Here is a 115,343-nt window from a genome sequence, read left to right as displayed (position 1 = left end):
ACCGGCGTGCGCAACGGTTGGCTCGATGCCCTGCCGCTGCTAACCCTGACGGCCGCGGGGTACGCGGCCGCCGCGCTGGTCACGACACCCGGAGTCCGGCGCGGTCCCGGCAGGCGCCGCGAAAGGTGAAGCACATCACGTCAGCGGGCCGGTACCTCGGTCATCGCGGCGGCGGGTTTCCTTCGCGGCCAGGACTCCGAGGGCGGAGACAGCGGCGGCGATGATCACGTAGATGGCGACGGGTGTCCCGCTGCCGTAGGCCTTGAGCATGGGGGTCTGTCAAACGAACGCCAAACGAACGGTGTAACTCGGGGGTTGAAGGAAACTACTTGCGTCCGGCGGCCAGGCGGCCGTCGAAGGCGATCTCGAAGGCGTTCAGCGCGGGTTTCCAGCGCATGGTCCAGCGTTTGCGGCCGGTGCCGGTCGGGTCCAGGCTCATGATCGCCATCTAGACGCACTTGAGCGCGGCTTAAGCGTGTGGACCAGCGACCACCTTGATCACGTCGCCGCCGAGCTCAACGACCGGCCACGCGAGTGCCTCCACGACAAGAGCCCGCACCAGATCATGCAACAATGGGAACATCGACTGATCGCCGCGATCATTCGCAACGATCACTAGAAACCGCCCCAAGTCGAGGGGCCGGTTCTGCCACTCGACCATGCCCTCGACGACCTTGTCAGTGATCGTGGAGATGGTCTGCCGGGACACTTCGGCGCCATCGACCTCGGCCAGATGCGCCGAGATCTCCCCGGTCGTCAGCCCCTTCGCGGCCAGCGAGATCACCATCTCGTCCACCCCGCCCAGGCGTTTCCGCCGCTTGGCCACGATCTTCGGCTCGAAGCCGGCATCCCGGTCCCGGGGCACGTCGATCTCGACCGGGCCGACGTCGGTGAGCACGGTCTTGGACCGAATGCCGTTACGCGAGTTGCCGGTCCCACGACCGGCCGGTCGTGCTTGTCATAGCCGAGGTGGTCGGTGATCTCGCCCTCGAGTGCGGACTCCAGCAGCCGCTTCGTCAGCTGCGCCAGCACCCCGCCCTCGCCGGTCAGCGCCAGCCCGCCAGCCTTCGCGCGGCTCACCAGTTGCGCCACGAGCTGCTCGTCCAGGCCATCCAGCCCGGTCTCGGCCTTCGGGTCCTCAGCGTTCTCCACGCCGGACATCATGTCGGTCATCAGGTGCACTTCCATGATCGGGAGATACACCGCTCGTTTTCCCCTGACGAGCGGACGGGTTGCCCCTGCGAAACCATTGGTGAACCGGCTTGCTCCGCTGATGTACTGATGTGCCACCGTGAGTCTGCCGCGTGACGGAGGTAGTAGTTGTGACGGGTTATGACGCGCTTGCCGAGGTGTACGAGTGGCTCATCTCCGATGTGAAGCTGGCTCCGGCCGAGTTCGCTGCGTCGTTCGACGACGTCCTCAGTCTCCTGCCGTCCAACGCTCACGTCCTCGATTGTTCGTGCGGAACCGGGCAGTTGGCGGTTGGCCTCGCCGGTCTCGGTATGCGGGTTGTCGCCACTGACGCCAGCGAAGCGATGGTTCGTCGGACTGCGGAGTTGTCCGGTGAGTTCGGGGCATCCGTCCGGACACTGCGGGCGGACTGGGAAGAGTTGCCCGGCCATTTCGCCGACGCCACTTTCGACATGGTGTTCTGCGTCGGCAACTCGCTGCACCACGCCGTGGGGGCGAGAGGCAGGGTTGCTGCTCTGGAGTCGATGTCACGGCTTCTGCGCCGCGGCGGGCGCTTGGTGCTCACTTCCCGCACGTGGGAACTCGTGAGGGCCAGAGGTTCCCGGCTGGACATCGGTGACCGGCTCGTCCGCCGGAACGGTCGTGATGCCGTCGTGGTCTACCGCTGGGAGATTGCACCCCTTTGGGAGGACGAGCACCACATCGAGATTGCGATCGCGCAAGTTGATGCGGCCGGGTCGGTTCTCGTCCGCTCGGAACTGCTGTCCTGCTGGCCCTACCGATACGAAGAACTCGAAGTCGAGTTGCACCGGGTCGGACTTCGGACGGAACTGAGCACGTTCAACCCTGAGGCCGAGAACTACCTGGTGGTGGCGAGCAAGATATAGCCAACGGGCACACCGTCGAGCACGGCGGCGGCGACAGCTACCGGGTGACCGGTGACCTGTCGACGTCTCGGCGGTCAAGCGCTCCGGCTGACGCCGACCCGGTCCAGGTAGTCCCGCACGGCAGTCCTGCTCGCGCCGGGTGCGCGCAGCGCGAGGTAGCCATCAGGCCGCACCAGGACGAGGGTGTCGCCGTACGCGGTCCGCGCGTGCCCCTCGACGTCCACCAGATCGGCACCGCTGCCCGGCGCGCCGACCGACACCGGCTTGATGAGTCCACTGTGGGCGGTGCCGGCGTCCTGCAGTGGACCGGCGCAGGACTCGCCGAAGCCGAGCAGGGTGAAATGCGGGCCGCGGAAGGCGTCGAACAGCCGCCGTGGCGTGCCGGAGCTGTCCACGCAGGGCGCGTCGGGCGCACGATCACCGGCGCGCGGTCCAGTCCCGGCGTCGCCGTCGACGGACAGCGAGCTGGCCGGGTAGCCGAGCCCGAGCTGCTGGCCGTCCGGGGGCGCGCCGGCCGCGATGTCCGTGCCGCCACGGTTGACGAACCGCTCCGCGACCCTGCGCAGCCCCTCGGCACTCACGCCGAGCGTCCACGAGGCGACCGGGAGCCGCTCCTCCTGGTAGCTGTCCAGCAGCGACTGCCGCGCGCCGGAACACACCATGGCGAGCTTCCAGCCGAGGTTGTACGCGTCCTGGATGCCGGTGTTCATGCCGAGGCCGCCGGCCGGCGGATGCACGTGCGCTGCGTCGCCGGCCAGCAACACCCGGCCCACCCTGAACCGGTCGGCCATCCGCACGTTCACCCGGTACGTGGACAGCCAGCTTGCCTTCGAGAGCCGGATGCCGTGCCCGCCGGCGAGGTCGTCCACGATCCGCCGGAAGTACGGCAGCGAGGGTTCGGGGAGGCTGCCCTCCGCGCCGAAGTCGTTGAACGGTACGGCCTGCAGTTGCCAGGACCGCTCGTGGCGGAACGGGCACAGGGCCAGGAACCCGCGCCGGCGGACGGTCCACTGGTACCAGGCGTCCGGTTCGAGCCCGTCGAGCTCGACGTCCCCGAGCAGCATGGCCTGCTCCCCGCTCTCGCCCTCGAAGCGCACGCCGAGTGCCTTGCGCACGGTGCTGCGGCCGCCGTCGCAGCCGACCAGGTAGCGCGCAGCCACCCGCTCGCCGGTATCCAGCACCGCATGCACGCCGTTCGCGGACTGGCTGAACTCGGCGAGGCCTGCGGCCAGTTCCACCCGCACGCCGTCCTCGGCGAGCCGCGCGCGCAGGATCCGCTCGATCCGCCACTGCGGGATCAGCAGCCCGCCGTCGTAGGGCCGGTCCGGTGCAGGTGCCCGCTGGGCGTGCGGGCCGGCCTCGGCAACCAGGTCGCCGTCGAGGTACCGCCGGTGTGGCAGGTGCCGGAACCCGTAGTGCAGCACCTCTTCGGCAACACCGAGGTCGTCCAGCACCTCTTGGGTGCGTGCGGTGAGCCCCTTGCCGCGCGAACCGGGGAAGTGCTCGCCGGCTCGGTCGACGATGCGCACGTCGACGCCCCGGCGGGCCAGCTCGATGGCCAGCGTGAGCCCGGTGGGTCCGGCGCCCGCGATCAGGACGTCGGTCACCGGTCCCCCTGGCTGACCAGGCCGGCGGTGAGATCGCCGAGCCCGTCGGTGCCGTTGAGCACGGTGACGTTCGCGCCGGACGGGCCCCGCGCGATCAGCGCCCGCACCTCGTCGTAGCCGTTGACCGACCAGGCCGGATCCCCCGCCGGGGTCCGCACCGCCCTGACCGGCGCCGATGCGGCATGCATGCTCGCCATCACACCCTCCCTGATCCCGTGCGGTCACTGAGGCGATCGCGGTGACGCTAGCCGGTTTCCGGGCCGGGTGTCCTCGTGCTGGAGGTGGAGATCGGGGTGGATAACTGCCTGGGAAATCTCCACCGCGGTCTCCTCCCGCGAACCGACGACACACCGGGGCGGTGTTCGTAGCGTCGTCATCAACAGTTGTGCCGTCGCGATAGTGACCATCGAAGGAGTACCACCCATGTTGATCGGATCCCTGCTGGCTGCCGCCGGTCTGTTCACCGGTGTGCCGATCGCGGTGTGGCTGACCGTGGCTGTCCTCGCCGTGGTGGGTGTGGTGGCCTTCAGGATCCGGAGGCGCCGACGGCGTTGACCAAGTTGCGCTACGGCAGATGCAGACAAGGAGCGACGACGGTGATAGTGACGGGGCAATGGGTGCCACGGCGATGGTGGCCGGTGCGGCTGGGGGTAAGCCTGGCCGCACTCGGCGGCATCGTCTACGGCATCAACGCCCACACACCGGGATTCGGTCTTCACGGTCAGGCACTGGCCCTGCTGATCTGCGTCGTGGTCGCCTGCCTGGGCTGGCTGGTCAGGACCGTCACCGTATACCTCGACAATCAGCACCGCACCCTCACCGCGACCGCCGCCGGCGGGGCGCTGGTCACCGCAGGTGGCCTGCTCATGAGCATCGCCCCCGTGCCCGCGGCGCTGGCCCTGGCCGGTGTGGGAGCGTTCACCGCAGCCGTGGAGCTGACACCCGCACTGGCCACGACCCTGACCGCCGCCGGCGTCCTGGTCGCGGCCGTCGGCACCGCGACGATCAACCACCAGTGGGTGGCCTTCGCCGGCTACTCCGCCGGACTCGTGGCGCTCACCCTCGCGGGATTCAACCGCCGCCAATACAAACAACGCCTCGTCCAGGCCGAGCAACTGCTCACCCAAACCCGCATCGCCGCCGCCGCCGACACCCGGGCCGCCGCACTGGACGAACGCACCCGCATCGCCCGCGACATCCACGACGTGCTCGCGCACTCCCTTGGCGCAGTGGCCGTGCAACTCGACGCCGCCGACGCACTCCTCGAGGCCGGCACCGGCACACCACGAGCCCGGCACCACGTCCAACGCGCCCGGCACCTGACCGTGGACGGTCTCACCGAAGCCCGCCGCGCCGTCGGCGCGCTGCGCAACGACGCCCCACCTCTTGGCGACCAACTCTCCGCGTTGGTCGCCGACCACCACAACGACGCCGCCACACTCACCATCTTCGGCGAGCCCCGCCCGCTACCGGCGAACGCCGCCCTCACCATCTACCGCACCGCGCAGGAAGGCCTCAGCAACGCGCGCAAACACGCCCCCGGCCAGCCGGTGACCCTGCACGTGCACTACCACCACGACAACGTCGCAGTCACCATCACCAACCCCACCGGCACCACCGCCGACGGGAGCGCACTCGGCGCTACCGGCGGCAGCTACGGGCTACCCGGGCTGGCCGAGCGCGCCACCCTGCTCGGGGGCACACTCACCGCAGGACAAGACGCAACCAACTGGAGCCTGCAGTTGTGGCTACCGACATGACCACCCCTGACCACCCGACGTTGCGCGTCGTCGTCGCCGACGACCAAGCCGCCGTCCGCGAGGGTCTCGTCACCCTGCTCGACCTCCTCCCCGACATCGCCGTCGTCGGCGCCGCCGCCGACGGCGACCACGCCCTCACCCTCGTCGAACAACACGCCCCCGACGTGGTGCTCATGGACCTGCGCATGCCCGGCGTCGACGGCATCGAAGCCACCCGACGCATCCATGACCACCACCCCGCCACAAAAATCGTCGTGCTCACCACCTACAGCGACGACACCTCCATCCTCGACGCCCTGCGCGCCGGCGCACTGGGCTACCTCACCAAAGACGCCGGCCGCGACCACATCGCCCAAGCCATCCGCACCGCCGCCGCCGGACAAGCCGTCCTCGACCCCACCATCCACGCCCGCCTGCTCGCCGCGACCGCGCACCACCCGGACACGCCACCGTCAGCACCACCAGACGGGCTCACCACCCGCGAAACCGAAGTCCTCACGCAACTCGCCGCCGGACACTCCAACACCGAAATCGCCCGACAACTCTTCGTCAGCGAAACCACCATCAAAACCCGCATCAACCACATCTACGCCAAAATCGGCGCCGCCGACCGCGCCCAAGCCGTCCGCTACGCCTACCAACACCACCTCACCCAGCCATAACCGCGTCCCGGTAGAGCCACCGGGACGGGGGTCGCTCATGGCACACGTGAAATGGGCGAACTCGCGGAACCCGAACGCAACACGAACTTGCGCCCCGACCACGCGTAGTCGGCAAAGCCGTCCAATGTGGACGACCACCGGGTGTCCCGGGACAGCGAGTTCCTCTCCGCCGGCGCGACCTGGCTTGCCACCGCATCGGGGCGGTGTCTACGTTGCGGTGATGGGTTCGCGACTGCTGGCGGTGACCTTCGAGGCGGACAACCTCGCTGAACCGGCACGCTTCTGGGCCGGCCTGCTCGGCCGGGAGGTCGTCGAGGACACCGGCGGTGTGCTGCTCCCGGGCGGCGACACCCAGCTCGGCCTGCGGTTCGTCCCGGGCCGCGCCGGCCGGCTCGGCGCGCACCGGATGCACCTGCACCTGACCAGCACCGACCTCGACGACCAGCGGCACACAGTGGCCACGGCGATCAGGCTCGGTGGCCGCCACGTCGACGTCGGGCAGCGACCCGAGGAGGCGCATGTCGTCCTGGCCGACCCGGCAGGCTACGAGTTCTGCGTGATCGAGCCCGGCAACGGCTACCTCGCGGGGTGTGGCCCGCTGGGCGAGCTGACCTGTGCCGGCACCCGGCAGGCCGGCCGGTTCTGGAGCACGGCGCTGGGCTGGCCCCTGGTGTGGGACCGGGGCGCGCAGACCGCGATCCAGTCACCGCGCGGCGGCACGAAAATCGCCTGGGACACGTGGGACGGCACCCCGAAAGCGGAGCCGAACCGGCAGCGCTTCGAGCTGCTCCCGGCCGACGGCGACCAGCGGGCGGCGATCGACGCGCTGATCTCCCTCGGCGCCACCCGGCTCGACACCCGCAACGACGGCACCGTCGTACTGGCGGATCCGGACGGCAGCGAGTTCTGCGTGCGGCCGACCGGTCGCCACCCCGCCGGGTCACCAACCCCGCCGGGGTGACCGTCGCTCTGGACGTGCCGGTGACGCCGCAGGCGAGCCGCCCTGGCGGGCGGTTCAGCCGAAAGCGAGGCGAAGACGCAGCAACGTCCTCGAACCGCTGGTGCATGATGGCGGCCATGCCGCACCGTGTCCTGCTCGCCGACGACGACCGCGCCATTCGCGAGTCCCTCGTCAGAGCCCTCGACCTCGAGGGGTACCACGTCACCGAGGTGCCCGACGGCGTCAGCGCCCTCGCCACCGCGCGCCGCGGCCCCTTCGACGTGCTGATCCTCGACGTGATGATGCCCGGCGTCGACGGCCTCGGAGTCTGCCGGGTCCTGCGCGCCGAAGGCGACCCCACCCCGATCCTCATGCTCACCGCACGCGTCGAAACCCCCGACCGGGTGGCCGGGCTGGACGCCGGAGCCGACGACTACCTGCCCAAGCCCTTCGAACTCGACGAACTCCTCGCGCGGCTACGGGCCCTGCTGCGCCGCACCTCACCCGAGCCCGACGCGCGGCGCACGCTGCGGCTGGGTGAACTCGCGGTCGACCCGGCGGCGCGGCGGGTGTGGTGGCAGGGCACCGAGATCACCCTGTCCAAAACCGAGTTCGACCTGCTGGAACTGCTGGTGCGCAACGCCGGGATCGTCCTCGACCGGACCACGATCTACCAGCGGATCTGGGGTTACGAGTTCGGCGCCGACTCCAAGAACCTCGCCGTCTACATCGGCTACCTGCGCCGCAAGCTCGAGCAGGCCGGGGCCACCGAACTGATCCACACCGTCCGCGGCGTGGGCTACTCGGTGCGACCGGCATGAACCTGCGCAGCAAGCTCGCGATCGCCTTCGCCGGCGTCGGCGCGGCCGCGGCCATCCTGGTCGGGGTCTTCAGCTACCAGGCCGCCTCCCAGCGGATCGACGCCGAGCTCGACCGGTCCCTGCTCACCACCTCGGCCGAGGTCGCGGCCGGGGCGACGCAGATCCTCGCGCCGAGCCCGCTCACCCGCGGCCCGGACGACGACGACCACGACGAGGCCCAGCCCATGGTCGCCCAGGCGATCGCCCCGGACAGCACCACCCGGCCGCTCGGCGGCCGGCCGGTGCGCCTTCCCGTCGACGACGCCGATCGGGCACTGGCCGCGACCGGCTCCCTCGGCGACCACCGCTACCGCGACTTCACCGCCGGCCGCGACGACTACCGGGTCATCACCGTGGCCCTCGGACCCGGCCGCGGCGCGATCCAGCTCGGCATCGACGTCGACGAATCCCGGCACGTCCTCCAGGAACTGGCCGCTCGCATCACCGGCGTCAGCGCCCTCGTCCTGGCCGTCGCGGCCCTGGCCGGCTGGCTCCTGGCCCGCCAGATCACCCGCCGGCTGGTCCGGCTCACCGACGTCACCGAACAGGTCAGCGACGGGCGCCTCGACGACCTCGCCGTGCCCACCGGCGGCCGCGACGAGGTCGGCCGCCTCGCGACCTCGTTCGACCGGATGCTCGGCCGCCTCGCCGACGCCCGCGCTGACCAGGAACGCCTCGTCCAAGACGCCGCCCACGAGCTGCGGACCCCGCTGACCAGCCTGCGCACCAACGCCAGCGTCCTGCGCCGGTTCGCCGAACTCACCCCCGAATCCCGCGCGCGCCTGCTCGACGACGTCGACGGCGAGACCCGCGAGCTGACCCACCTCGTCGACGAGCTCGTCGAACTCGCCACCCGCCGCTACGAAGCCGAAGAACCGTCGCCGCTCCAGCTGGGCGACGTGGCCGAGCACGCCGCCGAGCGCGTCCGGCGCCGGACGGGACGCACCATCACCGTCACCGCCGACGCGTCAGCGGTGACCGGACAGGCGAAAGCGCTGGAACGCGCCGTTTCGAACCTGCTGGAAAACGCCGTCAAGTTCGCCCCCGACGGCCCGATCGAGGTCGTCGTGCGCGACGGCCGGGTGCAGGTCCTCGACCGCGGCCCCGGTATCGGCGACGAGGACGCGGCCCGGGTGTTCGATCGCTTCCACCGCGCCGACGCTGCCCGCGGCCTGGCCGGCTCCGGGCTCGGCCTCGCCATCGTGCGCGACATCGCGCTGGCCCACGGCGGCACCGTGTTCGCCGAGCCGCGCCCCGGCGGCGGAGCGGTGGTCGGCTTCGCCGTCGGAACGGATCTTCTCTTACCGAACTCTCACCCTCGTCACGTCGACGGCTAACCGGGCCCAGGCAGGGTGGATCTCACCGAGATCATTCCGAGGAGCCCGATGTCCGCCACTCTCACCGCCCGGCGTGTGGCACCGCCCGCGGTCCGCGCGTGGTGGCGCGACGCCGCGGGCTTGACGGCCTGGCTGAGCCTCCTGTTCGTGGTCGCGCTCTGGGTGTCCGGCCACGGCCTGCAGGACCTCACCACCGACTTCTTCACCTCCACCGGACGGCTCACCGGACTGCTGTCGGCGGACCTCCTGCTACTGCAACTGCTGCTGATGGCCCGGATCCCGTGGGTCGAACGCAGCTACGGCCAGGACGAACTCGCCCGCCGACACCGGATCACCGGCTTCACCTCCATCTCCCTGCTGGCCGCGCACCTCGTGCTCATCACCCTCGGCTACGCGGCGGCCGACCGCTCCGGCGTCCTGGCCGAGGCCTGGAACCTGGTCACGACCTACCCCGGCATGCTGCTGGCGGCCGCCGGGACTGCGGCGCTGGTCATGGTCGCCGTCACGTCGGTGCGCGCCGCCCGGCGGCGGCTGCGCTACGAGTCCTGGCACCTGCTGCACCTCTACGCCTACCTCGGCACCGGCCTCGCCCTGCCGCACCAGCTGTGGACCGGCGCCGACTTCACCGCCTCACCGGTGGCGACGGTGTTCTGGTGGACCGCCTATGCCGCCGCGGCGGGCGCGGTGCTCGTGTTCCGCGTCGGACGGCCGGTGTGGCTCAACTTCCGGCATCGCTTGGTCGTCGAGCAGGTCGTGCCCGAAGGCCGCGGCGTGGTCTCGGTCTACCTGCGCGGGCGCGACCTCGACCGGCTTCCGGTGGCGGCGGGCCAGTTCTTCGTCTGGCGCTTCCGGTCCGGACCGGGCTGGACGCGGGGCAAGCCGTTCTCCCTCTCGGCCGCCCCCGACGGGCACCGGCTGCGGATCACGGCCAAGGACCTCGGCCCCGGCAGCCGCCGCCTGGCCACCCTGCGGCCCGGGACCCCCGCGCTGTTCGAAGGCCCGTACGGACGGCTCACCGGAACTGTCCTCAAAGGACACAAAGTGGCCCTGTTCGCGTCCGGCATCGGAATCACCCCCTTGCGCGCGCTCCTGGACGAACTCCCCTACCACCCCGGGGAAGCCGTGTTGTTCCAGCGCGCGGGCCGCCCCGCAGACCTGCTGTTCCGGCGAGAGATCGAGGACCTCGCCGCCCGCCGCGGGATCCGGCTCCACTACCTGCTCGGCCGGCGCTCCCGCGACCGCACGTCGTGGCTGCCCGCCGGGTACGCCCCGGTGCCCGACGAGCAGGTACTGCGCCACCTCGTCCCCGACATCGCCGACCACGACGTCTACGTCTGCGGCCCCGACGCCTGGACCGCCGCCGTCCTCGACAGCGCCCGCCGCGCCGGCGTCCCCGCCGACCGCATCCACGCCGAACGGTTCGCCTGGTAGGAAAGGAGACACCCGATGCGCAGGATCGCCATCGCCGCCGCGGCGACCGTGTCCGTCGTCGTGCTGCTGTTCAGCTACCGCACCAGCACCGACCAAACGCCGGTCGCCACCGGACGGCCCCAGCCGTCCCGCACCGCGGCCCCGCCCACCTCCGGCGGTTCCGCCGGCGGCGACGGGACGTTCACCGGCGACGCCGCCGACACCCGCTACGGCCCGGTCCAGGTCCGGATCACGGTCGCGGGCGGCAGGATCACCGACGCCCAGGCCATCGAGTACCCGCAGGAAAGCGGCCGCGACGTCCGGATCAACTCCACCGCCGTACCCGAACTGAACCAGGAAACGCTCCAAGCCCAGAGCGCCCAGATCGACACCGTCAGCGGCGCCACCTACACCTCCGAGGGCTACCAGCAGTCCCTGCAATCCGCGATCGACGCGGCCCACCGGTGAGGGCCACCCACCGGGAACGCCGGTCCTGGACCCGGCCGGTCATGGGCACCCAGGTCAGCCTCCACCTGCGCGGCCCCCGCGTCGACACCGATCCCGCGGTCGAACCGGCCGTCGCGGCGGTGTTCGGCCACCTGCGCACCGCCGACGAACTGTTCAGCACCTACCGGCCCGACAGCCAGATCAGCGCCATCCGCCGCCGCGAACTCCCCCGCGAGCGCTGGCACCCATGGGTCACCGAAGTAGTGGCGTGGTGCGAAGAAGCCCGGGACCGCACCGACGGCTACTTCGACCCATGGCAGCTGCCCGGCGGCTTCGACCCGTCCGGGCTCGTGAAAGGCTGGGCGGCCGAAAACGCCACGGCCCACCTCACCCGGCTGCGCGGATTCGACCACTACCTCAACGTCGGCGGCGACATCACCGCCGAGGTCCACGGCTCTCGCGCTCCGGCGTGGCGGGTCGGCGTCGAAGACCCAGCCGACCCCAGCGCCTTCCTCGCCATCCTGGAACTGCACACCGGCGGTCTCGCGACGTCAGGCTCGGCCGCGCGCGGCCCGCACATCGTCGACCCCCACACCGGCACCTACCCCCGCGACCTGCACGCCGTGACGGTCACCGGCCCGGCCCTGCTGTGGGCCGACGTCTTCGCCACCGCCACCTTCGCCCGCGGCGGCGACGTCGCCCGCTGGGTCACCGCCCGCGCACCGGGCTACGAAGTCGCCGCACTCGCCCGCGCACCCTGACCAACCGCCACCCACCACGACCTCGATAAACCCTCCACAAAGGACACCATGACCACCGTCAACGGCCTGCCCGCCCACATCCTGCTCGTGCACGCCATCGTCGTCCTGCTCCCCCTCGCCGCACTACTGCTGGTCCTCAGCGCACTCTGGCCCGCCGTCCGCCGCAAGGTCGCCGGCCCCAACGCCATCCTCGCCATCCTCGTCGTGGTTCTCGTTCCCATCACCACCGACGCCGGCGAATGGCTCGAACGCCGCGTCGCCTCGACGCCGCTCGTGCGCACCCACACCGAACTCGGCGACACCGCCCTCTACGTCGCCATCCCCGTCGCCGTCCTCGCGCTCGTCGTCTGGTGGCGCCGCCGCGAAAGCCTGCAGGCCCAAGCAGCCGACACGGCGAGCACCGGCTCGACGACCGTGGCCACCCGACACCGCACCTTCCTCGCCCCGACCTCGACCGCGGTGACGGTGGTGATCGCGGTCCTGTCCATCGCGGCCGCGGGCGCGGCGTGCTACGACGTCTACCGCATCGGCGACTCCGGCGCCCAGGCCACCTGGCAAGGTCAATTCAGCACCGCCCCGGCACCCCGCGGCCCCGGCCACTGACCCGGCTCCGGGCGGCCCGACCGCCACTGGAGACGTCAGCCCAGCTGGCTGAGGCTGGGGCGAACCGCGATCACCGTCGGGCCGTCCGCCTCGGCCACGAGCTTGAGAGAACCCGCCGTCTGCTGCTGATTTCGGCTGTCGTGCCCGTGTTGCATGCAGCGTTGTGCGTCGCGTTGTCCCGCCCTCAGCGGCGCGTTTGGCGATGTAGGCCCCGGCTGCGCTGATCGGACCGACGCCGGCCAGGTTGATCAGGTCGGGAGCGACCTGCTGGACCCGGGTGGCCAGTTCGGTCTCCAACTCCTTCGTCTCGGACCGCAGGAGCAGGACGCGTCGGCCGGCTGAGCGCATCGCTCGGATCGTCATGCGCGCTGGCCAGTGCGGTGGACGAGCTGCTATCAAGCCGACCAGACCAGGCCGGGCTGCCACTCCAGAATCACAGTTACCTTTTTCGTAGTTCCTGGTCAAGGAGCGGTGGTCGCCAGGCCCGGCATGACTCAGGCCCCAGTCGCTTCCATGATCCGGGGGTGGTGTCACCGCGTGCCCGCCGTCGCCTCCAACCGGAGGGTTGTTCGACGTTCCAGAACAGACCGGCTCACCGGCGTGCGCTGACGTGGTGATCGACGTGCTCGCGTTCGCGCTTCGGCAGCCGCCGGGCCGGACCCGTCAGCCGTACCTCGGTGGTGACGGGCAGGTCTTCGCTCGACCTTCCCGCGGCCAGGACGATCGCGCCCGGCTCGACGACGTGGATAGGTCCACTTCGCGGCTACCAGCCGACGGTGCCAGCGCAGGATCGTGCCCGGGGTAACCAGCCGGTGTGTCCGCAGCCCCTTGGGTAGCAGCCGAACCGGCGCGGCGAACACAGCCCGGTCGGCCCAGTCCAGACGAGGTTCCGGATTGCCTCCGCGCAGTACGGCGACCTCGTGGCGTAACACCAGCAGGCCCACCAGCCGGAGGAAAATCAGGTAGAGCACACGCAGCACCATGGCTGGCGATCATGCCCTGCCCGTCGCAACGTGCCATTGCCCCCGATCAGAACCCATGAGCCGACTTCTGGAACCCCACAACACTGAAATTCGCCACGGAACTGCAGCTCGATTGACCGTACCGGCCCGCGGGGTTTCCGCTTTTTGTGTTCAAATCAGGTCACCCGCTCACGGGGCCGGCTCCCGGCACGGATGCCGGGAGCCGGGCCGCGAACCGAGCCCGACAGCCGGGGCACCGCCTTCCGTGACGTGACGGGCGAACGCCGGGACCTCCCCGGCCCGGCAAGCCCACCCTGACGCTCCATAGTGGATAGTCCAGTGTTCACCCTGACGGACCGGACTGTTGCAGCGCGTGACATCGAGGTCCGTCTTGGTGATCGATTGCTCGCTCGGAGTATCGGCTTGGGCTGATCAGACCTGGGAATCCACCGAATGGGCGATACGTGCCGTCCGCGTTCGTTGCTTAACTTTCTTTCTCCGAGTGGGGCTGGGGCCGGAAGTAATCCACTCGGCGAAACCTGGGGGTTGATGTTGTCGCAACAACAGCCGACCGTGCCCGAATTGCTCGGGCACCACGTTCGGCGCTCACCTTCTGCCTGCGCTGTGCTCGACCGCCGGACCGGCGGCAGCCTGACCTATGGCGAGCTGTGGCAGCGCGCCGGGGCGCTGGCGGCGGACCTCGCTGATCGCGGTGTCCGGCCGGGATCTCTGGTCGCGGTGGCCGCCAGGCCCTCGATCGACCTGGTCGTGGCGCTGACCGGCGTGCTGCGGGCGGGCGCCGCCTACGTGCCGCTGGACCCGCACGCGCCGGCCGCCCGAGTGGCCACGATCCTGCGTGACTGCGGCGATCCGCCGGTGGTCGTGGGAGACGGCGCGGCCGACCGCCTGCCCGCCGGGCACCCCGTGCTCCCCGTCCCCGTCGGCCCGGCGGCGCACGACCTCGGCCTCCCACCGGCGGATGACGACGAAGCCGTGGCCTACGTGTCGTTCACCTCCGGGTCGACGGGAAAGCCCAAAGGCGTGCTGGTTCCGCACCGGGCGATCGCGCGCCTCGTGGTCTCGCCGAACTACTGCACGGTGGAACCCGGCGACCGGGTGGCCGGCATGGCGAACCCGGCGTTCGACGCGACCACGTTCGAGCTCTGGGGCGCGCTCACCGCGGGCGCCACCGTCGTGGTGCTGCCGACCCCGGCGGAACTGCCCGTCGAGCAGTGGCTCGGCCTGGTCGCCGACACGGGCGTCGACACGATGTTCCTGACGACGTCGATGTTCCACACCATCGCCCGCGAGCGGCCGGACGCGTTCGCGGGACTGGGCACGCTCGTGGTCGGCGGCGAACAGCTGGATCTCGAGCTCACCCGGCGCGTCCTCGACGCCGGTCCCCCGGGCCGGCTGGTCAACGGCTACGGCCCGACCGAGACCACCACCTTCGCCACCGCCTTCCACTGCACCCACGAGAGCCTGCGGGACCGGGCCAAGGTTCCGATCGGTTTCCCGTTGCAGCGCACCGAACTGCATGTCTTGGACGACGACCTGACCCCGGTGGCGCCGGGCGAGCAGGGCGAACTGTGCGTCGGCGGCCCCGGGGTGGCCCTCGGCTACCTCGGCCGGCCCGAGCTGACCGCGAGCAAGTTCGTCGCCGACCCGCGCACCGGCAAGACCCTCTACCGCACCGGGGACATCGTGCGGGAGCCGGCGGACGGCGCGCTGGAACTGCTCGGCAGGCGGGACCGGCAGGTCAAGCTGCGGGGCTTCCGCATCGAGCTGGAGGAGATCGAGCAGGCGGCGGTCGCCACCCGGATCGCCGAGCACGTGTTCGTCGAGAAGGTCGGCGACGGCGCGCAGGCCACCCTGGTCGGGTTCGCGCTTCCGGCGCCGCGCGTCGTCCCGGCGGACCTGCCCGGCCTCCTGCGCGACCGGCTCACCGAACGACTGCCCGGCTACATGATCCCGGGCCGGTGGGTGGTGCTCGACGTGGTGCCGCTCGGGCCGACCGGCAAGGCCGACCGCGCCGCGATGCTGGCCACGATCAGTCCACAGCGGACAGCCGGGAACCCCGCCGGGCCGGATCTGGTCGGCGCGGTCGTCGCCGAGGTGCTCGGCGGCGCCGAGGTCGCCGCCACCGACAACTTCCTCGACCTCGGCGGCAATTCGATCCTGGCGGTGCAGGTGGCCTCGCGGCTCGGGGCGCGGCTCGCCGCGACGGTCGACCCCGCCGAGCTGCTGCTGGCCGAGACCCTGGCGGAGTTCGCCGCCACCTTGCCGGGCACGGCGGTGCCCAGCGCATGACCGCTGAGCTCGTACCGACCGGCGTGCGGGTCGCGGCGTTGTCGAGCGCCCAGGAACGGCTGTGGCTGATCGAACAGTCGGCGCCCGGCTCGCCCATGTACTCGGTGCCGTTGTTCCTGCGGTGGACCGAACCGGTCGACGTGGCGGCGTTGCGTGTGGCGCTCGACGGGCTGGTCGCGCGGCACGACGTGCTGCGCACCACCTACGAGCGCCGCGGCGACCGGGTGGTGCAGGTCGTCGCAGGGCAGCACCCGATGCCGGTGGAGGTCGTCGACGACCCGCTGTCGCCCGGCGAGGTCCGCCAGGACGCGTTGCGCCGCTGCCGGATCGGGTTCGACCTCGCCCGGACGCCACCCGCGCGGTGCGTCGTGTGGCCCGCGACCGGCGCGGTCCTGCTGCTGATCCACCACATCGCGGTGGACGGCTGGTCGCTCGTGCCGGTCTTCGAGGACCTGGCCGAGCTGTACCGCACCGGGCGCGCCGCGGCGCCGGTGGACGAACTGCGGTACGTCGACTACGCGCAATGGGACCGGCAGGTCTCCGCCGATCCCGTGGTCCGCGAGGAACTGCGGCGGCGAGCCGACGCGCTGGTCGCGGCACGCGGACCGGCCCACCTCGGCGGTGCCCGGCCGGTCGTCGCGACACCGGAAGGCGCCCGGCCGGGCAGGCAGACCGTCTTCGACCTCGACGCGGAGCTGGTGGTCGCCGCCGAACAGGTGGCGAAGCAGACCCGGGGTACACCGTTCGTGGTGTTCCTGGCCGCGTACCTGGAAACCCTGCGACGTTGGGCCGATCGCACCGAGTTCGTCATCGGGACGTTCACGGTCAACCGGCCGCACCCGGCGCTGGAGCGCATGGCCGGCTTCTTCGTCAACACGGTGCCGATGATCTTGCGCTGCCCGGACGGCGGCACGTTCCGTGACCTCGTCGCCGCGAACCGGGCGGAGGCGTTCGCGGCGCTTCGCCACCAGCGGCTGCCGTTCGCTCAGCTGGTGGCCGAGGTCGCGGCGCGCGACGCGGGCCGGCACGGCCTCGCCGACATCTCGTTCGCCTACCAGAACTTCCCCGCGCCCAGCATCGACAAGCCGTTGTGGACGACCGAGCTGCTGCCGACCGGCACCGCGAAGGCCGACCTGCTGCTGATCGTCGAGCTGACCACCACGGGCGCCCGCGGCACGCTCGAGTTCGCCACCGACCGGTACCCGGAGGAGCTCGGCCCCCGGTTCGTCGCCGACTACCTCGCGGTGCTCGACGCGGTGCTCGCCGACCCCGGCCGGCCGTTGGCGGACGTCCGGGTGCCGAACGGACCGCTCGCCGCACCGCGACCTCCGGCCGAGCCGGTGCTCGCCGACCGCGGCGCGCCGCCGCCCGCCGACGTGCGGCGCACGGCCGCGAACCTGTTCCGCACCGCGTTGTCCACAGTGGACGGCCTGGCGGTGGGACGGATCGGCGACGACGACAACTTCTTCGCGCTGGGCGGCAACTCCCTGCTCGCGATCGTCATGCTCGGCGACGCCCGGGTCGCGCCCGGCGAGTTCCTCGCCGACCCCACCGTGACCGGGCTCGCCCGGCTGCTCACGCGGGAACCGGCGCCCGCCGCGCGCGAGAGAACCGTCGCCGCCGGCCGGTCGCTCACTTCGGCGCAGGAACGGATGTGGTTGCAGGACCGGATGCGGCACCTGCGCGCGGCCTACGTGGTGCCGTCGATCGTCGAGTTCGGCCCGGGTGTCGACACCGGCAGGCTCGCCGCCGCGGTCAACCGGGTCCTCGCCCACCACCCGGCGCTGCGGTCGCGGTTCCGCCTCGACCGGACGGCCAAGCGCGTGGTCCGCGCCGAGGGCTCCGCGGCCCGCGCCACCGTCACCGACATCACCGGTTGGCCACGCGACAAGCTCGCCGACCACGTCATGGCGAGGTGCTGGGCGCCGTTCGCGCTGGCCGACGAGCCGCCCGCACGAGCTGAACTCCTCATGGCCGACGACCGGTGCGTGCTCGTCTTCTGCGCGCACCACCTCGTGCTCGACGGCGCGTCTCGCCAGGTCGTGTTCGACCAGATCGGCGCCGCCTACCGCGGTGACCCGCTGCCCGCTGCGGATGCACCCGCGCCACCCGCACCGCCGGCCGACGCGGCGGAGCTGATCACCGCGCTCGCCGGGGCGCCCACCGACATCGCGCTGCCGCACGACCGGCCGCGTGGCGCCCGGCAGTCGATCGAGGCGGACTCGGTCCGGCGCCGCCTCGGGCCGGCCCGCACCGCGCTGCTGCGCAAGGCCGCCGCCGACGCCGGGTGCAGCCTCTTCCTCGCCACGGCCGCGCTGGTCGCCGGCACGCTCGCCCGGCACACCGCGCAACGCGACTTCGTGTTCGTGTTCCCGTGGTCGCAGCGCCCGGGCGCGGCCACGGACGTCGTCGGGATGTTCGTCAACACCGTGCCGATCCGGGTGGACCTGACCGGCGCGCGCACCTGGCGGGACGCGCTGGAGCGGGCGGCGGCCGCGGGTGCCATCGGTTACCGGGGTGCCGACGTGCCGTTCGACGAGGTCGCGGCGGCACTGCAGCCGGCCCGCGACCTCAGCAGGCCACCGATAACCCCGGTGTACGTGGACGCCACCGACACCACGCCCCGCCCGCCGGACCTCGGCGTCGCTGCCCGGCTGTGGCCACTGCCCGCGCTCAAAGCCAAGTACGAGATGGAGTTCGCCGCCGTCGACAGCGGCGACGGACTCGAGTTCGACCTGACCTACCTGAGGAGTCTGTTCGACGCGGCCACCGCCGGCGCGGTGGCCGACACCCTGCTGGCCTGCGCCACCGCGCTGGCCGACGACCCCCGCTCGCCACTGGCCGAGGAGACGCCATGACCCACCCGGACCCTGCTCCCCGGCCCGAACTGGTGGCGCTGGTGCGCCAGGCGTGGGCCGAGGTCCTCGACACCGACGAGGACGCCGTGCCGCTGGAGACCGGCTTCTTCGAGGCGGGCGGCAACTCCATGCTCCTGGTGCTGCTCGGCGACGTGCTCGGCGACACCGCGGGCACCCCGCTGGACCCCGTGGAGTTGTTCCAGCACAGCACGGTGCGTGCGCAGGCCGGGCTGCTGGCCGAGGTCGAGCAGGGTGCCCAGCCGCATGCCTGAGCCGAGCCGGCCCGCCGCGCGGACGTTGTCCCAGTGGTTCGCGGCTTCGGTGGCGCGCGTGCCCGACGCGGTCGCGGTCGAGGTGGACGGCGCCGCCGTGACCTACCGCGAACTCGACGACCTGTCCGCACGGCTGGCCGCACGCATCGCCGCCGAGTGCGGCGAGCTCCCCCGCCGGGTCGGCCTGCTCGCCTCCCGCAGCCTGCTCGCGTTCGCCGGGTACCTGGCGGCGACCCGGCTCGGTGCGACGGTGGTGCCGCTGAACGCCGGGCATCCCGTCGAACGCAACCGGGCCGTTTGCCGTGCGGCGCGGCCGGACCTGCTGCTCGCCGACGCGGGTGGCACCGCGCAGACGGGTGAGCTGGCCGGGCTGGTGCCGAACGCCCTCGTCGAACCGTCTCTTGCGGACCTCCCGGCGGCCCGGCTGCCGGACGCGCGCCCCGACCCGGACGCGGTCGCCTACATCCTCTTCACCTCCGGCTCCACCGGCAGGCCGAAGGGGGTGCCGGTGCGCCACCGCAACGTCGACGCGTTCCTCGCGCACAACGTGTCCCGGTTCGCGGTCGAACCCGGTTGCCGGCTGTCGCACACCTTCGACCTGACCTTCGACCTCGCGGTGTTCGACCTGTTCGTCAGCTGGGCGGGCGGCGCGACCCTGGTTTGCCCGGGCCGCACGGAGCTGACCCGGCCGGTGCGCTACCTCGCCGAGCGCGAGCTCACCCACTGGTTCTCCGTGCCCGCCGCGATCACCGTCGCCGCCGAACTGGGCACGCTGGTCACGGACGTGCCCGGTTCGGCGGCGCTGCGCTACAGCATCTTCTGCGGTGAGCAGTTCACCCTCCGCCAGGCGCAGGCGTGGCACGCGGTCGCGCCCCGGTCGGCGATCGTCAACGCGTACGGCCCGACCGAGCTCACGATCGCGTGCGCGGACTACCAGCTGCCCGCCGACCCGGCGGACTGGCCGGGCACCGGCAACGACACCGTCCCCATCGGACAGCCGTACCCGCACCTGGACGCCGTCGTGCTCGACGCCGACGGCCGTCCCGCGGCCGAGGGCGAGCTGTGCGTGCGTGGCCCGCAGCGCTTCGACGGCTACCTCGACCCGGCCGACGACGTGGGCCGGTTCACCGAGGGGCGGCACTACCGCACCGGCGACGTGGTGCGCTGCGAGGGCGGGCAGTGGGTGCACGTCGGGCGGCTCGACCAGCAGGTGCAGGTCAACGGCTACCGGGTCGAGCTCGGTGAGGTGGAGGCCGCGTTGCGGCGCACCGACGGGATCGGCGCCGCCGTGGTGGTCGCCACCGCGCACGGCGGGCGGACCGAGCTCGCCGCCTTCTACACCGGTGAGCTGCCCGCGGCGCGGGTGCGGCGGGAACTGCGCCGCGCGCTGCCCGTGTACATGGTGCCGCGCCGGCTGACGCCACTGCCGAGCATCCCGCTCAACGCCAACGGCAAGGCGGACCGGCCCCGGCTGCGTGCCATGGCCGCCGCCGCGGCCCGCTGACAGACGAAGACTGACTCGACGAAGGCTGACTCGATGAAGGAAATCATGCAGCTAAGCGATCGCGACATCGCCGTCATCGGCATCGCCTGCCGCTACCCGGCGGCGGACGGCCCCGAGCAGTTCTGGGCCACCGTCACCTCCGGCACCGACGTGGTCCGGTCGTTCACCGACGACGAACTGCTCGGCGACGGCGCCGACCCGGCGAGCATCGCCGACCCCGGCTACGTCCGGTCGGGCGTCGTGCTCGACGGGATCGCCGAGTTCGACGCGGAGTTCTTCGGCATGTCCCGTCGCGAGGCCGAGGTGCTCGACCCCCAGCACCGGCTGTTCCTCGAATGCTGTTGGCACGCACTGGAAGACGCCGGGCAGGCGCCCGGTTCCGCGGGCCGCCGGACCGGGGTGTTCGCCGGGGCACGCTCCAGCGTCTACCTGACGGAGAACCTGTCGTCCGCGCCCGAACTGCTGCACGCCGTCGGCGACTACCAGGTGGCGTTGTCGACCGACAAGGACTACCTGGCCGGGCGGGTCGCGTACAAGCTGGACCTGCGCGGACCCGCCGTCTCCGTGAACACGGCGTGCTCCACCTCGCTGGTGGCGGTGCACCTGGCGAAGCAAAGCCTGCTGCTCGGCGAATGCGAAGTGGCGCTGGCCGGTGGGGCCGCGATCGAGCCCGCACAGCGGCGCGGCTACCCGTACGTCGAGGGCGGCACGTTGTCGCCGGACGGGCACTGCCGCCCGTTCGACCGGAACGCCCGGGGCACGATCGCGGCCAGCGGGGTCGGCGTCGTGGTGCTCAAGCGGCTGGCCGACGCGCTGCGCGACGGCGACCCGGTGCGCGCCGTGATCCGGGGTTCGGCGATCAACAACGACGGCGCCGCCAAGGTCGGGTTCACCGCGCCTGGCGTGGACGGGCAGGTCGACGTGATCACCCGGGCGCTGGCCGACGCGCGCGTGCCGCCCCGGTCCGTCGGCTACGTCGAGGCGCACGGCACCGGCACCCCGCTCGGCGACCCGATCGAGGTGTCCGCGCTCACCAAGGCGTTCCGCACCGGCACCGAGGACACCGGGTTCTGCGTACTCGGCTCGGTCAAGGCCACCTTCGGCCACGCCGACGCGGCGGCCGGTGTCGCCGGGTTGATCAAGGCCGTGCTCGCGTTGGAGCACGGGGTGCTGCCTGCCGGCCCCAACCTGGACGAGCCCAGCCCCCGGATCCGTCTGGCGAAGAGCCCGTTCCGGCTCAATAAATCCACAGTGGACTGGACGACGGACGGCAGCCCGCGCCGCGCCGGCGTCAGCTCGTTCGGCATGGGCGGCACCAACGCCCACGTGGTCCTGGAAGAAGCGCCGCCACGGCAGCCGGACGCGGACCGGACCGGGCCCGCGCTGCTGGCCTTGTCCGCCGCGACGCCCCGCGCGCTGATCGACCTGGCGGAGTCGCTGGCGACCCACCTGGAGCGGCACCCGGGTGACCTCGCCGGGGTGGAGGCGACCCTGCACCGCGGCCGCGCCCGGCTCACCCACCGGCGCGTCGTGACCGGCGCCGACCACGCGGAACTCGTTGCCGCGCTGCGCGAACCCGCACCGCCGGTCGAGGGCACCGACCGGCCGGTCGCGTTCGTGTTCCCCGGTCAGGGCAGCCAGTACGCCGGGATGGGCGCCGGGCTGTACCGCGACGAACCGGTGTTCCGGGACGTGGTGGACGAGTGCGCGGCCGTGCTGCGCCCGCACCTCGGGCTCGACCTGCGGGACGTGCTGCACGGCGCGGACGGCGGCGCGCTCGACCGGACCGCGCTGACGCAGCCGGCGTTGTTCGTCACCGAGTACGCGCTCGCCCGCACGCTGATGGACCGCGGCCTCACCCCGGCCGCCATGGCCGGGCACAGCATCGGCGAGTACGTGGCCGCGTGCCTGGCCGGGGTGTTCACGCTGCCGGACGCGCTCGGCCTGGTCGCGACGCGCGGCCGGCTCGTGCAGTCGCTCCCGCCCGGCGCGATGCTCGCGGTCGAACTCGCGGAAAAGGACGTCATCGAGCTGCTCCGGCCCGGCGTGTCGATCGCCGCGGTCAACGGGCCGCGGTCCTGCGTGCTCTCCGGCCCGTCGGCGGCCGTGCGGGAGATCGAGACGGACCTGCGCGCGCGGGACGTCGCCTGCCGCGTGCTGCGCACCTCGCACGCGTTCCACTCGGGGATGCTCGACCCGGTGCTCGCCGAGTTCACCGAGGCGGTCGCGGCGGTCCCGCTCGCCGAACCGGGCCTGCGCTACCTGTCCAACGTCACCGGCACCTGGGTGACCGCGAAGCAGGCCACCGACCCGCACTACTGGGCGAGACACCTGCGCGAACCGGTGCGGTTCGCCGACTCCGCTGCCGAGCTCGCGCGCGCCGGGCTGGTGGTGGCCGAGGCCGGGCCGGGGCGCACGCTGACGACGTTGGTGCGGCGCAGCGAGGGCACGGCCGTGTCCTTGATGCGGCGAGCCGGTGACGCGACCGACGACCTGCCGACACTGCTTTCCGGCGTCGGCCGGGTGTGGGCGCAGGGCGGGCGGGTGGACCTCGCCCGGTTCACCGGCAGCGATCGGCACCCGATGGTGTCCCTGCCCGGCTACCCGTTCCAGCGGCAACGCTACTGGATCGAGGCCGGGCGCTCGGACTCCACAGTGGACAGCAAGCCGGCGACCGGGGAGACGCTCACCGGCGACCAGGCGCGCATCGCGGCGGTCTGGGCCGAGCTGCTGGGCGTCGACGACGTCGACGCGAGCGACGACTTCTTCGACCTCGGCGGCGATTCCCTGCTCGCGACCCAGCTCGTCGCCCGGCTGAGCAGCCGGTTCGGGCTCACGGTTCCGCTCGGCGCCGTGTTCGCCACGCCCACCTTGCGCGGCCTGACCGACGCGGCGACTCCGACCACGGCCGGCCCCGCCGCGGAACCCGTGGCCGTGCGGCCGTCGGAGCTGCCGGCCACGGCCGTGCAGCGGCGCATGTGGTTCCTCGACCACGCCCACGACCACCCGGCCGCGTACGTCATCGCGACCGCGGCGGACCTGCACGGACCGCTGGACGTCGCCGCCCTGCGCACCGCGCTCGCCGAGGTCGTCGCCCGGCACGAGTCATTGCGCACGGTCTTCCCCGCGCCCGAAGGCCGGCCGCTGCAGGTGATCCGGGCCGAAGTCCCGGTGGCGCTGCCGGTGACCGAGGCGCACCCGGCCGGCCTCGACGACCTCCTCCAGGCCGCGGCACGCACGCCGTTCGATCTGGCCGAAGGCCCGCTCTTCCGGTTCTCCCTGTTCCGGCTCGACGCCGAGCACCACGTGCTGGGCGTCTGCGTGCACCACATCGTCGCCGACAGCTGGTCGTTCGGCGTGCTCTTCAGCGAGCTCGGCGCGTGCTACGGCGCGCTGCGCGCGGGAGAACCGTCGCCGCTGACCGGCCCCGCGGTGCAGTACGCCGATGTGGTCACCGACGTGGCGGCCGAGACCGACCTCGCGTACTGGCGGGAAAACCTCGCCGGGGCGCCCGGCACCATCGACCTGCCGGCCACCGGGCCGCGCCCGCCCGTGCAGACCTTCGACGGCCGGCTGGCCCGCCGCGTGCTCGGCGCCGACCTGACCGGACGCGTCACCGCCGTGGCCCGTGCCCACGACGCGACGCTCTACATGGTGTTGCTCGCCGCGTTGCAGGCGTTGCTGCACCGCTACAGCGGCCAGCAGGACATCTGCGTCGGCTCGCCGGTCGCGGGGCGCACCAAGGCCGAACAGGAACGGGTCGTCGGCTGCCTGCTCAACACGGTGGTACTGCGCACTTCGCTGGATCGCGAGCTGTCGTTCGCCGACCTGCTGACCCGGGTGCGGAGCACCGCGCTGGGTGCGTTCGCCCACCAGGGCGCGCCGTTCCAGCAGGTGGTCGAGGCGCTGAAGCTGCCGAAGGACCCCAGCCGCAACCCGCTGTTCCAGGTGATGTTCAACCTGCTCAACACCCGGGGCGCCGACCTGGCGCTCAGCGGGCTCACCGTGACCGAGCACCCCGTGCACCCCGGCGGCGCGCAGGTCGACCTCGGGCTCACCGTGCACCAGCGCGACGGCGAACTGGTCTGCGAACTGGAGTACAACACCGACCTGTTCGACGCGGCCGCCGCCGAGCGCACCCTCGGGCACTTCGAACAGCTGCTGCACGCGGTCACCGCCGACCCCGGCACCGCCATCGGCGCAGCGCCGCTGCTCACCGCGGCCGAGCAGGCCCAGCTCGCCGGCTGGTCCGGCGTCAGCACCCCGGTGGCACCGCCGGCCGGCGGCATCCACGACCTCGTCGCGGCGCAGGCAGCCCGCACCCCGGACGCTCCCGCGGTCACGTTCGGCGGCACTTCCCTGACCTACCGGGAACTCCTCACCCGCGCCGACGTCCTCGCGGCCCGGTTGCGCGACCGAGGCGTCGGGCCGGACACCCTGGTCGCCGTCGCCGTGGAACGCTCCGAGCTGCTGCCGGTGGCGCTCCTCGCGGTGTTGCGGGCGGGCGGTGCGTACGTGCCGCTCGACGCGGCCTACCCGCGGCAGCGGCAGGAGTTCATCCTCGACGACTCCGGCGCCGCGGTGCTGCTCACCGAACGCGCCCTCGCCGACCGCTACACCGGGCAGGACCTGACCGTGCTGCTCGCCGACGAGCGGGCCGGGCACCGGGCCCCGGCGGCGGCCGGAACCCCGGCCTCGCCGCACAACCTGGCCTACGTCCTGTACACGTCCGGATCCACCGGGCGGCCCAAGGGCGTGCGGGTCGAGCACGGCTCGGTGGTCAACTTCCTGCGGGGCATGCGCGAGCGGCTCCGCACCGGCCCGGCCGACACCCTGGTCGCGGTCACCACCTATGCCTTCGACATCTCGGTGCTGGAGCTCTTCCTGCCGCTGATCAGCGGCGGGCGCGTGGTGCTCGCGAGCCGGGACGTCGCGCACGACCCGGCCGACCTCGCCGCGTTGCTGGAGCGGGAGAACGCCACGGTCATGCAGGCGACCCCGGCCACGTGGCAACTGCTGGTGACCGACGGCTGGCCCGGCCGGCCCGGCTTGACCGCGTTGTGCGGTGGTGAAGCGCTGCCGGTCGCCCTCGCCGGGCAGCTGACCGAGCGGGTCCGGGTGCTGCACAACATGTACGGACCGACCGAGGCGACCATCTGGGCCACCGCCGCCGAGGTGCTGCCCGGCGCGCCGATCACCATCGGCAAGCCGTTGCCGGGCGTCACCGCGCACCTGCTCGACCCGGGCGGGCAGCCCGTGCCGGTCGGCGTGCCCGGCGAACTGCACCTCGGCGGTGTCTGCCTCGCCCGCGACTACCTGGGCCGCCCCGAGATCACGGCCGAGCGGTTCGTGCCCGACCCGTTCGCCGCCGACCCGGATGCGCGCCTGTACAAGACCGGCGACCTCGCCCGCCACCGCGCGGACGGCACCCTCGAGTTCCTCGGCCGCAACGACACCCAGGTGAAGGTCCGCGGCCACCGCATCGAACTCGGTGAGATCGAGACCGTGCTCGGCAGGCACGACGCGGTCCGCGACGCCGTCGCCGTGGTCCGCGAGGACGGCGGCGACAAGGCGATCGTGGGCTACGTGACGCTGCACGACGGCGCCGCGGCGCCCAGCACCACCGACTGGCGCGCGCACCTGCGCACCGTGCTCCCCGACTACATGCTGCCGTCGGCGTTCGTCGTGCTCGAGGCGTTCCCGTTGACCCCCAACGGGAAGGTCGACCGCAACGCGCTGCCCGCGCCGCAGCGCACGGTGGCCGAGACGCAGGCGGCACCGCGCACCGCGTTCGAGGCGGACCTCGCCACGCGCTGGTGCGAGCTGCTCGGGTTGCCGGGCATCGGCATCGACGACGACTTCTTCGCCGTGGGCGGCGACTCGTTCAAGGCGGTGCGCGCGGTGCGGGACCTCGGCGTGCCCGCGACCGTGATGGACCTCTTCACCCACCCGACCATCCGGCAGTTCGCCGAGCACGTCGCCGGGCCCGGCACCGGTACCACCACCGAGCAGAAGCTGCTGCTGCGGCTCACCCCGGCGCGCCCCACCACGGTGAACCTGGTCTGCGTGCCGCTGGCCGCGGGCGGTGCCCTCACCTACCGGGAGCTGGCCGCCGCGGTCCCGGACCACATCGCGCTCTACGCCATCCAGCCGCCGGGCCACGACGTCAGCAACCCCGGCGAGCCCGCGCTGGGCTTCGACGAGCTCGTCGAACGGTGTGCCGCCGAGGTCGAGGCGCTGGCCGGTCCCGTCGTCCTATATGGACACTGCATGGGCGGGGCGCAGACGATCGCGCTCGCCCGCAAGCTCGAGGACGACCGGGCCGACCTGCTGCGGGTCGTGATCGGCGGGCACTTCCCCGCGCCGCGGATGCCCGGCCGCTTCTCCCGGGCACTGCGCGCGATGATGCCGTTGCGGCGCACCACCTCCAAGCGCCGCGCGCTGGAGTTCCTGCGCGCCACCGGGTTGTTCAACGAGGTGACGGACGCCGCGGAGCAGGACTTCCTGATGCGGATCTTCCTCGACGACACCCAGCAGGGCGAGGACTTCTACACCGACGCCTTCCACGGCGACGGGTTCCGCAAGCTGGCCGCGCCGGTCGTGTGCGTGGTCGGCGACGGTGACCGGGTCACCGAGCTGTACCAGGAGCGGGTCGCCGAGTGGACGCACTTCTCCGATTCGGTCTCCCTGCACGTGATCCCGCGGGCGGGGCACTACTTCCACAAGCACCAGGCCGACCAGCTCGCGTCGCTCGTCGTCGCCGGGGAAGGCGCACCGGTGGCACCGCCACCACCCGCGGACATCCGCGCGTTCCTGCTGGTCGCGCTCGGCCAGCTGGTGTCGCTGATCGGGTCGGGGCTCACGACGTTCACCCTCGGCGTGTTCGTGTACCAGCACACCGGGTCGGTGTCGCTCTTCGGGCTGATCAGCGTGCTGACGTTGCTGCCCGCGGTGGCGCTCGCCCCGGTCACCGGCGCGATCGCCGACCGGTGGGACCGGCGCAAGATCATGATCGGTGCGGACACGTTGTCCGCGGTCAGCTCGATCGGCCTGGTCACCCTGCTGTGGAACGGATCGCTGCACCTGTGGCAGGTGTACCCGTTGGTGGCGCTGGGTGCGGTCGCGGTCGCGTTCCAGCAACCCGCGTACCGCGCCGCGGTGACGCAGCTGGTGCCCAAGCGCTACTACGGCCGGGCGAACGGGCTGGCGCAGCTCGGCGGAGCGGCGGGCACGGTGCTCTCGCCGCTGCTCGGCGGCGGGCTCGCGGTGCTGGTCGGCCTGACCGGCGTCGTGGTGATCGACGTGGTGACGTACGGGTTCGCGTTGCTGACGCTGCTGCTCGTGCGGTTCCCGGACCGGATGTTCAACCGGCTCGAGGAGCCGTTCACCCGGGAGGTGACCGGTGGGTGGCGCTACATCGTGCGGCGGCCCGGGCTGCTCGCGATCATCCTCGCCACGACCGCGCTCAACTTCACCCTGGCGATGGTCGAGGTGATCGCCACGCCGCTGACCCTGTCGATGGGCGCCGTGTCGACCCTGGGCCTGGTGATGGCCGCCGGTGGCCTGGGCCTGCTCGGCGGCAGCGTGCTGACCAGCCTGTGGGGCGGGTTCCGGCGCCGCACCACCGGCATCCTCGGGTCGTTCGCGGTGATCGGCGCGTTCATGGTCGTGCTGGGCCTGGTGCCGAACCCGGTGTTCCCGGCCGTGGGTCTCTTCGGCATCGGCCTCGCGTCCGCGGTGCTCAACGCGCACTGGGGGTCGATCGTGCAGGCGAAGGTGGGCCTGGAACTGCAGGGCCGGGTGTTCGCCGCCAACCTGATGGTCAGCTGGCTGATGGTGCCCGCCGGGTTCGCGCTCGCCGGGCCGCTGACCGACGGTGTGTTCGAGCCGCTCGCCGCCGCCGCGGGGATGCCCGGGCGCGGCATGGGCTGGCTGACGATGGGGGCGGGCATCGCATCGCTGGTCTTGGCGGTGGGCGCGTGGCGGTACCGGCGCCTGCGGCTGCTGGAAGACGAACTGCCCGACGCCATCCCCGATCCCGTCGTGCTGACGGACAAGGACGTCATCCAGGCCAAGGCGGCCGCCTGACCCGTCAGGGCTCGAGGCCGGCGTCGCGCAAGACAAGGCGCACAGGTTTCCCGCGCGGACGACGCGCAGGTGCACGAGCGCGACGGGTGTCGCCTCCCCGGTCCCTCACACCTGGCGGGTCCAGGCCTGATTGGCCCCGCCCGTGCAGTTCCACACGATGACCGGCGTGTTGTCGGCGGTGCCGGCACCGGACACGTCGAGGCAGGCACCGGCCTGGGCGTTGGTGATCGTGCCGTTCGCGTTGACCGTCCACTTCTGACCGGGTCTGCCGCCGCACGAGTTGATCGTCACCGCTGTTCCCGGCTGACCGCCGCCCGCGTCCATGCACTTCGCGCCGTTGTAGACCCGCAGTTCGCCGGCCGCAGTCGGGGTCCAGCGCTGGTTGGTCCCGCCGTTGCAGGTCCAGACGACCAGGGCGGTGCCGTTGGCCTGCGACTGGTTCGGCACGTCGACGCACTTGCCGGAGCCCGCGCCCACCAGGCGCACCTGGTCACCCGGCCCGGGGTCACCGCCGCCCGGAACGTCGAGCGGGCAGGTGCTGCGGTAGCCCGAAATGCCGGTCGAATCCGCCAGGGACGGGCACAGGAACTTGCTGTAGCGGGTGTCGCGGTCGACGAAGATCTTCAGCCACGGGATGACCCGCCGCATCATCACCGAGTTCGACGACGTCGGGAAGCTGTGGCCCGCACCGGTCAGTTCGAGGTAGCCCTTCTCCACCGCGGCCGGGATGCCGTTGTAGAGACTCTGCACACTCGACGGCGTGACCGTCGTGTCGTTCTGCCCGGCCAGCAACAGGGTGGGGACCTGGTCGGTGGTCAGGTTCTGCGACGGGCTGAACGGCGCCAGCCCGACCGCGGCCCACAACGACGGCCGGTGCAGCGCGGCGTACATCGCACCACCGCCACCCATCGAATGCCCCATCACCGCCAGGCGCTTGGTGTCGACCCGGTCCCGGACCGAACTGCGCTGGGTCAGGTAGTCCAAGGCCGCCAGCAGCTGAGTGCCCCGGGCGGTGTCGTAGTCGTTGCGGCTGAGTGTGTCGATCCCGATGACGACGAAACCGAACGAGGCCAGCCAGGGCCCCATCCACGCGCCCTCGGCCGCCCAGGTGGCGGTGTAGCCGGGCACGATCGCGATCGCCCCGAACGTGCCCTGCGAAGTGTCGGTCGGGTAGTAGATCTTCCCCGCAGCGAAGCCGTTCCCCCCACCCACGGTCAGTTCCGCGGTCGCGAACGTCCCCCGCGTGGCCGCGACGCTCGCCGTGGTCGGATCGGGCCCCAGCTGGTACGGGTTGCCGGCCGCGAAGGCCGGTCGGGCGCCCACCGGCGTGACGATCCCGAGAACGACCGCGACGGCGGCCAGAGCCACCGCCCACCTCAGTTTGCGGAACATGCGAGCCTCTCCCTTCCTTGGTGTCTTGGTCACCCGATGACCGCGGCGAGCCGGGCGGCGATCTTCCGGTGCCCCGCGTCATTGGGGTGGGTGCCGTCCGCGGTGTCGGTGGCCGGGTCGATCCAGCCTTCGGTGGCGACGTAGCGCACCTTGCTGTCACCCGCGCCGTTCCGGGCCGCGACCGCGGCCTTCGTCTCGGTGACGTACCACTGTTTGAAGATCTCCATCGCATGGACGGCGGCGTTCGGGTACTTCGCGCGGATCCGCTGCAGCAATGTGACATACGCGCTCTGGAACTGGGCACCGGACACGTTGTGCCCGCGGTCGTTGGTGCCGAGGTTGATCACCACGTCGCTGACCTGATAGCGGGAGAAGTCCCAGTCCGGGGTGCTGGTGTCCAAACCGGTTTTGAAGTACCGGTCCCGCATGCCGATGCACCCGTCGGAGGACGGGTACAGGCAGACACTGGGCCGGGCTATCTCGGTGTGCGCGGCGCCCAGCTTCTCCGCGGTCAGCCAGCCGTACGCGGTCAGTGCCTCCTTGGAGGACTTGTAGCCCGCCGTGATCGAGTCGCCGACGAACTCGACGATCCGGGACGGCACGCTCACCGCCACCGTGTGTGCTCCGGAATCCAGGACCACGCCCTGGAAAACCTCGTCACCGTGGTAGGAACCGGCGTCCTGGCGGTAGGCCACCCGCAGCGTGTGCGTGCCCGAGGGCAACCGGGACGGTGTCAGGTTCACGGTTCCGCCGACGTTCCGGTACGACACCCAAGCACCGCCGTCGATGCTCGTGTACAGGTCGACACCGCTGCGTTGGCGCAATTTCACCGTGGTGCCGGTGAAGCCGAGCACCGCGTACGCCCCGGTCCACCCGGGCACGTAGGCGCCCGGAGACCGGGTGTCCCACCGCCCGAAGTACCTGATGTTCGAGTCGGACGGCGAGCCGTCACCCGTGGCGGCTGCGGCCGGGTGCACCATCGTGGTGACCGCGGTCAGGAGCGTTACCACGAGCATCGTGGCCCGCGCCTTCGTGCCGATCGTCATGGCTTGCCTCGTTCCTGTTCGAGTCATTCGAATACCGCGGTCGACCGGAGCGAATTCGTGAGCGCGCACGGAAAAACAGAGATGGATTTCCGGCTGCAATCGAACGTTCAGACGACCTGCGGCCAGCCCGCCGAGTCGTAGGTCAGGCGGTTGATGCCCAGGAGGGAAGCACCGTTGTCGGCGTAGTAGTGGTAGATGAGCAGGTCGCTGCCGTTGTCGGCGAGCACCGCCTCATGGCCCGGCCCGTGGATGCTGCCGTGGCCGGCGAGGATTTCGGTGCCGCCACCAGAAGTCATCAGCACGCCGTTGCGGTCGGTGTAGGGCCCGGTGACGCTGGTGGACCGGCCGACCATCACCCGGTAGGTGCTCGCCGCGCCGCGGCAGCACAGGTCGAACGACACGTACTGGTAGTAGTACTGGCCGCGTTTGACGATGTAGGGCGCCTCGATCGCGCCGCCGCCGCGCCCGGCGATGGCGGCCATCGCGCTGCCCTGGCGCAGCCCCGTCGCCGGGTTCAGCTGGATCAGCTTGATGCCCGACCAGAACGAGCCGAAGTCCAGCCACCACCGTCCCACCTCGTCCACGACGAGGTTCGGGTCGATGGCGTTGAAGTTGTCACTGCTGCGGGATTCGACGACCAGGCCCCGGTTCGTCCAGCTGCCGGAAGCGCCGGACGGGCTGGTGGCCAGGAAGATCGCCGAGTGGTTGGAGCCGAACGTCGATGCCGCGTAGTACAAGTAGTATTGGCCGTTGTGGTAGGAGATGTCCGGCGCCCACAAGGCCCGGCTCCCGCCGGTGTAGGCCGTGGTCCACGGCGCGCCGTTCGGGAACGCCGAACCGGCATTGCGGAAAGCCACGCGGTCGGTGGAGGTCTTCAACGCGATGCCGTCCCCGGTGTGCGCCACCAGGTAGCTGCCGTCCGCGCGCTTCACCGCGCTCGGGTCGTGCACGCCGACGTCACCGGTGACGCGGGCCGGATTGGGGTACGCAGCCGCCGCGGCGGCCGGCGGAGCGAGGAGCGCCGTCGCGAACAAGACGACTGCGATGAACCGTGATCGAGCGGCCGACATGGTGCCTCCGTTGGCAATCCGATGATGGTGACGCTGAGGAACTCACGATTGGAAGCGCTCTCAGGCAAGAGTAGCCGAATCCTTGAACCATTGAAAGCGCTTACTGAGGATCCTGATTCGTTCCGGCTACCGCGGCCGACAGCCTCGACGAGACGATCCGTTTGGCCGCTCGACGACCCCGAAATCCGGGCGACGGCCGGGAAGTTCGACCCCGCCGACGTCCTGCTGGACCCCCGCGCCCGCCTTGTCCTGCCGCCTCGCCGCAGCCGCTGACGACAACCGTGGGCGGCCGGACCGATTCCCCCGTCAGCTCGGCGCGACAGCGCGTCCGGTCTGTGGGGAGATCATGCCCGCGCACAAGCCATGACCGGCCAGTACCTGCGCGATGCGCGGGAGCGGTGACCGTGTTGGGCGGCCCGTCGTGCATGAGGATGATCTGGCCGTCGGCGAGCTTGCTGTTGGCCTGCACGATCGCGTCGACACTGACGCCGCTCCAGTCTCCGGTGCTGATGTCCCAGATGATCTCCCGCAGGCCGTACTTCGCTTCGACGGACCGCACCGTCGAATTGCTCGAACCGAACGGCGGGCGGAACAGCTTCGGCGTGCCCCCGCCGGCGTTCGCGATGGCCTGCTGGGTGCGGGAGATCTCCGAGTCGATCTGCGCCTTGCCCGGCTGGGTCAGGTGCGGGTGCGTATAGCTGTGGTTGCCGATCCACATGCCGGCGCTGACTTCGGCGCGCACCCCGGCCGGGTCCGCGGCAGCGAACCGGCCTTCGTTGAACATCGTGGCCCGCAGCCGGCTCGTTGCGAGCGCGTTGAGCAAGGCCGGGGTGTTGCCGGTCGGGCCGTCGTCGAAGGTGAGCCCGACGTACCCCGTTGCCGCAGGCGGCGGCGTACGAAGGGCTCGCGTTGACGATTCCGGCGGCTGCCACCGCGACAGCGGTCAGTCCGACGGTGCGGAAACGTTGCACGATCAGCGTCCTGCTTTCTTGTGATCGGCCGGCGGCTGAGCGACGGCGAACCGCCCGCGAGGTTGGGCGGTTCCCCTCCCCTCAACGCCGGATCCACCTCTGGTCGGCTGCCCCGTTGCAGTCCCTCAGCTGCGCGGCAGCGCCGTTGCTGCGGCTCGCCGATGCGGCGCCGGGGCGCCGGCTGGACTGCGCGCCGGCCAGTCAGGTGCCGGCCGGCTGTCCGATGCCGAAGAAGCGGATCGCCTCGTCGGCGAGGATCTACCGGGAGCCAGCAGTGCCGCCGAGCCGATGAGCAGGGTCGTGACGAAGACCGCCGGCCTCGATGCCATCCGAACCGCCTTGCCTCGTCGATGAGCGGGGGAACTCAGCCCGAGACATTGTTAGGTTTCTGAAGAAAGAAAGTCAACCGCGGCGTTCCCCTCGCCGCAACGTTCCGGGTTCGGCGCGACGGCGACACAGTCCTGGCAAGTACCGATTACGCTCCGGGCCCGGGGAGCCTCGAGGCGGGCGGACGCGAAGCGCACGGGAACCGGGCGAGCACGGTCACGCTCACCATCGCCTTCACCGGCCGGGGTTCGGGTTGAAAGCAGGGTGGAAGCTTTCCGGTGGGGCGAGGTAGCTCGCCGGCAGCCCGCCGGTGTCGATGACGATCTGGTCGACGGCGTTCGCCGGGTCGACCATCCACAGCTTGAGGACGTGCTCGCCCGGCCGGTCCACGGTGACGTTCGTGGTCAGCTTCTCGACGCCCTCGACCACGTTGCGCGACCACGCGGCGGTGGCGGACGTGACCCCCGTGCCCTTGAGCAGGATCGGGGTGCCTGAATCGAGGCCGATGGCGAGCCGGCGGGTGCCGCGTTCGTCCAGCGAAGGCAGCCGGTACACGGTGACCGGGAAGGTGCCGGCCGTGGCGAAGCGGACGTTGTACTGGAGCTCGGGCGCCACGGTGCGGCTGTCGCCGTCGAGGCGTGCCGCGTCGAACGGCGCACCGATGACCGCGGCACCGGACCGGCCGAGGCCGGGAATGGTCTGCCAGGTCGCCCCGGACCGGGGCACTATTCGGTCGTAGTGCTCGGCCTCGATCGACACGTAACCGTGTGCCTCGACGAAACCGGTCGCCGTGGCCCGGCCCTGCTCGCCGTCGTTGACGACCTGCAGCGGCACGGTCACCGTGGTACCCGCGCCGGTGATGCGCACCTGGGGGCTGCTGACACCCGACGGGGCCGCGGCCCAGTCGACGCTGACCCAGATCCGCGCCTGGTCCGGGGTGGTCCCGGCCGTGGTGCTGACCTGCACCCAGGAGTGGCTGGGGGACGCCTGCCAGGTCAGCGGGGCGAAACCGGTGTTGAAGACGTCGATGAACCGCCGGTTCCGGGGGTACGAAGAGAACGTCAAGGGCCGGGCGACGCCGGTTTCGTTGCCCTCGGCGGCCACGCCGAGACCCACCGCGCTGGTCCGGGTCAGTCTGGTCACGGCGGGCACCCGCGGTGCCTTGGGGACGTTGGCCGGGTAGGGGTTGATGATCTCCTTCCACTTGCCGCCGGCGATCGCGGTGTTGTAGCGGCGGGTCAGCGCCTCCTCGTCGGCCTGGGCCCGCTCGGCGAGGTCGGCGAAGACGTTCACCCCGGCCCCGCGGCCCTGCTTGACGGCGAGCGCGTTGCGGTCGGCGCACACGAACTTCAGGTTCATCAGGTACGCACCGGTCAGCGGATACAGCAGCAGCTCGAAGAAGGCGTCCTGGTAAGCCGCCGGCAGCAGCCGGCCCACCGCTTCGGCGCGGTCGATGAGGCTCCGGTACGCCGCCATCCGCCGATCCGCCTCGTCGCCGTGGTGGACGAGGGAGAAGACCCCGCTCTGGATGAACTCGGGGCGCAGCGCCGCGGCCAGCTCGTAGTAGCCCTGCCGGATCTCGGCGATCTCCCGGGCGTACGCGGCGCCGAACTGGCGACCGGCCCAGTCGGCCAGCCGGGGTTGCCCGTCCTCCGCGCGCCACCGGTCGATGTCCCAGGCGAGCGCCATCGCGAACGACAGCCCGGTCTCCTGCGACTTCAGGTCGCCCACGTTGACGATCCAGGTGTGGCGGACCCCGTTGTCGTACGCCCGGCGCAGCTCCTGCCAGATCTTGGCGGGCGCCGTGGTGTCCAGCCACAGGTAGCTCTTCGGTGCTCCCCAGTAGGAGAGGTGGTAGTACAGGCCGTTTCCGCCGGAGCGCTGCCGCTCGGCCGCCGTGGGCAGCTGCCGCATGTTCCCGTGGTTGTCGTCCGGCCAGATCAGCGTCACGTCGTCGGGCACCCGCACCCCCGCGTTGTAGAGGTCGAGCACCTCCTTGTACGGGATGAAGATCTGCGGCACGGCACCGGCCGCGGGGCCGACCTCTTCCGCCAGGATCCGGCGCTGCTGGGTGATGATGTCGTTCATCACCGCGACCCGCTCGGCCGTGGTTTTGGCGTTCTTGGTGACCAAGCCCGAATCGTGGATCCCGCGCATGCCGACGGTCCAGACGCTTTCGTACCGGGCGTTGGCTTTCGCGCGGGCCCGCCAGTAGTCGAGGATCGTCTGCGGGTTGACCGTGTAGTCGTACTCCGGGAGGCTGCCGTCCGGGTTGCGGTGCGCCTCCGCCCACGGCTGCCACTCGTGCACGTTGTTGCGCAGCAACGCCTCCGGGTGGCTCGAACCGACGACGACGCCGTACTCGTGGGCCAGCCGTGCGTTGTCGGGGTACTTGTTGAAGTGGTCCGACTCGGGGTGCATGGCCGGCCACAGGTAGTTCGCCTTGAGCCGCAGCATCAGCTCGAAGATCCGGGTATAGGTCACCGGCCCGATGTGCTTGCCGGGCTCCGCCGTCCGATACGCCCACTGCGACAGGTTGTCCTCGTCGTTGAGGAAGATGCCGCGGTACCGGATCGCCGGCTCACGCCGCTTCTCCGTGACCGGCGGCAGGGTCACCGTGTCCCGGTGCGGCACCGGCACGTCGGCCCACCAGTACCACGGGGAGACGCCGATGCGCTCGGACAGGTCGTAGACGCCGTACACGGTGCCGCGCCGGTCGCTGCCGGCGACGACCAGCGCGCGGTCGACCCCGGCGATCGGCGCCTCGACGACCTGGGTCACCGAGGCCTCCCAGCGCCCGGCGACCTCGGAAACGTCGAGGCGGCCGGACGCGACGAGCTTGTCGATGACCGGGCTGTGGCCGATCGTGCCGATCAGCACCGCCGCACGGGACAGCCCGGCGGTGCGGTTCGTCAGGATGGGCAGCACCCCGCTGACCCGCTCGATGTCCGCCTGCAGGTCACCGGCCACGCGGCGGACGGCCACGTCGTCGCCCGCGTCCACGAACACATCAGCGGCGACGCCGCCCGCAACCAGCGGGAAGCCGTCGCTCGCGGCGGAGGCCGGCTCAGCGGCGAGCAAGGCCGGGGTCAGCGGCAGCGCCCCCACGGCGGCCAGCCCCCGCAGGAACGACCGGCGGGATGGCACCAACGCGTCGTCATCCGGATGCCCCGGCGGCTTGGCGATCACGGGACTGTCCCCTTCCACGTGGCGGCTCGGCGGCGCATGGTTCCCGGAAATGGAACCGCACAACGGAGAACGTCGCAAGCCTTTCGCGCCCGGTTTCCGAGAACGCTCAGAGCGCCGACTTCGAATTTGTCGAAGCATTGTCGGTCTTCCGCCTGAAAGCGCTATCATCGTCGAGCTGCGGCTTTCGTCGTCGATCAAGGGAGATCGGATGACCACGCACGGAACGAAGTTCCCCATGAACGAAGAGCCGGAAATCGGCTCGCCTCCGCTGGGACGCCGCAGCGTGCTGCTCGGCGCCGCCGCGGGTGTGGGCGCGCTCGCGCTGGGCGCGGGTGCCGCGACGCGGGCGATGGCCGCCGTGTTCCCGGCGCAGCCCGCCGCGGCCGCCTTCTTCAAAGGCGCGGACATCAGCTGGGCGCCGCAAATGGAAGCCCACGGCTACACCTGGAAGAATTCCAGCGGGCAGAGCCAGGACCTGCTGACCATCCTCAAGGGCTACGGCATCAACGCCATCCGGCTGCGCACCTTCGTCACCCCCTCCGGCAGCGCCACCGACGGCCACTGCACCATCACCGAGGTCGCCGCGCTGGCCAAGCGGGTCAAGGCCGCGGGAATGTCCATCATGCTGGACTACATGTTCGGCGACACCTGGAACTCCGTCGGCGTGCAGAACCCACCCGCGGCGTGGAAGAACCTGAGCTACAGCCCAATGCTGAGCGCCATGAACTCCTACGTCGGCCAGACCATGAACGTCATGAAGAGCAACGACGTCCTCCCGACGTGGGTCCAGATCGGCAACGAGATCAACAGCGGCATCTGCCACCCCGTCGGCAGCGTCTCCAACGGAGCCCAGATGACGGGCCTGCTGAACGCCGCCTACAACCAGGTCAAGCAGGTCTCACCGGGCACCACGGTGTGCATCCACCTCGCCCAGCCGCAGAAGTGGGACCCGATGCAGACCTTCTTCAGCCGCTACGCCGGAAACGGCGGCAAGTGGGACATGTCGGTCTTCTCCTCCTACGGGAGCGCCGATCTGGCCTCCGGCATCGTGGCGAACATGAAGAAGATCTCCGACCAGTACGGAAAACCGTTCCTGCAGAGCGAGTTCGGCGGCCCGGTGAGCAAGGCCTCGTCGACCAAGGCTTCGCTGGTGGCCTACCTGAACGCCCTCAAGAGCACCGGTGGCCAGGGCCTCTTCTACTGGGAACCGGAGGGCTACTCGCCCTTCACCGGCTACGCCAACGTCGCTTGGGACGCCGCCACCCGCAAGCCCACCGCCATCATGGACGGCTTCCGGTAACCCCTGGCCAGAACGCCACTTCTGCTCGGGAGGCACAATGCCAGGTCGAGGCACGCCGCACGATGCTCGCGCCCGTGAGCACCCGCGCCGGGGAGTTCCGCCGGGAAGTGCCGGCGGTGAACGTGCGCAGCCCGGAAAGCATGCCCACCGGCGAAGAAGGGACGGGGACACCCGGCCTGCAGGTCCACCTCACCGGGAGCCACCCGGCCGCGGTGAACGTGTCCGTGGCGCCCGCGCCGGCCGCGGCTGTTCGTGGTGAGCGACTCCACCGCGTCGGACTGGCTCAAGGGCCCGAAGCGGGGCTGGGCGCAGGAACTGCCCCAGCCGCTGCAACCGGGGATCGTGGTCGCCGACTACGCCGACTCGGGTGAGAGCACCGGAAGCTGGTTGAGCAATCCCCGGCTGTTCGCCACCGTGAAGCCGTTGATCCGGCCCGGCGACGAAGTGCTGATCCAGCTGGCGCACAACGACAAGACCACACCGGAGAACACGTTCCGGGCCAACCTGGGCAAGCCCGTCGACGGCGTCCACGAGCGCGGCGCGTTGCCGGTCCTGGTCACCCCGCCGGTGCGGCACCAATTCGGTCCGAACGGGAAACTCACGCCGACCGGCCTGATCGTCAACAACCTCGGCGTCGACCTGCCCGCGGTGATCCGCGACCTCGCCGGCCGGCTGCACGTGCCGCTGATCGACCTCACCGCGCGCAGCCAGGCGCTGCTGGAGCAGCTCGGCGAAACCGCGTCCTGGCCCCTGTACCTGACGGTCCAGCACGACGGTGTCCAGGACTACGCGCACTTCTCCGAATACGGCGGAGCAGTCATGGCCGGCCTCGTCACCAAGGGCATGGCCGGTGGCCGGACATGCTCGATCCCGCGAACGGGATGCACTCGGGCGACTACCTGTTCATCCAATTCGGCATCAACGACAGCGATCCGAACTGCCCACGACACGTCGGCACGGCCCAGTACCAGAGCCTGCTCACCACGATGGCCGACGCGGCGAAGAGCCGAGGTGCCCACCCGGTGCTGCTGACCCCGGTCGCGGCGATCACGTGCAGCGGAAGCACGGCGGTCGGAAACCGGGGATTCCTCTCCCCGACGACAGCCGCGGGGACCGCCACCGGCGCGCCCGTGATCGACCTGCACAAGCTGAGCTACACCCTCTACGACACCCTCAAGCTGTGCCCCGACAACGGCGACTACAGCAAGGGTGCCGTAGGTGCATTTTTCTGCAACGACCACACCCACTTCGAAGCCGCTGACGCGGACCAGATCGCGCGTGTCGTGGCGAAGGCGCTGCGCGATCAGAAGATCGGCCTGGCCGGCTACCTCAAGTAGCCCGGGGCGGCGCGGGATGTGTCGCAGCGGCACGACCCTGGCCGCGCACGGTTCCGGTGATGAGCGCGACCTCGCCTGCCACTCTCTTCAAGAGATCCCCGTCCGGCGCGCCAAGACAGCCCCGGCTCTCGCACCGGCACCGGCACGGCCGACCGCGCGCACGGCCCGCATCTCGCCGACCGGGACGCCGAACCGGGTGACCTGTGCCGGGCCATGTCCTCGGCCTGCGTGTCGCCCAGGACGTGTCTTGGCTCGGCGGGGGGTACGGCGAAGGGGAAGGCGTAGCGCCATGCCCATTCCGTTGGTCCCCACGGAGTTCTCGGCGTAGCTGAACTCCGGGGCGATTTATCGGCTGAAGGTCTTCGATGTGGGGTGGCGTTCCCGGAGCAGGGCCAGAAACGCCTCGGTGGCTGCGCTGGGGCGCCTCGTCGCGGCTGTCGCGACGGTGAGCTGCCAGCGCAGGTCACAGTCCGCGACCTGCACCGTATCGAGCCCGGTCAGGTCGGAAACCAGCGGGCGGCCGAGGAACGCGATCCCCAAGCCTGCCCGGACGAAGTCGATGACAGTCCCGACATTCGCCACCTCGACGGTGACTTCCCGCTGCACGCCCGCGGCCGTGAAGGCCTGGTCCACGACGGCGCGACTGCCAAACCCCGGCGGGGTGTCGATGAACGGGAATTCGGCCAGTTGCGCCAGCGTCGCGCGGTGCTTCCCCGCCAACGGGTGCGAGCCGGGTACGTAGACCGTCAGGGGTGCGGTGGCCAGCTCCCGGGTATCGAGATCAGCGGGCGACGGGGCAGGCAGCGCCAGGAAGGCGACGTCGAGCTGACCGTCACGCAGGTGTTGCGCCAGGCCGGCCGAGCCGGCCATCGCCGCTCGCAACCGCACCGTGACACCGGCGTGCCGGGCGCGCAACGCGGCCAGCAACTCCGGCAAATCGACGAGATCGATCGCCGTCAGCGTGCCGACCGTCACCGTGCCGTGCAACGCGCCGCGCGTCCGGTCCACGGCGTCTTTCGCGGCCTGGGCTGCATCAAGGGTTTCTCGCGCCTTGGGCAGAAGTGCCTGGCCGGCCGCGGTCAGGGTGACTTCCTGACGGCTGCGGGTGAACAATGCCGATCCCAGCTCACGCTCCAGGGCTTTGACCGTTGCCGACACCCCGGACTGGACGACGTGCAGCGCTCTCGCCGCCCGGGTGAAGCTCCCCGCGTCGGCGACCGCGAGGAAGTGTTCGAGATGGCGCAGTTCCACACCTCTAGTATCACGGAATGTGATACTGACTATCAAGAACCATCGTTGGACTTGATGGACTTCCGGCGGTGAGATGGACCTATGAGTGATGAACAGCCCGCTTTGCAGTTCACCGAACTTCCGGCCCGGGCGCGGCAGGCGATCGCCAGCTTCGCGCCGCCCGATGCCCTGATCACCGAGCGGTTGGAGCGCTTCGCTGACGTGGAGCCGCGTCCTGCCGACAGCGACGGGGACACCGAGAAGCTTGACGGGGCCCTGTTCACCCATCGCTTCGCGGAACTCCCGGGCGATCAGGAGACGGTCCGATGGCATTACGTCGAGACTGGGACCGGCGAGCCCGTGGTGTTCCTGCACGGGATGCCCGACTCGTGGTTCATGTGGCACCACCAGATGGCGGCGCTGTCGGACTCCTACCGTTGCATCGCCGTGGACCTGAAGGGCTACGGGCAATCGGAGAAGGGGCGAGGCGACTACCGGCAGGCAGGCGCGGCCCAGCAGCTCGTCGAACTTCTCGACGCGATCGGAGTGGAACGGTTCACCCTGGTCACCCACGACCGCGGCACCGTCCAAGGCGATCACATCGCCGCCGCTCACCCCACGCGGGTCCGCCACTACGTCCGCACCGAGCAGCACCTCCACCACTTCCACCCCGATCTCGCTCCGCACGACGACTTCCTCGCAGAAGCTCCGTGGAGCGGGTTGCTGGAGGACCCGAAGCGCTTCGTCGTGTGGTCTTACAGCATGGTCGCTGGCCTTCCGGTCGCCGACGAGGACATGCGTCGCGTCATCCAGGAGTTCTCCTACCCCGGCATCACCCGCGCCGTCCCGCGCTATGCCATGAGTTCCACCTTCCGCAAGGAGTGGCTGCAGCGGCGCCGGGACCTGATTCCGCGCTGGCGCGGCCCGATCACTCTGCTTCAGGGCTGGGACTCGCGCACCCAGCCCCGCGAGTTCTTCACCGACGCCGCCGAGTACATCCCGCACGCGGAGAGCGTCGACGTCCGTTTCATCCCTGGCGGGCACTTCTGGCCGCTGGAGAGCCCCACGGAAACGACCAGCGTCCTGCGCGACGTGCTGAGCCGGCAGGAAACGGACAGTTAGCGGACTGCTCACATCGCCAGGTCACGACCCGCCCACGCTCATTCAGTCACAATGGCGAAACGACTGGGAGTGGATCACCAAGGGCTGCAACAGTTCGTAACCGCCTCAACCTGGGACACCGACGCGGTGCGGGCGCGGCTGGCCCGGCTGGCGATGAGGTCGGGCTGAGCGTCGCGGTCGGGAGCGGCGGTGTCGTCGCGCTGTACCTGTCCTGGCGGCGCCGGCACTCCACCGAAGCCGACCTCAACACCCGCGAACGCACCCTGCGACAGTCGGCGATGCGGATCTCGACGCCGCCGGTGGCTCAGTCGCGGGACGGGCTGCGGCCCGGGAGGGCACCGGCGCCGCCGCCCTCGCGGCAGTGCCCCCAGGGTTGACGTCGGGGTGGTCGCCGATCGCGCTGGCCGCGTCGTACACGGCTGGGGAAGCCGGGCGGTGCAACGAGGACACGCGCGACCGCGCTGATGCGCCGCCGTCGTGGACCACGCTGCTGCGTCGGCGAGATCGCCGCGGTGGTTCCTTGATCGACCTGTACGTCGCCGACCGCTCCGGCCAGGACCAGCACGTGTGGCGTCAGCACCGGCGACGCTGCAAGCTGACGGGATCGGGCTGGAAGTGCTCGCCGGGCGCTGACCGGGATCTACCCGCGCGGCATGGGCTCGATGCTCTTCGCCGTGCTGGTGGCCACTCGGTCACACACCGGACCACCGTCGTTAGTCCGGTGCGGCGAAAATACCCGGTGAGCGCTTGCCTTCCGCAGCGACGCTGATGCAGCCTGAATGTCGACTCCGGGGGGAGACCATGACATTGCGGTTGGTGTTCGAGCGAGTAGATCTGCAACGTGTGCGCCTGGCAACAGCGCCCGACCCGTTGTGGGAAGTCGTTTCCAGCGTGGCCCTGGTCCACGGTCCCGGCTACGCGAAATGGCGGCTACGGGCAAGACCGGACGATTCCACGCTCGACGATATCGCGTTCCTGCGCGCGCTCGTGCCACCGCGCGGCGATTTCCCCGACTTCTTGACCCCCTCGCCCACTACCGCCGATCTCGACGATGGCTGCGAGGCGATCCTTCGCACCACCCGCGGCGTCCTCAGCGCGGACGTGGCCGCAGCCTTCACCGACCGGCCGGTGCCGGGATGGGCCAAGCTGCTCGCCGCCGGCGACCGCGATCAGGTGGCTCGTGTCGCGTCGTCTGTCCGAAGAGGACACCGACACCTCGTCGCCCCGCAGTGGGACCGAGTACGCCACTTCATCGCCGCGGACCGGGCGAAGCGCATCGAGATCGTCGGCACGCACGGCGTCGAGCACCTGCTGACGACATTGCCCGGGGTGAGGAGCTGGGACGGCAGCACGCTGGTGGTGCGCTACCCGCGCGACCGGGCCGTGCGCTTGCGCGGCCGCGGTCTGACGCTGGTGCCGTCGTACTTCACCACCGGCACCCCCGTCACGCTTATCGACCAGGAGCTGCCTCCGGTGCTCGTCTATCCGGTCGGCGCCGCCGAACCGCACTCGGTCGCGACGGGAGGCCTCGACCGGCTCATCACCCGAACCCGCGCCCAGTGCTTGCACGTCTTGCTCGCTCCGCACTCGACCAGCGCACTGGCGCACCGGCTCGGCGTCTCGGTCGGCACTGCGTCCAAACAGGCCATGGTCTTGCGCGAGTGCGGGCTGATCACCAGCACTCGCGACGGCGCCGCAGTCGTGCACCGCACTACCGACATGGGCCTCGCACTGCTGCGGGGCCCGGTGGGGTGACGAGCACCCAGTCCGCCACCCCCACTGGTCAGCCGATCAGAAGCCGCAGTAGTAGTAGCTCCCGTTGCCGGAAAGCAGGTCGTCGCGGATCCAGCCGATCGTCCCGGTCCGGGTGTCCCTGACAAACGTCCAGGTGTAGCTGCCCGCGCTGGTGTAGCAGTAGTAGTCCAGCACGTCGCCAGGTTGCGCGGCACCGACCGCCGGGCAGCTGGTGGACGAGCCGTTGCGGATATTTGCCGCCGTCGTCGCGTGCCCGGTGTTCGGGTCGTTGTTCGGGCCGTTGTGGCCGCAGGCGGCACTGTTCGGCGTGACCGTCCCTGCAGCACCGGTCGGCGCAGCGACGGCCGTCCCCGCCATCGCGACGCCGGACAGCCCGAGCGCAACGGTGGCCGCCGCGATCGTGAATTTCCGCATGTTGATCCCCTCTTCGCCGTGGACTGTGCTCTGACAGCGCACAGCATGTCGCCGGGGTCAGACGGCGTTCAACCCTTTTGCCCTCCACCGCAAGTGATCTACTTCCCCATCGCCCACGGCAGATCACCCGGCTCCACCCGCCGGTAGCGTCGCCGACCATCGCTAGTCGTGCTTCGCTCCGGGTACGAACCGCTGGCTTGTGAAGGCGTTAAGAGATCGGATCAGAATGAGCTGGCGTGTCAGCTTCGGTTGCAGTTTCGAATGTGGGGCTGCCGGTGGTTTTTCACCACGGCACACCCGGATCCGTACTCCGGTTCACCGGGTTCCAGCACGCGGTGCACGAGCACGGCCTCCGACTGGTGCGGTATTCGCGCGCCGGTTACGGCCAGTCCAGCAGATTGCCCGGCCGAGCGATCGCCGACGTCGCGCGGGACATCTCCGCGATCCTCGACAATATCGGCGCACCACGTTGCCTCGTCGCGGGCCGGTCCGGCGGCGGCCCGCATTGCCTGGCTACCGCTGCGCTGTTGCCGGAGCGAGTTGCCGGCGCACTCGTGATCGCCGGGTTCGCTCCGTATGGCGTGGCCGACCTGAACTTTCTCAACGGAATGGGTGAGCTGAACATCGAATTGTTCGGCCGCGCCCTATGGCCCCGGCCGCACCGACGCTGATCGGGGCGGCTCCGGTTCGGGCGGCAGGGACACCGGGGCGTCCCGCCGCCAATGCTCGAGCACGGCGTCAGGAGGTCGGCGGGGTCCAGGTCGCGGGCAGGCCGGACTGGGCGAGCAGGGTGGCGAGGCTGTAGTAGTCCCGGTCGCTGACGATCAGGCCCTGCCGCAGGTCGAGAATCGTCGTGGCGGGCACCGCGAACGGTGCCGGCGCGCCGTGGATCTGTCCCGAGTAGACGGTCTCGACGGCGATGTGGTCGCCGCCGCGGAACGACTCCTCGACCGTGACGTGCACGTTCGCGATCAACAGGTCGGTGCGCTGCTTCCAGGAGGCGACCCCGGCCCGGCCCGTCGAGACCACGTTGACGCCGAAGTCGGTGTAGGTGGCATCGGCGGTGAAGAGCTTCGCCAGCGCCTGCGGGTCGGTACCGCTCCATGCCGACGCCCAGGCCGACACGATGCCGGGGCCCCCGTGCCCGGATTGACGGTGGTCGGCGAACGCGCTGCCGCTCAGGGTGGTGACACCGACGACGGCGGCGGCGAGAACGGCCAGGACACGCTTCACTGCGGAGATCTTCATGGTGGTTTCCTCACTGTGGTGACAGGGACTGTGGTGAAAGGGACGGGCAAGACGGCTAGCGCCGCGACGCGCCGGAAGGGCGTACGAACAGCAGGCGCACCGGCTGCGTGACGTGCAGGAGGAAGCCGCCGAGGAGCAGCTGCCACAGCACGAAGGCGTAGATGGCGGCGCGTTCGAGGATGCCGGGCGGCAGGAGCGTGAACGTCGCGAGCCAGGTCACCGCGGCGACGATTCCTGCTCCGCCCAGGACGACCCCGGCGCGACCCACGGCCGCGGGGATCCGGAGCCGTTGCCACTGCCGGCCGAGGAGGACGGCCAAGGTGTTGGTACCCAGGATGGCCGACGTGGCACCGAGGTAATGCAGCCACAGCGTGCCATCCGCCGAAGTCGCCGTCGAACTGTGCACGACGCCGATCAGCGCGAACCCCGCGGCGGTGGCCACGCCGAGGCCCCGCACCAGGACCCGGGACCGCTCGCGCAAGACCCGTCCGAGCAGCCAGGAGGCCGCTCCGACGAGGAGCCCCTGGACGGCGAAGGCCGTGTTCATCAGGGTGTGGGACGGGGAACAAACCACCCGGCCGTCGTAGGGGCCGCACTGCGGGTTGCCGAGATCGCTCACGAAATCGGCGCTGTAGCTGTAGCTCGGCGCGGTCCACGCGCCGGCGGCGACGGTTTCACCGATCACGAACACCAGCGCGCCCAGGACGAGAGCGATCGCGGCGGCGGCGAGCGCGACCGAGGTGCGGCGGGTGGCAGGTCTATCGTGCATCGACGTTTCCTTGCTGGAAGGGGGAAGAACGGAAACTCAAGGCACCAGGATGATCTTGCCGACGGCGGTCCGGCCGGAGCTTTCGGACATCTCCAGGGCCGCCGCCGCCTCGGCCAGCGGGAAGCGGGCGGCGATCTTCGCGGTGAGCACGCCGTTGCGCAGCAGGCCGAAGACATGCAGGAGATCGGTGCGGATCCGGGTCCGGAATTCGGTGCGCTTGGCCGAGTCCGGCTTGCCTGCGCCGGTCCAGACGTTGAAGAAGCTCGCGTGCTTGCCGTTGGGCAGGTAGTTCCAGACCGCCAGCTTCGCCACCAGCTTGAGGAACACCGGCAACACGGGACCGGTCTCGTCGATCTTGCTCGCGATGCTGTAGGAGACCAGCGTCCCGGTGCGGTTCAGCAGCCGGTACGAGGTGTCGATGCTCGCGCCGCCGAGGTGGTCGAACACGGCGTCCACCCCGTCCGGGGCCAGCGTCCGCACTCGCTTGGCCAGCTCGGGATCGCGGTAGTCGACCGGCTCGACGCCCATCGCGCGCAGCGCCTCGTGGTGGCGCGGGTTGGCGGTGCCGATCACCCGGGCACCGGCGTGCCGGGCGAGCTGCACCAGGATCGTGCCCACGCCGCCGGCCGCGCCCAGCACGAGCACGGTCTGCCCGGATTCCACCTTCGCGGTGCGGTGCAGCATCTGGTAGGCGGTCAGCCCGTTGACGATCAGCGTCTCTGCGTCGTCCGCGTCGATGCCGTCGGGCACCTCGACCAGGTCGGCGGCGGTCAGGAGGACCGCCGTGGCCCAGCTGCCGGTCTTGGTCAAGGCGGCGACCCGGCGGCCGAGGAGGGCGCGGTCCACGCCGGGGCCGACGGCTTCGACGATGCCGACGAGGTCGTAGCCGGGCACGAACGGGAACGGGGGCTGCGGCACGTAGCGACCGCGGCGCATGCCGGTCTCGGCGGCGGACACGGCGGTCGACTCGACCCGGACCAGGGCCTGGCCGGCGGCGGGCGCGGCCAATGTGCGCTGGACCACCTGCAGGCCGGCGGGCTCTACCTTGCCCGGCAGGACCACCTCGGTGACGGTGGTGGCGTTGTTCTCGGTCACGGCGGACTCCTCGAGCTCGGCGACGGTTTGTCACTCTGTTAATGATCGTAACTATGCATTGGCATGTCATACTGAGTCAACCCATAACGCGAAATGAGGTTCGCCTGATGCCCGAGCAACAGCTGACCCGACGTGACCGGTACCGGCGCCGGACCGTGGCCGAGATCAAGGCAGCGGCCATGGCCCAGGTGCGCTCGGGCGGACCGGAGGCGCTGTCGCTGGCCGCGATCGCGCGCACCATGGCGATGTCGGCCCCCGCGCTGTACCGCTACTTCGCCGGCCGGGACGAACTGCTCACCGAACTGGCCGTCGACGCGCACTTGGCGCTGGCCCGCGCCCTCGATGCCGCCGCGGCAGGCGCCACCACTCCCCCGTCGCGGCTGCGGGCGGTCGCCGTCGCGTACCGGGAGTGGGCACTGGCCCAGCCGCACGCCTATCGCCTGGCCTGCGAGTCTCCCCACGGCTGCGTCGCCTCGGCCGCGCAGCAGAGCATGAACGTGCTCCTCGACGTCGTGGCCGAAGCCGGTGCTCCCCCCGATGCGGCGATCCCGGCCCCGCTGCGCGCGCAGCTGCACCGCTGGAACGACGGCCCGGGTCAGCGCGGCCACCCGGCCGGCGTGCTGCACTTCGGCCTGGTGTGGTGGAGCAGGCTGCACGGACTGATCAGCCTGGAACTGGGGCGGCACACGGCGGGCACCGGGATCGATCCCGGCTTGCTCTACCGCAGCGAGGTCGAAACCATGGTGGACAGCCTGCGGCGGGGCGTGACGGCCGGGCCATGCCGCTAGGGCGCATAGCGTGGCGATGCCCCTGCAACAGTGCGACGGTCCGTTAGGATGCGGCGATGACCGGAGAACCGCCGAAGCCGAGCCGACGCGAACGGCTGCGAGCCCAGACGCTGCAGGAGATCGAGGACAACTCGTTCGCGATCATCGACGCCGACGGCGTCCACGCGCTGTCGATCGCGGCACTGGCCCGGAGTATGGCGATGTCCGCACCGGCGGTCTACCGCTACTTCCCGTCACGGGACGCGCTGGTGGCCCATCTGATCACCCTGTCCTACCGGCAGCTCACCGACGCCATGGCACAGGCGGTGCAGGGCAGCAGGCGAGCACCCCGCGCGCGGATCGGGCTGCTGGTCACCGCCTACCGCGACTGGGCGCTACGGTACCGGCGGCGCTACGGGATGCTCTTCGGCGAACGCGGCGGGGACCTGCCCGCCGACCCGGCCGGGCCGACGCCGCTCGACCAGGCGATGGCGCTGCTGATCGACGTGCTGACCGCCATCGGAGACGGCTCGCCGGCGGACAACACCAGTGGCGACCGGTCGCTCGACGGGCAGTTGAACAAGTGGGCCCGGTCGCAGGAGCGGCCGGACACCAGCGCACGGGTGGCCCGCGTCGCCATCGTGGTCTGGACGCGGGTGCACGGGATCGTCAGCCTCGAACTCACCGGCATGCTCGACGACCGGAGCATCGACGCCCAGCGCCTGATCGACCTGGAGATCGATGACGCCGTCCGGGCACTCTCGGCACCCGCGTAGGACCGCAACCCCTCACAGGGCGCTGTGGAACAGGTGGTCGCCCGAGCCGACGCGGAAGACCGCACAGCCGTCGCGCAGGCCCTCGAACCTCGCCTCCGGCGGCGCCTGGACGGCGCGACCGTCCCGCGCGGGAACGAAGATCTCGGCCGTCGCTCCGGCGGGCACCCCGGCGCGCAGGGTGAAGAGCCCGTGTTCGCGGGTCCAAGCCGAACTCACCCGGCCCAGCGGGGATTCGACGTGGGCGGAAGCGTTCGTCAGGTCGCCGACCGGGTAGGGCTGGATCTTGACCGCGGTGTAGCCGGGCGCCGCCGGGCGGATCCCCGCGACGCGCTGGTAGAGCCAGTCGTCGACGGTGCCGAGGAAGGCGTGGTCGTGGGAACGTGAGGTGGCGGGCCACTCCTCCCACATCGTGGTGGCGCCCAGCGCGGTGAACCAGTAACCCCAGCCGGGATACGCCGGATTCGTGGCCACCTGGTAGGCGAGGTCACCGTAACCGGCGTCGGTGAGCGCCGGGAGGATGAGCTTCGTTCCCAGCGCGCCGGTGTTCAGGTGGACTCCCCGCGTCTTGATGTCGTCGACGAGGTGGGCGACGACGGCCGGGCGATCCGCCGCGGGGACGATGCCGAGGCTCAGCGGCAGCAGGTTGGAGGTCTGGCGGTAGCCGGCGGAGCGGTCGTCGTAGTAAGCGCCGGACGCCTTGTCGAAGAACGTCGCGTTGAGCGCGTTCGCGATCGTGGCCGCCAGGGTTTCGAAGTGCTTGGCGTCGGCGTCACGGCCGAGGGCGTGCGCGATCCGGGCCATCGCCGTGGCGGTCTTGTGGAGGTAGGCGGTGCCGGCGAGCCGGGTGCCCTCGGGCGGGAACGCGGCACCGGGGGCGAGCCAGTCGCCGTAGCTGAAGCCCGTGTAGATGTCCCCGGTCTTGGCGATGTCCTGTTCGTAGTGGCCGAGCCAGGCCTTCATCGCGCCGTAGTTGTCGGCGAGCGGGCGGGTGTCGCCGTAATACCAGTAGAGGTCCCAGTTGATCAGGACGAAGCTCGCCGACCAGACCGGGTCGGTGACCTTCTTGCCGCCCACGGTCGCGGGCACGGTCTGGCCGATCGTCCCGTCCGGGTTCTGGTCGTCGCGGTGCGCGCGCATCCAGTTCTCGGAGAAGTCCCGCATGTCGAAGTGGGCGATCGCGGAGTCGGCCGACAAGTGCGCATCCGCGGTGTACGGCCGCTTCTCGTACATCGGGGTGTCGGTCGGGACGGAGTGCAGGTTGTTGAGGATCGTGTTCGCTTCGGCATCGTCGTAACGGTTGAGCAGTGAGCTGGAGCTGGTGAAGTCACCGGTGGTGGCGACCGCCGTGTGGACCCGCTCCGGAGTGACCGATTCGACGGTCACTCCCGCCGGCGCGGCGATCTGGACGTAGCGGAACCCCGCGTAGCTGTAGCTGGGCTGGTAACTCTCCAGCCCCTTGCCGTTGAGGGTGTACGAGTAGGACTGCAGCTGCATGCCGAACCCGCCGGTGTTGTCGGCGGTGCCGTCCGGACGCAGCTTCTCGCCGTAAGTGATTTTCACCTGGGCGCCGGCGGGCCCGCGCAGGGCGACCCGCGCCCAGCCGGCCGTGGTGGTGCCGACGTCGTAGACGTGCACGCCGGCGCTGGGCGTGGTGACCGCGGTGACCGGCAGCCGGTCGGTCACCTTGACGGGCGGGAACGCCTCCGCGCGGAGCGTGCCCGCGGGGGCGGACACGGCTGCCGCCTGCCGCCAGCCGGCGTCGTCGAACCCGGGGCGGTTCCAGCCCGGCTGCTCCAGCCGCGCGTCGTAGGACTCGCCGAACCAGAGCGACTCCGTGCGGGTGGGCCCGTCGGCGACCTTCCAGCCGCTGCCGCTGATCACCTGCTGGGCACTGCCGTCCTGGTAGGTGATGTCGAGCTCGAATTTCAGCTTCGGCTCGCTGTGCCAGGGCGAAGCCACCCACTCGTCGGGGTTCGTCATCGCGTAGTACCCCCGTCCCAGGCTCACGCCCACCGCGTTCCGGCCCGCTCGCAAGGCATCGGTGACGTCGTACGTCGTGTACAGGGCCGTCTTGTCGTAGACGGTGAAGGCCGGGTCGAGCTCGTGGTCACCGATCCGGCCGCCGTTGAGGTAGAGCTTGTGGTAGCCGAGACCGGCGACGTACGCGCGGGCGGATCGGATCGGCTTGTTCGCGGTGAACTCCGTGCGCAGCAAAGGTTCCGGCGGGGGCGGGGTGGTGACCGAGCTGCCCCACGGGCCGGCCCCGTACGCCGCCGCGACCAGCGCCTGGGGCCAAGCCGTGTCGTCGAAGCCGGGTTGCTGCCAGCCGGCCGGGGCGGTGTCGGCGGACTTCCAGGCACCGTCGGTGATGAGGCCGGACGGGGCACCCGCGCCCTCGACCCGGAGTTTGCCCAGGAACCCGGCCGGACCCGGCGCGGCGTTGGTCGCCTGGGCGGCGATCACGTTGCGGCCGGGACGCAGCGCGGCCGCGATGTCGACGACGGTCGCCGTCCGCCATGAATCGGCCACGGGAGGCGAGGCGGCGATCTGCTGTCCGTTGACGTAGACGGTGAAGCTGTCGTCGGCGGTGAGATCGAGCCGGGCCGCGGTGAGCTGCTCGCCGGCGGGGAGCTCGAAGGTGCGCCGGAAGTACCGCGTCCCGGCCGGCGCCGAGTCGGCCGGATTGCCGGCGGGGTACCAGATCCAGCTCGCCCCGTCGAACGACGGCGGCGTCGAAGCCGCCGGCGCGCCGATCCAATCACCCCGGAACTGGCCCGGCGCCAGGAACGCGGTCTCGAACCACGCCGGGTCACTCCACCGCGAAGCGCGTTGAGTGCCGTCCCAGACCTGGACCCGCCAGAAATAGCGAGTACGCGCTCGCAGAGCCGGCCCGGCGTAAGGGACGTCGAAGGATTGCGAGGACCGCACTTCGCCGCTGTCCCACACGTCCGCCGGCCCGTCGCGCTGGGTCGACACCGCGATCCGGTACGCCGACTGGCGAGCGCTCCCCCGGGCGTTCAGGACCCAGCCCAGCCGCGGCTGGGCCACGTCGACGCCGAGTGGATCGACTTGGTGTTCGGCCTGCAGCCCGCCGGCCTGAAGGCCCCCGAGGGGAGCCGCCGGACAAGCCCCGGCGGGCGTCACTCCCAGTACCGGCAAGATCAACGAGACCGACGAGGCCGTCATCAGGCGCGAAACCATCGCGTTCCTCTCTCCGTCGACAGGTCGGCGTCGCCGATATGAATCGTTTTAATCGTGGCGGCGGGCGACATGGTAGGCAGAACGACTTCCCGATGACAAGAGCCAAGACTGGTCCCCGCAGCGAGGACTGACAATCGGCGCCAAGTGGACAACATCGCAGCCATTGCTTGACCAATGCGACCCAAGCCACGTACCGTATTTGATTGAATCGTTTCAATCGCTGGTCAATTTCCTTTTGATCGATTAAGGAGCAGCGCGATGAGCGAGCGTGAAACACCAGCCGAAGGCGATGGGGCGTTGTCCCGGCGGCACGTACTCGCGCTCGCGTCGGCCGCGGTGATCATCGGCACGGCCGGCGGGTGGCCCGTGGCCGCCGCCGCGCCCGGCCCCGGGGATCCGGCGAGGCGGTTCGCCGATCCCCGCCCGGACTCGCGGCCCACCGTGCTGTGGTTCTGGAACGGCACCGTCACCACGGACCTCGTGACCGCCGGGCTGGCGGACCTTCTCGACAAAGGCATCCACGAAGTGCTGGTGTTCCCGTTCGACACCGCGGCGCTGAAGCCGGCGTTCTTCACCGAGGACTGGTTCACGCTCATCGAGTTCACCCTGCGCGAGGCCCAGCGGCACGGCATGCACCTGTGGCTGTTCAACGACGACTACTTCCCGAGCGGCCGCGCCGGTGGACTCGTCGTCGACGGCGGGAAGGTCGGCGACCGGAACTACCAGCCACGGCCGGACCTGCGGCTCAAGGGGGTGGGACACCAGGTCCTGACCGTCACCGGCGGCGTTCCGGTGCCGCTGGTGAGCCGGGGGTTGTCGGTGACGGACGGCAGGTTGCTCGTCGACGCCGCCGCCCGCGACGGCGTGACACTGCTGCGCGAGGGCGGGCAATGGCAGGACTACGACGTCGTCGCGAAGGTCCGGGTCGAAAGCGCCACGGCGGGGTTGATGGTCCGCAGCGCCGGCGAGGGCGACGGCGTCCTCGCCGACCTGCGTTCCGACGGCGCCGTGGACGTCTGGCAGCAGACCGGCGGCGCGTTCAGCCTGGCGCGGAGCGGTTCGCCGGTGCCGGGATTCGACCCGGCCGCGGATCACGAGCTGGTGGTGCGCGTCCGGGGGACGACGTTGACGGTGTCGCTCGACGGGGCCGCCCAGGCCCCGGCCGACCTGCGGTACGCCATCGGCCGGGTGGGGGTGCGCGCGGTCGCGACCCAGCGGTCGTCCTGGGACAGCTTGACCGTGCGCGATCCGGACGGCCGCGTGCTGTACGCCGAAACGTTCGACAGCGCGGCCGCGCTCGATGCCTTCGACCTGCCCGCGACCGGCGTCCCGCTGGTCGCCGCGGCCGCCCGGCCGGAGTCGTCGACCGACCCCGCCTCGCTGATCGATCTGACCGGCCAGGCCCGCGCGGGCGGCACGTGGACACCACCCACCGGGCGCTGGCGGCTGGACCTGTTCACCGTCCGGCCGCTGAGCACCCCCACCGGCACCGGCCGCGCCTACCTGGACCTGCTCGACGACGAGGCCGTGCGGCTGTTCATGGACGCCGTGCCGGGTGAGTACGTGCGCAGGTTCCCCTGGGCGGCCGGGGCAGTCCTGCGCGGCTTCGCCGACGACGAGCCCTACCTGGCCTCGGCAGACGGTCCTTTCAACACCGTGCCCTGGTCACCCACGCTGGACGCGGAACTGCGCCGGCTCGGGACGGCACCCGGCCTCGCGCTGACCGCGGTGCACGACAACGATCTCGGCCCGGCCGGCCTCCGGCTGCGCGGAGTGTTCTGGCGCGCGGTGAGCAACCGGTTCGCGGCCGCGTACTACCGGAACCAGGGCCGCTGGATGGCCGAGCACGGCCTGAAGATGATTTCGAACCCGCTGTGGGACGAGTACGGCCCGGGCGAACAGCTGCGCAGCTCCGGCAACCTGAACACCACCAACCAGTGGGCGCAGGTCCCGGGCACCGACCTGATCTTCGACCACTACCAGCGCGGCTACCACCGCACGCTGTCGCGGTGGCCGGCCAGCACCGCGCACCAGCTCGGGCTGGAACGGGTGTACCTGGAGGCGATGGGCGGCACCGGCTGGGCGGTCACGCCGGCGCTGGTCCGCGAGGTGGTCGGGGCCTTCGCCGTGCGCGGGGTCAACCACACGCTGCTGCACGCGCGGTTCAGCGACGAGAACCAGATCGTCTACCCTCCCCCGTTCCAGCCGGCCAACCCCTGGTGGCCGGTGTCCACGCCGTTGAACGACTGGATCGGCCGGCTGATGGAAGCGTGCCGCGCGCCCGCGAAGGCCCAGACGGCGCTGCTGCAGCCCCAACGCGCCGTCGAGTCCACTCAGGACACCCTCGCGATGGCGGCCCTCGACACGGCGTTCCTGACCACCGCGCACGCCTTGGAGGACGTCCAGGTCGACTTCGACTTCCTCGACGAAGGCGCGCTCGACGCCGACCCCGCCCTGGTGACCCACGCCCGGCCGAGCGGGCCACGGCTGGTCGTCGGGCAGCAGGCCTACCGGATCGTGGTGGTGCCGCCGACGCCCGTCCTCGCGATCGGCTCGGTGCGCACCCTGATCCGGTTCGTCCGCGGCGGTGGCACGGTGATCGTCGTCGGCGAGCCGCCGGCCCGCGAAGCCGGCGGGAACGACATGGGCCTGCGCGCCGCCCTCACCGAGCTGTTCACGGCTCGCTCCGCGGTGCGAGTGGCCGACCCCGCTGCGGCCGCGGCAGCGACGGCCACCGCCGGCGGCGCGGCCGCGGTGCTGGAGCCACGCCACGACGACGTCCGGGTGCTGCGCCTGGAAGGTGCCGGTGGCGCGACGTTCGTGGTGCTCAACGAGCGCGCCGAAGCGGTGGACCTCACCGCGACGTTCCCGGCGACCGGCGTGCCCGAGGTGTGGGACCCCGACACCGGCAGCGTGGCACCGGCGGGCGTGTGGCGGCGGGCGCCGTTCGGCCGCGAGCCCCGCGGCGGCACGGCGGTGGTGCTGCGGCTGGAGCCGAAGGCGACGCTGCTGGTGGTGTTCCGCGCCGGGCCGGAACCCGCGCACGCGGTGTCCGCGTCGGCACCGGTGGAGCGCGTGCGGATCGACGGCCGGACCGCGACCGCCACCGTGCGGGTGACCGGACCGGGACCGGTCACCGTCACCGCGACCGAGGGCGGCCGCGCGTTCTCCGGCACCGCGACCGTTTCCGATCCGCTCACGGCCGTCCCGCTCGGGGGCGACTGGGCGTTGCACTTCGACCGGGCCGGGGCGCCGGTGAGCACGCGACCGCTCGGCTCCTGGACCGAGTTGGACGCGGCGTACTCGGGTTCGGCCTGGTACGAAACGGATGTCGAGGTAACCGCCTTGGCCGGCCGTCGGTGGACCCTCGACCTCGGCGAGGTCCACGAGGTGGCCGAACTCGAGGTCAACGGCAAACCGTTCGGGTCACGGCTGTGGCCGCCGTACCGGTTCGACGTAACGACCGTCCTGCGACCCGGCCATAACCGGATCCGGGTGCGGGTCACCAACACCGGTGCCAACACGCGCGGCCAAACGGTCGCCTCCGGCCTGTTCGGCCCGGTGACCCTTCGCCCCCACCTGCTGGTCGACGTGGCCTTGAACGCACGTTAGGCGCCGGTCCGGCGCCCTGACCCCCGTGCCATCCCAGGATCTCCAGCCGGGCGAAGCCTTCGGACGGGTTTCAAACGGATCATCCGCCGCCACGAATCCCACTCCGATCGGATTCACTGTGAACGGGGCCGCCTGTCCGGCTGGGGCCCAGTCGTCTCCGATGAACAGCCGCACCGTTCCTCCCGCTCTCGATCACCCCGAGCAGCCGGCGGGAGAACCATCAGCGACCTAATCAAGCAGTGCTCACACCTATCGGTGGGCACGACATCCCAGCAGCGATCACATTCTCCCGGCCCACCGGCAGGGGCACAGTCTTTCAGCAGGACTCCAGCGTCCAGGAAAACCGAGTGCTCACCTACCGGCCGGCCACCACCAGGAGTGTGCCGGATGGCTCACTCCCAGAACTGATTAGGAAAACCAGAGCCGACGCCACCGCCACCCCGATCGGCAGCCACCCCGCCCGCCCGAGCAAAAACCGCGATCGCTCGAGCACCGATCGGTCATCGCTCGATTGGCGCGTTATTGCCGCCAACACCATTACCGCCTTGCTCCTCACGCATCATTTACCTCGAACAGTGCTGGATGCGGTTTGCTGTCGTTCTCCCGAAACTCTCGCCGTCGATCTACCGACCGCGCCATGCTCATCTCTTCAGGCCATGCGATCGCCCGAGAAGAAACGTGGCACGAGAACCTGGAGCGGATTCCCTCTACCTCAACGGGGCTTCAAGATCAACGGGGCTTCGAGGACATGCCCGTTTTTCATGGTCATTCGGGCGCGGTAACTGCCGTGGTCGCGCGCGTCGCGGTTGATCTTCGCGGCGAACGTGCCGTCGCGCATCGTCGCGGGATGTACCGAGTTGTCCGGACCCACGAGCGAAACCGCGGTCACATCGTTGGTCACGATCCCGAATTCGAACGTCGGCTCGTCGAGACCAGTGACGCCAGTGAAGCAGTTGAAGGGACGCTCGGGGGTGAGCTTGGCGTAGCCGTAGCGCTTGCCGGTCATTCCGTCGACGTCGGCACCCATCATGCCGACGGCCACGCCATCGTCGATGACGCAGACCGCCGCGGACGTGTCGTTACGGATGACCAGGAATCCGTGCCGGGTATCCCTGTCGATCTCGGCGGCCGGTCGCCAACTGTCCCGATCGGGCACCGCATACCCGTAGGCAACGGTGGCGTTGACGCAGTCTCTGACCTGTTTCATTTTCCCGGCGTCGAGTACGGGCTTGGATTGAGCACGAGACTCGGATCCGGTGCCGGCCGGTGCCGCGATGCTGCCCGGACTCGGCTCATGCACCGGTCCGAACAGCACGGTGGCACCGACCGCGAGGACGCCGACCGCGGCGGCGACCGTCAAGGGCGTGCCCAGCTTCCTGCGGTGCCGGCCCGGCAGTTCCGATACGACCCGGTCCCACACGGCATTCTGCAGGTGATCGGGCATCGGACGGTCCGGTGGCAGGTCGATCATCACGGCTCCTCGGTGGTCAGTACGGTGGGTGTGGCGTCTTGCAGAAGGCCGCGCAGGCGGCCGCGGGCCCGGGAGATCCGGGCGCGCACGCTCGTTTCGGTGATCCCGAGGACGGCGGAGGCGGCCGCGGTGGACAGGTCACCCAGCAGGCACAGCTCGACCGCCTGTCGCTCAGCTCGAGGCAACGTGGCGACCGCGTCCAAGACCACCCGCAACCGGCGGTCCGCGTCGACCTGCTCGGCCACGTCCTCGGCGTGATCACGCACGACACGACCACGCGGCAGGCGCGACAGCGCACTGGAGAACCGGCCCAGCCTGCGCTGCTCACGGCGGGCCAGATTGCCGGTCACGGTGTACAGCCACGGCCGCGCACTCTCATTGACCAGCGTCACGTCACCGAGGCGTCGCCACGCGGTGAGGAACGTCGAGGACGTCAGGTCCTCGGCCGCTGACCAGGACCCGGTCAGCCGGTAGGCGTAGTTCCACACCGCGCCGGCGTGCCGACCGAACAACTCCCCGAACGCGGCGATGTCCCCGCCTGCGGCCCGCGCCCATAATGCCTGGTCGCTGCCGGTAGGAGGGGCTTGGTCGTCCGGGCTGTCGTCGGACTGCATCCTTCGCCCCCACCCTTGATCCACAATTGATGTCACACCCCCCTTGTCCCCGCTGGCTCCCACACCGTTGCGTCCCACGGACCGGCCACGGTGATTCTCGTGGGTGGACGTGGTGTCGAGCCGACGACGGGGCGGGCACGCTGCTGCGGCTCACGACGAGGTGAGCGTGCTTACCGGGCGGTGCTACGCCGAACGACGAGTTCCGGGGTGAAGAGCCGCGAGCCGGGAACGCCATCACCCGACAGGAGATCCACGGTGAACGCCCCGAGTGCTGCGCAGAACGCGCGGTAGACCCCGAGCGCCATCTCGTCATTGGCCACGTAGATCGCATCGACGCCTCGTCCGCGCAGCAGGACCTCTCCGGCCGCGTACGCGGAGGTGGGTTGCTCCTTGGTTGCCCTGCTTGCCGAGCACCCGCAGCCCAAGCCATGGGCGGCCCCTACGGCACTCCAAAACGTCCTCGTCTGCCGCCGACAGCGCGCTTCGCCATAACTGGTGCTCTTATCCGGCAGAATCCCGCTCGACGGCGTGCGGGTCGTCGCCGGGCAGCCATCCAGTACCGAGGTCCAGGGAACCGACGTCCCGGGTGAGGGCCGCGATGGCCGCGTGGACCGGCGGGCGGGTCTCGTCGCGGCGGGACACCAGCGACCACGTCCACAACGGCGCCGGGTCGACCACCGGCCGCCGCCCGAGGTCCGGCGGCACCGGCGTCGTCTGGCCCTTCGGGTTGTTGAGCACCGGCCGCCGCAGCCGGCGGGCGTGGTCGAACAGCGCCGGGCCCGTGGATCCCCCGTCGTCGGTGTGCACCACCTCGGCGCCCGTCGCCCGGGCGAACTCCTCGGCGTAGGCGTTCCACGACGCCCAGCTGGCCGTGTCGGCGTCGACCAGCACGACGACGTCCCGGGCCGCGACCTCGCCGGTGCCCGCGCCGACCGCGTACAGCCGGTCCGCACCGATCAGGCGTGCCTCCAGCCCGAGTTCGGCCAGGTCGGCGGCCCGCGCCCAGCAGATCGCCAGGTCGATGCTCCGGTCGGCCACCCGGCGCAACTGGGTGTGCGAAGGCAACACCCACGTGTCGACGTGCAGGTGCGCGACGCCCGCCACCCGATCGAGCAGGTCGGCCGGGCGCCAGTTCACGTAGCCCAGCCGCACCGGCTCGCGCGCCGCGATCCCCGCGGCCGACCGGCGCAGCTCGTCCGCCTGCTCCAGCAGCGCCCGGACCTGGGGCAGCAGCGATTCCCCGCACTCGGTCAGCGTGACCGAACGGCGGTCACGGTCGAAGAGGCGGACGCCGAGGTCCCGTTCCAGCGCCTTGATCTGCTGGGACAGCGACGGCCCGGCGATGCGCAGCCGTTCGGCGGCCCGGCCGAAGTTCAGCTCTGTGGCGACGGCCACGAAGTACCGAAGCTGGCGTAGCTCCATGGCGGCAGCTTAATGCGGTGGGAGGTTGTGCCTCCCAAGTGGAAGCGAACCGGTCGTGGCGAAGCGCCCGGGTCCGGCACACCATCGGCTTCGGAAGCACCACTTCGAGGAGGTCCACAGAAATGAGCACCCAGAAGGTCGCGGTCGTCACCGGCGCTTCGCAGGGCATCGGCGCGGCCCTGGTCGAGGCGTACCGCAAGCTCGGCTACGCCGTGGTCGCGAACTCGCGGTCCATCACCCCATCAGGCGACGCCGGGATCCTGGCCGTCGCGGGCGACATCGCCGACCCGGCCGTCGGCGCCCGCGTGATCGACCAGGCCCTGGCCACGTTCGGCCGCGTCGACACCCTGGTCAACAACGCCGGCGTCTTCGTCGCGAAGCCGTTCACCGACTACACCGGCGCCGACTTCGACCTGGTGACCGGCGTCAACCTGCGTGGCTTCTTCGAGGTCACCCAACGGGCGATCACCGCGATGCTCGAGGTCGGCGGCGGGCACGTCGTCAACGTCACCACCAGCCTGACCGACCACGCGAACAGCGCGGTGCCCTCGGCGCTGGCGGCGCTGACCAAGGGCGGCCTGAACTCGGTGACGAAGTCACTGGCCGTCGAGTACGCCACCCGCGGCGTCCGCGTGAACGCGGTGTCGCCGGGCATCATCCGCACCCCGATGCACCCGGCTTCGACGCACGAGGCCCTGGCGGCCCTGCACCCGGTCGGCCGGATCGGCGACCCGGGCGACATCGTCGCCGCGGTCGTCTACCTGGAAGGCGCGCCGTTCGTCACCGGCGAGATCCTGCACGTCGACGGCGGCCAGAGCGCGGGGCACTGACCCATGAGCACCGACATCCTCAGCACCGTGCTGGACACCTGGAAGGCGGCGGTCGACGCGCACGAGCCCGAGCGCGTCGCGGAACTCTTCACCGAAGACGCGATCTTCCAGGGCCTCCACCCGTACAGCGTGGGCCGAGCCGGCGTGGCGGCGTACTACGACGCCCAGCCACGCGGCATGACGGCGGACTACCGGATCGTGGAGACCCGCCGCCTGGCCGAAGACGTCGTCCTCGGGTACGCCGGCGTCGAGTTCGCCTTCACCGACCGGCCGACGCTGCCGGTGCACCTGAGCGTCGTCGCCCGCCGCACCGGCGACCGCTGGCTGATCGCCCACTACCAGGTCTCGCGGCTCTGAAAGGAGCAAGACGACGGAGTTCCTCGCCGGTGGCGCGAGGCTCCATCGACTTCGAGTGAAGCCGATGCGACAACCCGGCCAACCGCAGGGAGTCGCGGCCGAAGATGACCCGCCTCGTACGCACTCACATGCCGACGAAGGGGTTGTTCGTCATTGCCCAGACGAGCGGTGTGAACGGGCCGCCGGGCGCGCGCAGTGTGTGACACTCCAGCCAACGCGAGACCGGCTTCGCGCCCAGAGCTGTCAGACGGGCTACTTCCGCCGACACGTCATCAGTCTCGATATCGACGTGATAGCAGGGCTCGTCTCCGACACGTGAGGCCCGCCGGATTCACGGTCGTCGCCCGCCGGCGACTGCTGGACCTGCCGGCGCCCCGACGGCCGCGATGACCGCGTCCATCCGGTGCGGGCTCACCTCGCGCAGACGCTTCAGAACCCAGCGTGTCGGCGCATTTGTGCAGAGGTCGCCCTGCGTCGAGGTAGCCCCAGCTGGTCATGCCGAACCGACATCGAGCAACAAGCGATCCCCGCCGAGCACCTCCAGGCTCGCGGCTCATTGGCGAGAACAAGCAGCTTGCGTTGCGGACCGGGTCACGCTCCCGAGCTTCAGCCGCCGGATGACAGCCGCGAAACAGGACAAGTGCACCAGTGGCCGGCTCCGGGAGGTCCGGTAGGGATCATCCCGGATGCTGCGGGCCGCGCTCCACCGCAACACTGGTTGCCTCACCGACCCGGAGGAAGAATTCCTTGAGACACCCAGGAATCAGGTTCACCGCGCTGGCCGTCGCCGGCATCGCAGGGCTGTCGCTCGCCATGGTCGGGACCGCCGCCGCGAGCGGCGGTCCCGACCGTCAAGCGATCATCCGGGCGCTGGACCTGATGACCACCACCGGAGCCGCCGGCGCGCAGGTCCGAATCGCCGCCGACGGCCAGGAGTTCACCGCCCGCAGCGGCGTCGCCCGGCTGGGATCCCCCCGCGGCGTGCCGGTGAACGGGCGGTTCCGGATCGCCAGCGTCACCAAGACCTTTACCGCCACCGTCCTCCTCCAGCTCGCCGGCGAAGGGCGGCTCGCCCTCGACGACACCGTGTCCCGGTACCTGCCCGGACTGCTGCCCGACGGGGACCGGATCACCGTCCGCATGCTGCTGCAGCACAGCAGCGGCCTGTACAACTACTCCGACGACCTCACCGGCGACCCGGCCGAGCTCCAACGGCACTGGGACCCACAGGACCTGGTGGCCATCGCCACCGCCCACCCCCTGAACTTCCCGCCCGGCACCGCGTCGAAGTACTCCAACACCGACTACATCGTCGTCGGGCTGCTCGTCGAACACCTCACCGGCCGCTCCTGGGCCACCGCCGTCCGGAACCGGATCATCCGCCCGCTCGGCCTCCACGACACTTCCCTGCCCGGCGACCGCACCACCATCCCCGGCCCGCACGCCCACGGCTACACCCCCCGCGACGGCGCCCTCGTCGACGTCACCGCGATGAACCCGTCCGTCGGCTGGGCCGCCGGCGAGATCATCTCCACCACCGCCGACCTCGACACCTTCACCGCAGCCCTGTTCGGCGGCCGGCTGCTCACCCCCGCCCAACTCACGAACATGACCACGTTGTCCCCGGCCGGCAGCGCCTACGGTCTGGGCCTGAGCACCAACGTGCTGTCCTGCGGTGTGCGGGTCTGGGGCCACACCGGCGACGTCCCCGGCTACGACACGCTCTTGGCCACCACCCGCGACGGCCGCATCCGCCTCCAACTGTCCCTGACCACAGCCGCCCGGCAAACGCCGCTGCAGGGCTATCGCCAGCTCGTCGACGAAGTCTTCTGCGGGTAAGGAAACCCATGGCACTGCTCGCCGTAGAGCGCATCAAGTTGTTCTCCACGCGTTCGCCCTGGTGGTGCGCGGCGACCGCATGGGTCGTGAGTGTCGGATTCGCGGCTCTCATCGCCGGCACCCGGGAAGACGCCGAATTCACCGCCACTGTCGCCTCGACCCAGTACGGCTACGACTTCGGCGTGGCCGTGATCATGGTGCTGGCCGCGTTGTCGGTGACCACCGAATACCGCTTCGGCACGATCCGCACGACTTTCCAGGCGGTACCGGGGCGCAGCCCGGCCCTGCTCGCCAAGACCGTGGTGGTGGCCCTGCTCGCCCTGTCCATCGGTGAGGCCGGCGCGTTCGGCTCGTGGTTCGTGGCCACATTGCTGCAACCCCGCGCCGATCTCGCCCTGGACAGCGGCGCGGACTTTGTTAACGTGACCGGCGTCGGCGTGCTCTACGCACTGGCCGCCGTCATCGCGGTCGCAGTGGGTGTGCTGCTCCGGCACAGCGCAGGCACGATCACATTGTTGCTGGTCTACGCACTCGCCGTCGAGAAGCTGGTCCGGATCGTCCCCGGCGTGGGCAAGAACATCTACCAGTGGATGCCGTTCAACGTGGCCACGAAGTTCCTCACCGGCACCGGGGCGTCCAACGCGCGCGCCCATGGAGCGGGACCGGTGTCGTTGTCCACCACACCCTTGGATCAGGGGTGGGCGCTGGCCTACTTCGCCGCGATCGCGTTCAGCCTGCTTGCGATCGCGATCACCGTGGCGAAAACCCGCGACGCCTGAGGAGCAGCCGGTTTCCGATCGTCGTCGGAGCAGATCCGGCCCGAGCCGGAGCAGTGTGGCGATCCACTTCGGCCGGGTGATCACCGTCAACGGCATGGTCGGCTGTGCTCGGAGCCGTACCCGAACACCGCCCGCAGCGCCGGGTCGCTCGCCACCCACGCGCCGTCCGTCCCGGAGGCCGCCTGATGGCCTTGGTCGTCGGCGGCGAGAACGAGCTCACCGTTGCTCACCGGCGCGCGGTCGGTGGCCACCGACGGCTGCAGCAAATTCCCGACGGAGTCGTTGTCGGTCACGTCCTTCGCCAACGTCACCCCGGGACATCGCGTCAGGGACGCCGGTGAAGTTGTTCGCTGTCAACGACGCACAGGTGGCGTGTGGCAGCACGACACCGGCAGCCGCTGCCGGTGCGCCGGTGGCGACGCCGCGGCGGTGGGCAGCATCAGCACGGCGCCTACGGTGACAATCACAGCAGCTCTGTGTCACCCGACCACTCTCGATATCCGATTCCTCATCGGCGTCTCCTATCGGCTTGATCGGTGCGGCGACGACCAAGGCGTCATCGACAGCCACGGCAACGCCAACATCGTCCCCACCGACACCAACGGCATCGTCTACAGCCGCTCCCCCGGCCAAGTCCTCAACATCGTCTACCTGACCCCCAAGCCGCCGGCTCCGGCGGATTCCTCCCCCAGGGCGTCAACGGCGACGTCAACACCAGCGCAGCCAACGGCTGACCAGCCCACGAACCACGGGTGCCCGGAACGTCCGTCGGGGACGCTACCTTGCCCGGACATCAGTCCCTCGCCGTCTGCGGTGCCAAGCGGCCGGTGATGCCGCGTTTTGCCGATCGGATCAGCGTTTCCTCCGATGCCCGCACCCGGTCGCACGCAGCTGCCGGACTTCGCGGTCACCGGCACGGTGATGAACTTGGCGTTGTCCAGGTTGGTGACCTTCGGCATCGTGCCGACCGGGAACTGGTTGCTGGACGCGGCGGGCGCACCCGATTCTCCGGACAGCGTCACCGTCGAGCCCTTGCAGACGACGCCATCCGCGGCCGCGGCACCGGACTGGTCCGCGGTGCTCACGTGCTGGGTGAGGCCGAACAGGGCGCCGGCGGGATCGCGCATGACCACGTCTCCGTTGGCGTCCTGGCGAACTTCGGTGGCACCGAGCCGTCGGGCCCGCCCGATGTCGGCGGTGGGGTTGTTGCCGGCGAAACTGACCAGCCAGAGTGATCGCTGCGACGTCGGTTTCCCTGGCGGCTTGCCGGTGGCGGCGACGGAGCCGTCCGGCAGCCGGAACTCGGTGTGCTGGGGGTTGGAGGTCCAGTGCAGGGCCGGCCGGTAGAAGGCGGCGGCTTGCGCGGGGTGGTCGGTGAGCAGGCTGATGCGGGCGAAGGTCCCCGGTTCGTGGTTCAGCTGCATGCCGTCGTGGGTTCCGGGCTGCCAGAGTGACAGTGGTGCGCCGACGGGGTCGATCGTGACGGCGGCGTGGCCGAGCGTCCCGACTCGGGTGGGTACCACGACGATCTTGGCGCCGAGGTTCGTGAAACGGGTGGCGGTGGCGTGGATGTCCGCCACGGTGACGTTGGTTGTCCAGTAGGGAGCGCCGGCATCCTCGGCCGGCCCCAAGGCGGCGACGAGCTGCCCGCGCAGCGTGCAGAGCCGGTAGCCGGTGGCGTCCGGTGGGGCGACGGTCCAGCCGAACAGCGCGGTGTAGAACGCCGTCGTCGCCCCCATGTCGGGGGTGCCGAGGTCGATCCAGCTCACGGTGTTCCCGGGGTGCAGGTTCATCGAGATCGCTTTCCGTTGAGGCCGCCTCGCTCCGGCAGCGACGCGAGGCGGTGTTCGGAGCCGGCTCGGCGGCTCAGGTGTAGTAGGGCGAGTGCAGGTCGATGCTGGCGTCTCTGACGATGTCGCCGTCGAACAGCCGTGTCGTGGCCGGGGCTCCGGCCCGGCGGGCTTCTTCGGCGAAGGGAGGCGGTCCAGCCCGCTCGCACTAGTACGCTCGTCCTAGTGGGGCGAGCATGGACTAGGATGGCCGTACTAGTCAAGGGGGTCTCGATGGCCGCGGACACGAAGTCCCGCATGATCAGCGCCGCGATCGGACTGCTGCAGCGCCACGGCCTGGCCGCGATGTCCTTCACCGACGTCCTGGCCGAGAGTGGTGCCGCGCGCGGAGCGATCTACCACCATTTCCCGGGCGGCAAACAGCAGCTCGCACTCGAAGCCGCCCGCCGCAACGCCGAAGACGTCCGCGGCCACCTGCACGAACTGCCGGCCCGAACGCCACGCGAAGTCGTGGAGGCGTTCCTCGGCAACGTCCGTCCCGTGGTACAGGCGTCCGCCGAGGGCGGCGGCTGCGCAGTCGCGGCCGTCACCGTCGACGGCGGCGCGGCCAATGCCGACCAGAGCAGCCTGCGCACTGTCGCGGCCGATGCATTCACCGGCTGGGGCGACGAACTCGCCGGAAAACTCACCCACGCCGGAATGAGCTCGTCCCAAGCCGCCGATCTGGCCACCCTCATGATCGTCACCCTCGAAGGCGCCCACATCCTGTGCCGCGCCGCAGGCAGCATCGCCCCCTTCGACAGAGCGGCCGCCGCCCTGCTCTCCGGCCTCCCGAGCCCGGGGTGAACCGGCGCTCCGGTGGCGCGCTGGCGGTCGCCTCGTGGCCCGCGACCGGGAGCGATGCGGCGTCGCGCACCTTCCGACAGATTCGGGTGATCTTGGCGCCTTCCTCGGGGGTGAGCGGCCCGGTCGTGTCCGCTCCACCCCGAGGGTGGTGGCCACTGCGCGTCCGACAGGTCCAGGGTCGCCTCGACGAGTTGGGTCTGGGCCGAGGATCACGTCGCGACCAATCTGCTCGGCCCGATCCGGATGACGAACGCATTCCTGCCGCTGCTGGTGGGCAAGGACGACGCGGTCCCGCCAGGCGTGCGCATGACCCTGGTGGGCCAGGAGGACAGCGAGCAGTCCATGCCGTCGGACGACTTCCTCACCGACACCCTCGACCTGCTCGATAAACCCGACGCGAAGGAACTGGTCGTCGAGCGCGCCAGGTTTATCCGCGACGCGGTGGCCACGGGCTTCCATGACCACGTCCTTGCCATGATCAGCGGCAGCTCACCGTTCCGTCAGCGGAGCTGTCCGGCCAGCTCAGCAACGCGATCGAGGCTCAAGACGAGTCCTTCGACCATCAGATGCGCCACCTGGCCGAGGTGATCGGCGTCGGACTGACCGCATCGTGGCGGGACAGGCCTGGCCGGTGGCGTGTCAGTTCTCGACCGGCTCCAGGAGGAAGACCGGAATCTCCCGCTCGGTCTTCTTCTGGTGGTCCGCATAATCCGGGTACGCGGCCAAGCAACGCTGCCACCACACGGCCTTCTCTTCCCCGTGGATCTCCCGGGCTTCCATGTCCCAGGTCTGCGTGGCGTCGCGGAGTTCGACCAGTGGGCTGGCGACCATGTTGAAGTACCAGAGCGGGTGTTTCGGGGCGCCGGCGAGCGAGGCCACAGCGGCGTACGTGCCCTCGTGCTCGACGCGCATCACCGGAGTCTTGCGAAGCTTTCCGGTCTTCGCGCCAAGGGTGGTCAACAGGATCGTCGGCCTGCCGCGAGGACTGATGCCTTCAGTGCCGCCGGAACTCTCGTAGAGATCCACCTGGTCTCGTACCCACTGGCTGGGGCTGGGTTCATATTCACCTTCAAGCGGCATGGCCTCAGGTAACCACCGGATTCGCGCCGGTGGGAGAGGACCGCTGTTCCATGGATCGGCGGTCTCTGGACAGCCAGGCGGGATACGGCGAGCATGACGGCATGGACAGGAATGGACTGGGCGAATTCCTGCGGCACCGGCGTGCGATCTTGCGCCCCCGCGACGTCGGGCTGGTCGAGGGGCCGCGCAGGCGTACGCAGGGACTGCGCCGCGAGGAGGTCGCGCAGCTCGCCGGCATGTCCACCGGTACGCCGCCGCGGTCCGGAGCGCAGGCCGACGTCGCCGGGTTGCAGCGCGACCAAGGCAGCCCTGCACTCGTTCACCGAGAGCCTGCGGGTCCAACTGGCCGACACCCCGGTTCAGGTGATCGAGGTGGCCCCGCCGGGGGTCCGGACCGGGCTGATGGGCCAGCAGGACAACGAGCAGGCCATGCCGCTGGACGAGTTCCTGACTGAGGCCCTGGCGCTGCTGGAGGCCGATCCAGCCGCCCAGGAGATCGTCGTGGAAGGCGCCGAGTTCGCCCGCGACGCCGTGGCCAACGGCTCCTACGACCAGGTCCTGGCCATGCTCGGCGGCTCCAAAGCCTGATCCGCACCACCCGCGGTCCGGTCAGCACGCAGATCGAATCGCTCGGTGTGATCGCCGGCTCCGCGCGGGCGACGGCCGGATCTCCGGCGCCACCCGTGCCGACTTCGCCGCCGCTGCCGCCGTCCTCACCAGCGACGGTCATGACGGCACCGCGTACGAACTGGGCGGCACACCCTTCACCATGGCCGACTTCGCCGCCGAAGTCGCCGCCCAGAGCGGCAAGCCGTGACCTACCCCAGCCTGCCCGCCGACGCGTACACCCAGATGTTGCTCTACGCCGGACTGCGTCCTGATCGACACCCGTGAACTGTTCCGGGCCCAACGCGACATCGAATTGGCCGGGGTCGGGTGTGCGAGGTCAGCCGGTTTCGCGACGTGGTGCACTTGCACCAAGCGCCTCCGCCTGTCCGAGCTGATCGTTCCGCGGCGGTTGCCGTTCATAGAGAGCGACGATGACGTTGCCTGCTGGGTATGTGACGACGTGGTGCATCCCGGTCAATGGGGCGGGGACGCTGTTGCCGCCGGTTTCGATCAACCACACGCGGCTGATGCCGTCGACGTTGACGTGGTCGGCTTCGGCGCCGCGCAGCGTGCCCGACACGCTGGGCAATGCGGTCAGGGCGAGGTCGTTGAGCCGGGCGAACGCGGCGGGATAGGCGAAGGCGAACTCGCGCGGCATGGCCGGGTAGTGGCAGCTCGAGGCGGTTGAGCGGGGTCGTGATCAGGTGTGCCAGGAGACGCTTGACCTCGCCCAGCGTGACCGGGACGAGGCCTCTGCCAGGGCTTTGGGGGCTATCGCGGCGGTGACGGTGTGGGCGAGCATGGCCAGGGTGATGTGAGCGGCGGGCCAGCAACCAGCGTCCCCGGCCGGGTGGGATGGTGTCGGAACAAGGGAGCACGAGTCCCTCGGCAGACCGTGCCCAACTCGACCTGCGAGCCGGCCGCTCGCCCCGGCGACATGGGTCTTCACCGCGCCAGTTCGACCACCAGCGCGTCGGCGATCTCGTCGTCACTGGAAGACTCTAGCCACAAAAGCAAACACCGCTGCTGCCGCACCCAGCAGAGCAGTGACAAAGCCTGCCTCGATCGCCAGCCGGACCTGACGCGCAGCCCGCAGCACGTCCCTGAACGGCAAGTCCTCCACCCGACCCGGAGGAGCCGATATTTCAGCAAGAGTCCAAGGCTTGTTGTACAACAGATGGTGGAGGTACGTACCACATTCCCGCAGGGCAGCATCGATTGCATCGATGTCGTTGACATTTTTTGAGGCATGCACGAGCCAGAGGCCAATTCGTGCACACTTGAAGTACTCCTCGTCCTCCGGCGTCGTTCCGGTGAGTTTCGCCGCCTGGGAAACCGTGACCTTCGCCTCCCACCGCAGAGCCTGGCGCAATTCCCTGCGCTCCTTGACGATTTGCCCTTTTCCCTGCACCGAGGGCTTGAAGGACAAGATTTGGTATCTGCGCAGGAAGACCAGGGTTTCGACGGCGGCAAGCAAATTATCGAAAAGACGAAGATCAGGGTTGCGGTACTTGCGCAGGACGGCCCAGTGGACAACATAACCCAGAAATATGAAATGGGAGACCAACAGGGCGGATAGCACAAGATTCAAGATTCTCAGCTCGAGGAGAGCGAGGGCGGAAGCACTTATCCATACCGGAACCAGTGACAAGACAACAAGTATCAAGGTTACCATAGGAGCCTCGACATCGTAGAACGCGCGCCTCCGCGCATCGACGACCATGTCTTCGGAGTGCCCGAGTCTCACCAGCTCGGCGAGCTCGGGATGAGAGCCGGTGCCCTTTCTCGGCCTCGACCCCTTTCGCAGTTTGACTACAACGGCCAGCACCAGATCGACCAGCCGCACGCATATGCGCTCGGAACGCGGCACGAACTGAACAGCGCGAATCCATACGTCATCCGGATGTTTGCTCATTCGGCCGACCACTCTATCACCCATCGTCCAAGATCAGCGAGTCCAAGTCGCGGCCGTCGATGACTTCTCCAGCCATCTCCGCGGCACGCTTGTGCAATATACGCGTGCCCCATGAGCGCAAAGATTCCGAACGGCATCTTCGAGGCAACCCAGCCGATGGCCGCGACTGCTGCGATCAGAAGATCGTTGCTCCATCTTTCGCAGGCTTCAAGATCCCGGTTTCCAGAGCGGAACGACGAAGTGCCCGAAAGGGCGATGCGCCCGGCCGCCAAGGACGCACGGCGGGACGGTCCGGCGTCACTTCCGCTGCCACGGAAGTACCTTCCCATGGGCGAACGTCCTGTCCCGCCAAGTTGAGGGCGTTCCACCAGGTTCCTACGCAGTGCAGCCGGAGCGGGTCAGCCGCGCATCAGGCGTTCGGCCTGGCTCCTCTCTTCCGGTAACACGTCGCGAGGCCGGCTTTCGCGGAGTTGCCACGGGGTGGTGAAGCCGTCGGGGAACCGCCACCGGCCGGACAACGCCCGATCGATGCGCCGCCGCACCTCATGCTCCGTCTCGGGCTCTGCCGCGAACACAACCGTCACGTGCAGCTCGTCGCCAACCCGGTCGGCGTGCGCCCGATGCGGCGACAGAGGACACGGCCCTTCATGGTCCCAATGCCCGCACAACGCGACCGTGACGGCCGCGCCGGGAGCAGCCTCGTCGGCTTCCGGCTCCATGACGAGGATCGCCTCGTGGACAAACGCCTGCCGCATGAAGCCAGTGTGTCGGACACACCTGATGAACGCACTCATCTGCTGCTGACCGAGCGTTGCGACGTCCTGCCATGCCGACGAGCGGACGCAACCAGGCGAGGGTGAGCTGGGCTCGAACTTGTCCCCAGAGCTGGCCAGGCTCGGGTTGTTGCTGCCCGGCGAGGTCGAGCCGGTGACCCGGCCGCGCGTCGGCGCCGCCGGCGTCGATGCGTTCGAAGCGATCACCGACGGGTTCCGCCGCTCGGATTCGCCCACGCGGCGGGCTGTGCCGCGCCGCTGCGGTCACGCAACTGCACCAGGTGCGCCGGCTCGAGACGCCGTCTGCACGCCGGAGGTCCGGACCTGGCCGTGGACGTCGCCGTCTGGCTGATCTGACGCAAGGTGAACGACAGGGCAGTGCCGCGAGTTCCTCAACGAAACCCCCGCGCCGAAATCACCACCGCCATCCGCGACTGGCTCCACACCCACCACCACCTGATCCCGGGCCCGTCCGGTCGTGCGGGACTACGCTGGGTTCTCCGCGACGGCGAGGTAGTCCGTGTAGATCTGCGGCGAGCCCGAGAACGAGGCCAGCTGCTTCCACTCCTCGTACATCTGCTTGGTGTCGCGGTGGGCGGCCGCGAACTCCGCGGCCTCGCCGGTGGCGATGTCGGGCTCGGGGTAGAAGACGTCCAGCGCGTCCAGGCTCGCGATCTCCATCATCATCACGTACTGGTCGAGGCGGTTGCCCCGCTCGCCCTTGAGCACGTGGAACCGCCAGTCCGGGTAGTCGTCGATCCGGTGGTGGTTCTCGGCGATGAAGCGGTCGAACACCTCCTCGGTCACACCGGCGCGCAACGCCAGGTTGTGGATCCCGACGACCCGGGCGACGGGCTCTTCCCCCGGGCGGTCGCGGTAGCGGGGGCCGGGCGTGACCGTGCTCCGCGGATTGTCGGCCAGCAGCCGGTAGTCGGTGAACAACGTCGGCAGCTCACCGTACGTGCCCAGCCGCCGCCACCGCGCCAGCACCACCTCCGCCTCCGGGTGCCGCGCCCAGAACAGCCGGGCCGGCTCGGTCTGCTCACCCCGGGCCGTGACGTAGCGGTCGCGCTGCTCGGCGCTCTCGATCTCGTACAACATCAGGTACTGCCCGGTCCGCTCCCCGCGCAACCCGCGCAGCAGAGTCCACCGCCACCCCGGGTACAAGGGCAGGTGCACACCTTCACCACGCACGAAGGTCTCGAACTCCTCCGGCGTAACACCAGCCTCCGTGTCGATGGCGATGTACTGGAAAGTGAACACCGACGAGCGTCCCAATTGCGTCCAATCCTCGAGCCGGAAAGGGGAACGCGCGTCCGACAAGCACGACTCCCCTGCACCACATCCTGCCAGCTCCAGAGCACCGGGGCCTGCGAGACTTCCCCGCTGATCGGCCACCGCCCGCATCAACCCGTGGCGAGAGATCTATCCAGCGAGGGGCCACGCAATGGATTACCTACTAACGGACGTAGACGCCTGTCGCTCCGTCGAGTTGATTGTTGAGTGAGTCTGCGCAAAGTTGCGCGCTCCTGGAGGTACTCGTGCGTCGTCTTGTTGGAATGGCCGTCGCGATAGCCGCCTGCACCTCGGTGGTCACGGTCGCCGAAGCCGTCCCCGCCGCAGCCGCGGAGCCGGGTTACTTCGCTGCCCAGCGCGTCGGCGAACGGCCGCCGATGGGCTGGAACAGCTGGAACAGGTTCGGCTGCGACATCAACGAGGACCTCGTCCGCGGTGCCGCCGACGCACTGGTGTCGTCCGGCATGAAGGACGCGGGCTACCAGTACATCAACATCGACGACTGCTGGGCGGAACAGAATCGCACGGCCGAGGGCAAGCTCGAACCCAGCCACGAACGCTTCCCACACGGCATCAAGACCCTCGCCGACTACGTCCACGGGCTCGGCCTGAAGCTCGGCATCTACACCAGCGCCGGCACACTGACCTGCCAGAAGACCATGCCCGGCGCGCTCGACCACGAGGAGGCGGACGCGCAGTCCTTCGCCGATTGGGGCGTCGACTATCTCAAGTACGACAATTGCAACAACCAGGGTCGACCGGCGATCGAGCGCTACACGAAGATGGGCGACGCGATCAAGAAGACCGGCCGCCCGATGATCTACGCCCTCTGCGAATGGGGCGAGAACAAGCCGTGGACCTGGGGGCGCGACGCCGGTGCGCAGCTGTGGCGCACCACCGGCGACATCAGCGACAACTGGGGCAGCATGACCGGCATCCTCGACCAGCAGGTCGGCCTGGAAAAGTTCGCGGGCCCCGGCGGCTGGAACGACCCGGACATGCTCGAAGTCGGCAACGGCGGCATGACCGACACCGAGTACCGGTCGCACTTCGCGCTGTGGGCGCTCCTGAACGCGCCGCTGCTGGCCGGGAACGACCTGCCCGCGATGTCGCCCGCCACCAAGGCGATCCTCGAGAACAACGACGTCATCGCGCTGGACCAGGACTGGGCCGGCACACAGGGCCGCAAGCTCCGCGACGACGGCGACACCGAGGTCTGGGCGAAGCCGATGTCCGATGGATCGGCCGCGGTAGTGCTCTTCAACCGTGGGTCGGCGAGCACGACCATCAGCACCACGGCGGCGGAACTCGGTCTCGAGGGCCACACCTTCCGCGTCCGCGACCTCTGGACCGGCACGGAAACCGAAACCGCGGGCACCCTCCGCGACGCCGTCGCGTCCCACGACTCGTCCGTCTTCCGGGTCTGGCCGTCGACGCACCCGTCGGCCGCGCCGATGACGACGCTGGCCCTGCCGGCGCCGGACTACGTGCCCGCCGACCGCCCGCTGACCACCACCCTTCAGGTCATCAACGACGGCAGCACGCCGATCACCCAGCTCCGGGCCACCGTCGCGACGCCCGTCGGCTGGCAGCTCGACGGCCCCGGCACGTTCACGGTTCCGGCCGTACCCCCGGGGAAGTCGTGGCAGCAGCAGATCACGTTCAAGCCGGTGGCGCCGGGTGGCGAGCGCGTCAGGCTGGCGGCCAAAGCCGACTACTCCACCGCGTGGGGCAAGCGCGCCTTGGGCTCGGAAGGCACGTCGCCGCTCGTCTCCCGCCCGTCGTCCGGCACGACGGCGTTGTCAAAGGCCCCGTGGATGTCGTCCGACAACGGCTGGGGCCCGGTCGAACGCGGCACGAGCAACGGCGAGAGCCAGCCTGGTGACGGCCACCGGATCACCATCGCCGGGGTCGGCTACGACGACGGCATCGGTGCCCACGCCCCCTCGAGCGTGCGGGTCTACGTCGGCGCATCCTGCACGTCCGTCGGCGCCCTGGTCGGGATGGACGACGAGAACGCCGGTGGCAGCGTGGGGTTCCGCATCCTCGGTGACGGCAAGGAACTCGCCGCGACGGGCGTCATGCACCCCGGAGACAGGGCACAGGCGCTGTCCGCACAGCTGACCGGCGTCCAGGTGCTGGAACTGTCGGTGACCGACGCCGGCGACGGCAACACCAACGATCACGCCGACTGGGCGAACGCCACGATCACCTGCTGAGGCTGGCAGCCGCCACCCGGTTTCCGATACCCGGCGCCATCGCCGGGTGCAGGACGACCTTCGTCCAGCCGTCGTCTTTTGCGTCGGATATGAGTCGCGCCCAAGGCACTTGGTACTCGCCCCTGGCCACCGCTATCTCCGAGGCATGACTGTTGCGTTGTGTCGATGAGCCGCCGATGTTGTCGCGTTCTGGGCGGCGGTGGCATCAGCCGGTCGGCGTCGGCGGACAGGCTGCAGCGCGGAACGAACAGGCCGGGCCGGTGGGCACGAACGCGGCCGTGCCGGCGGCGCCTGGCGGTCCGTCAGCGCAGGGACGGCAATCCGGCGGCCAAGGCGGCGAGCGCACGCTTCAGCGTCGGCAGGAACGGGAGGCACGCCGCGGCCAGGTCCGGGTTCTGGGCGTAGACCTCGCGCAGCGTCGGCGGCGGGTTCGCGGCCGGGTAGACCATCCCCGCCAAGCCGCTGGCCGCCCCGGCCAGTTCGAACCCTTCGCCCTCGGTCAGCTCCGGGCACGCCCGGGCGACCGCCGCGCCGAGTTCGGTGAGGACGCCCAGCACCAGTCGCTTGAAGTCGCGGGCGGCCGGGACCGAGACGTTGTGCTCCAGCGACGTCGCGGTGTGGCCCAGCAGATCGCAGAACAGCGTCCGTTCGGCGAGTGTCTCGGCCAGCACGTCGACGACGGCGTTCCCGGCCGCGAGCCGGCGGGCGACCTCGTCCGCCCAGTCGCGCCAGCACGCGGAAGCCAGCTCGAGGTAGATCTCCTCGCGGGTACCGAAGTAGCGGGTGACGTTGGACTTGGCCAGCCCCACGGCCGTGGCGACGCTGCCCAGGCTCACGTTGCGCACGCCGGATTCCAGAGCGAGCTCACGGGCCGCCGCGAGGATGGCCACGCGCCGCTGCTCCTTCTGCTCCGGCCGCCTGGCCCGCATGAACATCGACTGAGACATATCTCAGCCATCATACGGTCCACTTAACAGGACAACGTTCTCTTGTTAAGAGTACATCGTTCTGTTAATTTGGCGAGCACCGTCACGAGCGAAGGGGATCCACGTGGTCGAGGTGCGATTGCGGGTCAACGGGGTCGACGAGCTGCTCGACCTCCCACCACAGGTCAGCCTGCTCGACGCGCTGCGCGAGCGGCTGGGGCTGACCGGCACGAAGAAGGGCTGCGACCAGGGCGCCTGCGGCGCGTGCACCGTGCTCGCCGACGGCGAGCGGATCAACTCCTGTCTCGCGCTGGCCGTGCAGTACACCGGCCGCGAAATCACGACCATCGAGGGCGTCGACGACCCGCTGCAGCGGGCTTTCGTCCGCAACGACGGCTTCCAGTGCGGTTACTGCACCTCCGGCCAGATCTGCTCGGCGATCGGGATGCTGGCCGAGCACTCCGGCGGCACGCCGAGCGCGGTCACCGAACACCTCGCCGGCCCCGGTGGCGAACTGACCGACGCGGAGATCCGGGAGCGCATGAGCGGCAACCTGTGCCGCTGCGGCGCCTACAACGGGATCGTCCACGCCATCCAGGAGGCCACGAGATGAGGTCGTTCACCTACCTGAGCGCCCCGGACGTCGAGACGGCGGTCCGCGCGATCGCCACCGAGCCGAACGCGAAGTTCCTCGGCGGCGGGACGAACCTCGTCGACCTGATGCGGGAGGACATCGAGCAGCCCGACGTGGTCGTCGACATCACCCGGCTGCCGCTGACCGGGATCGACGAGCTGCCCGGCGGCGGCCTGCGGATCGGCGCGCTCGTCCGCAACAGCACGCTCGCGGCCCACCCCCTGGCCCGGACCCGCTACCCGGTGCTGGCCCAGGCCGTCCTCAACGGCGCCTCGGCCCAGCTGCGGAACATGGCGACCGTCGGCGGCAACCTGCTGCAGCGCACCCGGTGCCTCTACTTCTACGACGGTGCGGCCGCGTGCAACAAGCGGACACCGGGCAGCGGCTGCGCCGCGATCGGCGGGTTCACCCGGAACGCCGGCGTCCTCGGGGTCAGCGACCACTGCATCGCCACGCACCCCTCCGACATGTGCGTCGCGCTGGCCGCCCTCGACGCAGCAGTCGAAGTGGAGAGCACGCGCGGCACCCGCCGCCTCCCGCTGGCCGAGTTCCACCGCCTGCCCGGCAGCACTCCGCAGGTCGAGACCGCACTGGCCGCGGATGAGCTGATCACCGCCGTCGAGCTGCCCGCCCTGCCGATCGCCGCGCACTCCCGCTACCGCAAGGTGCGCGACCGCGCGTCCTACGCCTTCGCCCTGGTCTCGGTCGCGGCCGCGCTGGAGACCGGAAACGGCGTCGTGACCGGCGTCCGCCTGGCGCTCGGCGGTGTCTCCGCGAAACCGTGGCGGGCCCGCGAGGCCGAGCGGATCCTGCTCGGCGCACCGGCGACCGAAGAGTCCTTCCGCCGGGCGGCCGCCGCCGAGCTGGCGCCCGCGGTGGGGCAACGGGACAACACCTTCAAGATCGAGCTCGCGCAGCGCACCATGGTCGCGACGCTGCGACAGCTGCTCACCGACGGGAGCGCCGCATGACCAGGACCCTGCCCGCGACGGAGACCGGCCCCGTCGTCGGCAAGCCGATCGACCGGGTCGACGGCACGGCCAAGACCACCGGCGCCGCCCGCTTCTCGGCCGAATACCCCCTCCCCGGCCTGGCGCGCGCGGCACTGGTGCACGCGACGATCAGCCGCGGCCGGATCACCGCGATCGGGACCGAGGCCGCGGCCGCGGTCCCCGGCGTCGTCGCGGTGCTCACCCACCTGAACGCCCCGCCGCTGAAACCGGCGCCGAAGGTGAACCCGCTGAACCTGAGCACGCTGGTCTCCGGCACTTCGGTCGACTACCTCAACACCGACGAGGTGCACTGGGACGGCCAGCCGGTGGCGGTCGTCGTCGCCGACACCCTCGAAGCCGCTCGCGAAGCCGCCGGGCTGGTCACCGTGACCTACGAGACGTGGACGTCCACTGTGGACTTCGCCGCCGAAGAGAAGAACGCCCAGCCGCAGAAGAGCACCATGATCGTGTCCGGCGGAGCGAAGAAGGGCGACGCCGAGGCCGCACTCGCCGCGGCGCCGGTGTCGCTCGATCTGCGGTTCACCACGCCGCCGCACCACCACAACGCGATCGAGCCGCACGCGACCACCGCGTCCTGGGACGGCGACCGGCTGACCGTCCACGAGGGCACGCAGAGCATCGACTGGGTCCGCACGCACCTCGCCGGGCGATTCGGTGTGCCGCCCGCGAACGTGCGGGTGATCGCCCCGTTCGTCGGCGGCGGCTTCGGCGGCAAGGTGATGCTCTGGCCCGGCACGATCATCGCCGCGCTGGCGGCCCGCGCGACCGGCCGGCCGGTCCGGCTCGCGCTCACCCGGGAAGGCGTCTACCGCACGGTCGGCGGGCGCACGCCGTCCACGCAGCGAGTCGCACTCGGCGCCGACACCGACGGCAAGCTGACCGCGCTCGTCCACACCAGCGTGACGCGCACCGGGCGGGTCGGCGGCGTGCCCGAGCAGGTGACGTCGCAGTCGAGGCACCTCTACGCCGCCGAAAACATCCTGGTCCAGCACAACCTGGTCGAACTGGACCTGCTCTCGAACACCTCGATGCGCGCGCCGGGCGAGTCGATCGGGACCTACGCGCTGGAGGCGTCGATCGACGAACTCGCCCACCGGCTCGGTGTCGACCCGATCGAGCTGCGGATGCGGAACGAACCGGCGACGAACCCGATCGACGGCAAGGAGTTCACGCACCGGATGCTGCGTGAGGCCTACGCGCAGGGCGCCGAGCGGTTCGGCTGGGCCGACCGGACGCCGGAACCGGGGTCGATGCGTGACGGGCGGTGGCTGGTCGGGATGGGCGTCGCGTCGGCGTACCACCCGGCCTGGCAGTTCGCCGCCAGCGTCACGGTCCGGCTCTCGGTCGACGGCAGCGTGCTGGTGCGGTGCGGTTTCCACGAAATGGGCATGGGCGGCGCGACAGCGCAGGCGCAAATCGCCGCCGACGCGCTCGGGGTGCCGTTCGATGCGGTGCGGGTCGAGTACGGCGACTCCACCCTGCCGGTGAGCCCGGGTGCCGGCGGATCCATGCAGACGGCGAGTATCGCCAACAGCCTGCTGGCCGCGTGCGAGAAGCTGAAGCGAGAGCTGGACAAGCTGGCGAAACGCTCGGGTTCGGCCGGGATGAGCCCAGCGACGATCCTGGCCAAGGCCGGCGTGCCGTCGGTCGAAGCCGCCATCGGCTCCGACACCCGGTTCGGCCGGGTGGCCGGGCAGCTGAAGTTCGCGGCGAAGTTCCTGCGCGACCAGCGGCGCTGGATGAAGGCCGCCTGCGGGGCCCAGTTCTGCGAGGTCCGCGTCGATCCGGACACCGGCGAGGTACGGGTGTCGCGCTGGACCGCGGTGTTCGACGTCGGCCGGGTGATCAACGCGAAGACCGCGTCGAGCCAGCTGCGCGGCGGGATCGTGATGGGCATCGGCATGGCACTGGCCGAGGAGACCCTGGTCGACCCGCGCACGGGACGGATCATGAACCCGAGCCTCGCCGAGTACCACGTCCCGGTGCACGCGGACATCCCGCCGATCGACGTCAGCTACCTCGACGACCCGGACCCGACGATGCCGCTCGGCCTGATCGGCGTGGGCGAGGTGGGCATCACCGGCGTCGCGGGAGCGATCGCGAACGCAGTCCACCACGCAACCGGCCGGCGGATCCACGACCTCCCCATCACCCTCGACAAGCTGTTGTGAGACCGGCGGATCGGACACCGGGGATCGCGCCGCCACGCCACACGGGCCAGCACGCGGTCGACGTTGAATGCTTCGACAGGCCCGCCGGGAAGTGCGAGCCCGGCGTCCCCCGCCCTCGAGAGGACACCGATGACCGCCTTGCAGCCCGTGACGTCCGAAAACTCCTCCACGTCGGTCTCGCCGGCTCCGACGGCCGGGCCGCAGTGCTCGACGGCGAGATCGTCGTCCACAACGACGCCGGCCAGATCGACTTCGGTCTCCTGCAGGAACGCCGCTGCCGCTACCTTCTCTGAATTGCGCGTAACTGTCCCTGTCAGCTGTTATAGCCTCCCTTCCACTGTCCGGCCTCGGAGCGCATAGCCACATCCCGCGGCACTGACTGCAGACGAGTCCCGGATGACACGATTGGAGCAAGGCTTCAGCCTGAAAGTAGCGGAATCGAGCCGCACTGTCACACTAACCGGTTGACCTCGCGAGACACCGTGGACACGGAATGTCAGCCAGCTCATCCTGAATAGCGTGTCAATGGGGCCGAAGACGTTGCGGATTGTCGACCTGACGCACGCGTTCGGCCCTGGCGTGGCGGGCTCCGAGGATTTCGCCGGGGAGCGTCGTGAGCCGGCGCTCAGCCTCCGGCGCGACGGGTTCGACCTACAGCGGCACAGCATGCCGGGTGCCTGGGCGACCCATGTGGACGCCCCCGCGCACATGCGTGCGGGCGGACGCACAGTGGACCAGTTGCGGCCGGACGAACTGGTACTACCGTTGGTGGTCATCGACCTGTCCGCCCAAGTGACCCGTGATCCCGGTACCTGTCTGGACGTTCCGCACATCCTGGACTGGGAGCGGCGGTACGGCCAGGTGCCGGAAAAAGCCTTCGTGGCTTTCCGGTCGGACTGGTCGAACCGGTGGCCGAGCCAAGACGCGATGCGAGGCCGTGCGCCCGATGGTCGTGTCCGGTCACCGGGGTGGACCGTGGCCGCGATCGATTTCCTGGTGGGGCAACGGGACACCACGGCCTTCGGCCACGAGACGATCGACACCGACCCGGGCCGCCGGGTCACCTGTGACGCCGACGGATCGAACGCCGAGGAGATCGCCGGCAGACAACACCCGGCGGAGGCCCGGATCTTCGAGCACGACCGCTACCAGGTGGAGATGATGGCGGCCCTGTCCGAAGTCCCGCCGCTCGGCGCCACGGTGGTCGTCGGCGTCGGCAAGGCCCAGAGCGCCACCGCGTTTCCCGCCCGCGTTCTGGCGTTGGTACCGGACACATGAGCCGGCATTACCTGATGTGCGCTCCGGTCCACTTCGACGTGACCGAGAAAAGCAACCCCTGGATGCAGCCGAACCACGTGGTCGACAGGGAACGCGCGGTGTCGCAGTGGCGCACCCTGGTGGACGTCTACGAGCGCCTCGGACACCGGGTGAGCTTGCTGGATCCGGTGCAAGGCTTACCGGACATGGTGTTCACCGCCAACGGCGCCGTCGTGGTCGGCGGCCGGGCGTTCGTGGCGCGGTTCCGCAGTGCCACAAGACAACCCGAGTCCGCAGCGCACCAGCGGTGGCTGGAGTCAACCGGCACCTACACCGTCGCGATGTCCGAGGGGATCGGCGAGGGAGAGGGCGACTTCCTCTTCACCGGACGGCATGTCCTGGCGGGCACCGGCTTCCGCACGGAACACCCCACGCATCTGGAGGCTCAGGAGTTCCTCGGCTACCCGGTGCTCTCCCTGCGGTTGGTCGACGCGTGCTTCTACCACCTCGACACCGCCCTGCTGCCTCTCGACGCCGACACCATCGCCTACTACCCCGGCGCGTTCTCGGCGGGCAGCAGGCGTCTGCTCGAGCGCCTGTACCCGGACGCCCTGCTCGCCACCGCCGCGGACGCCCGCCACTTCGGCCTCAACGCGATATCCGACGGCCACCACGTCGTCATCCCTGCCGACAGCACGCACTTCGCCGACCGCCTGCTCGACCGGGGCTATGAACCGATCCCCGTCGACCTCTCCGAGTTCCGGGCATCCGGCGGCGGCCCCAAATGCTGCACCCTCGAACTGCGCCCCGCGGATGGCACGCCGGCCGGATGAGGTGCGTTCTCGCTGATCAGCTCGGCCAGCGCGAGGGCGGTCGACAGGACTTCGTCCGGGGAACCACGCGGTTGACCAGACCGGGCTCGAACGCACGTCGAGTGGTGATCGGGGTGCCGGTGGAAATCATCTCCATGGCGATCTTCCGCGGGATCCGGAGGCAAGTGACAATGCGGCCATTCGGGTGCAGATCAGCTTCGGATTCGTCATCGACGCCGGCGAGGCGCGTTCCGCCCGCGACCCGGTCGACTCCGCGCGGTACGACACCAGAACCGGCATCGCCGGATCGCGGCGCCAGTTCGGCAACGAACGTCTCGCGGCCACGGAGTCTTCTCCAGTTGGGAGAGGAAATCGGCGAGCTGGGCGCCGGCCATCTGTGCTCGTAAGCGTCTGGTCGACGCCGTCCGGCTCCCGGTGCCGAACAGGGCCAGCAGCGCGAGCTCACCAGGGTCGAGGGTCAGCGGGTCGACGCGCTCACCAGCCCGCGCAGCCGGCAGCTCAATTACGGATGAACTCTCCTGCGCGCGGATGAACACCCGGGTGGTGGTGATCTCGCCGGGACTACTGGGCGGTGCCGGCTACTCACCTGTCCTGCCCCTTGTGCAAAATCGCAGGAGCGTGGCGGGCAGATCCTCACGTCCGGGTGCCGGCTCGGCGCCCCCGCAGCGGAAAGCCCGAAACGGCGTCTTGCCGCCGCCGCGGCGCGCTGAGAAGCTGCGGCCAGCCGAACGGGAGAGGGCTGCCATGCGCGGGCTGCGGAGCTGGTGGGTCCGGTGGCGGGGGTGGTGGCTGCTGGTCGCCGCCGCCACGGTGGTGGCGGTGCTGGCCGCGCTCGGCAAGGCCTACCCCGGGACGCTGGCCGCGGCCGCCGTCGCGGCGGGCGGGGTGGTGGCCGCCGTGCTCTCCGACCGGGGAAAGGCACACCTCACCGCGAAAACGGCGCCGAAGCAGCCGCTCCACGTCTCGCGCGTCGACCGCATCACCGACCCGATCCGGCTCGGCGTCCACCCCGCCGCCGCGGTGGCCCGCGAAGACGGCAGTGCCGACCGCGTTCCGCCGTTCGTCCGGCGCGACCGCTCGGCCGAACTCGCCGAAGCCCTCACGCCCGGCGGGTTCGTCCTGCTCGTCGGCGACTCGACGGCCGGGAAGACCCGCCTGGCGTACGAAACCCTGCGCGAGCGCCTGCCACGCCACGTCTGCGTGGTCCCCGAAGGACCCGACGCCCTGGACGCCGCCATCGCCGCCGCGAAGCAACACCGGCCCAGCGTGCTGTGGCTCGACGACCTCGAGCGCTACCTGCTCGCCGGCGGCCTCGCGCGCACCGACCTCGACACGCTCGCCGCAGCGAAGGTACTCACCCTGGCCACCCTGCGCGCCCACGAACGCGAGCGGTTCAGCCTGCGGCACGACGGCGAGCGGGAGCCGGGCGAGCGGCAGCGGGCCCGCGCGGGCCGGGACGCGCTCGACGCCGTAACCCGGGAGATCCGGCTGGAGCGCTGCTGGTCCGACCGCGAGCTGGCCGCGGCCCGCCTGTTCGAGGACGACACCCGGATCGCCGCAGCACTGGCGAGCACCCCCCGGCACGGCCTCGCCGAGCACCTGGCGGCCGGGCCGGAGCTGGTGCGCGAACTACAGGACGCGTGGGCGCCGGGGTCCGGAAGGGCCCGCGGGGCCGCTCTGGTCACCGCCGCGGTCGACGTCCGGCGGACGAGCCACCACCGGCCGCTGCCGGTGCCGCTGCTGTGCGAGCTCCACGAGACGTACCTGGACGAGCGCGGTGGCGCGGCCCTGCGCCCGGAAGACTGGGAACGGCACTCTCCTGGGCCACCCAGCCCCTGCACGCCACCAGCAGCCTCCTCGAACCGGACGCGCACGGCGGCCTGCTCGCCTTCGACTACCTCGTCGACCACGTGAGCCAGGACCCCGCCGCACCACTGGTCCCCGACGTCGTCTGGGACGCCGTCCTCGCCGAGGCCGCCCCGGCCGATCTCGTCCCGGTCGCGTGGGAAGCGTCGTTCGCCGGCCGCCTCGACCACGTCGAACGGGCGCTCGACCGGGCGGCGGCCGCCCACGAATACCGCGCCGCGGCGGCGATCGCCGTCAACCTCGCCGAGGCCGGCCGCGAAACCACCGCGATCGCGCGTCTGGAGGCAATCATCTCCGACGCGACGGGAATCGTCACCGCCGACGACCTGCGCGCCATGCAGCACGACCTCGCCTGGGTGGTCGGCGGCGCCGTCGCGGGCCGCGGCGACCCCGAACGCGCCCTGCATCTCGCCGAACACGTCGTCAGCGAGAGCGCGGCGGCGGTCGGCGAGCAGCACCCGACCACCCTGCACGCCCGGCTCACCGTCGCTCGCCAGCTCGGCGATCTCGGCGCCGAGGCCGAAGCGCTCGCCCTCGCCGAGCACGTGGCCGCGGACGCGGCTGCCGCCCACGGACCCGACGCCGCGGTCACCTTGAGCGCGCGGTTCGAAGTCGCCGTCTGGACGCGCGAAACCGCCGGACCGGAAGCCGGTGCCGAGCGGTTCGCCGCCCTGCTCGACCAGATCGCGCCGTTGCCGTCGGCGTGGCCGGGGCTGGCCGCCGACTGCCGGTGGAACCTCGGCGGCGCGTTGCTGGAGAGCGGCGACGCGCACCGCGCGGCAGAGGTCCTTGCCACCGCCGTCGCCGACGCCGAGCGCTCCTACGGCCGGCACCACGCCCGGACCTTCGACATCCGCGCGTCCCACACAGAAGCGGTCGGCGCGGCCGGGGACGTCCCGGCCGCGAAGGTGATGGCAGCCGACCTCGCGGCGGAGTGCGCACGCCGGCTGGGTGCCGACCATCCCACTACGCGGGACGTAGTCACGCTGACGCAGCAGTGGCCCTAGGTGTATCGGCCAGGGATGGCAGCGGGACCGAATTGAGCTATAACCCCACCTGAAGTGGGCCACGGACCTGCAGCTCGAGTGACTTCACAAAAGCCCGACCGCGATGCGGGACATTTCCCGCGGCTGCGTGTTCAAAGGGCGGCTTGAACCCCGCACGTGCGATATCTCCCCACGCTTGGGGAGATCATGGTAGTGCAGAGTCACAGCTCTCGCACGAACCACGGGTACCGCGACACGAAGGTCATCTGCCCAGACGGATACCCGCCCGCGAATTGGCCTGAGCCTCACCACCGAGGAATCCCGCCACTTGCACAGCGGATTGCGATAAATGGTCGATTGACAATAATTGCCTTGCGATGTGGATCATACTTATTGCATCAGTACCCATGCCGATCCGCTGACCTGGAAGGTCTCTTGATGCCGCTGCGTGCAAGATCCCGGAGAAGATTCGTTGTCCCTGCCGCCGCGACGGTGACCGCACTGGGGGCGCTCACCCTCGCCGCGCCACCGGCCCAAGCCGCCGACATCGACGTGCCCTGTGATCCGGCCGCACTGGTCCAGGCGGTCGCCGCGGCCAGCGCCTCGACCGCCGCGGACACCCTGTCCCTGGCTCCGGACTGCGTTTACACCCTCACCTCGCCGGCTGATGTCCCCTCGGGCACCGGGCTGCCCGCCATCAACGGGAAGCTCACCATCAACGGCAACCACGCCACCATCGGCCGGGCCCCGGACGCACCCCGGTTCCGGATCATCGACAACTGGGGTGAGCTGACCCTCGACCAGGTCACGATCACCGGCGGCCACGCCCCCGACGGCGCCGGCACCAACTCCTACGGCGACGGGACCGGGGGCGCTTCCGGGGGTGGTATCCGGAACTGGGGCCCGTTGACCATCACTGACAGCATCATCGCCGGCAACACGTCCGGGGCGGGCGCGCCCGGTGCCGACGCCACCGCCACCACCAGCGCCGGCCGCGGCGGCCTCGGTGGCTTCGGCGGGGGTATCGCCTCGTACGCCCTCACCCCGGTGACGCTGACGATCACCAACAGCTGGATCACCGGGAACGCCACCGGCGGCGGTGGCCGGGGCGGCAACGGCACGGGCACGAAGCCGGGTGGCGACGGTGGCTCGGGTGGTTTCGGTGGCGGCATCGACCTCACCAGCGGCACCGCCCTGCGGGTCACCGGTAGCAGCTTCACCGGCAACACCGCAGGGCAAGGCGCTCAGGGCGGTTCCGGTGGCGCGGACGGCGGCGGATCGGGAGCCGGCGGCAGCGGCGGTACCGGCGCCGGGATGTTCGTGTCCACCACGCAGGGCGAGCCGCTGAACCCGATCGTCACCGCAACGAAGATCTCCGGCAATCAGGCGGGTCGCGGAGGCGACGCCGGTGTCCCGGGGCCCGGCGGATACCTCGGCTGGGCCGGCTTCGGCGGCGGCGGTGGCGGACTCTCCGTGTTCTACGACACCCTCACCCTCGACGGCGGAACGGTCACCGGCAATGCCGCGGGGGAACCGGGCGCGGGTTACTTTCCCCTCCCCGCCTCCGGCGGTGGCATCGACACCCTGAGCGCGCATGTCACGCTGGCCAACGGGGCCGTGGTGAGCGGCAACCGGCCCGACAACTGCTACTCCGTCGCCGACGTTCCCGGCTGTGTCAACGATGTGCGGGCCGCGCGGACGGCAGGCACGGACCGCCGGGCCCACGACGTCGCGGCACGGGACGCGGCCTCGGCGACGCCGGGCAGGTGACCACCGCACAGTCCGCACTCCGGTAGCCGGATGTCACGGGTAAGGAACGGCGGTCCTTTCCTTGTTGATTCTGCAAGGAAAGGACCGTTCCTCGCCTCCGGCCGGGCACTCTGCTCACGTCCCGCACGCCCACTCGAGGCCGCCTGCCGCACCGGCGGCGTGGCCTCCTCGATGCTGATCCCGGCGGCGCCGGACGCCGTTGATCCGCCCCCGCCGGCAGGGTCTTCCACGCCTCACCGCAGTGGGGCGTCAACGCCGTCCTCGTGGTCATCCTGAGCGTCGGGCAGCAGCCGGGCCGAGGAGCTGGTAGTCCGGGGTGGACCGCGCGTGGTTGGCATGAGAGGCGGCCAGTTCGGCCGCGGCGACGGCGTTGGCGGCGGCGGTGACGACGCCGGGTTTGGCGTAGAGGCGCTCACCGATCACGATGGCGTCCAGCTCGGATGTCGTGAAGGTGTGGAACGCCTCGGCTCCGGCGCGGGCCGTCGGTTGGCCCTTGACGTTCAAAGAGGTGTTGACCAGCACCGGAACTCCGGACAGCCGCTCGAACTCGTCGAGGATGCGCCAGAACCTCGGGGCGTCGCGGCGGTGCACGACCTGGACCCGGGCGGTGCCGTCGTCGTGCACGACGGCGGGGATCTCGGCGCGCTTCGGACCGTGGACTCCGACCGCGACGGTCATGTGCCGCAGGTCGGTGGCCGGCGGCAGCACGAAGTAGCGGTCCGCGCTCTCCGCCTTCACCGCCGGGGCCAGCGGGCGGAACTCCTCGCGGAACTTCACCGCCGCGTTGACCCGGTCGCGGGCCTGCCTGGTGCGGGGGTCCGCGAGAATGCTGCGGTTGCCGAGCGCTCGCGGTCCGAACTCGAGCCGGCCCTGCGCCCAGCCGACGATGTACCCGGCGGCCAGCAGCCGGGCGACGGCCACCTCGCCGATGCCCGGTTCCACCCGGGTGGACCAGTGCGGTTGGCCGGCCGGCGGCCCGTCCTCGGACACGTCGGGACCGAGGTAGGTCATCGCCGGGTAACTCGCCCGTGGCACGGCCAGCGACAGCGCCGCGCCGACCGCCGTCCCCTCGTCGCCGGCGGCCGGCTGCACGAAGACCGCGTCCACCAGGTCGGATCCGGCGAGCTTGCCGATCGCCGAGCAGTTCAAGGCGACCCCGCCGGCGAACGCCACGCGGCGCAGCCCGGTGTGCCGCACCCAGTGCCCGACCAGGTGGTTGATCGCCTCTTCCAGCCGATACTGGGCTGCCGCGGCGAAGTCGTGGTGTGCCTGGGTCAGCGGCTCGCCCGCCCGGCGCTCCGGGCAGACCCGCTCCCCCAGCCACGCCCGGGAGCCGGCGAAGGTCTCCCGGCTGCGCGCGTCCCGGTTCCACCCCAGCACGGGGACCTCCACCCGGCCATCCGGCCCGCACACCAGCGCTTCGGCCAGCGCGGCCCGGTACCGCTGCCGGTCCCCGGTCGCGGCCAGCGCCATGACCTTGTACTCGTCGCTGTTCGGCCAGTAGCCGAGGTGCATGGTGACCAGCCCGTAGAACAGGCCGAGGCTGCTGCGGAAGTCCAGGCACGCCAGGCGTTCGAGCGTGCCGTGCCGCCAGGCGTAGACGCTCACCGCGTGCAGCTCGCCCATGCCGTCCAGCACCACGACGAGGGCCTCGCCGAAGCCGGACGGGATCGCGGCGGTCAGCGCGTGGGCGCGGTGATGCGGCACCTGCACCACCTCGTGCCCGGCCAGCTCGGGCAGGAACCGGTGCAGCAGCTCGGTTTGCCGGCCCGGTGCGTACACCTCCTCGTAGCGGCGCCGGGAGAGGTCGTCACCACGGGAGAACACCGCGAACCGCGCGTAGTCGAAGTTGTGCGCGACCGCGTCCACCGCGGCGAGGTTGACGCCGCCGATGCGCAGGCAGCTCCGGATCGCCTCGATGGGGAAGGCGTGGTCGAACTTGACGCCCGAGTACCGCTCCTGCTGCACCGCGGCGACCAGCTCGCCGTCGACCACCAGCGCCGCCGCCGAGTCCAGGCCCTGGAACAACCGAGCCTCCCGGGGGTCGAGGCCGGGGAAGCACGCGGCCTTGAACTCGGCGGAGCCGTGCAGCCCGCTGTAGCCGAGGATCACCTTCGGCACCTGATCAGCCATCAGTCATCTCCATCATGTCGATTGCGCCAGCGAAACGTGCGGACGGCGACGAAAAGCCCGGCGCAGCACCAGATCGCGAGCACCGCGGCGACCATCGGAAGCTCCCAGGAGCCGGCCGGCTCCCGAACCGCGTAGGCATCGGGCAAGAAGACCGCGCGCATGCCCTGCGTCATCCACTTCAGCGGGAAGAGCGCTCCGACCGTCTGCATCCAGCGCGGCAGCGTGGTGAAGACGAAGAACACCCCCGAGACGAACTGCAGCACGATCGCGATCGGCGAGGCGAGCGCCGGTGCGGCGTAGCCGTTGCGGACCAGCCCGGCCACCGCGACCCCGAGCAGCGTGCAGGCCGTGATGCCGAGCAGGGCCACCCACAGGTAGGTCAGCCACGGGCCGGGGGTGGTCGGCAGCCGCAGGCCGAAGGCGAGCACGCCGATGGTGAGCAGCAACAGGTTCTGCACGGCGGTCACCACGACGACCACCGCGATCTTGCCCAGGAAGTAGGCCGACTTGGGCATCGGCGTACCGGCAAGGCGTTTCAACGCCCCGGTGTCGCGCTCGATCGGGATCGCGATCGCCAGGGTCTGGAAGCCGGTGCCGAAGACCCCGGCCGCGATCATGCCGGCGACGAAGTACTGCGCGAAGTCGACTCCGCCGCCGATGTCGGTCCCGCGCAGGATCGAGGCGATGATCACCAGCAGCACCACCGGAAAGGCGAAGGTGAAGACCATGGCGACCCGCTCCCTCGCGAACGACAGCAGCTCCACCCTGGCTCGCGCCGCGGTGGCCACCAGCAGGCCGCGCACCCTCGCCGGCGGCGCGGCGGTGCGCGCGATCGTCGCGGTCATGCCGTCGACCCGATCATCCGCAGGTAGATCTCCTCGAGGCCGGGCCGCTCGACCGACAGTCCCGGCACCTCCCCGCCGTACCGCGCGACCAGGTCGGCGACCACCGCCGCGGGTGTGGCGGTGGTGACCTGCCGCGGGCCGTCCGGCGTGGCCCACCGGACCGTTGCCTCCGCCATGGCCCGGCCGCCCACCTCGCCCGGCGGGGCCACCTCGACGATCCGGCCGTCGGCGAGCAGCGCCACCCGGTCGGCGAGGTTCTCCACCTCGTCGAGGTAGTGCGTGGTGAGCATGATCGTGGTGCCGGACCGGGCGAGATCGCCGATCAGCTCCCAGAACCGCCGCCGCGCGTGCGGGTCGAACCCGGTGGTCGGCTCGTCGAGGAAGAGCAGCTCCGGTCGCCCGACGATGCCGAGGGCGACATCGAGCCGGCGACGCTGCCCCCCGGACAGCAGGGCGGGGCGGCTGTGCCGCGCCGCGGTGAGACCGACCAGCTCGAGCACCTCGTCGACGGCACGCGGGTCGGGGTAGTAGGCAGCCGTCGCCCGCACCCACTCCCGGACGGTGAGCGTGTAGGACTGGCTCAGGTCGTCGGCGCGCTGCGGGACGATGCCGATCCGGGCGCGCCACCGCGGGTCGCGGTCGGCCGGGTCCGCGCCGAGCACCCGGACCACTCCGGCATCCCGTTTCCGGTGCCCGGCCAGGATTTCCACGATCGTGGTCTTCCCGGCGCCGTTCGGGCCGAGCAACGCGAACACCTCGCCGCGGCCCACCTCGAAGCCGACCAGGCGTACCACGTCGCGGCCGTGGTACGCCTTGCACAGGCCGGAAACCGTCACCGCGGGATCGCTCGCCATGGCCGCGCGCCTACCGGCCGTCGCCGGCGGTCAGCACGGGCCGGCCGCGCCACGCCGTGAGGTCGTCCAGGTCGGCCGGGGCGCCGTCGCAGATGACGTACCGGTGCGATGCCATGGCCGTGCCGCGGCCGGGCAGCAGCGCGACGCACGCGTCGTGCGCCTCCCGCGGACCGGGCACCAGACCCGACGGCAGGTACGCCTCCAACCTCAGACCGTCCCCTTCGGACGGCACCGCGAACACCCGCGCGAGCGGCGACCGGACCGCGTCCTGGAGCAGGCGGCGCACCTCCGGCAGCTCCACCAGGCAGCGGTCGACCCGCCTCCACTGTGGACCACGGACCACCGGCTCGACGCCGGTCACCTCGGCAACCCGGTTCAGCGGGACATCGCCGGTCGCCGCGCCGACCAGCAGCCTTTCGACGCCGCGCAGCAGCAGTTCCACCTCGGCCGGCGGGATCTGCCGCCGGTCACGGGCGATCGCGCCGAAGTGCAGGCCCTCGTCCTTCTGCAGCAACCGGAAGCCCAGCATCTCCGAGGCGTGCGGCCAGTCCAGCCACACGATGCTGGTCTCGCTCATCGCCGACGCGGCGGCGGCCGGATCGCCGAGTTCCCGCGTCGCGGGCAGGTCGGCCTCGTAGGCCGCGCCGGGATAGTTGAACGTGCAGTACCGGCCGTAGGAGGTGCCGCGGAGGTGCCGGGCGGCATCGAGCAACCGGATCTTCTCCAGCCGGTCGATCGGCGAGCACAGCCCGGCCTTCAGCACCGCGGTGCCGGCCCGGCGCACGAGCTCGTCGAATCCGGGGGTGGTGACCTCGAGCGACACCAGGCCGTCGGACGCGAGGATGCCGACGTAGTCCCGCAGCCGCGTCTCGAACCGGTTGTTGGACAAGGCCTGGATTACGCAGTGCGGCTGCCCGGTGCGCGCGGCGAGCACGGCGCCCAGCGCGGCCAGGACGGCGATCGGCCCGTTGACGCTCGTGCGCGAGACGATGTGGGGCAGGGCGGTCGCCGCGGCCCGGGACCACAGCCAGCCGGCCAGAGGTTCACCCGGTGCCGCCTGATCACTGCGCGGCAGCGGGAAGTTGCACTGCGGCATGGACATCAGCACGTCGGTCCAGTACCGCGCGGTCGCCTCGGCCCGCCTACGGCCCCTCGGCGAGTGCTCGGCGTCGGCCTGGTCGAGCGGTTGGTGCCGGCGCGGCTCGACCCGGCGCCGGCCCGGGCCGGCGAGCATGGTGGCGATCCGCCGGCTCAGCAGCGCGACGCCGGTCAGGTCGACGGCCAGGTGGTGGTACACCATGGCCGCCACCCGGGCGACGTTTCCCTCGGCCACCACGGCGACCCGCACGGGCAGGTCGGTCGCCGGGTCGAACTCGGTGGCCCGAAGCCGGCGGAACAGTTCCTCGGCCAGGGCCGCGTCCGTGGTTGCGGTGCCGTCGTCCCGGTAGACCTCGACCCACAACTCGCCGCAGTCGGCCACGTGCTGGGCCGGGGTGCCGTCGAACCGGAACGTGGTGCGCAGCGTTTCGTTCTCCGTGATCAGGATGCCGAGCACCGCGACGAGATCGGCGAGCGTCGTGCCGGCCGGCAGCGGCAGCGGAGCGGAGATCATCTCGTCGTACGGCCGCTCGTCGACGATCCACTGGTACATCGTGCCCTGGCCGATGGTCAGCGGGCCGCTGCGGCACCGGTCGCCCGCGAATGTCACACACAGCCGGTCCACCGGCGTGAGGTGGACGGGTGGTGCGCCGTCCACCTCCGGTGGCGGATACAGGTCGAGTCGCAGCCCCACCACTGCCTCCTTCTCGAGTCGCCGCCGACGCTAGCCGAGCGCCGAGGGAATGGCACTTGGGGAAATCCCTGTCACGTCCCGTGGGGTTTTCCCCGTTCTCGCGCGACGGAATGGCACATAGTGTGGCGTTCGAATTTCCGCTACCGCGGGGCAATCGGGAGGAATCGGTGAAGGCCGTCACGCTGGATCGGATCGAGGCGTTCACCCCTGGGCGGGCCTGGACCATCGACGAGGTCGCCGAGGAGAGCGGTCTCAGCCGGCACCAGGCCCGGATGTTCCGGCGCATCCGGGGCATGGCGACGGTCCGGTCGGATCCCGACCTGGCCCTGCTGGACCTGCTCGCCGCGCCGGCCGAAACCCTGCTGGCCGGCGTATCCGATGTGGACAGTGTCCGGTACCTCATCTATTCGCACACCTTCCCGGACCTGACACCGTCCTACGTCAACGCACCGGAGCTGCTGCGGAACCGGCTCGGCCTGAAGAAGGCCGATGCCTTTGCGGTGGCACAACAGGCCTGCGCGAGCGGGCTGGCCGCGATCGACGTGGCCGGCGAGCTGCTCCGGGCGGACGGCGACCCGTCGGCGAAGGCGCTCGTGCTCACCGGCGAGAAGCCGTTCACCGGCCTCACCCGGTACCTGGTGCACGTGTCGATCATGGGCGAGGCGTCGTCGGCGTGCCTCGTCGGCCTGGACGGTGGCGGCAGCCGGGTGGTCTCCTACGCCAACCGCACCGAAGGCGAGTTCGCCGCCGGCTTCCGCATGACCCCGGACACGCAACGCCGGTTCGGCGAATCGTACAACGACCACCTGCTCGACCAGATGGAGTCGGCGCTCGACCAGGCCGGGCTGAGGATGTCCGACATCGCCATGGTGGTGCCGCACAACGTCAACCTCAGCTCGTGGCTGAAACTGTGCACGCGCGTCGGTTTCGACCGGCGCCGGGTGTTCCTGGACAACCTGGCCGAATTCGGCCACTGCTACTGCTCGGACCCATTTCTGAACCTGGTCTCCATGCGCGAACGGAACCTGCTGGCCAAGGGGGAGCTGTACATGCTCACCTCGGTGGGCGTCGGGTCGACGTATGCGGCCATGGTCATCGAGTACTGACGGGACGGATACGTGGACACCGAATACCTGCGCTCGCTCAAGGCCGGTCTCGGCGAGCCGGCCGGACGGCTCGTCCTCATCTGCAACTTCGAGGTCGAGGACCGGTGGGCGAGGAACTACGTCGGCCTGCCGGCACCGGGGTTCCGCGCGTCCTCGGCGGTCGTGACGCGGATGGAGGAGCTCGGCGTGCTGCTCGCCGGCGCGGACGACGTGCTGGTGCTCAGCCGGCCGCTGGATCCCGGCTACCGGTCGTACCTCGAGGCGCAGGGCCTGCCGCAGCCGGCCGTCCTGGTGCCGGAGAACGTCGAGCCGGGCCGCTCGACGACCGAGGACGCCCTCGACTCCCCCGCGCTGCTCACCGAACTGTCCGCGCTCGCCCGCGGCGGCGCCCGGCTGCTGCCGATGGGCACCTCCGAGCTGGAGCAGAAACTCGCCGATGTCACCGGGTTGCCGCTGGCCGTGCCGGACGCGGCGACCTTCGAACGGGTCAACAGCAAGATCTACAGCCGCCACCTCACCGCCGCCGCCGGGCTGCGCGAGGTTCCCGGGGACTGCTGCGAGGGCGTCGACGAGTTCGAGGAGGTCCTGCGCCGGCGCCGGCCGGAGATCGCCGAGCGGCCCGTGGTGATCAAGGACGCCTACGGCGTCTCGGGCAAGGGGCTGGTGGTGCTCGACGCCCCGGAGAAGGCCGACCGGTTGCTGCGCATGGTGCTTCGCCGCGCGCGGCGCTCCGGTGACGCCCGGTTGCACGTGGTGGTCGAAGAGTGGCTGCCCAAGGAATGCGACCTGAACTACCAGGTGACCGTGTGGCGTGACGGGCGGGTCCAGCTCGACTTCGTCAAGCGGGCGCTCACCGAGCACGGTGTCCACAAGGGACACCTCATGCCGGCGGGAATCACCTCGGCCGCCCACGAGGAGATCGAGCACGCCGCCGAAGTCGTGGGCCACCGGCTGCGCGACGACGGGTTCCACGGCGTGCTCGGCGTGGACGCCGTCGTCGGCGCCGACGGCACGGTCTACCCGGTGCTGGAGATCAACGCGCGGCTCAACATGTCGACCTACCAGGGCAGCGTCACCGAGCACTGCCAGCCCGCCGGGCACGTCGCCCTGGCCCGGCACTACCCGCTGCGCCTGACCCGACCGTGCGGCTTCGACGAGCTGACCGGCGTGCTCAACCCGGTGCTGGGCCGGTTCGGCACCGAGCGGTTCGTGATCACCTGCTTCGGCACCGTGAACGCCGACGCCGACCGGGAGCCGCCGTTCGGCGGCCGGCTCTACGCGGTCCTGATCGCCCCGGACCGCACCCGGCTGGACGCGCTGGACTCGGCCGTGCGGTCCGCCCTGTCGGCCCGTTTCCCCGAGGAGAACTCGTGACTTCCCTACCAGACCACGATGTCGCGGAACTGGCCGACCGCTTCGGCACGCCGCTGTACCTCTACGACGGCGACGCACTGCGCGAGCGGTACGAGCGGCTGCGCGAGCGGCTGCACCCCGGCGTGGACATCTTCTACTCGGCCAAGGCGAACCCGAACGTCAGCGTCTGCGCCCTGCTGCACTCGCTCGGCGCCGGCCTGGAGATCTCCTCGCTCGCCGAGCTGGTCACGGCCGAGCGGGCCGGGGCCACCGGTCCCGACGTGATCTTCCTCGGCCCGGGCAAGTCCACCGAGGAGTTGCGGGCCTGCTGCGAGCGCGGCGTCGGGACCATCGTCTGCGAGTCGTTCGCCGAGCTGGCCGCGGTCGACGAGCTGCGGCCGCCGGCGACGGTGAAGGTGATGCTGCGGGTGAACCCCGAGTCGGAGAGCGCCGGCTCGCGCCTGGCCATGGGCGGCAAACCCCGGCAGTTCGGGGTGGACGAGGAGATCCTGCGGTCCTCGCGGGACGCCGTCTCCGCACTGCGGCACATCCGGGTGACCGGCTTCCACGCCTACCTCGGCACCCGGATCCTCGACGCGACCACGATCGTGCGCAACACCGGGACGATCCTGGAGCTGGCGGAGTCGCTCGCCGAACTGCTCGACATTCCACTTGAGACGGTCGACATCGGTGGCGGCTGGGGCGTGCCCTACTTCGACGGCGAGGACGACCTGGACGCCGACGCCGCGATCGAGGGGATCAACGCCGCCGTCGAGTCCTTCCTGGACCGCAACCCGGCCACCCGGGTCATCACCGAGCTAGGCCGCTACCTGGTCGGCTGGGCCGGCCGGTACATCGTGCGGGCCCGCTACGTCAAGGAGTCCAAGGGTGAGTGGTTCGTGATCGCCGACGGCGGGACCAACCACCACATGGCCGCGGTGGGCATCGGCAGCTTCGTCAAGCGCAACTTCCCGATCCGCGCACTGGCCGGTCAGGACTCGCCTGCCGACCGGGTCTACACCGTCACCGGCCCGCTGTGCACCCCGAACGACGTGGTGGCCAAGCGGGTGTGGCTGCCCGAGGTGCACCCGGGCGACCTGCTCGAGGTGGCACGGTCGGGCGCCTACGGTCCGAGCGCGTCGCCGGTGATGTTCCTCAGTCACGGCCACCCCGCCGAGGTGCTGCTGCTCGGCGGAACCGCGCACCTGGTCCGCAGCCGCGACACGGTCGAGGACCTGTTGCGGCCCCAGCACCTCGTGCCCGCCGAACTCCGAGCGCCGGCCACCCTGCCGGCGCACTGATCACCCGCGAAAGGACACCCATGGAACACGTGAAGATCGTCTCCGCGATCGAACAGGCGCTCACCGACGTCCTGCAGCGCCCGGTCTCCGGCATGGCCGAGGAGACCCGGCTCTTCGACGACCTGCACCTGGACTCGACATCGGTGCTGGAGCTGCTGATGGCGCTGGAGGACACGGTCGGCATCGAGGTGGACCCGGAGAGCCTCGAGGTCTCCGACTTCAAGACCATCGGGACCCTCGCCGGCTACGTCTCGGACAACCTCGACCGCGTCTCCTGACCGGCCATGGCCTTGTCCCTGTCCAGGGCGTCGGCGCTCGTCCGGCCGGACCGCCTGCCGTTCCGGCCGGACGGCGAGCGCGACGCGTTCCAGCGGTACGTGCTCGGCCCCTTCGGCATCGAGCTCGACTTCGATCGGCTCGAGCGCTCGCCGAACGTCGGCTTCACCGAACTGGCGGAGGGCGTGCTGGACGCGCTCCCCCAGCCGATCGACAGCCCGGACTTGCTGGTCTTCGCCTACGCCCTGCCGGACCTCTTCCCGCTCACGGCGGTCACCGCGCACCTCAACCACCTGCTCGGCGGCCACAGTCACAGCTTCGGGGTGTCCGAGCAGGGCCTGCCGGCACCGTTCACCGCACTCAAGATCGCGGACGCGTACGCCAGGTCCGGCCGGTGCGACACGCTGGCACTGTTCGTGTGCGAGCAGAACACCCTGCCCTACGCCGATCCCCTCGTCGACGACAACGACCTGGTGAACTCGGCCGCGCTGCTCTACTTCGACGGCAACGGCGGGTACGAGTTCGCCGGCACGCGGGGCGGCCCGGTGCTCGGCGAGCTGGTGTCGGAGCTGACCGCGGACCTCGACCCGGACTCGACACTGCTCGTCGCCGGGCCGTGGATCGCGCCCGAGCACCTCGACGCGACCGGCCTGCCGGTGCGGCAGAGCGCGGCCGGGTCGTACTGCACGAGCGTCTGGCTCGAGCTCGCCAGGCACCACGCCGACTGGGCCGGCACCTACCGCCACATCGTCCTGTGCGACACCGATCCCCGTACCGACCGCAGCCAGGTCGCCCTGCTCCGGCTGCGCCTGGCCGACTCCGGAGAATCACCGTGACCCTCACCAGCACCCCACCCCAACACCGAGTGGCCCCGTCGTACCCGTTCGCCCTCGACGGCGCGCACGAGCGGGCGACCGCGGGACGCGGCCTGGTGCCGGCACCGACCGGCCACGTGATCGCCTCGACGACGGCCCTGCCCGACGCGCCGGACGGGCCGCTGAACCGGTTCGGCCTCGCCGTGCGGAAAGACGCCGAGGCCTCGGCCACCCCGGGACGCTTCGCCGCCGAGCTGATCGACCTGCACACCGCCCTCGTGCGCCGCACGCTCGAGCACGCCGTCGAACACCTCGGCGTGCGCACGGTGGGCGGAACGGCGTTGCTCGGCCGGCAGCTCGTCCAGGCGCAGCTGGCCGACGTCGCGCTGCGGCTACGCGAGCTCCAGGTCATGCCGGCGGAGCGGCGCGTCGCCGGCCGGGGCGCGCCCTGGCGCACGCACCGGCGTCTGGTGGGCCTCGGGCGCGACCTGCTGCGGCTGCTCGGCGGGAGCGGCTTCCTCGTCGACGGACCCGGCGGCGACCTGCACCTGGCCGAGGTCACCGGGAACGTCTACCTGCACCCGGGAACGGAGCACACCGATGCATGACGTGAGCGACCTGCTCGACGGACCCGCGCTGGCGCTGGACCGGTACTGCCGCGAGGTCACCGTCGACGTCCGGGAGATCGGCGCCGTCCTGGACCGGGAGCCGGACGCGATCATGGACTACCTCGACCGGCCGTCGGTCCGGTTCGGTTGGTACGGCGCCATCCCCGCGCGCTTCTGGCCGGAGCTGGACATCCCGGCCGACGTGCGCGAGGGCCTCGGCACCTGCGTCGGCATGACCCTGCTCGCCGAGCGGTACGCCTACGCCGACCCCAACGTGCTGCTCGCGTGCCCCGGTCCGTCGCTGTCGGCCGGGGTGTTCACCGCGCTCGCCGACCGGCAACGCTACGACAGCTACTTCTCCCTGCTCGCCGAGCGGCCGGTGCACACCTTCTTCGCCCTCACCGAGCCGCGCAAGGGTTCCGCGGCCGCGGAGCTGGAGACCACGCTCACCCCGAACGGCGACGGCTGGCTGCTCAACGGCGAGAAGTGCTACATCGGCAACGGCGCCGGCGCGCAGCTCGGCGTCGTGTTCTGCCGCCGCGCGCCCGGGCCGTTCGGCATCGAAGCCGTGCTGATCGACACGAGCCGGCCGGGTTTCTCCGGCGAGCTGCTCCCGTCGGTGGGGCTGCGCGGGGTGCGGATCAGCCGGCTGCGGTTCGACAACGTCCAGATTCCCCACGAGAGCCTGCTCGGCGCCCACCTGCGGCCCACCCGCCGCGGCCTGCGCGGCGCGCTGCACATCCTCTACCGGGCCCGCCCCGGCATCGCGGCGATGGCCCTCGGCTGCGCCCAGGCCGCCTGTGACTACCTGGCCTTGCACGAACGCGCCCACGCCGGGCACGACCGGTTCCTCCTCGAGGCGATCCTCGACCGGATCGCGGCGACCAGGCGACTGATCTACGACGCGGCGGCCGGGATCGACCGCGGCGAGCTGAACGTGCACCGGATCGGCGGGGCCAAGCTGGCAGCGGCCCGGGTGGCCGAGGACGCCACGCTGCTCGCGGCCGAGCTGCTCGGTCCGGCGTCGCTGATCGAGCACCCGTGGCTGGAGAAGTGCTATCGAGACGTGCGTGCGTTCGAGTTCATGGAGGGCGCGGGCAACATCCACACGCTGTCGGTCTTCCAGGGCCTCTTGAAGGGCAACTTCCTCGACGCGCACCGGGATGTCGACAGTCATGCGGCTCGGAATTGACCTCCTCGGGGCCGGCGAGCTCGACCGCCTCTGCCGGCGTCGGTGGTTCACCCGGTACGCCTTCGCCCCAGCCGAGCTCGCCCACGCCGCGGACCTGTCCGGCGCCCGGAAGGAGGAGTTCCTCGCCGGCCGGTTCGCCGCGAAGGAGGCGGTCATGAAAGTGCTCGGTGTGGGCCTGTTCGACGGTGTGCTGCCGTGCGACATCGCCGTCGTCGCCGCCCCCGGCGGCCCGCCGGGCGTAACGCTGTGCCGCAGCGCCGGCCGGGCGGCCGAACTGGCCGGGATCTCGCAGGTGACGGTGTCGATCACCCACAAGAACGGGATGGTCGCGGCGGTCGCGGCCGGCTGGTGACGGAGCTACCGGGACTCCGCGTGCAGCAGGCGGGCGACGCCCACCCGGTTGCGCACCTCCAGCTTGCCGAACACGTTCGACAGGTGCATCTCGACGGTCTTCTCCGTGACGTACAACGCCGCCGCGATCTCCCGGTTGGTCATGCCGTCGCCGACCAGCCGGGCCACCTGCTGCTCCCGGTCGGTCAACCGGGTCAGCAGCCCGGGCCGGCGGGGCCTCGGCAGCTCGCTCGCCGGCACCCGGCCGGCCCGGGCCTGCGCGCCCAGCCGCCAGCCCGGCCGGGCGTTGCGGTAGATCGTGTGGCGGACAACGGGGTGGCGGAAGGCGAACCGTCCCGGCTCGGCCAGCTCCCGGATCAGGTCCACGGCCACGAGTTCGTCGACCGCGACGTAGATGTCGGCCTCGGGTAGCCCGGCGGCGACGGTCACCTCCGGGAGGTCGAAGTCGTCGCCGAGCACGCTGCCCGCGACGGCGGTCAGCCGCGCGTTCGCGGACAGCTCGTCCAGCTCGTCGACGACCGTGGCGTCGGCGGCGCGGCCTTCGGGGTCGAGGATCGCCGCGACGTAGCGCGGGTTGCCGTGGCTGTGCCGGTGCAGCTCCCGGCACTGGGCCGCGGACACGGAGTCGTCGGCCAGCGCGCGAACCTGGTCCAGCGAAAGCGGTTGCAGCGGAAGCCGGACCAGCGCCGGCGCGGTGGCGAACGCTCGCCGTAGCCGGGCGGAGGCTTGCTTCGGGCGGTAGGCGACGGCGAACAGGACCGGAGCCCGCGGCGGCAGCCGGAGCAGCTGGCAGAGCAGGTCGACGGTCCGGGCGTCGGCCAGGTGCAGGTCGTCGAGGGCGAGAACGAGCGGGCGGGTGGCTGTGCTGGTCTCGAGCAGCACCCGGACGGCGTGCGCGAGCCGGCGGGCGCCGGCCGGGGCGGGACTGCCGGTATCCCGGGGCAGCGAGGGGAAGACCTCGGCGAGGGCCGCGCGGATCTGCGGCGGCAGCGCCTCGGCGAGCCCGGCCGCGTGCTCGTCGACGGCGTCGATGAGCGGCCCGAGCTCGACGTCCGCTGCCGATCGCTCGGCGCCGCCGGACAGCACCGTGTACCCGCTGCCGCGGGCGGTTCTGGTGACCTCGGCCAGCATCCAGGTCTTGCCGATCCCGGGCTCACCGGTGATCTCGAGGTGGACGGCCGAGGTCAGGCCGGCGACCACGGTGGCGACCGTGGCTCGTTCCCGCTTCCGAACGGCACGGCCCTCCGATAGTTTTCGGTTCGCCGGATCTTCTTCGGAGACATCGGCAGCGCGTGACACGGCCGGCTCCTCCTGTTCTGCGACCGATCGCCGCCTCTAGTGACCAGGTCGGTGCGTGCGGCCCACCGGCGTTGCCGGCATCCGGGCCGGAGTGTCCGCATTCGGATACGCGGCGGGGTTACGTCGTGGCACCACAACGAAAGGACCCGCGGACCAGGTGCCGCCGCAGCCTTCTCCGGTTCCGGTGAGCTGGCAGCACCCTGCCCGCCGGTCCCTGTGAAAACCTTGTGGGGTCCGGTAATCTCGAGACCGGCTCGACAAGGATCACCGCCGTCGGCCTAGTCTGGGGATCATTGGATGTTTGGGCTTCTGGGACCGATGCAGGTGGGAGAGCCGGAACAGCGGGTGGATCCGGGACCACCGCGCCAGCGCTGCGTACTGGCGGCACTGCTGGTGGACGCGGGTCGGTTGGTCACGTGGGAAATCCTGATCGACCGGGTGTGGGGGGACGCACCGCCCTCCGGTGCCCGCCACTCGCTCTACTCGCATGTTGCCCGCGTGCGGCAGGTGCTCGCACAGGTGACGCTGCCCGACGCGCGACCGGAAGTGATGCGCAAGAGCGGTGGCTACCGGCTGGAAGTCGACCCGGCTCTGGTGGATCTGCACCGGTTCCAGGACCTGGTGAGCCGTGCGCACCGGTTGGCGGACTCCGATCCACGGAAAGCGGCGTCGCTGCGTGCGGCGCTCGGGCTGTGGCGAGGTGAACCGCTGATGGGACTGGACGGTCCGTGGAGCGCGAGGACCCGGGCCGTGTGGCAACAGCAGCATCTGGACGTGAGCCTGGCCTGGGCACAGGCCGAGCTGGCCATCGGCCGGGCGGACGCGGTGATCGGGCCGCTGACCGAGCTGGTCGCGGACCACCCGACGGTCGAGCCCGCGATGGCGCTGCTGATGCGGGCGCTGTCGGACACCGGCCGCGACGCCGAGGCGCTGAGCCGCTACGCGACCGCGCGACGACTGCTGGCCGAAGAGCTCGGGACCGAGCCCGGACCCGAACTGCGCGACGTGCACCGGACGATCCTGCGCGGTCAGCGCTCCCGGTCCACACCGCCGTCAGTGGCCAGTGCGGCACTCCGCCAGCTCCCGGTACCCGCACGGGGGTTCGCCGGGCGCACCGCGGAGCTGGCGCGACTGGACGTCGTGCTGGCGGAGGTCGGGCAGCCGGACGCGGTCGTGGTCGCGACCCTGTCCGGCATGGCGGGTGTGGGGAAGACGACGTTGGCCCTGCAGTGGGCCCACCGGGTCGCCGATCGGTTCCCCGACGGGCAGCTGTACCTCAACCTCCGCGGTTACGACCCGGGCAACCAGGTGGTGAACCCGGCCGACGCGCTACGGGTGTTCCTGGCCGCGCTGGGGGTGCCGGCAGAGCGGATTCCGGCCCCACTGGAAGAACGGACCGCCCTGTACCGCAGTCTGGTGGCCAGGCGGCGGGTGCTGGTCCTGCTGGACAACGCGCGGAATGCCGAGCAGGTTCGCCCGCTGCTGCCCGGTTCGTCCGGGTGCCTGGCGGTGGTGACCAGCCGCGACCAGCTGTTCGGCCTGACCGTCAGCGAAGCGGCCCACCCGGTCGTCCTGACCCCGCTGCCGGTCGCCGAGGCCCGGCAGCTGCTGACGAACAGGCTCGGTGACGTGCGGGTGGCGACGGAGCCCACCGAGGTGGACGAGATCATCTCCCTGTGCGGCCGGCTGCCCATCGCGCTGGCGGTCGTGGCCGCGCGCGCCGCCACGAACGACGGCTTCAAGCTCGCTGCCATCGCCGGGGAACTGCGGGAGAGCGAAGCGGTCCTGGACGTGTTGAGCGGCGGAGACCCCGCCACCGACGTCCGTGCCGTCTTCTCGTGGTCCTACCAGGGCCTCAGCGACCCTGCCGCGCGGCTCTTCCGCCTCCTCGCACTCCACCCCGGCCCGCAGATCGGTGTCCGGGTGGCGGCGAGCCTGTGCGGCCTGCCGCCGGCGCGGGTGCGCACGCTGCTGGCCGAACTCGCTCATGCGCACTTGGTCGTCGAACACAGCCCCTGCCGGTTCGCGCTGCACGACCTGTTGCGCGCCTTCGCCACCGAGCTCGCCCGCACCGCCGAGACCGCACCCGCCCGTCGTGCGGCGACCCTCCGGATGCTCGACCACTACGTCCTGGCGACTCGGGCCGCCGACGCCAAGTTGTACCCCCGCAACGAGGTCGTCGCGGTCGCCGAGCCGGCCGGCGGCGTGGTCGGTGAGGACTTCGGCACCGACACCGAGGCCCTGGACTGGTTGACCCACGAACACCCGGCGCTGGTCGCCGTCGCCGACGTGGCCCTCGATGCCGGTCTGGACTCGCACGTCTGGCTCCTCGCCTGGTCCCTCAGCACGTTCCGCGACCGGAAGGGCCACTGGCAGGAACACATCGCCGCCCACCACCGCGCGACAGCAGCCGCACACCGGCTGGGCAACCAGACTTGGCAAGCGCGCGCCCACCACCAGCTCGGTCTCGGCTACACCCGCATCCTGCGGCACGACGAGGCCCACACCCACCTGGCACGTGCCCTCGACCTGTTCGGTGCACTCGCCGATCACCAGGGACAGGCCGCTGTGCACTTCACCCTCGGTCACGTCTGCGACCGGCTGGGCCGCGCTCGCGACGCACTGCACCACGCGCAACAGTGTCATGACCTGTACCGCGCGGCCGCCGATCTCACCGGCCAGGCCAGGGCCGCCAACGCACTCGGCCTGTGGCACAGCAACAACGGATACCTCGACGCGGCCATCGGCTACTGCGAGCGGTCCGTCCGGCTCCACCACGAGGCCGGAGACCACAGCGGCGCCGCGCTGGCCCTGGACAGCCTCGCACAGGCCCACGCCCGGCTCGGCCGGCACGCCATGTCGATCGCCCACTACCAGCAGGCCCGCGCGCTCCTGCGCAACGGAGGCAGCCCGTACCTCGAAGCGGTCGTGTCGACCAATCTCGGCGAAGCACACCACGCCAACGGTGACCACGACGCCGCCGTCCGGTGCTGGAGCGACGCCCTCGTCGTTCTCGACAAGCTCGGCCACCCCAACGCCATCCACGTCCGCGGCCTGATCGACGGCGCCATCCGCGCACAGGACGCTCGACGCGACCGGATCTGCAGCGCCGGCCCGGGAACCGAGAGGATTGACCGGAAACGGCTGTGACGTCTGGGTTCTCACCGGCATCCTCGGGCCGGTCGACGTTCTCGCCGCGTCCCACGTCTTGACGAAGATCCGCCACCGCTGCACTCCAGCGCGGGGTGGTCTCGTCGACGGTCGAGGACCTCGGTACAACGCCGTGGTTCGATCGGGTGGATACCCCCGTATGGCGGGACTAAGACCATGTTCGGCCGTGTATAAAGCGAAGCGAGCCCCGAAGGTCGTGGCCTCACCTGATCTTTCAGGTGAGGAAGGTGCGCGATGCCGAAGTGGCTCATCCCGGCGGCGGTCGGCTACGTGCTGCTGCTGATATCGTTCGTCGTCGTGGTTGCGGTGCTCGACCGCAACCACCGCCGGGGCGACCGCCGTCCGGGTTCTGCGGATGTTGCTGATCGGCATGGCTCCGGGCGTCGCCGGAGGACTGTTGAAGCTGCACCAAGCGGGGCTCCTGTGACTACTTCGGTTTCGCGCTCACGCGTACGCCTACCGGGGCACGAAAGCACGGCAAGCGGACATGGGAGCCGACATCCGGGGCACCCGAGCTCGAGCCGAATTCGAATTCTCGATCCGCGGAGCCGTACCTGTCCATTCGCGCCTTCCGGGAGCGACACGGTTTCGTAGGCTTTGTGGCGAGCGAACGTATTTTCAATGTCCAGAGCGCACTGAGAAGCGGGAATCGCCCGTTCGTCGGGGCCACTGTCGTCACGTACGGCGGGATCACTTCCGTCATTGCGGGCTATACCGTCGTCATAGTCGTCCAGACTTTCGGCTACCTTCACAAGTGGGGCATCTTGATCGCCGTGGCCTACTTCTTGCTCCTCGGCCTCGTCACGCTGTCTTGGCGCGCCGGCCTGCGGATCGTCGGCGACGTGGACGCGTGATCAGCCGCGCAGGTCCGGAATGCGATGGCCGGCTCGGTCTCGGCCGCAATCACCCCATCGCGGCCGGTCAGCGCCGGGAACCCGCGGCCGCCGCGACGACGCTCGGGGTCGGCACCGGGGCGGCGATCCGGCCCGGGCGGCGCTCCCCCGGGTGGCGTAATCCGTCAGTTTCTGCCCGGAGTGCGGCAGGACGGTGTTAACTTCCGTCCGTCGTCCGCTGCCCCGAGCGAGGTGTTCGAGTCACAGTGACACTGCACACGGACAAGTTCGCCGCCTACCTGCGCATGCTGAAAGACCGCAGCGGGCAGGGCTATGAACGGCTCGGCAAGCAGGCCGGGGCCAGTGGCTCCAGCCTGCACCGGTACTGCTCCGGCAAGAGCGTCCCCGCCGACTACCGCGTCGTCCACTCGTTCGGCAAGGTCTGTGGCGCCTCCCCGGCGGAGCTGCGGGAACTGCACCAGCTGTGGGCGCTGGCCGACGCCGGCCGCGTCGACGAAGCGGAGCAGACCGGGACCGGTGAGGACGAGGACGCCGCGCCGCCACGTCGGCGGCGTGCCTACGCCGCGACGGCCATCGCGGTCGTGGGGCTGCTGGCGGCCGGTTTGGTCTGGCTCACCGCCGACGCGTCCGCACCGGCGACCGGCCGGTACGCCGACCGGATGCTGTTCTCCCCGGGGTGCCAGCCGCCGGTCAGCATGGGGCAGCACGACGAGTGCGTCACCGAGGTGCAGAACCTGCTGGTCGCGGCCCACGGGCGGCTTTCGGTCGACGGCTCGTTCGGGCCGGAGACGCTGCGCCGGGTCACCGCGTTCCAGGTGCTGGCGGGCCTGCCCGCCCGCGGTGTGGTCGACGAGGCCACCAAGACCGCGCTGTACGACCACCGGGCCAGCATGGCGACCTGGTCGGCGGCCATGGTGGAGCAGCGGGTCCGGGCCGTGTTCACCGAAGCGCCGGACACCGCGGTCGCCATCGCGCGCTGTGCCTCGTTCCTCGATCCGCTCTGGGTGCTGCCGAACACGAACGGCAGCCGCAACTGGGGCGTCTTCCAGATCTCCGACGCCCGCCTGCTGGAGCTGGGTGGCTCGCCGCGGCAGGCGTTCGACCCCGGCTGGAACATCGATGCGGCGCACCGCCTGTGGAGCGTGCGCCACGACTTCCACGACTGGCCGGCCTGCTCGGCGGCGCTGACGAGCCCGCCGTCGCACTGAGTCCGGCCGGGTGCCGAGAATCCCCAGGTTCCCCGGCGCCCGGCCGGTGGCTCAGACCGTGCCGTTCTCCCACCACCACGACCGGCCGAGGTCGGCCCGGCTGTCCACGTGCTGGTGGTCGGTGTTGTAGGTCTCCAGTCCGGAGAACCCGCACGTCTCGGCCTTCTGGTAGACGGTCTTGTTGGCCACTCCGGGCACGTTCAGGTCGGCGGCGGTGCCGTACAGGTGCATGCTGTCGCTCGCGCCGCCGATCTCCGCGTTGTGCGCGATGCTGCGGAACCCGGAGTTCACTGTGATCGGCTTGTTCCCGAGCTTCTTGCGCAGCGCCTCCAGCTTGTACATGCAGCGCCGCGCGTTCTCCTTGGCGGTGGCCGCGCTGACCTTGCCGCCGTTGAAGGTGCCGCTGTCTCGATCGGTGAACTCGCTGAAGTTGAAGTGGACGGTGGACCCGTCGCTCTGCTCCAGCGCGTTGAGCGCGGCCTGGGTGGCCGGGCCGACCTGGGCGTCCGCTCCGAGGCCGTAGGCCGCCTGGAACCTGCGGACCGCCGCCGCGGTGCCGGAGCCGAACTCGCCGTCGATCGAGACGCGGCTCTGGGCCGCGTGGTCGGCCGCCCAGCCGGCGACCCGGATCTGGAGCTCGGTGACGTCGGCGCCCGTGCTGCCCTCCTTCAGGGTGCGGGACCACGGGTAGGCCTGGGCGGTGCCGGTCAGCAGCAGCGGACTCACCGCGGCGGCCGCGCCGAGCACCACCGCGCCGCGGAGCACCGAGCGGCGGCTCATGGGGAGACTCATTCTCATCCTTTCCTAGCGGGGATTCAGCGGTTGGCGAGCTGGTCGAGGTCGGCCTGGGTGCCGTTGAAGACGTCGCCGGTGGCCGGCGCGGGGATGCCGGCGGGGATGGCCGCGTCGGTGTACTGCCACATCAGCCAGGTCTTCGAGCCGGCGGGCAGCGCCGGCTGCGTGACGGACTGCCGGTAGTCCGCGAGCTGCATCGGGTAGGCCGAAAGCGCCGTGGTGCCGCCCAGGCACGCGTCCAGGAACGACTTCTGGGTGTAGATGACCGGGGTCCGGCCGAACGCCGCCTGGACCTTGTCCAGCCACGCCTTGGCGTCGGCGACGGTGACGTACGGCGGGCAGCCGCCCGAGCCGTCGTCCTTCCACTCCAGGTCGAACACGGGCGGCAGGTCACCGGCGCGCTTGCCGGTGTACCCGGTGGCCTTCACGGCGGCGATGAACCGGTCGGCCTGCGCGCCGCCGGTGCCGGCCGCGGTGCCCGTGTAGAAGTGGTACGGCCCCACGGCCAGGCCGGCGTTGCGCGCGGCGGGCAGGTCGGTGGCCAGGTAGTCGTCGGTGACGTTCAGGCCGCGCGTCGCTTTGACGGTCGCGAATTCGACCCCGGACGCCTTCACCGCGCTCCAGTCGATCGGCGCGCCCCCGGGGTGCTGGTACCTCGCCGTGTCGACGCCGTCGATCGGGTGCCCGGCGGGCTTCGGCGGCGTGCAGTAGGTGTTGCGGCTGGACCAGTCGGCGACCTTCGCCCAGGTGGTGGGCCCGGCGACGCCGTCGGCACTGGCGTTGGCGCAGTGCTGGAACTGGATCACGCGGGTGCGGGTGCCGTCTCCGAACTGCCCGTCGATCGTCAGCGGCGGGTAGTGCCCCGGCTCCATGGCGAGGTTGAGCCGGCACTGGAGTTCCTTGACGTCCGTGCCGCTGGAGCCGCTCTGCAGGGTCGGGCGGGCGGTGGAAAGGCCGCACACGACGCTCTGGGCGGCGTCGGCGGTGCCCTGGGTGGCGCACTTGCGCGGCCGCGCGGACCAGGAGTTGAGGGCGGCCCAGGTGTTCGGCCCGATCTGGCCGTCCACGCTCAGGGCGGCGCACTTCTGGAACACGCGGACCCGGGCGTCGGTCGCCGGACCGAAGGAGCCGTCCGCGCCGATCGGCGTGTACCGGCTCGCCTTGGTCGCCAGGTTCAGTTCGCACTGCGCCTCGGCGACCGCGGCGCCGGTCGCACCTTGTTTCAGGGTGGGCTGGGTGCTGGTGTGCCCGCACACCGCAACGGGTTCGGCCGCAACCGCGGCTGCGGCGGGGAACACCAGCAGCACCGCGACGGCCAGAGCGAGTCTTTGCATGGCGAGAAGGCTGGCAGCGGCCGGGCCGCCGATCGCCCTTCGGCGGCCGACTCGGGACGCCGGGACGGTCCCACCCCACCGGACCAGCGGGAACGCCACCTCCCTGGGACGCGGCGGGGACGCCGAGCCGGCCGGCGCGGCTCGATCCGGGTGCCGAGCGGTACCGCCGGATCATCGAAGTCCTCGGCACGCAGACGGAGGTTGACCGGCAGCCCGCGCCGCCTGCGCGCCCCACCTCTGACTGCCGCGGAACGACCCCGGACCACTCCCGCGTCGTGGCGTGCCTCGAGCAACGTCACCGCCCGCCGCGACATCCGCGACGGGGCTACGGTCGAGACCTCGGTCTCCGGCAAAGCGGCCGGTCGATGGTCACCGTGCGTCGTCACCTCCGTTGGACGATCTCCGCAAGTTTCTCGGCGAACCCCGGTTCGAGCTTGCCGTTGTCGTTCAATGCCCGGCGTTGGTCGCGGTCTTCGCGGAGGTCCCGAAGTAGTCGTCCCAGGTATTCGGCGGGGACACTCCGGTGACACCGGTACGGGAAAACATCAATCGACATCGGAGTTCAGCGGCAGCGCCCACAGCTTCTGGTCAAGTTGACAGGACTCCATGACCTTGGGCACGAAGTCGCCCAAGTCCTTCTCCGACAGCCGGGACTCGTCCATCGGTTGTATGTAGCCGCGCCGGGTGAATTCGGCCATCCACACGATGTCCAGAACGTACAGGTCGGCTTTGTGCTCTCCATTCGACTTCGCGTCCTGCAACATACGGATGTTGCGCCGCGAATCACCCGATAGGAGCAGAGGCGGTCACTCGAATCAGTCTCGCAGTTCTCTGCGTGACTTGAGGGTCAGTTCAGAATGAGCCGACGGGTCGTCTTTGCGGGGACTGCGGGTTTTCCGGAATCAAGCACTTATCCGAGCACGTTCCCCCAGGCCCGCGACATCCGGTCCCCGGCGAGCGCCCACCGACGTCACCCGGCAGCCGTGCCGGCCGTGCCGGCCCGAACTCGTCGTCAAGTGGCCGGACGGGTGCCGATTACTTTCGCTCCGCGATCGCCTCCATATGTGCAGGAGGTAGTGCGTGAACAACAGGGAAGAGAAGGACATGTTGCTGGAAGACAAGAACGTGGTCGTCTACGGCGCCGGCGGAGCGGTCGGCAGCGCGGTCGCCCGCGGATTCGCCCGGGAAGGCGCCCGGGTCTTCCTGACCGGGCGAGATCCCGAGGTCGTCGACACCGTCAGGAAGGAAATCTCCGCCGCGGGCGGAGCCGCCGAGAGCGCTGTGGTCGACGCACTGGACGAGAAGTCCGTCGCCGGCCACCTCGACGCCGTCGTCGCCGAAGCGGGCGGCATCGACGTCTCGTTCAACGCGATCGGGATCTCGCCGCGGGCGTTGCAGGGAATCCCGCTCGCCGAGCTGCCGGTCGACAACTTCATGCGACCGGTCACGACCTACGCCCAGGCGCACTTCGTGACCGCGAAATCCGCCGCCCGGCACATGATCCCCCAAGGGTCGGGGGTGATCATGATGCACACCCCCGAGCCTGCCCGCATGAGCCTGCCCCTGGTCGGCGGCATGAGCGTCGGCTGGGCGGCGATGGAAGCCCTCAACCGCGCGCTGTCCGCGGAGTGGGCCCAGCACGGCGTCCGCTCGATCTGCCTGCGCACCACCGGCATGGTCGAGACGCCGGTCATCGACGTCGTGTACGGGCTGCACGCCGACGCGCTGGGCATCCCCGTCGACCGATTCACCGCCGGCGCCGTCGCGATGACCCACCGCAAGCGCCCGACCGCACTGGCCGAACTCACGGCGGTCGCGGTGTTCCTCGCCTCGGGCCAGGCAGCCGCGATGACCGGCACCGTCGCCAACCTGACCGGCGGGCTCATCGTCGACTGACCACGACGTGCCCCGGCTGCCACACCGGCGGCCGGGGCATCCCGACAGAGGAGCAAAGTCATGAACGACCTACTCGCGACCGCGGTCGCCGCGCACGGTGGCCTGGATCGGTGGAACCGGATCCGGGCGATCCGCGTCGCCGCCACCATCACCGGGGCCTTCTGGCAGGTCAAGGGAAAGAGTGACGCGATGAAGGATGTCCGCTTCGAGGTGGACACCACGCGGGAACGGCTGACCATGGACTTCGCCGGGCAGAACCGGCGGTCGATCTTCGAGCCCGGCCGGGTCGTCCTGCAGCAACCCGACGGCACGATCGCCGACGCGCGCGACGACCCGGAGCGGTCGTTCGACGGCCATGGGTTCCAGACGCCGTGGGACGACCTCCATCTCGCGTACTTCACCGGAGAAGCACTGTGGACGTACTTGACCACGCCGTTCCTGTTCACCTGGCCGGGGTTCGTCTGCGACGAGATCGCGCCCATCGAGGGCGACGGTGAGACCTGGCGGCGGCTGAAGGTCACCTTCCCCGGCCACATCAAGAGCCACAGCCGCGAGCAGGTGTTCTGCTTCGGCCCGGACGGGCTGCTGCGGCGCCACGACTTCACCATCGACATCGTCGACCCGGACACCGAGGCACAGCTCCACGCCGGCGGCTACCGCGACATCGACGGCATCATCATCCCGGCCACCCGACGGGCCTACACCACCACGGGCGAGGACCGGACCGTCCTCGTCGCCATCGACATGGCCGACATCGGTTTCCGCTGAACCGAGGCCGCCCGGCCACCCACCGCCATCGACCGGAAGCGTGGATCATGCACCCTGTGACCGAGACCGAAAACGGCAACGAGGACTTCGGACGGCTGAGCGAACCGTTCCGGCGCGAGCTGCTCGCCTACTGCTACCGGGTGCTCGGTTCGATCGACGAGGCCGAAGAAGTGGTTCAGGACGTCTATCTCGACGCCTGGCGGGCCTACGGCGGGTTCGAGGGCCGATCGTCGTTGCGCACCTGGCTCTACCGCATCGCGACCCGGGCGTGTTTCAAGGCGCTGGAAAAGAGCAGACGCAGGCCGCTGCCGGCCGATCTCGGCGCCCCCGAAGCACGCCCGGAGGCCAGGCTGGTCGAGCCGACCTCGGAGGTGCCGTGGCTTCAGCCGGCACCCGACCTGCTGTTCGCCACCACACCGGCCGACCCGGCGACCGTCGTGGTGCAGCGGCACACCATGCGGCTCGCCCTGATCGGGGCGCTCCAACAGCTGCCACCACGACAGCGAGCCGTGCTGATCCTGCGTGACGTGCTGCAATGGCGGACCGCCGAGGTCGCAGAGCTGCTGGAGATGACGACAGCGGCCGTCAACAGCGCGCTGCAGCGAGCGCGAGCCCAGGTTCCGCTCGAAGAGGACGACCTGACCGAACCCGCCGAGCCACGGCAGCGAGCCCTGCTCGACCGGTACGTGACCGCGTTCGAAACCGCGGACGTCGACCAGCTCGTCGCGGTACTGACCCAAGACGCACGCTGGGAAATGCCGCCGATCAGCACCTGGTTCGAAGGCCGCGACACCATCCTCGCCTTCCTGGCCAGGCAGATGCCGATCATCGGTCCGGCCGAACTGGTGGCCACCGCCGCCAATGGACAGCCCGCGTTCGCGGTGTACGCCCGCGGCCACGACGGTGCGCGCCGTCCCCACGCCCTGCACGTGTTGACGATGACCGCCGAGGGGGTCAGCCGGATCGTCGCGTTCCACGGCTCCGCGCTGTTTCCGCTGTTCGGGCTCTGACCGGGCCACGGCATGTCCGAACAGGAGAACCACGACGTCGCGCTGCACGCACAGCTGCGGCTGTTCTGCCGGCTCATGCTCGGTTCGGCCGACGCCGCCGACTGCGTGATCCGGCAGATTCACCGTCGTGCACTCGACGACCACGACGAGCACCCATCGGAACGCGCCCGGCTGTTCCGGATCGCCGCCGACCTCTGCGGCGTCCGCCGGTGAGGCCCGCCGGCTCCAGCTCGAACCGGGTATCCACGCGCGGGCGGCAGAAGCGTTGCCAACGCACTGGAATCCGGGGCTTGACCTTCGAGCCGAGTCGAAGGTTCAGGTTCGACGGGTGACCAGTTTGCGCATTTCCGAGCTCGCGACCCGGACCGGTGTCCCGACGACGACGCTGCGTTTCTACGAGACCGCCGGGCTGTTGCCCGCCGAGCGCACCGCCTCGGGCTACCGGGTGTACGGCGAGGACGCGGTCGAGCGGCTGTCGTTCATCTCCTCGGCCAAGGTCCTGGGGCTGCCACTGGAGGAGATCCGCGATCTGCTCGGCGTGTGGGAGCAGGGGGTGTGCGCAGCGGTTCGGGAACGAATGCTGCCGCTGGTCGCCGACCGGATCGCCGACGCCGGTCGGCGCCGGGCCGAACTCGCGGCGTTCTCCGCCCGGCCGGCCGGCGTCCACAAGCGACTGTCGGAGCCCGCTCCCACCGGCAGCTGCGGGCCGGACTGCGGATGCACGACCGCCGCCGAGCCCGGACCGGTGCCCGTGACGCTCTCGCGCACCCGCCCCGACGACGCGCCGGCGCGGCAGCCGCCCGTCGCCTGCACGCTCGACGGCGCCCAGCTCGGTGCACGGACCGAGGATTGGCGACGGATCACCCGGCAGGCCGGCGACCGCCGTGCCACCGCCGACGGAGTCCGGCTGACCTTCCCGGCCACGCCGGAACTGGCCGCCGAGGTCGCCGCGCCGGCCGCGGCCGAGCAGGACTGCTGCGCGTTCTTCGACTTCACCCTGCACCTGACGCCCACCGTGCTGGAGCTGACCGTGCGCGCCCCCGACACCGCCGAAGCGCTGCTCGCGGACCTGTTCGGAGCGGACGCGTGAACCCGCCGAATCCTCGCCGGGCTCGTCCGTGGGCGCGGTGGGGCGCCGGTGCCGCCGCCGTCCTCGCAGCCTGCGCGGTGTGCTGCGCCGGACCGCTGCTGGCCCTGCTCGGCGGCGTCGGCCTGGCGTCGGTCGTGGGAGCCATCTGGATTCCCGCGCTGTTGGTGCCGGCCATAGCCGTGGCCTTGGCCGTGGTGATCGTCGTGCTGCGCCGACGGCGCCGGGGCGCGGCGTGCTCCCCCGACACCGGCCCGGTCGAGCTGGGCATGCCCACCGTCGGCGCGGACACCAGCGGGTCCGTTCCCTTCCGCTCCCGCTGATCGCGCCGGGTTTCGTGGCGCTGGAAAGTTCCGGACCCGCACTACACCGGAGCAGACCGGTGCTCCTGCGGCCCGTCCGCGCCGCCCTCATGTCCGGTCAGCGTCCGGCGACGTCACCAATAGCGGACCCAGAGTTCCCAGTCGCTGAACCAGCTGCCGTTGATACATTCGTAGCCCGTCCACGAGCCATGGGCCACACCGGCGCTTCCCCGGTCCTCGCAGTCGGACTTCCACGTGTAGTAGCCCGTGAACCAATAGCCGACCGGCCCTGAACCCGGCCCCGCGACCGCGGCGGGCACCGCTTGCGTCCGCGCCGTCTCGGCCGGCGCCGCCTGGGCCGCCGTGGGCGCGACCACCGCCAGCGCCAGCGCCGCGGCGACCGGCAGCGCGCGCAGCGCCACGGTCCGGGTCTTCCTCGGCTTCGTCGTTGTCGTCCGCTCGATTCTCATACCGCCCCCTCCGTTGATGTGCCCGGCCGCCCGATGCGCCCGGACGTTCACTTCCGGCAACCCCCGGCCTCGAATTCGTGGCCGAGGCGTTCCCGACGATCAAGTCATACCGGCGCGGCGGTGTTCAGTGGTGGTCCTGACCTGGCTGAACGACAATCGCCGAACAACGAGGCCGGGGATCGTCACCGGCGCGGCAAGGTCGCCCGGCCGGCTGCTGCACAACAGTGCCTGAAGACGTTCAACAAGGTGGGTTGTAGGCGATGCCGGGGAAATAGCGGTCCCAGGTGGTGCGGTCGACCGGTGAATCGGCCAGCATGCACACCCGGGCGCCGGCGACGCCGGGGTCGATGTCCCACAACCGGGCGGTGTGGTCCTGGCCGGCACTGGCCAGCGTGTGCCCGTCGGGACCGAACGCGACCGAATACACGCGGTCGGTGTGACCGGTCAGGTCGGCGAGGGCGGTCGGGTGGTCTCGGTCGTGGACGTCCCACAGCCGTACCCGCCCGTCCGCGGCGGCAGAAGCCAGCGTGGCGCCGTCGCCGCTGAACGCCACCGAATAGACGACGTCCGGGTGCACGATCAGACCGGTCAGGTCGAGGGGCTTGTCGGGACTCGGGTTCACCGGAGTCTTGTCCCGGCCTCGGGGATTGTCCAGATCCCACAGGCGGACCGTTGCGTCGCGGCTCGCGCTGGCCAGGAAGTGCCCGTCCGGGCTGAACGCCACCGACTTCACGTCGCTGTTGTGGCCGCTCAGCAGTGACGGCACCAGCAGGCCCGTCGGGTGGGTGATGTCCCACATCCAGACGTTGCTGTCGTCACCTGCGGCGGCGAGCCGGCGACCGTCCGGGCTGATGGCGAGTTCCTGGATGCCGGCGCCCACCGGGATCGTCGCAACCGTGTGCGGTGCTCGCGGATCGCTCACGTCCAGCAGCACGGCGACGCGGTTGCTGCCGCCGGCGGCGAGTATTTTGCCGTCGTGGCTGTAGGCCACGGTGTTGACTGCGTCGGTGAAGCCGGGTAGGGCCTGGCCGAGCGGGGTGATGTGGCTCAGGTCGTGCGTGTCCCATAGGCGCACGGTGTGGTCCGCCGAGGCGGAAGCCATCGTGCGGCCGTCCGGGGCGAACGCGACGGAGTTCACCGGCCCTTGGTGCGCCGTGAGGACGATCGGCTTGTCGCCTGTGGCGATTTTCCGCACCAGGACGGTGCCGTCGTAGCCGGCGGTCGCGACGGCCTTGCCGTCCGGGGACAGCGCTACGTGGTACACGGCGTTGGTGTGCCCGCCGAGCAGTGTGCCGGCCACGTCCCACAGCCGGACGGTGCGGTCGTCGCTGCCGGTGGCCAGGGTGTGCCCGTCGGGGCTGAACGCGGCGGAGTACGCGGCGCCGGCGTGCCCGGCGAACGTGATGAGCTCGCTCAGTTCGGTCTTGCCGACGGCCCAAAGCCGGACCATCTGGTCGGTGCTGGCCGCCGCCACGGTTCGTCCGTCCGGGGCGAAGGCCACGGCGCGGATCACGGCCGCGCGGGTGAAGGCCGACGCGGTCTGGGTGGCGTGCGCGGGGTCGGTGACGTCCCACAGCCGCAGCGTCTGGTCCGCGCCGCCGCTGACCAGGGAATGCCCGTCGGGGCTGAACGCGATCGACGAGACGTCGCCGGAGTGGCCGGTCAGCGGGGCGCCGACGGCCACCGGGTGGCGCGGGTCGGTCGTGTCCCACAACCGGATCGTCTGGTCGCTGCTGGAGGTGGCCAGCAGCTTGCCGTCCCGCCGGAACGCCACCGACAGCACGGTATCGGTGTGCCGGGTGAGCGGATCACCCATCGGGACCGGGTGTTCGGGATCGGACAGGTCCCAAATTCGCACTGTGTGGTCGGTGCTGCCGGTGGCCAGCGTTTTCCCGTCGGCGGTGACGGCCACCGCGTTCACGCAGTCGCTGTGCCCGGTCAACGTGATCGGGTCGCCGGGGTGGGCGGGATTGCCGATGTCCCAGATCCGGACGGTGTGGTCCCAGCTCACGCTGGCCAGCACGCCGCGCCCGAACACGACTCCGTTGACGCCGGCCAGGTGCCCGGCCAGTTCGGCGCGCATTTCGGGATGGTGGGGTTCGTGGACGTCATAGAGCCGGATGGTGTTGTCCATGCTTGCGCTGGCCATGAGGGTGCCGTCGGCCGAGTACGCGACCCCGCCGACCGCGCCCCGGTGGCCGTGCAGCTGGGTGGCGTAAGGGGCACCGAACGTGCTCAGCAGCGCGCCGCGGGCCTCCGGCGTGGGCGAAATGTGGTAGGCCGCCAGCGCCAGCTGAGCCGACAGCGCCGGGTGCGCTGCTCGCTCTGCCGATGCCTCGATCGCGGCCCGCTGGGACACGGCGATGTTGCGGTCCCGCGCGGCGCCGACCTCGGACTTGAACGCGTACACACCCGCTGCGACGGCGAGAAGCAGCAGCACGGACAGCACGGCCACCAGCTGCCGCAACCGGAGCCGCTGCCGGCGTTCGCGCGTCTTTTCCTGTTCGCGGGCGGCGAAACTGGCGTCGAGGAACTGCCGCTCCCGCACGGTCAGCTGCTCGCTCGTGCGGTTGACCCATTCCCCGGCGGAGTCCAGGCGGACGCCGCGGTAGAGGGCGCCGGAGTCCTGATCGAGCGATTCCCACGTGTTGGCCGCCTCGGTGAGCTGCCGGTGCACGCGGCGGCCCTCGCGATCCTCGGCCAGCCACTCACGCAGCCGCGGCCACGACCGCAACAGCGTCTCGTGCGTCATCTCGATCGAGCCCTTGTCCAGCATGACCAGCCGCGCCGCGGCCAGTCGCTCGAGCACGAACGTCAGGCCGGGGTCGCCGTCCAGCTCGTCAAGTCCGGCCCGGGCGGTGACGTCGCCGACGTCTTCGCTGACCGCGGTCAGCCGCAGGAACAACCGCCGCACCAGCAATTGCTGATCGGGTTCGAATCCGGCATACACGTCCTCGGCGGTCTTGGCCAGCGCACCGTCGATGCCACCCGCGGCCTCGAAACTGCTGAGCGTCAGGGTGTTACCGCGTCGTCGGCGCCACGTCTCCAGCAGCGCGTGAGACAACAGCGGCAGCATGCCCGCGTGCCCGCTGACCTGAGCGACCAGCGTGCTGAGCAGCGAGCTTTCCACGCGCGCCCCGGCCAAGGCAGCCGGTTCGACGATGACTTCCCGCAGTTCCTCGGCGGTCATCGCACCCACCGCGACCTGAGCGTCTCGCAGGTGCGCGAGCAGGTGGGGGGAATCCATGCAGTGGCCGTAGAAGTCCGCCCGCACGCCGAGCACGATGTGACACCGGCCGTCGGCTTCGTCGGCCAGACCCACCAGCCGGGCGATGAACTCGTCCCGCTCGGTGGCGTCCTGGCAACGGGTGTAGACCTCTTCGAACTGGTCCACCACGATCAGCGTTTCGCCATCCCCCGGCGGCAGCGTGTCCAGCCGCGCCGAGGGGTGCTCGCCGGGCGTGAACATCACGACGTTCCGCGCCGGCTCCTGCCACCGGGCGATCACCCCCGCCTGGAGCAGCGAGGATTTGCCCGCGCCGGACGGGCCGAACACGCCCACCAGCCGGTGCGTGACCAGCCGCTGCAGCACCTCCTCGACCAGCCGGGTACGCCCGAAGAACGTAGCCGCGTTCTCCGGCCGGAAGGCACTCAGCCCGATGTAGGGCGGCTCCTGCTCGTCCGCCTCGACCGAAGACGGCTCGCTCGCCAGCTCCTCCGCCACCTGCCGCCAGCGTCGCTCCCAGGCGGCGACATCGCCGGCGCAACCCCGCACGTAGGCCAGCGTCACCGGCAGGCTGGGCAGCTTCCGCCCCGAAGCCGCCTCGGACAACGACGCCGCCGAATAGTGCACCCGCCGGCCCAGCTCGCGGTACGCCGGATTTCCCGCCCCGGCCCGCAGTGCCCGCAGATCCGCCGCGAAAGCCACCACCGACTCGTTCCCCCGGCCGAGCGGCTGCTCACGACGTGGCACTCCCCCCACCCCCGGCATCCATTGTCCGGAGCGGGGATGGCCACGTCCAGCACGTCCCCCGAGCAGACGACTCGCTGAGGCGCTGCGTCCTTGCTCAGCGTCCTTGCTCAGCGTCCTTGCTCAGCGTCCTTGCTCAGCGTCCTTGCTCAGCGTCCTTGCTCAGCGTCCTTGCTC

Annotated in this window: 95 protein-coding genes and 3 pseudogenes (1 of these 98 only partly in view); 60 read left to right on the top strand and 38 right to left on the bottom strand. The window is 70.8% G+C overall.

The annotated features are described in order from the left end of the window. Nucleotides 1–129 carry the end of a hypothetical protein gene (locus tag ISP_RS19650; RefSeq protein WP_230468848.1) on the top strand. Its footprint begins 312 nt before the window's first position, so only the last 129 of its 441 coding nucleotides appear in the window; its start codon lies beyond the left edge, outside the window; its stop codon occupies nt 127–129. 6 nt (nt 130–135) lie between these two features. Here ISP_RS19650 and ISP_RS19645 read toward each other — a convergent pair whose 3' ends face one another. The 3 genes and pseudogenes from ISP_RS19645 to ISP_RS19635 form a co-directional block, all read right to left on the bottom strand. Then, nucleotides 136–270, bottom strand: a complete 135-nt coding sequence (locus tag ISP_RS19645; RefSeq protein WP_014467008.1) for a hypothetical protein — start codon at nt 268–270, stop codon at nt 136–138. A gap of 55 nt (nt 271–325) precedes the next feature. Further along, nucleotides 326–475 (bottom strand): annotated as a pseudogene (locus tag ISP_RS19640) (IS256 family transposase); the annotation flags it as partial. Nucleotides 476–631: 156 nt separating this feature from the next. Continuing rightward, a pseudogene (locus tag ISP_RS19635) lies at nt 632–1,173 on the bottom strand (transposase); the annotation flags it as partial. A 131-nt stretch (nt 1,174–1,304) separates the two neighbouring features. Between ISP_RS19635 and ISP_RS19630 the strand changes: the two are divergent. Then, nucleotides 1,305–2,078, top strand: a complete 774-nt coding sequence (locus ISP_RS19630) for a class I SAM-dependent methyltransferase (RefSeq protein WP_230468847.1) — start codon at nt 1,305–1,307, stop codon at nt 2,076–2,078. 74 nt (nt 2,079–2,152) lie between these two features. On the opposite strand, the gene ISP_RS19625 is transcribed toward ISP_RS19630, so the two are convergent. Both ISP_RS19625 and ISP_RS19620 read right to left on the bottom strand, forming a co-directional pair. After that, the gene (locus ISP_RS19625) at nt 2,153–3,685 is read right to left on the bottom strand and encodes an FAD-dependent oxidoreductase (protein ID WP_013225551.1); all 1,533 of its coding nucleotides are present in this window, start codon (nt 3,683–3,685) and stop codon (nt 2,153–2,155) included. After that, entirely contained in the window at nt 3,682–3,882 is a 201-nt protein-coding gene (locus ISP_RS19620) for a hypothetical protein (RefSeq protein ID WP_013225550.1), read from the bottom strand. Before ISP_RS19620 ends, ISP_RS19625 begins: the two co-directional genes overlap by 4 nt. Nucleotides 3,883–4,108: 226 nt before the next feature. Between ISP_RS19620 and ISP_RS19615 the strand changes: the two genes are divergently transcribed. The 15 genes from ISP_RS19615 to ISP_RS19545 all read left to right on the top strand — a co-directional run bounded on the left by ISP_RS19615 (nt 4,109) and on the right by ISP_RS19545 (nt 28,459). Further along, the gene (locus ISP_RS19615; protein ID WP_014467006.1) at nt 4,109–4,240 is read left to right on the top strand and encodes a hypothetical protein; all 132 of its coding nucleotides are present in this window, start codon (nt 4,109–4,111) and stop codon (nt 4,238–4,240) included. A gap of 83 nt (nt 4,241–4,323) precedes the next feature. Continuing rightward, entirely contained in the window at nt 4,324–5,445 is a 1,122-nt protein-coding gene (locus ISP_RS19610) for a sensor histidine kinase (protein WP_013225549.1), read from the top strand. Beyond that, a complete protein-coding gene (locus ISP_RS19605) occupies nt 5,442–6,107 on the top strand; it encodes a response regulator (protein ID WP_014467005.1) in 666 nt (221 codons plus the stop codon). The genes ISP_RS19610 and ISP_RS19605 overlap by 4 nt, the downstream gene beginning before the upstream one ends. 220 nt (nt 6,108–6,327) lie before the next feature. Further along, nucleotides 6,328–7,068, top strand: coding sequence for a VOC family protein (locus ISP_RS19600; protein ID WP_014467004.1), 741 nt, complete (start codon nt 6,328–6,330; stop codon nt 7,066–7,068). A gap of 107 nt (nt 7,069–7,175) precedes the next feature. Continuing rightward, nucleotides 7,176–7,868 carry a response regulator transcription factor gene (locus ISP_RS19595; protein WP_013225546.1) on the top strand — a complete coding sequence of 231 codons (693 nt, stop codon included), beginning with the start codon at nt 7,176–7,178 and terminating at the stop codon, nt 7,866–7,868. Beyond that, nucleotides 7,865–9,244, top strand: a complete 1,380-nt coding sequence (locus ISP_RS19590; protein WP_013225545.1) for a HAMP domain-containing sensor histidine kinase — start codon at nt 7,865–7,867, stop codon at nt 9,242–9,244. The genes ISP_RS19595 and ISP_RS19590 overlap by 4 nt, the downstream gene beginning before the upstream one ends. A 48-nt stretch (nt 9,245–9,292) precedes the next feature. After that, entirely contained in the window at nt 9,293–10,675 is a 1,383-nt protein-coding gene (locus tag ISP_RS19585; RefSeq protein ID WP_013225544.1) for a ferredoxin reductase family protein, read from the top strand. A 15-nt stretch (nt 10,676–10,690) separates the two neighbouring features. Beyond that, nucleotides 10,691–11,122 carry an FMN-binding protein gene (locus tag ISP_RS19580; protein ID WP_013225543.1) on the top strand — a complete coding sequence of 144 codons (432 nt, stop codon included), beginning with the start codon at nt 10,691–10,693 and terminating at the stop codon, nt 11,120–11,122. Then, entirely contained in the window at nt 11,119–11,862 is a 744-nt protein-coding gene (locus tag ISP_RS19575; protein WP_235204777.1) for an FAD:protein FMN transferase, read from the top strand. Before ISP_RS19580 ends, ISP_RS19575 begins: the two co-directional genes overlap by 4 nt. A gap of 48 nt (nt 11,863–11,910) precedes the next feature. Next, nucleotides 11,911–12,465, top strand: a complete 555-nt coding sequence (locus tag ISP_RS19570) for a DUF2231 domain-containing protein (RefSeq protein ID WP_013225541.1) — start codon at nt 11,911–11,913, stop codon at nt 12,463–12,465. Nucleotides 12,466–13,976: 1,511 nt separating this feature from the next. Beyond that, nucleotides 13,977–15,737, top strand: a complete 1,761-nt coding sequence (locus tag ISP_RS19565; RefSeq protein WP_265049909.1) for a non-ribosomal peptide synthetase — start codon at nt 13,977–13,979, stop codon at nt 15,735–15,737. Further along, a complete protein-coding gene (locus ISP_RS19560) occupies nt 15,734–18,595 on the top strand; it encodes a condensation domain-containing protein (RefSeq protein WP_013225539.1) in 2,862 nt (953 codons plus the stop codon). Before ISP_RS19565 ends, ISP_RS19560 begins: the two co-directional genes overlap by 4 nt. After that, nucleotides 18,592–18,867: an acyl carrier protein gene (locus ISP_RS19555; RefSeq protein ID WP_013225538.1), complete on the top strand. Its 276-nt coding sequence runs from the start codon at nt 18,592–18,594 to the stop codon at nt 18,865–18,867. The genes ISP_RS19560 and ISP_RS19555 overlap by 4 nt, the downstream gene beginning before the upstream one ends. After that, complete coding sequence (locus ISP_RS19550) at nt 18,860–20,371, top strand: D-alanine--poly(phosphoribitol) ligase (RefSeq protein WP_013225537.1); 1,512 nt, start codon at nt 18,860–18,862, stop codon at nt 20,369–20,371. Before ISP_RS19555 ends, ISP_RS19550 begins: the two co-directional genes overlap by 8 nt. 45 nt (nt 20,372–20,416) lie before the next feature. Beyond that, the gene (locus ISP_RS19545; protein ID WP_230468846.1) at nt 20,417–28,459 is read left to right on the top strand and encodes a non-ribosomal peptide synthetase/type I polyketide synthase; all 8,043 of its coding nucleotides are present in this window, start codon (nt 20,417–20,419) and stop codon (nt 28,457–28,459) included. 105 nt (nt 28,460–28,564) lie between these two features. Here ISP_RS19545 and ISP_RS19540 read toward each other — a convergent pair whose 3' ends face one another. The 5 genes from ISP_RS19540 to ISP_RS19520 form a co-directional block, all read right to left on the bottom strand. Further along, on the bottom strand, nt 28,565–29,851 hold the full coding sequence (locus ISP_RS19540) for a poly(ethylene terephthalate) hydrolase family protein (RefSeq protein ID WP_013225535.1): 1,287 nt from the start codon (nt 29,849–29,851) through the stop codon (nt 28,565–28,567). A gap of 29 nt (nt 29,852–29,880) precedes the next feature. Beyond that, complete coding sequence (locus ISP_RS19535) at nt 29,881–30,897, bottom strand: SGNH/GDSL hydrolase family protein (RefSeq protein WP_013225534.1); 1,017 nt, start codon at nt 30,895–30,897, stop codon at nt 29,881–29,883. A 107-nt stretch (nt 30,898–31,004) separates the two neighbouring features. After that, on the bottom strand, nt 31,005–31,967 hold the full coding sequence (locus ISP_RS19530) for an arabinan endo-1,5-alpha-L-arabinosidase (RefSeq protein WP_013225533.1): 963 nt from the start codon (nt 31,965–31,967) through the stop codon (nt 31,005–31,007). 100 nt (nt 31,968–32,067) lie between these two features. Next, a complete protein-coding gene (locus tag ISP_RS19525; RefSeq protein ID WP_230468845.1) occupies nt 32,068–32,790 on the bottom strand; it encodes a polysaccharide deacetylase family protein in 723 nt (240 codons plus the stop codon). Between the two features lie 709 nt (nt 32,791–33,499). After that, the gene (locus ISP_RS19520) at nt 33,500–36,454 is read right to left on the bottom strand and encodes a glycosyl hydrolase 115 family protein (RefSeq protein ID WP_013225532.1); all 2,955 of its coding nucleotides are present in this window, start codon (nt 36,452–36,454) and stop codon (nt 33,500–33,502) included. 208 nt (nt 36,455–36,662) lie between these two features. Here ISP_RS19520 and ISP_RS19515 point away from each other — a divergent pair, with 208 nt between their 5' ends. The 3 genes from ISP_RS19515 (at nt 36,663) to ISP_RS19505 (ending at nt 39,091) form a co-directional block, all read left to right on the top strand. Further along, the gene (locus ISP_RS19515; protein ID WP_013225531.1) at nt 36,663–37,754 is read left to right on the top strand and encodes a glycosyl hydrolase 53 family protein; all 1,092 of its coding nucleotides are present in this window, start codon (nt 36,663–36,665) and stop codon (nt 37,752–37,754) included. Nucleotides 37,755–38,009: 255 nt separating this feature from the next. Continuing rightward, complete coding sequence (locus tag ISP_RS19510; RefSeq protein ID WP_014466999.1) at nt 38,010–38,786, top strand: SGNH/GDSL hydrolase family protein; 777 nt, start codon at nt 38,010–38,012, stop codon at nt 38,784–38,786. After that, nucleotides 38,777–39,091: an SGNH/GDSL hydrolase family protein gene (locus tag ISP_RS19505; protein ID WP_013225529.1), complete on the top strand. Its 315-nt coding sequence runs from the start codon at nt 38,777–38,779 to the stop codon at nt 39,089–39,091. Before ISP_RS19510 ends, ISP_RS19505 begins: the two co-directional genes overlap by 10 nt. Before the next feature lie 345 nt (nt 39,092–39,436). Here ISP_RS19505 and ISP_RS19500 read toward each other — a convergent pair whose 3' ends face one another. Then, complete coding sequence (locus ISP_RS19500; protein ID WP_013225528.1) at nt 39,437–40,342, bottom strand: LysR family transcriptional regulator; 906 nt, start codon at nt 40,340–40,342, stop codon at nt 39,437–39,439. Nucleotides 40,343–40,423: 81 nt separating this feature from the next. Between ISP_RS19500 and ISP_RS19495 the strand changes: the two genes are divergently transcribed. The 3 genes and pseudogenes from ISP_RS19495 (at nt 40,424) to ISP_RS19485 (ending at nt 43,198) form a co-directional block, all read left to right on the top strand. Next, a complete protein-coding gene (locus ISP_RS19495; protein ID WP_013225527.1) occupies nt 40,424–41,443 on the top strand; it encodes an alpha/beta fold hydrolase in 1,020 nt (339 codons plus the stop codon). A gap of 51 nt (nt 41,444–41,494) precedes the next feature. After that, nucleotides 41,495–41,602: pseudogene (locus tag ISP_RS19490) on the top strand (transposase); the annotation flags it as partial. 642 nt (nt 41,603–42,244) lie between these two features. Beyond that, nucleotides 42,245–43,198 carry a DUF5937 family protein gene (locus ISP_RS19485; RefSeq protein WP_014466998.1) on the top strand — a complete coding sequence of 318 codons (954 nt, stop codon included), beginning with the start codon at nt 42,245–42,247 and terminating at the stop codon, nt 43,196–43,198. Between the two features lie 36 nt (nt 43,199–43,234). On the opposite strand, the gene ISP_RS19480 is transcribed toward ISP_RS19485, so the two are convergent. Beyond that, on the bottom strand, nt 43,235–43,612 hold the full coding sequence (locus ISP_RS19480; protein ID WP_013225525.1) for an SH3 domain-containing protein: 378 nt from the start codon (nt 43,610–43,612) through the stop codon (nt 43,235–43,237). Nucleotides 43,613–43,848: 236 nt separating this feature from the next. Between ISP_RS19480 and ISP_RS19475 the strand changes: the two genes are divergently transcribed. Beyond that, nucleotides 43,849–44,283: an alpha/beta fold hydrolase gene (locus ISP_RS19475; protein ID WP_230468843.1), complete on the top strand. Its 435-nt coding sequence runs from the start codon at nt 43,849–43,851 to the stop codon at nt 44,281–44,283. 67 nt (nt 44,284–44,350) lie between these two features. Here the strand turns inward: ISP_RS19475 and ISP_RS19470 are convergent, their stop codons facing one another. Genes ISP_RS19470 through ISP_RS19460 form a run of 3 tightly spaced genes read right to left on the bottom strand, consistent with a single transcriptional unit; the run spans nt 44,351 to nt 46,724 of the window. Continuing rightward, nucleotides 44,351–44,860 (bottom strand): nuclear transport factor 2 family protein, encoded by a 510-nt coding sequence (locus ISP_RS19470; RefSeq protein WP_013225523.1) that lies wholly within the window; start codon nt 44,858–44,860, stop codon nt 44,351–44,353. Between the two features lie 55 nt (nt 44,861–44,915). After that, on the bottom strand, nt 44,916–45,629 hold the full coding sequence (locus tag ISP_RS19465; protein ID WP_013225522.1) for a DUF998 domain-containing protein: 714 nt from the start codon (nt 45,627–45,629) through the stop codon (nt 44,916–44,918). Nucleotides 45,630–45,665: 36 nt separating this feature from the next. Further along, nucleotides 45,666–46,724 carry a zinc-binding dehydrogenase gene (locus ISP_RS19460; protein ID WP_013225521.1) on the bottom strand — a complete coding sequence of 353 codons (1,059 nt, stop codon included), beginning with the start codon at nt 46,722–46,724 and terminating at the stop codon, nt 45,666–45,668. Nucleotides 46,725–46,831: 107 nt separating this feature from the next. Between ISP_RS19460 and ISP_RS19455 the strand changes: the two genes are divergently transcribed. Both ISP_RS19455 and ISP_RS19450 read left to right on the top strand, forming a co-directional pair. After that, nucleotides 46,832–47,512, top strand: a complete 681-nt coding sequence (locus ISP_RS19455; protein WP_013225520.1) for a TetR/AcrR family transcriptional regulator — start codon at nt 46,832–46,834, stop codon at nt 47,510–47,512. A gap of 56 nt (nt 47,513–47,568) precedes the next feature. Continuing rightward, entirely contained in the window at nt 47,569–48,267 is a 699-nt protein-coding gene (locus tag ISP_RS19450; RefSeq protein ID WP_013225519.1) for a TetR/AcrR family transcriptional regulator, read from the top strand. Nucleotides 48,268–48,279: 12 nt separating this feature from the next. On the opposite strand, the gene ISP_RS19445 is transcribed toward ISP_RS19450, so the two are convergent. Further along, nucleotides 48,280–51,468 carry a family 78 glycoside hydrolase catalytic domain gene (locus tag ISP_RS19445; RefSeq protein WP_013225518.1) on the bottom strand — a complete coding sequence of 1,063 codons (3,189 nt, stop codon included), beginning with the start codon at nt 51,466–51,468 and terminating at the stop codon, nt 48,280–48,282. Nucleotides 51,469–51,726: 258 nt separating this feature from the next. Here ISP_RS19445 and ISP_RS19440 point away from each other — a divergent pair, with 258 nt between their 5' ends. After that, entirely contained in the window at nt 51,727–55,080 is a 3,354-nt protein-coding gene (locus tag ISP_RS19440) for a glycosylhydrolase-like jelly roll fold domain-containing protein (RefSeq protein WP_013225517.1), read from the top strand. Between the two features lie 712 nt (nt 55,081–55,792). Here the strand turns inward: ISP_RS19440 and ISP_RS19435 are convergent. The 3 genes from ISP_RS19435 to ISP_RS19425 all read right to left on the bottom strand — a co-directional run bounded on the left by ISP_RS19435 (nt 55,793) and on the right by ISP_RS19425 (nt 58,587). Then, nucleotides 55,793–56,551: a hypothetical protein gene (locus tag ISP_RS19435; protein ID WP_013225516.1), complete on the bottom strand. Its 759-nt coding sequence runs from the start codon at nt 56,549–56,551 to the stop codon at nt 55,793–55,795. Beyond that, nucleotides 56,551–57,165 (bottom strand): RNA polymerase sigma factor, encoded by a 615-nt coding sequence (locus ISP_RS19430; RefSeq protein WP_013225515.1) that lies wholly within the window; start codon nt 57,163–57,165, stop codon nt 56,551–56,553. The genes ISP_RS19435 and ISP_RS19430 overlap by 1 nt, the downstream gene beginning before the upstream one ends. Before the next feature lie 501 nt (nt 57,166–57,666). Beyond that, on the bottom strand, nt 57,667–58,587 hold the full coding sequence (locus ISP_RS19425) for a LysR family transcriptional regulator (protein ID WP_013225514.1): 921 nt from the start codon (nt 58,585–58,587) through the stop codon (nt 57,667–57,669). Nucleotides 58,588–58,709: 122 nt separating this feature from the next. Here ISP_RS19425 and ISP_RS19420 point away from each other — a divergent pair, with 122 nt between their 5' ends. Both ISP_RS19420 and ISP_RS19415 read left to right on the top strand, forming a co-directional pair. After that, entirely contained in the window at nt 58,710–59,417 is a 708-nt protein-coding gene (locus tag ISP_RS19420) for an SDR family NAD(P)-dependent oxidoreductase (protein WP_013225513.1), read from the top strand. A gap of 3 nt (nt 59,418–59,420) precedes the next feature. After that, nucleotides 59,421–59,774 carry an SgcJ/EcaC family oxidoreductase gene (locus tag ISP_RS19415; protein WP_013225512.1) on the top strand — a complete coding sequence of 118 codons (354 nt, stop codon included), beginning with the start codon at nt 59,421–59,423 and terminating at the stop codon, nt 59,772–59,774. 124 nt (nt 59,775–59,898) lie between these two features. Here ISP_RS19415 and ISP_RS19410 read toward each other — a convergent pair whose 3' ends face one another. Next, complete coding sequence (locus ISP_RS19410) at nt 59,899–60,057, bottom strand: hypothetical protein (protein WP_265049917.1); 159 nt, start codon at nt 60,055–60,057, stop codon at nt 59,899–59,901. A 464-nt stretch (nt 60,058–60,521) separates the two neighbouring features. On the opposite strand from ISP_RS19410, the gene ISP_RS19405 reads away from it, so the two are divergent. Beyond that, nucleotides 60,522–61,613, top strand: a complete 1,092-nt coding sequence (locus ISP_RS19405) for a serine hydrolase domain-containing protein (protein WP_013225511.1) — start codon at nt 60,522–60,524, stop codon at nt 61,611–61,613. An 8-nt stretch (nt 61,614–61,621) separates the two neighbouring features. Beyond that, nucleotides 61,622–62,392, top strand: a complete 771-nt coding sequence (locus ISP_RS19400) for an ABC transporter permease (RefSeq protein ID WP_013225510.1) — start codon at nt 61,622–61,624, stop codon at nt 62,390–62,392. Nucleotides 62,393–62,478: 86 nt separating this feature from the next. On the opposite strand, the gene ISP_RS19395 is transcribed toward ISP_RS19400, so the two are convergent. Together ISP_RS19395 and ISP_RS19390 are read right to left on the bottom strand one after the other, a co-directional pair. Continuing rightward, nucleotides 62,479–62,703, bottom strand: a complete 225-nt coding sequence (locus ISP_RS19395) for a hypothetical protein (RefSeq protein ID WP_013225509.1) — start codon at nt 62,701–62,703, stop codon at nt 62,479–62,481. A gap of 336 nt (nt 62,704–63,039) precedes the next feature. Further along, nucleotides 63,040–64,185, bottom strand: coding sequence for a VOC family protein (locus ISP_RS19390; RefSeq protein ID WP_013225508.1), 1,146 nt, complete (start codon nt 64,183–64,185; stop codon nt 63,040–63,042). 270 nt (nt 64,186–64,455) lie between these two features. On the opposite strand from ISP_RS19390, the gene ISP_RS19385 reads away from it, so the two are divergent. Both ISP_RS19385 and ISP_RS19380 read left to right on the top strand, forming a co-directional pair. Beyond that, nucleotides 64,456–65,028 carry a TetR/AcrR family transcriptional regulator gene (locus ISP_RS19385; protein ID WP_013225507.1) on the top strand — a complete coding sequence of 191 codons (573 nt, stop codon included), beginning with the start codon at nt 64,456–64,458 and terminating at the stop codon, nt 65,026–65,028. 243 nt (nt 65,029–65,271) lie between these two features. After that, nucleotides 65,272–65,616, top strand: coding sequence for a hypothetical protein (locus ISP_RS19380; RefSeq protein ID WP_013225506.1), 345 nt, complete (start codon nt 65,272–65,274; stop codon nt 65,614–65,616). A 51-nt stretch (nt 65,617–65,667) separates the two neighbouring features. On the opposite strand, the gene ISP_RS19375 is transcribed toward ISP_RS19380, so the two are convergent. Continuing rightward, nucleotides 65,668–66,108, bottom strand: coding sequence for a nitroreductase family deazaflavin-dependent oxidoreductase (locus ISP_RS19375; RefSeq protein WP_014466994.1), 441 nt, complete (start codon nt 66,106–66,108; stop codon nt 65,668–65,670). 93 nt (nt 66,109–66,201) lie between these two features. Here ISP_RS19375 and ISP_RS48280 point away from each other — a divergent pair, with 93 nt between their 5' ends. Further along, on the top strand, nt 66,202–66,696 hold the full coding sequence (locus ISP_RS48280; RefSeq protein WP_378249492.1) for an SDR family NAD(P)-dependent oxidoreductase: 495 nt from the start codon (nt 66,202–66,204) through the stop codon (nt 66,694–66,696). Nucleotides 66,697–67,054: 358 nt separating this feature from the next. Here ISP_RS48280 and ISP_RS19360 read toward each other — a convergent pair whose 3' ends face one another. The 4 genes from ISP_RS19360 to ISP_RS19345 all read right to left on the bottom strand — a co-directional run bounded on the left by ISP_RS19360 (nt 67,055) and on the right by ISP_RS19345 (nt 70,668). Beyond that, on the bottom strand, nt 67,055–67,375 hold the full coding sequence (locus ISP_RS19360; protein WP_013225503.1) for a hypothetical protein: 321 nt from the start codon (nt 67,373–67,375) through the stop codon (nt 67,055–67,057). A gap of 330 nt (nt 67,376–67,705) precedes the next feature. After that, complete coding sequence (locus ISP_RS19355) at nt 67,706–68,632, bottom strand: hypothetical protein (protein WP_037374475.1); 927 nt, start codon at nt 68,630–68,632, stop codon at nt 67,706–67,708. Between the two features lie 398 nt (nt 68,633–69,030). Continuing rightward, nucleotides 69,031–69,642: a hypothetical protein gene (locus ISP_RS19350; protein ID WP_230468840.1), complete on the bottom strand. Its 612-nt coding sequence runs from the start codon at nt 69,640–69,642 to the stop codon at nt 69,031–69,033. A gap of 249 nt (nt 69,643–69,891) precedes the next feature. Continuing rightward, complete coding sequence (locus tag ISP_RS19345; RefSeq protein ID WP_230468839.1) at nt 69,892–70,668, bottom strand: hypothetical protein; 777 nt, start codon at nt 70,666–70,668, stop codon at nt 69,892–69,894. A 296-nt stretch (nt 70,669–70,964) separates the two neighbouring features. On the opposite strand from ISP_RS19345, the gene ISP_RS19340 reads away from it, so the two are divergent. Further along, nucleotides 70,965–72,920: an NPCBM/NEW2 domain-containing protein gene (locus tag ISP_RS19340; protein WP_013225500.1), complete on the top strand. Its 1,956-nt coding sequence runs from the start codon at nt 70,965–70,967 to the stop codon at nt 72,918–72,920. A 302-nt stretch (nt 72,921–73,222) separates the two neighbouring features. Here the strand turns inward: ISP_RS19340 and ISP_RS19335 are convergent, their stop codons facing one another. Further along, nucleotides 73,223–73,867 (bottom strand): TetR family transcriptional regulator, encoded by a 645-nt coding sequence (locus ISP_RS19335; RefSeq protein WP_013225499.1) that lies wholly within the window; start codon nt 73,865–73,867, stop codon nt 73,223–73,225. Between the two features lie 103 nt (nt 73,868–73,970). Here ISP_RS19335 and ISP_RS19330 point away from each other — a divergent pair, with 103 nt between their 5' ends. The 8 genes from ISP_RS19330 to ISP_RS19295 all read left to right on the top strand — a co-directional run bounded on the left by ISP_RS19330 (nt 73,971) and on the right by ISP_RS19295 (nt 84,376). Further along, the gene (locus ISP_RS19330) at nt 73,971–74,459 is read left to right on the top strand and encodes a (2Fe-2S)-binding protein (RefSeq protein WP_013225498.1); all 489 of its coding nucleotides are present in this window, start codon (nt 73,971–73,973) and stop codon (nt 74,457–74,459) included. Continuing rightward, nucleotides 74,456–75,451 carry an FAD binding domain-containing protein gene (locus tag ISP_RS19325; protein WP_013225497.1) on the top strand — a complete coding sequence of 332 codons (996 nt, stop codon included), beginning with the start codon at nt 74,456–74,458 and terminating at the stop codon, nt 75,449–75,451. The genes ISP_RS19330 and ISP_RS19325 overlap by 4 nt, the downstream gene beginning before the upstream one ends. Next, entirely contained in the window at nt 75,448–77,664 is a 2,217-nt protein-coding gene (locus ISP_RS19320) for a xanthine dehydrogenase family protein molybdopterin-binding subunit (RefSeq protein WP_013225496.1), read from the top strand. Before ISP_RS19325 ends, ISP_RS19320 begins: the two co-directional genes overlap by 4 nt. Before the next feature lie 525 nt (nt 77,665–78,189). Next, nucleotides 78,190–78,942: a cyclase family protein gene (locus tag ISP_RS19315; RefSeq protein ID WP_013225495.1), complete on the top strand. Its 753-nt coding sequence runs from the start codon at nt 78,190–78,192 to the stop codon at nt 78,940–78,942. Nucleotides 78,943–78,956: 14 nt separating this feature from the next. Then, nucleotides 78,957–79,754: a dimethylargininase gene (gene ddaH, locus ISP_RS19310; protein ID WP_013225494.1), complete on the top strand. Its 798-nt coding sequence runs from the start codon at nt 78,957–78,959 to the stop codon at nt 79,752–79,754. A 744-nt stretch (nt 79,755–80,498) separates the two neighbouring features. Next, nucleotides 80,499–81,668, top strand: coding sequence for a hypothetical protein (locus tag ISP_RS19305; protein ID WP_013225493.1), 1,170 nt, complete (start codon nt 80,499–80,501; stop codon nt 81,666–81,668). Further along, entirely contained in the window at nt 81,665–82,627 is a 963-nt protein-coding gene (locus ISP_RS19300) for a hypothetical protein (RefSeq protein WP_013225492.1), read from the top strand. Before ISP_RS19305 ends, ISP_RS19300 begins: the two co-directional genes overlap by 4 nt. 471 nt (nt 82,628–83,098) lie before the next feature. After that, nucleotides 83,099–84,376, top strand: a complete 1,278-nt coding sequence (locus ISP_RS19295; protein ID WP_013225491.1) for a membrane protein — start codon at nt 83,099–83,101, stop codon at nt 84,374–84,376. A gap of 267 nt (nt 84,377–84,643) precedes the next feature. On the opposite strand, the gene ISP_RS19290 is transcribed toward ISP_RS19295, so the two are convergent. The 4 genes from ISP_RS19290 to ISP_RS19275 are packed head-to-tail and all read right to left on the bottom strand — an operon-like array spanning nt 84,644 to nt 90,000. After that, on the bottom strand, nt 84,644–86,509 hold the full coding sequence (locus ISP_RS19290; RefSeq protein WP_013225490.1) for a carbamoyltransferase family protein: 1,866 nt from the start codon (nt 86,507–86,509) through the stop codon (nt 84,644–84,646). Continuing rightward, nucleotides 86,509–87,354 carry an ABC transporter permease gene (locus ISP_RS19285; RefSeq protein WP_013225489.1) on the bottom strand — a complete coding sequence of 282 codons (846 nt, stop codon included), beginning with the start codon at nt 87,352–87,354 and terminating at the stop codon, nt 86,509–86,511. The genes ISP_RS19290 and ISP_RS19285 overlap by 1 nt, the downstream gene beginning before the upstream one ends. Beyond that, a complete protein-coding gene (locus ISP_RS19280) occupies nt 87,351–88,208 on the bottom strand; it encodes an ABC transporter ATP-binding protein (protein WP_013225488.1) in 858 nt (285 codons plus the stop codon). The genes ISP_RS19285 and ISP_RS19280 overlap by 4 nt, the downstream gene beginning before the upstream one ends. Nucleotides 88,209–88,218: 10 nt before the next feature. Beyond that, nucleotides 88,219–90,000 carry a condensation domain-containing protein gene (locus ISP_RS19275; RefSeq protein ID WP_013225487.1) on the bottom strand — a complete coding sequence of 594 codons (1,782 nt, stop codon included), beginning with the start codon at nt 89,998–90,000 and terminating at the stop codon, nt 88,219–88,221. 167 nt (nt 90,001–90,167) lie between these two features. Here ISP_RS19275 and ISP_RS19270 point away from each other — a divergent pair, with 167 nt between their 5' ends. Genes ISP_RS19270 through ISP_RS19235 form a run of 8 tightly spaced genes read left to right on the top strand, consistent with a single transcriptional unit; the run spans nt 90,168 to nt 97,003 of the window. Continuing rightward, nucleotides 90,168–91,106: a 3-oxoacyl-[acyl-carrier-protein] synthase III C-terminal domain-containing protein gene (locus ISP_RS19270; protein WP_013225486.1), complete on the top strand. Its 939-nt coding sequence runs from the start codon at nt 90,168–90,170 to the stop codon at nt 91,104–91,106. 12 nt (nt 91,107–91,118) lie between these two features. Continuing rightward, a complete protein-coding gene (locus ISP_RS19265; protein ID WP_013225485.1) occupies nt 91,119–92,480 on the top strand; it encodes a preATP grasp domain-containing protein in 1,362 nt (453 codons plus the stop codon). Further along, nucleotides 92,477–93,760, top strand: coding sequence for a type III PLP-dependent enzyme domain-containing protein (locus tag ISP_RS19260; protein ID WP_013225484.1), 1,284 nt, complete (start codon nt 92,477–92,479; stop codon nt 93,758–93,760). The genes ISP_RS19265 and ISP_RS19260 overlap by 4 nt, the downstream gene beginning before the upstream one ends. Nucleotides 93,761–93,780: 20 nt before the next feature. Further along, entirely contained in the window at nt 93,781–94,038 is a 258-nt protein-coding gene (locus ISP_RS19255) for an acyl carrier protein (protein WP_013225483.1), read from the top strand. A 6-nt stretch (nt 94,039–94,044) separates the two neighbouring features. Further along, the gene (locus ISP_RS19250) at nt 94,045–94,872 is read left to right on the top strand and encodes a hypothetical protein (protein ID WP_013225482.1); all 828 of its coding nucleotides are present in this window, start codon (nt 94,045–94,047) and stop codon (nt 94,870–94,872) included. Next, on the top strand, nt 94,869–95,459 hold the full coding sequence (locus ISP_RS19245; protein WP_013225481.1) for an acyl-CoA dehydrogenase family protein: 591 nt from the start codon (nt 94,869–94,871) through the stop codon (nt 95,457–95,459). The genes ISP_RS19250 and ISP_RS19245 overlap by 4 nt, the downstream gene beginning before the upstream one ends. Next, nucleotides 95,452–96,651 (top strand): acyl-CoA dehydrogenase family protein, encoded by a 1,200-nt coding sequence (locus ISP_RS19240; protein WP_013225480.1) that lies wholly within the window; start codon nt 95,452–95,454, stop codon nt 96,649–96,651. The genes ISP_RS19245 and ISP_RS19240 overlap by 8 nt, the downstream gene beginning before the upstream one ends. After that, nucleotides 96,635–97,003 carry a holo-ACP synthase gene (locus ISP_RS19235; RefSeq protein WP_013225479.1) on the top strand — a complete coding sequence of 123 codons (369 nt, stop codon included), beginning with the start codon at nt 96,635–96,637 and terminating at the stop codon, nt 97,001–97,003. Before ISP_RS19240 ends, ISP_RS19235 begins: the two co-directional genes overlap by 17 nt. Before the next feature lie 5 nt (nt 97,004–97,008). Here ISP_RS19235 and ISP_RS19230 read toward each other — a convergent pair whose 3' ends face one another. Then, the gene (locus ISP_RS19230; RefSeq protein ID WP_265049908.1) at nt 97,009–98,301 is read right to left on the bottom strand and encodes a helix-turn-helix transcriptional regulator; all 1,293 of its coding nucleotides are present in this window, start codon (nt 98,299–98,301) and stop codon (nt 97,009–97,011) included. A 297-nt stretch (nt 98,302–98,598) separates the two neighbouring features. Here ISP_RS19230 and ISP_RS19225 point away from each other — a divergent pair, with 297 nt between their 5' ends. From ISP_RS19225 to ISP_RS19215, 3 genes are all read left to right on the top strand, one after another. Beyond that, the gene (locus tag ISP_RS19225; RefSeq protein ID WP_320109498.1) at nt 98,599–101,451 is read left to right on the top strand and encodes an AfsR/SARP family transcriptional regulator; all 2,853 of its coding nucleotides are present in this window, start codon (nt 98,599–98,601) and stop codon (nt 101,449–101,451) included. 620 nt (nt 101,452–102,071) lie between these two features. After that, entirely contained in the window at nt 102,072–102,326 is a 255-nt protein-coding gene (locus ISP_RS19220; RefSeq protein ID WP_014466988.1) for a hypothetical protein, read from the top strand. A gap of 245 nt (nt 102,327–102,571) precedes the next feature. Then, the gene (locus ISP_RS19215) at nt 102,572–103,534 is read left to right on the top strand and encodes a helix-turn-helix domain-containing protein (protein ID WP_013225476.1); all 963 of its coding nucleotides are present in this window, start codon (nt 102,572–102,574) and stop codon (nt 103,532–103,534) included. 51 nt (nt 103,535–103,585) lie between these two features. Here ISP_RS19215 and ISP_RS19210 read toward each other — a convergent pair whose 3' ends face one another. The 3 genes from ISP_RS19210 to ISP_RS19200 all read right to left on the bottom strand — a co-directional run bounded on the left by ISP_RS19210 (nt 103,586) and on the right by ISP_RS19200 (nt 106,427). Further along, entirely contained in the window at nt 103,586–104,326 is a 741-nt protein-coding gene (locus ISP_RS19210) for a D-Ala-D-Ala carboxypeptidase family metallohydrolase (protein ID WP_230468837.1), read from the bottom strand. Between the two features lie 23 nt (nt 104,327–104,349). Continuing rightward, the gene (locus ISP_RS19205) at nt 104,350–105,663 is read right to left on the bottom strand and encodes a GH25 family lysozyme (protein ID WP_230468836.1); all 1,314 of its coding nucleotides are present in this window, start codon (nt 105,661–105,663) and stop codon (nt 104,350–104,352) included. 545 nt (nt 105,664–106,208) lie between these two features. Further along, nucleotides 106,209–106,427, bottom strand: coding sequence for an ABC transporter substrate-binding protein (locus ISP_RS19200; RefSeq protein WP_014466987.1), 219 nt, complete (start codon nt 106,425–106,427; stop codon nt 106,209–106,211). 316 nt (nt 106,428–106,743) lie between these two features. Here ISP_RS19200 and ISP_RS19195 point away from each other — a divergent pair, with 316 nt between their 5' ends. The 6 genes from ISP_RS19195 (at nt 106,744) to ISP_RS19170 (ending at nt 110,747) form a co-directional block, all read left to right on the top strand. Then, a complete protein-coding gene (locus ISP_RS19195) occupies nt 106,744–107,559 on the top strand; it encodes an SDR family NAD(P)-dependent oxidoreductase (RefSeq protein ID WP_013225473.1) in 816 nt (271 codons plus the stop codon). A 60-nt stretch (nt 107,560–107,619) separates the two neighbouring features. Beyond that, complete coding sequence (locus ISP_RS19190; RefSeq protein WP_013225472.1) at nt 107,620–108,327, top strand: hypothetical protein; 708 nt, start codon at nt 107,620–107,622, stop codon at nt 108,325–108,327. 56 nt (nt 108,328–108,383) lie between these two features. After that, nucleotides 108,384–109,337, top strand: a complete 954-nt coding sequence (locus tag ISP_RS19185; protein WP_013225471.1) for a sigma-70 family RNA polymerase sigma factor — start codon at nt 108,384–108,386, stop codon at nt 109,335–109,337. A gap of 12 nt (nt 109,338–109,349) precedes the next feature. Beyond that, nucleotides 109,350–109,550 (top strand): hypothetical protein, encoded by a 201-nt coding sequence (locus ISP_RS19180; RefSeq protein WP_013225470.1) that lies wholly within the window; start codon nt 109,350–109,352, stop codon nt 109,548–109,550. Between the two features lie 115 nt (nt 109,551–109,665). After that, nucleotides 109,666–110,427: a MerR family transcriptional regulator gene (locus ISP_RS19175; protein WP_013225469.1), complete on the top strand. Its 762-nt coding sequence runs from the start codon at nt 109,666–109,668 to the stop codon at nt 110,425–110,427. Beyond that, on the top strand, nt 110,424–110,747 hold the full coding sequence (locus ISP_RS19170; protein WP_200876251.1) for a hypothetical protein: 324 nt from the start codon (nt 110,424–110,426) through the stop codon (nt 110,745–110,747). The genes ISP_RS19175 and ISP_RS19170 overlap by 4 nt, the downstream gene beginning before the upstream one ends. 113 nt (nt 110,748–110,860) lie before the next feature. Here ISP_RS19170 and ISP_RS19165 read toward each other — a convergent pair whose 3' ends face one another. Then, nucleotides 110,861–111,196 carry a hypothetical protein gene (locus ISP_RS19165; RefSeq protein WP_014466985.1) on the bottom strand — a complete coding sequence of 112 codons (336 nt, stop codon included), beginning with the start codon at nt 111,194–111,196 and terminating at the stop codon, nt 110,861–110,863. Nucleotides 111,197–111,434: 238 nt separating this feature from the next. Beyond that, nucleotides 111,435–115,169 (bottom strand): WD40 repeat domain-containing protein, encoded by a 3,735-nt coding sequence (locus ISP_RS19160; protein WP_230468835.1) that lies wholly within the window; start codon nt 115,167–115,169, stop codon nt 111,435–111,437. Nucleotides 115,170–115,343 lie beyond the last annotated feature (174 nt).

It is taken from the genome of Amycolatopsis mediterranei (assembly GCF_026017845.1).
Taxonomy (GTDB): Bacteria; Actinomycetota; Actinomycetes; order Mycobacteriales; family Pseudonocardiaceae; genus Amycolatopsis; species Amycolatopsis mediterranei.
Note: the sequence above shows the minus strand (reverse complement) of the source record. Positions and strands in the feature narration are given on the sequence as shown.

Excerpts from the sequence above, each read along its gene's own strand:
- ISP_RS19570 (WP_013225541.1), top strand. The coding sequence starts at position 11,911 with ATGACCACCGTCAACGGCCTGCCCGCCCACATCCTGCTCGTGCACGCC.
- ISP_RS19360 (WP_013225503.1), bottom strand. The coding sequence starts at position 67,375 with ATGCCGCGCGAGTTCGCCTTCGCCTATCCCGCCGCGTTCGCCCGGCTC.
- ISP_RS19205 (WP_230468836.1), bottom strand. The coding sequence starts at position 105,663 with ATGCAAAGACTCGCTCTGGCCGTCGCGGTGCTGCTGGTGTTCCCCGCC.
- ISP_RS19620 (WP_013225550.1), bottom strand. The coding sequence starts at position 3,882 with ATGGCGAGCATGCATGCCGCATCGGCGCCGGTCAGGGCGGTGCGGACC.
- ISP_RS19605 (WP_014467005.1), top strand. The coding sequence starts at position 5,442 with ATGACCACCCCTGACCACCCGACGTTGCGCGTCGTCGTCGCCGACGAC.
- ISP_RS19550 (WP_013225537.1), top strand. The coding sequence starts at position 18,860 with ATGCCTGAGCCGAGCCGGCCCGCCGCGCGGACGTTGTCCCAGTGGTTC.
- ISP_RS19240 (WP_013225480.1), top strand. The coding sequence starts at position 95,452 with ATGCATGACGTGAGCGACCTGCTCGACGGACCCGCGCTGGCGCTGGAC.
- ISP_RS19235 (WP_013225479.1), top strand. The coding sequence starts at position 96,635 with ATGCGGCTCGGAATTGACCTCCTCGGGGCCGGCGAGCTCGACCGCCTC.
- ISP_RS19200 (WP_014466987.1), bottom strand. The coding sequence starts at position 106,427 with ATGTTGCAGGACGCGAAGTCGAATGGAGAGCACAAAGCCGACCTGTAC.
- ddaH (WP_013225494.1), top strand. The coding sequence starts at position 78,957 with ATGTGCGCTCCGGTCCACTTCGACGTGACCGAGAAAAGCAACCCCTGG.
- ISP_RS19385 (WP_013225507.1), top strand. The coding sequence starts at position 64,456 with ATGGCCGCGGACACGAAGTCCCGCATGATCAGCGCCGCGATCGGACTG.
- ISP_RS19190 (WP_013225472.1), top strand. The coding sequence starts at position 107,620 with ATGAACGACCTACTCGCGACCGCGGTCGCCGCGCACGGTGGCCTGGAT.
- ISP_RS19315 (WP_013225495.1), top strand. The coding sequence starts at position 78,190 with ATGGGGCCGAAGACGTTGCGGATTGTCGACCTGACGCACGCGTTCGGC.
- ISP_RS19435 (WP_013225516.1), bottom strand. The coding sequence starts at position 56,551 with ATGATCGACCTGCCACCGGACCGTCCGATGCCCGATCACCTGCAGAAT.
- ISP_RS19180 (WP_013225470.1), top strand. The coding sequence starts at position 109,350 with ATGTCCGAACAGGAGAACCACGACGTCGCGCTGCACGCACAGCTGCGG.
- ISP_RS19465 (WP_013225522.1), bottom strand. The coding sequence starts at position 45,629 with ATGCACGATAGACCTGCCACCCGCCGCACCTCGGTCGCGCTCGCCGCC.
- ISP_RS19470 (WP_013225523.1), bottom strand. The coding sequence starts at position 44,860 with ATGAAGATCTCCGCAGTGAAGCGTGTCCTGGCCGTTCTCGCCGCCGCC.
- ISP_RS19480 (WP_013225525.1), bottom strand. The coding sequence starts at position 43,612 with ATGCGGAAATTCACGATCGCGGCGGCCACCGTTGCGCTCGGGCTGTCC.
- ISP_RS19210 (WP_230468837.1), bottom strand. The coding sequence starts at position 104,326 with ATGAGTCTCCCCATGAGCCGCCGCTCGGTGCTCCGCGGCGCGGTGGTG.
- ISP_RS19515 (WP_013225531.1), top strand. The coding sequence starts at position 36,663 with ATGACCACGCACGGAACGAAGTTCCCCATGAACGAAGAGCCGGAAATC.
- ISP_RS19250 (WP_013225482.1), top strand. The coding sequence starts at position 94,045 with ATGGCCTTGTCCCTGTCCAGGGCGTCGGCGCTCGTCCGGCCGGACCGC.
- ISP_RS19430 (WP_013225515.1), bottom strand. The coding sequence starts at position 57,165 with ATGCAGTCCGACGACAGCCCGGACGACCAAGCCCCTCCTACCGGCAGC.
- ISP_RS19415 (WP_013225512.1), top strand. The coding sequence starts at position 59,421 with ATGAGCACCGACATCCTCAGCACCGTGCTGGACACCTGGAAGGCGGCG.
- ISP_RS19400 (WP_013225510.1), top strand. The coding sequence starts at position 61,622 with ATGGCACTGCTCGCCGTAGAGCGCATCAAGTTGTTCTCCACGCGTTCG.
- ISP_RS19580 (WP_013225543.1), top strand. The coding sequence starts at position 10,691 with ATGCGCAGGATCGCCATCGCCGCCGCGGCGACCGTGTCCGTCGTCGTG.
- ISP_RS19335 (WP_013225499.1), bottom strand. The coding sequence starts at position 73,867 with ATGTCTCAGTCGATGTTCATGCGGGCCAGGCGGCCGGAGCAGAAGGAG.
- ISP_RS19420 (WP_013225513.1), top strand. The coding sequence starts at position 58,710 with ATGAGCACCCAGAAGGTCGCGGTCGTCACCGGCGCTTCGCAGGGCATC.
- ISP_RS19375 (WP_014466994.1), bottom strand. The coding sequence starts at position 66,108 with ATGCCGCTTGAAGGTGAATATGAACCCAGCCCCAGCCAGTGGGTACGA.
- ISP_RS19425 (WP_013225514.1), bottom strand. The coding sequence starts at position 58,587 with ATGGAGCTACGCCAGCTTCGGTACTTCGTGGCCGTCGCCACAGAGCTG.
- ISP_RS19485 (WP_014466998.1), top strand. The coding sequence starts at position 42,245 with ATGACATTGCGGTTGGTGTTCGAGCGAGTAGATCTGCAACGTGTGCGC.
- ISP_RS19540 (WP_013225535.1), bottom strand. The coding sequence starts at position 29,851 with ATGTTCCGCAAACTGAGGTGGGCGGTGGCTCTGGCCGCCGTCGCGGTC.
- ISP_RS19555 (WP_013225538.1), top strand. The coding sequence starts at position 18,592 with ATGACCCACCCGGACCCTGCTCCCCGGCCCGAACTGGTGGCGCTGGTG.
- ISP_RS48280 (WP_378249492.1), top strand. The coding sequence starts at position 66,202 with ATGACGGCATGGACAGGAATGGACTGGGCGAATTCCTGCGGCACCGGC.
- ISP_RS19290 (WP_013225490.1), bottom strand. The coding sequence starts at position 86,509 with ATGGCTGATCAGGTGCCGAAGGTGATCCTCGGCTACAGCGGGCTGCAC.
- ISP_RS19225 (WP_320109498.1), top strand. The coding sequence starts at position 98,599 with ATGTTTGGGCTTCTGGGACCGATGCAGGTGGGAGAGCCGGAACAGCGG.
- ISP_RS19565 (WP_265049909.1), top strand. The coding sequence starts at position 13,977 with ATGTTGTCGCAACAACAGCCGACCGTGCCCGAATTGCTCGGGCACCAC.
- ISP_RS19280 (WP_013225488.1), bottom strand. The coding sequence starts at position 88,208 with ATGGCGAGCGATCCCGCGGTGACGGTTTCCGGCCTGTGCAAGGCGTAC.
- ISP_RS19615 (WP_014467006.1), top strand. The coding sequence starts at position 4,109 with ATGTTGATCGGATCCCTGCTGGCTGCCGCCGGTCTGTTCACCGGTGTG.
- ISP_RS19380 (WP_013225506.1), top strand. The coding sequence starts at position 65,272 with ATGACGAACGCATTCCTGCCGCTGCTGGTGGGCAAGGACGACGCGGTC.
- ISP_RS19440 (WP_013225517.1), top strand. The coding sequence starts at position 51,727 with ATGAGCGAGCGTGAAACACCAGCCGAAGGCGATGGGGCGTTGTCCCGG.
- ISP_RS19165 (WP_014466985.1), bottom strand. The coding sequence starts at position 111,196 with ATGAGAATCGAGCGGACGACAACGACGAAGCCGAGGAAGACCCGGACC.
- ISP_RS19535 (WP_013225534.1), bottom strand. The coding sequence starts at position 30,897 with ATGACGATCGGCACGAAGGCGCGGGCCACGATGCTCGTGGTAACGCTC.
- ISP_RS19305 (WP_013225493.1), top strand. The coding sequence starts at position 80,499 with ATGCGCGGGCTGCGGAGCTGGTGGGTCCGGTGGCGGGGGTGGTGGCTG.
- ISP_RS19320 (WP_013225496.1), top strand. The coding sequence starts at position 75,448 with ATGACCAGGACCCTGCCCGCGACGGAGACCGGCCCCGTCGTCGGCAAG.
- ISP_RS19645 (WP_014467008.1), bottom strand. The coding sequence starts at position 270 with ATGCTCAAGGCCTACGGCAGCGGGACACCCGTCGCCATCTACGTGATC.
- ISP_RS19600 (WP_014467004.1), top strand. The coding sequence starts at position 6,328 with ATGGGTTCGCGACTGCTGGCGGTGACCTTCGAGGCGGACAACCTCGCT.
- ISP_RS19560 (WP_013225539.1), top strand. The coding sequence starts at position 15,734 with ATGACCGCTGAGCTCGTACCGACCGGCGTGCGGGTCGCGGCGTTGTCG.
- ISP_RS19355 (WP_037374475.1), bottom strand. The coding sequence starts at position 68,632 with ATGAGCAAACATCCGGATGACGTATGGATTCGCGCTGTTCAGTTCGTG.
- ISP_RS19340 (WP_013225500.1), top strand. The coding sequence starts at position 70,965 with ATGGCCGTCGCGATAGCCGCCTGCACCTCGGTGGTCACGGTCGCCGAA.
- ISP_RS19445 (WP_013225518.1), bottom strand. The coding sequence starts at position 51,468 with ATGGTTTCGCGCCTGATGACGGCCTCGTCGGTCTCGTTGATCTTGCCG.
- ISP_RS19285 (WP_013225489.1), bottom strand. The coding sequence starts at position 87,354 with ATGACCGCGACGATCGCGCGCACCGCCGCGCCGCCGGCGAGGGTGCGC.
- ISP_RS19495 (WP_013225527.1), top strand. The coding sequence starts at position 40,424 with ATGAGTGATGAACAGCCCGCTTTGCAGTTCACCGAACTTCCGGCCCGG.
- ISP_RS19530 (WP_013225533.1), bottom strand. The coding sequence starts at position 31,967 with ATGTCGGCCGCTCGATCACGGTTCATCGCAGTCGTCTTGTTCGCGACG.
- ISP_RS19545 (WP_230468846.1), top strand. The coding sequence starts at position 20,417 with ATGCAGCTAAGCGATCGCGACATCGCCGTCATCGGCATCGCCTGCCGC.
- ISP_RS19595 (WP_013225546.1), top strand. The coding sequence starts at position 7,176 with ATGGCGGCCATGCCGCACCGTGTCCTGCTCGCCGACGACGACCGCGCC.
- ISP_RS19325 (WP_013225497.1), top strand. The coding sequence starts at position 74,456 with ATGAGGTCGTTCACCTACCTGAGCGCCCCGGACGTCGAGACGGCGGTC.
- ISP_RS19590 (WP_013225545.1), top strand. The coding sequence starts at position 7,865 with ATGAACCTGCGCAGCAAGCTCGCGATCGCCTTCGCCGGCGTCGGCGCG.
- ISP_RS19585 (WP_013225544.1), top strand. The coding sequence starts at position 9,293 with ATGTCCGCCACTCTCACCGCCCGGCGTGTGGCACCGCCCGCGGTCCGC.
- ISP_RS19390 (WP_013225508.1), bottom strand. The coding sequence starts at position 64,185 with ATGAACCTGCACCCCGGGAACACCGTGAGCTGGATCGACCTCGGCACC.
- ISP_RS19255 (WP_013225483.1), top strand. The coding sequence starts at position 93,781 with ATGGAACACGTGAAGATCGTCTCCGCGATCGAACAGGCGCTCACCGAC.
- ISP_RS19455 (WP_013225520.1), top strand. The coding sequence starts at position 46,832 with ATGCCCGAGCAACAGCTGACCCGACGTGACCGGTACCGGCGCCGGACC.
- ISP_RS19450 (WP_013225519.1), top strand. The coding sequence starts at position 47,569 with ATGACCGGAGAACCGCCGAAGCCGAGCCGACGCGAACGGCTGCGAGCC.